Origin of the sequence: Aminipila butyrica (assembly GCF_010669305.1) — a bacterium.
In the GTDB taxonomy this organism is placed as follows: Bacteria; Bacillota; Clostridia; order Peptostreptococcales; family Anaerovoracaceae; genus Aminipila; species Aminipila butyrica.
Genome location: NZ_CP048649.1, coordinates 1 through 115,343 on the forward strand (window position 1 = coordinate 1; position 115,343 = coordinate 115,343).

Genomic DNA, 115,343 nt, shown 5'->3' on the forward strand with positions numbered 1-115,343 from the left:
GTCGAACGCGCAAGTTGAGCCACTTCCAACAGAATGTCCAGTGAATAGCTTTGCCTCAGTCCCCGAATCACCAGCGTTTTTTGCGCGCTTTTCGCTTGTCTTCCAAAACCAAGGCTTGCAAGTTTTTTAAGTAGGCTACCTCTGCACGCAACCGCTGGTTCTCTGCAATCAAATCTTCTTCGCCCTTCGGTGGTAACTTTGCTGGACGACCCTTCTGCGTACCTCTAGCTGCACACGCTCGACCACGCCGCTCTACCGACAGACCTTCTGAGCCTTCTGTCAGATAGATGCGTTCCCATCTTTGGATGATATGATGGTTACCAATTTCAAATTAGCGCATGGCTTCTTTGTAGCTCATTCCTTCTTCTCGCATGGTTTCTACTACATGCTTCTTAAATTCTGCTGTGTATCTTTTGTTCGTTATTCCTTTCGGCATAGAAAAACACCCCTTTAGTTATTTCAGTATATCATACTGTCTAACTAAAAGGGTGCAGTTCAAAATCGACAGGCAGCTTATTTTATGTAGTCTATAATTTGGAGCTCTGATTTCTAACAATCTGCTACTTATTCTTCGGCTCCAGATAAATCCGCTTCTTCTGGTTTTATTATTTTTGTCTTTTTAACCACTTTATACGCCACATATAGTATCAAGAATAGCGGCAGTCCGATATAGGATACCAAAATTCCCTGCCAATCAATTGTACCTCCAAGAAAGGCTGCATAATTTTGTCCTAAAATTACAATGATACATAATGCCATTGCAAAAATCGGTCCAAAAGGATAAAATTTAGCCTTAAACTGTAACTCAGATAAGTCATGGCCCTGAGCCAAGAAAGCTTTTCTGAATTTATAATGACAAATAGCAATACCAAACCATGTAATAAATCCAGCCAGTCCGGCAGCATTGACCAACCATGTATATACGGTGCCTTCACCAATTTTAGTAGTTAAGAAGCAGACAGCACCAATTGCTGTTGTTGCCACTAAGGATAGGACCGGAACGCCACGTTTATTCAGCCTGCTGAATACTTTTGGCGCTTTTCCTTCCTTGGCTAAAGCATATAACATGCGAGAAGATACGTAAAGAGATGAATTTCCACAAGAAAGAATTGAGGTAAGAATTACAGCATTCATGATAGAAGCCGCTGCAGCTAATCCAGCTCTTTCAAAAATGAGCGTAAATGGGCTGACAGCAACATTATCAATATCTCCTTGTAATAAGTTTGGATCTGTATATGGAAGCAAGAATCCGATGACAATAATGGCTCCAATATAAAAAAGCATAATTCTCCAAAAGATGGTTTTAATCGCTTTTGGTACATTTTTTTTCGGATCTTCACTTTCTCCTGCTGCTACTGCTACGATTTCAACTCCTCCAAAAGAAAAACCTGCTATCATAAAGATATTCACAAGTGCAGCCCAGCCACCGACAAAAGGAGCATCTTTCAATGTCCAGTTAGAGAATCCCGGAGAATGGCCCCCTAAAACACCAAGAATCATTAATAACCCTACGACAAGAAATATAATAATGGTCACTACTTTAATACCAGCAAACCAAAATTCACTTTCTCCATAAGATCGGGCAGAATAATAATTTAATCCAAATAAAAGTGCTAAAAACAATATGCAAATTAATAATTCTGATGAGTCTGGCAACCAGAACTTTACTACAATAACCCCTGCAACCAATTCACAGGCCACGGTAATAGCCCAGTTATACCAATAGTTCCAACCAAGTGCAAAGCCAAGTGCTGAATCTACATACCTGGTTGCATAGGTTTCAAAAGAACCTGCAACAGGTAAATGGGTTGCCATCTCCCCAAGACTTGTCATCAGAAAATAAACCATAATACCGATTACGCCATAGGCTACAATTGCGCCTCCTGGTCCGGCAGAGCTAAGGGAACTTCCCGTTGCTACAAACAAACCAGTTCCAATAGCTCCACCAATAGAAATCATGACCATATGCCTTGGTTTCAAACTTCTTTGCATTTCTTTAGCTTCCATTTTTATACCTCCTAAAATAATTACATTTTGCATGATCTTTAGCAAGAATTTTCTTGTCTACAGTCTGAGGCGGTTTTTTCTCATTTTTCATTAGTTATAATCTATAAATTTTATACTTTCTCTAAACAAGTCCCATGCTGTATTGATAGGCTGCCTTTGCAATATCCTGACAGGCCTGATTTGCAGCTGGAGTATACGAGTCATTTGCAGCAAAGCATAAAATAAAAGGAATATCACTGTAAATAATTCCCACATCATTTGCTATACCATTATCTTCACCTGTTTTATGCGCAATTGGTATCTGAGGCAAGAAAAAAGGTATCTTACTGTTATTTTGCTGATTTTGCAAAATAGCAGACATTTCTTGGCTTGCTTTTGAAGAAATCAGTTCCTCTCTATACAGTTTTTCTAAAAACAATCCAGTTTCTTCAAGGGAAATCGTGTTTTCAATTTTTTTACTGGTATCAAAAAGACTCCTATTTAATCGGGTTTTGCTCATATTGAGTGACTGAATCAGTTCATTAATATTCGTCATCCCCAATAGCCGAATCAGTATATTGGTAGCAGTATTGTCGCTGATTATAATCATCAGCCGGCATAAATCCTCAACCGTCCATTCACTTTCTGCATGCAAATAATTGAGGACACCACTTTCCGGAAACATATCCTCGGATAAAATTCCTCTGGTTTTTTCAGCAAAATAGTCGGGCATTTTATTGTTGGGGACCTTATCGGAGTCACGCAAAATAATTTTTTGATCCTTTTTTATTGTTCCTTCTTCCATCTGACGAAATGCTTCTGCCATAATCCATATTTTTATGATACTGGCCGCTAAAAACTGGTCTTGTCCTTCTGTTAAAACAGTTTCACCTGTTTTTAAGTTTTTATAATATACGCCTGCATGCCCTTCTAGTGTACTTAACCTTTCATTTATATATTGTTTGAGCATATTCTCTCCCTTACCAAAGTTCATCTACTTTTTCTCTGTTAATACCTTTGTCTGTGAATGATTTCTGTGGATTCTCCGTCTTTACCAAGTACAACTGACAAAATATTTTCTGCCTGTGCCTCTACAAATAATTAATTCATCAAATCATCCTCCTATATCTCTCTGGAAATCATCTCCTCATAGGTCTCTCTCTTAACAATCAGCCGGTCTTCTCCGTCCTTTACCAGGACTACGGCAGCTCTCGGTATTCTGTTGTAATTGCTGGACAATGCATAGCAGTAAGCTCCTGTCCCCAGTACGGCCAGGATATCCCCGGATTCCGCCTTAGGTAGCTCTATATCGTAGATAAGGATGTCTGTGCTCTCACAACACTTGCCAGCGATGGACACCACTTCCGTCTCCTGCTGATTCATCTTATTCGCTATCAAGGCCTCATATTTGGCATCGTACAGACCTGGCCGGATATTATCCGTCATTCCCCCATCAATCCCGATGTATTTGCGGATGCCCGGTATCTCTTTGATGGAGCCCACCGTATACAGGGTAACACCGGCTTCACCTACAATCCAGCGGCCCGGCTCTATGGTAATCTCCGGCACCGACAGACCATATTCTTCGCACTTAACGTAAAGTTCTTCCATGACGGGATCTAGGAATTCGCTGATGTTGACAGTCTTTTCGTCGCCGGTATAATGAATGCCGAAGCCTCCGCCGATATTCAGTTCCTTCGTCTCAAAGCCCAGTTCTGCTTTCACCTCCTTCATCATTTTTAAGGCGATATCCAGAGCCGCCAGATGTGCTTCGTTGCTGCTCAGCTGGGAGCCCACGTGGAAGTGGAAGCCCATCAGTTCCACGTGTTCCATCTCCTCCGCCAGCTTGACCATTTCTTTCAATATCCCGTTTTCTAAAGGGATGCCAAACTTGGAATCCAGCTGTCCGGTAGTGATGAATTTGTGGGTGTGGCTGTCTACCCCAGGAGTGAAGCGGAATAAAATCTTTACTTTTTTATTTGCTTCTCCGGCGTATTGATTCAAGTTTTGCAGCTCGTACCGGTTATCTACCACAATCCGGCCCACGTTGTAATCTACCGCCATCTGAATTTCTTGTAGCGTCTTATTGTTCCCATGAAAATCCAGGTTCTCCATAGGCACACCCGCCTTATGGGCCGTATAAATTTCGCCACCAGACACCGTATCCATGCCAAGCCCTTCCCTAGTCACAATCCGGCAGACCTCCAGAGTCTGAAAAGCCTTACTGGCAAACACGGCTCTGGTGTTTGGGTATTGATTCAAAAATCTGGCTTTAATTTCTCTGCACTTGTCTACAATGGACGATTCGGACATCACGTAAAGGGGGGTGCCGTACTTTGCAGCAAGCTCTGTCATATTACAGCCGTCAAAAATAAAATCCTTTTTCTTCATCATATGCTCCTCTCGTTCTTACTTGATTAGTTCGTTCAAGTTGTAAAGTGGCTTGTTGACGGACTAATGCAAGGAAATTACAAATCTATGATTTGTAGATTTCTACTGCTACTTTCTCTTATACCTTGTTTCATCATTGCGTATTGATACATATTCCTTTGCCTTACTATTAGGCAAAAACCATGCCAAGCTTGTAAATCCTTGTTCTTCAACGTTTATATAAAAATATCTCATAAAAATTTCCGTTTTTTCGGAAGATTTCGAAAAATAAACAGCAACCTATTAAAAAATGCAGTTCACTTATATGAACTGCATTCCGTTTTTACGAACTTGTGCGATCTTTTATAGATTGTACTTTTTTATTTTCTGATAAAAATTTGTTTTTCCCATCTTCAATGCCTGCATAGCCCGCTTTTTATCGTTGTTATAATAAGCCAACGTTTCCAGAATGGCGCGCTTTTCTGCTTCTTCCGTGTATTCCTGGAAGCTTTTCCAAACCGTCTGACGGATTTTACCCTGATGACTGGTAATTCTTTCTGGCAAATGATGTTCCGTAATAATCCGGCCGTCTGCCATATTAGCAGCACGCTCTAAGGTGTTCTCCAGCTCCCGCACGTTGCCCGGCCAGTGGTAACCAATCAGCAGTCTTTGGGCTCCAGGCGAAACAAACTTTTCGCCGCATTGAAGCTTTTCACAGATTTGGCTTAAGATTTCGTCGCACAGGCAGCAGATATCCTCTTTCCGCTCTCGGAGAGGCGGCATCCAAATAGGGAAAACATTGAGCCGGTAAAATAAGTCCTCCCGAAACCGCTCGTTCTTAATTTCTTCCTCCAAATTTTTGTTGGTAGCTGCAATGATTCGCACATCAGCTGTAATAGAGGTCGTGCCGCCAAGTTTAAAAAAAGTTTTGTTTTGCAATACACCTAGAAGCTTGACCTGAGCAGCCAGGCTGATATCGCCGATTTCATCCAGAAAGATTGTTCCCCCCCTGGCCTTTTCAAACAAGCCTGCCTTCCCTTCGCTGTTAGCCCCTGTAAAAGAACCCTTTTCATAGCCAAACAGTTCACTTTCCAACAAACTTTCCGGCATGGCCCCACAATTCACGTGAATGAAGGGCTGATCTTTCTTGGTACTAGATCCGTGGATGGTCTCCGCTAAATGAGATTTACCCGTTCCACTCTCGCCCAGCAACAGCACGGTAGAATTGGACCGGGAAGCCTTGCACGCCAGCTTTTTTACATTCTTCATAGCGGGGCTTTCTCCTTTTATGATGGTCATCCCCTCTTCGTCCAATACCTTGTCGTGTACTAACTCCTTCATTTCTTCTATGTAAGTCAACGCATCATTTCGTTGCTGGATAACTTTTTGCAGGCTGGAGATATCTTCAATCTTTAAAACCGCCCCATCTCTTTTCCCTCGTATATCCACTGGAAATACAGAGCATAAGGTAGGAATGCCATTAATTTCGGAAAATTGATCTTTATACGTACTGCTTCCACCTCTGGCGACATTACACAGTTCCTGAATAGCTGCACCCTCCTTGTGAATACTGCTGATATCCTGATTGATGATATCCAAAGCATCTACCGTAGGCCCTTTCGCCCGGTAATGCTTTCCGTTGAGCACGTACAGCAAATCTTCACTTCTGGCCGTATATCCATCTGTTTGATAAAACTTTACCTTAAAGGTGCTTCGATCGATGATGACCAAATGGCCAATGGAATTAATATAACTCATCACAAAAGATTCGCCGCCAAAAGAGATGGTGATACTGTCACTGCCAATCTGTACTGAAACAGGGAACCCCAGGATTTCGGTCTGTAAAGAAACAGACGGCAGAAAATCTTCCCCCTGATGATAATGCCGGTATACGGGCTTAATGCTACCGTCCTCGAAGGTCCCTACAGCCATTAGCACATCGGTTGGTCGAATAGTTTTATCAAAGATACCAATCTTGCTCAAACTCTCGGGTTTTAACCCACCATCATCTTTCCCCAGACAGTTGTCTCCAATGATAACCAGATCTCCTTTTTTGATGGCTCCTTGAGGATGGCCCGTACCCATGCTTTTGTCAATCCGAAAGATTTCCTTCGCGCGCTTGTTGTACAACTTAATCTTAGCCGCCTTGTCCACATAAATAAAGCCTTCCTTCATCATATCCGTAAAAAGACTCAGCTGCTCTAAATTAAATACCACGTTTTCACACCACCTTTACAGAAGAACGTCCTCCTGTTTACTTTGCTATTTGGCTCTTATTTTATCTTATAATTTTATAATATTCCACCAATTTTCTTTTTTTCCATATAAAATCAGATGACTTTTCCTTAACCCCTTGAAATCAAGCTCTCTTGAACTTTCTGAGAAATAGTGCTACACTAAAAATAGACAAGCTAAACCACATGTTTAGGAGGAAACCATGGAATTACAAACTACTCTTGAAAAAAGACAGAGCATCCGACGCTACCGAGAAGGCGGTATCCCCGATGCAGATTTAGAAGATATTATCAAGGCTGCTGGCACAGCACCGTCCGGAAAAAATACGCAGAATTGGCACTTTATCGCGATAAAAAACAGACAGGTCATCCAGAAAATCGCTGACATTATCTGCGAAAAAAACGAAGCGGTCTGCTTGGAAATGGACAAAGTAGATCAGGAAAAAGCTGACCGCTTTCGCAAGTTTTGCAAAAATTTCACCGTCTTCTGGCGAGATACGGCTCCAGCTATCATCCTCACGCTGGCCACGGTCTATGTTCCTTCGGGATACAACGAATATAAACTGATCGGAGCGGAGCAAGAGATTTTGCTGGACCTGATGGGTTACCGAAATCCTGGCATGCAGAGCATCGGTGCCGCCTGTGAAAATTTGACCCTGAAAGCCATCGATCTGGGCTATGGCACTTGTTGGCTGACCAGTGCCAACTATGCTGCCGCCGAGTTGGAAGCCTATCTCAAAGATGAGCTGAATATTTTCAAGGAAGGCTACTTCTTCGTCAACATGTTCGCCATTGGGCTTCCTCAGGAAAATCAAAAAAGTCCAGCTAAAAAGCCCTTAGAGGAGATTTTTACTTTGGTCAAATAGGTTTTATTAAAAAAGGTGCAGAACTCTGTCAGGCTTTTACGCCTACGTCCTCTGCACCTTTTTTTATTTATTATCTTTGTCGTTTTTCGACTCCAGGTCTGCCAACTTGGCTCCACACAGAGGGCAGAAGTTGGCTTCTAACTTCGCCCTCCGCAGAGTCACCTGGCCATTAGGCCTATATACACACGGGATCTCCGCCTGGCTATAACCCTCTAATCCAACGAAAACCTGATCGGTCCGCTTGAACTGCTCCGCTATACAGGAACAAGTAAATTGCTTCATGCTCTTACCTCCTCAAGACTTCTATCCATATTATGTAAGGATCTTTACTCTTTTATACCACTGCTTTTGTGCATATTACGCAACTTTGGGTTTATTGTCCAGTGCTCTGCGAACAGATAAATCCCTTGCTGCCCCTAAACCAGCAAAAAAGCAGAGCCCAGCGACTCCAATAAGGATAGTAAGCGGTATAGTCCAGCTGCTGGTAGTATCATGTAGATATCCGAAAAGCATCGGTCCAAAAGCGGCCAGCAGATAGCCTATAGATTGTGCCATGCCGGATAATCTTGCCGCTTCATCAGCCTGATCTGTCCGCAGACTGAAAAACATCATTGACAAGCTAAAGGTAAATCCGCCTCCAATTCCTAATATAATTATCCACAAACCTGTTAGCCCAGCTCCCCCAAAGAAAAGCAGTCCCAACAACCCTGTGATGACGCATAGCGAGCCCAATACCACTAAAGACTGCTGGCTGGCTCTGCGCCCCGCAAGAACGGATCCGACAAAGGTCACAGGAATCAGCGCTAATTGCATAAGGGAAAGCATCCAACCCGCGTTGCTTGGGTTCATACCCTGTTGAATTAAAATATCAGGCAGCCAAGCGACCATGCAATAAAACACCATCGATTGCAAGCCCATGTAGAAAGTGACTTGCCAGGCCAGAGGGGATTTCCACATGTTGATTTCTTTCATTACAGGTTTACCCAAGCTGTTTCTTTTTTTCCATTCCGCATCCAATTCAGCTGTACCGTCTGTGACATCCATATCAGTTCTTTTATCAACGATGGCTATTTTCTGTTTTTTTCTCCTCAATTGAGGAATCCAAAGCACAATGGCTGTCAAACTAAGTATTGCCCAAATCTTCAATGCTCCGGCCCATCCCAAGCTTAAGCCTACTGCTAAAGGAATGCTTATCCCAGAGGCTAATGCTGCAAAAACATTCATAGAAACAGAATAGACTCCGGTCATCACCCCAACCTGCCTTGGAAACTCCTTTTTAATTAAACTTGGTATTAATACATTTCCTGCTGAAATGGACAGTCCAAGAATGGCCGTTCCCAAAAACAAGGCTAAGCTTCCAGCCCAGGAACGCAATAAAAGTCCTAGGGTAAGAAGGACAACTGACCAAAATAGAACTACTTCTGTTCCAAGCCTACGGGCCATTCCAGGTACAAGGGGTGAGAACAGCGCAAAGGCGAACAAGGGCAGAGTCGTAATCATTCCTGCCAGTGTGTTTGAGATATACAAGTTATCTCGGATTAAACTGACTAAAGGTCCCACTGACGTTAAAGGAGCTCGGAGATTTGCTGCAATAAAAGCGATACCGATTATCAGCATTATCGGCGCAGCTTTTTTTGAAAAGAGCGGTTGGTCTTTGTCGTGATTTCTATGTAATTGATTCATTTCTATTCTTTCTCCCTCTCCTGCTTTTTTAAGCGTTCTTTATTTTTATTATCTTCTAACCTACTCTTAAAGATATTGTTCGGCGAAAACATTGGGCATTCATATGGATAAAAACAAAGGAAAATACATGAAGCTACCGAATTATAGAAAGGCCCTAAAGCCCTTTCATCCACTTCAACAATCTTTTCCCTCCGCTTACTTCCAGCGCTATTGTCAGAAGCCAGATATGGCTTTTCTTCTATTTCCTTCTTAATCTCCCTACCTCCTTACAAAAGTATATCAAAATGAGTATAGCAACCATACGCTTTAAGAAAAAATTTTTATTCTTAAAAATTCTCATTAAAATTTTTGACCTTGCTTATCATGGACGACAAAAAATCAGATAAAAACGCTAAGTCATGTTCAGAAGCATTTTGCAACTCCTCTTCAACCATGCGGTTTAAGATAGAATGATACTCCAGATGGCTGTTGTGAGCGGTTTTGCCTTTTTCAGTCAAGCTCAGTGAGTATCTAGACAGATTAAGCTCATCAATTTCCTTAATCACCAGGGCCTTTTTCTCTAACTTTTTGAGAATTTCAGAAACAGCCCCTTTTGTTACGCCTAGAATATCGGCGAGTCCGCCTACATGAATGCCCGGGTGCTCAGCAATAGCCATTATTACATGTATTTCAGAGTAATAAATCGGCACATCCGTTCCAAAGCATCGTGACTTCTTGTCTAGCTCAATCAACGCAAACGCTAAATGCAGAGAATTATTCGCAATTTGATGTTTGTTATTTATAAGTTTATCCATATCAATAGCATATGGGTACTATACGCTTTTGTCAAGCCCCTATTCCTTATTAAAGATAGTATTATTTAGAAAAAAAATAAGGCTGCATAATCTTAGACATAGTCACGCAAGCCTATTAATTGAACTTGGATTTTCTCCACTGCTTATAGCTGCTCGCTTAGGCCATGAAAAGGTTGAACTTTGATATTTCAATGCTTATAGCAACATCCGGTCATTATCAATTTCAATTCAGTATAAATAGTTTATATTGCCATTGTGTATTTTTCAACGTTTGTGTATTATAAATTCCATATAATACACGATTATAACTACAGCTTGCAATTCTTTAGTACTTTTGTAGTACCTAAATCAATTTGATTATAATTAGCATGTCAACCTGGAGCTATAATAGAAGTAGAAGACAAATAATGACCTTTTAATTATACCAAAGAGCTTTATCAACTTTAAACTTGCGCCTTATCTTGAAGGTCTATAATAGGTAATACTTTTTGTGAGTATTCATCCCAATAACCATTTTCATCCCTACAATAATTATGAAGCCATATATACATCATTAGAGCCTCTAATTCTTGTTTCTTGCCTCGTATGAATGCCTTTTTTGGTATGTTCCTATATAATGATTCCAAATTAAACACATTCCTTTTCTGTGTATAGTCATATTCACTTTGTCCGAATCTATCTTTTCTATTTGTATTAGGCCATAAATCCTTATTCTCATATAGTTGATCTAACCATTTATACGCAAAAACTGCTATATTAACCCCATATTTTTTTCTAGTTTGTTCAAGCCAATTCAATATTGAATTAGAAAATGTATAATCAGAAAAACCCTCAGCGTGAGCCCTCTTTTTGTGATAGGCTTTAATAAATTGAAAAATCATCTCCGATTGTCCTTTTAACTCTGGGATCCGCTTCGTTATTCTTTTATATAATTCGTAAGAGACTTCTCTAAATTCCGATTCAGTGTTAAATATGGAAAAAAAATCATACTTTTCCAGCATATTTCCAATAATTCTATTTGCATATTTGCCACTTTTATCATAAATATTTGTAAGCCACTCAATTATTTCTGGTTCATAAGCCCTTAAGGTTTTTCTATACTCTTCAACTCTTTCGTCCTTAATAATTGATTTCATTTCAAATTCAGTAATACTTATATAATTCATAAAGTATTCAAAAATATAGTTAACACAGATTTTCAAATTTTCATCTTTGAATTTCCCATCAAATTCATCAAGCCGATCTTCTTTCTTCCGTTTTGCAATGTATTCTTCAATACTAAGCATACATGAACCTCCATTTTCTACTTTTTCTCTTTTTAAAGCCTCCAAAATCTCCGCATACTTCTTTTTCTATTTATACAATGTAGAAGGTACTCTTCCTATTTTAGCAGCTATCTGCTCATATGTCAGCCCATTCCTTACGCCTTTTTAAGCCCTCTAATGGCTCTAAGTGATCTCTTTTGTAGCTGGTTATACCTTTCTAGCACCTTACTATTTTTAAACAATATACAGGCCTGTGTGTCAACTGCCGCATCTGCCTAATTAATGCTCTTTGGGTAAGCCGTTCTATATGCTTCTCTTTGGCTTTTATCTTTTAGTAGCTCTTGTACGAATTTTTCTTGCTTATTCGTTAAGCCCCCTTTAGCCATACGGCTCACCTCCTTTTATTCTTTACTAAAAGTATTAAACTATGGTATATTGTGTTTATAGCTATATGTTATACTCAACTCCCAACTGGAAACGCCGGTGCGCCTCAACATGCTGATTCAATGAAAATATTACTAGATATCTATTTAGCTGCTTATTTAATTTTCGTATCAATAACAATGGAGGGGATGCCTATGTTTTATGCATTTCTAATAAATATATCAACAAACTTGATTTGGCAGGTTGGGGGTTGGGTATAGCGTATAATTTTTTATGTAAAAGGATATAAGAAAAGAACCACCGCTGAGATGGTCCTTAAAACTTTGATTTCTATTTATGTCTCAGATTCTGTTTCATCTTCATTATCATAAACTAAACGTGATTTTATTTCAGCTTTGCAACAAGGGCAGTTCATATAGCTTGTGGAGCGTCGATGTAAAGAAATCGTTTTTCCATCAGCTTCCCAACAGCAAGTGCAGTATGGGCCTTGCTTTGATCCGTCTTCTTCAATAGTATAAACAGCACCTCTACCTTCGCTATATTTAATCTTTTTTGATTTTTCTATTATTGTATTTAGCTCATCAATAGTTCTCTTAAGTTCAAAATTTTCTTGCTGAATGTCCATCATCTCTTTTTGTGCTTCTAATAGTTGCTTGGTTACATCTATATTATCAGCCTTTTGCATAACACTAACTGCATCTTTAATTGTATCATACCATCCCATTCCTTTGTCTCCTCTTAGCTATTAAAGTTCTAGTCACTTTCATATTTGTAATCATCCCCGCTCTTTTTTGCTCTTAGGTTCTACTTTTCTTTTTTTACTTTCGCACTTCCGTGCCCGTAATGTTCCGATAGCGGTTCTTCACAAAAATGCGTGACCTCATTTGTTTCCAAGTCAATAATCTTTTCGTAATATTTGTCATTCCGTCTATCTACCAATCTTATTTTTCTTACTTTTCTCTTATTATCCGCTCTTTCCGTGTACTCATCTCTTAACTCCCACGCTTCATTCTTTCTATATTTCCTATTTTTTGCTACCCATCTAGCAACATGAATCCCAAAACAGATTTTATGCTCAATTTTACCTAAGTCTACGATCTTTTTTTCACTCATTTGCTTTCTTCCCTTTTTTATTTAATCATATCCCTAAATCTTCCATGATTCAACAGCGTATGTTCGACATAATCTATTATAATCTGACACAATGAAAAACCCGCCAGTTTCCCAGCGAGTATAATGAAAGGAGAAAGGCTCTTACTTGCAATCATAGTTGTGAAATATACTCCTTATTTCCTTCTTAAATTAATTTAACAATTTGCTCGTCTGGCATATAACCCTACTACTTACGTCATCCCATTTATAAGCCTTGTTCCTTGGCGCATGGCTTCGCCGGCGGTATATGGGGCCATAACCCTTGCAAGTTCACGTCCATCAATTTCTATGATAATAGGTATAGTACTGCTCCCTCCAGTGCTGCCTCGTCTGGATAATGCATTATCAACAGCCTGCTCAATCGTAGATAGAGGGGCCTCGATGTTAGTACCGTGTTTCTGGTCGCCTAAGATAGCTAAGAACTCGCTGTTTGGCGGTATGACTGCACCGGTGGCAAGCTTGGGCAATGAAACTCTGCTCAATTCTTTTATATTAAATCCAAACTCATTACCACCGATTTCAGGAACCCAGTCAGGAATGGAAAAATTGATTCCGTTTAATGCCCTTATAATCTTATTTGCCGCGTCAATAAACCCATTTGCTAACCCTTCTGCAAATCCCAAAATTGAATTAATCCCCTTTTTTATTGGCTCTATAAAAGTTTGGTTAAACCAAGATGCAACACTGCTCCAGGTTTCTTTTATTGATTTCCATACTTCTATTGCTTTTTCTTTTATTTCGTCCCAATATTTTACGACAAGAACAATAACGGCTATTAAGGAAGCAATAGCAATCACCACAAGACCAATCGGCCCGGTTAAGAATGCAAAAGCTGCACCTAAAGCTGTGGTTGTAAGCGTTGCCGCACCAGATATAGCAGTCCACAGCGATGTTATAGCATTAGTAAAAAGAAGCTTTACCATATATGCGGCAAATAAAGCTGTTAATGTTGTAATAATGGCCACAATCGCAATTGCAATTATATTCCCTTCGCTTGCTGCTTCTATTAAGTCGGTAATCCCAACTACTACCTCATTCAATATTGAAACTATACTCGTCACAGCTGGAAGCAAAAGCTCACCTAATGCCCCCGCTAAAGAGGTGACGTTTTCCTTTAATACTCTAGTCTGGTTTGCATAGCTCCCGCCAAGAGTTTTCTCAAAATCTCCCTGTGCATCTGCTGTAGCTTTCATTATGTATTGATAACGTAAAGTGGCTTGCTCCGCCTGCGTCATAGATTCATAGGACTTTTTAATGCCCCCAGCTAAAGCAAACGCTTCAAGGTTGGCCACAGACATATTTATACCTAATTGTTTAAGTGGCTCTGTTTCTCCCGAAATTCCCGACCTTAATTTTTCAAATGCCACCTCTGGGTCTAAATTATAGAACGAAGCCATGTCGCCAGCTAGTCCCGTAATACCTTGTGACATATCTAAAATTTCTTTTTTGCCCAATCCCATAGATTTAAACATCGCACCTATAGTTGAAGAAAATTGTTTTGCTGATAATTCCGACAAACCAAACCGCTCAAGTGTTGTGTTTGCAAACTGGTCGATGGTCTTGGAACTTGCTTCAAAAGTTGTGTCTACGACATTCTGTACTTCTTGCAAGTCTGATGCTACAGTTAAAGCTTCTTGGCCAAAGCCTATAATTTTCTGCATAGAAAAGGCTGCTGCAATAGCAACACCAATTTTTTGAAATGTTGATTCTAGACTGTTGATTTCTTTTGATATTTGATTTGTCCCTTTTGTAAATCCAACGATGTCTGTTTTGGTGTCAAAAATTAAAGAACCTGCTGTTGTTCCAGCCATCAAATCACCTCCTTCTTTTATTCTCCAAGTAATTTATTAAACTTATCTAACGCACTTCGCTCTTCTGATGTAAGAAGGGCTTTTTTATCAAGCTCCGCAATATCTCTGTTCTCGGCCCACCACTCCTTTTCGGCCTTACTCTGATTGCCTTGTTTTTTCAATTTACGCTGGTGTACAAGCGTTGAAAATGTACACTCGCCCATTTCCATAAATGCGGTCAGAAATTCCCACCAATGCATATAATTCTTTGTTCTGCACGAGAACCCTAAAACTTTATCTACTCCGGAAAGGATATATATTAAGTCTTGTTCCCACGAGTACAGCTTGCCATAGCTCGGTCCATGCCTTGAATTATCCGTACCAGGTCCACCATCAAGAAATAGAATTGCCTGTGCTAAGGCTTCGTCATATTCTGAAAAATCCAATTCCTCATTGAAAAGTATGCCAATCATAATTTGCACTTTTTCCAGGTTACTCAATACAGGATCCTCAAGCAGGCGTAAGATAGCAATGCAATCCCTAAAGTCAGTATTGATCTTTATGTCTCTTCCATTAATGGTAAGTGATTTCGGGAGATACAAAGGATCCATTACTTTTTACCTGCTTTCCTTTTATGATCCTTGATAATACTTTGTACCTTACAATTACGCTTTGACATTTCTGCCCTTATAACCGGGAGCATTGCATTTAGAAAGTTTGATGCTACATAATCCCCGTTTTCTGTCTTGGCCGAAGGACTGGCATCAGCAAATATAATTGCCGATGCTCCTATTCCAAATACTCTGTCGATTTCATCGCTGATAAATTTGTCAATATCTTTTTGTATGCTAAGTCGTTCCCTTGCACTTTCGATATCGCTCAGTTGTGATGCGTTACGGTCATGTGCCTCTGCTCTTGCCTGGAACTCTGGCATCTTGGCGTTAAATTTATCCATCATTAAAAAGAAACCTTCGACGATGTTAGTGCTTTCAGGGTTAAATCTCAGCACCCGGCTTTTATCTCCTTGGATGGCAAGCTCAATCATGCCAGCGTTGAAACTAATTTTTTCCATATGTATTCCCCCCTTGTTCTGTTCTCTGTTTTTCAATCTCGTCAGCCAGATACCCTAAAAGCCCCAGTATCTGTTCCACACTACAAGCTCTTATCCCGAAATATCGCTCGCAAGCTCCTTCTCCAAGAAGATCGTCAACAAAATTCCAGCATGCTCTTATAAATGACAGCTTGAATTTCCGATCAATCCAAGAAATCGGTGCTGATCTGGGATACAGGCGTGTTTTAAAAGTAAATCTCCTCGTTAGCTTTATGACCTGATTGCCTGTCAAATCAATCCTGTAAACCCTCCCCCTAATTCTGATTTCTGTTCCTAGAGGAACGCTATTGTCAATCTGCATTGTCATCACCACTTGTCCAACCTTTTGTTTTATGCCATTCGATATTGTTCCGAGGATCACCTTCGCAGCTTCCGGTTCTTACACAATCTTCTACCTCTCGCGTAATCCCTTCTCGTGTCATAGTTTTGGCATTGGCTTGATACTCCCCTGTGCTCATACTTTTTAACAGCATCCTACTCACTCAATCCACTTCCTCTCTTTGCTCCTGCAATGAAATAATCAATTGTTTCTGTTTCAAAGTCACAGCCCACAATCTTGGAAAGCTTAATTAGGCCTTCGGTAGCAGCCGAAACGCTGTAACTACCAACATCTTTTACACCAAGCTCAAAGTTCAAACCAATAGTGTCAGCATAGAAATCAACACCATTCCCCACGAGACTATCAGTGTCTTTTGTCAGCCGATATGGTTCGGTACCATCATAAAGGCCGTTTTTCGTAAGGGCTTTGGAAAGTACCGACATACTGATGAAATCTCCCTGAAACTGTTCTATCATTGTCTTAGATGGCTGAATCCCCATCTGAATCAATGACAGCGTGCTCGCAAGTATCGGCTCATTTGCATTCTTCCAAACATCATGAGCTGCGTTAAGTTTGGACCTTAACTCTCCCAAGTTACTGCTAAAAGTCTCAAGTATGTCCGCTTTGACTTTATTAGTCGATGCGGTAAGCTCAGCTTTTTTCTGGCTTCTGTAGGCTTCACTGATATTCTGGTCTGTTAGAATCTTTTTCAGCTCTACATTATAGTCCTGTTTAATCTTCCTTGATTTTTCTATGGCTTCTTTTAAAGCCGTGAAATTTTTCTGCATTTTTTCTTTTCCTTTCTCTTTCTGTAATGAAGGCTTATTCGTCAAGCCCTTCACCACCAATCTGGCTTATGATATCGTCAAATTTCTGTGTACTTTCAATGTTAACATCAAAATTGTCTGTAAATAATCTGTACCTTTTGCCTAGCAGCTCCGCCGCCTTGTTTGCATCTACCAGCCTTGCCGGAATCTCTACTGTCTTCGGAACTTCCGTTTTGACCGTCTGTTTTCTCATGGTGCCGTTTTCATCAGGCACATATTTTGATTGTTCTTCTTTTATGGTAACAACGATGTTCTCCTTATGTTCACGCCGCATGACCGCCGTTAAGTATTCCATGATTTCTGTAGCAACTGCAATTCTATCCGATGCAATTTCAGAAAGCTTCTCGTTTATCAAATCCCCAAGTTTTGATAGGTTTTCTGACCCTATATTTTGATATGCCCTATCACTCTTGGCGTTATATCCTGCCTTCTTGGCTGCCTCTGTAGCATTGCCAATCTCTATGTAATAGTCAATAAAGCGTTTTTGTTTCTCTGTCAGTATCACAATACACCTCCTTTCTGAAAATAAAAAAGCGCAAGAACAACTGATGTGTCTCAGTCATTCCCGCGCCTAAATTTACCGGCTTCCATCATTTTTTGATGGGGTACTATCTTTTTATTTTATTATATCACATAAACCCTTATATTTCAATGCTTGCACCAGTTATTTTTTGTGAAATCCCTTTAATTTTTGCTGTAATATATGCTTTTGAAAAGGGCTTTTCAGCTTGATTTCCTTTTATACTTTTAGCCTCTAATACCGGGTCAAGAGCGGCTAGAATAATCCGCTTTTCTTCCGGCGTTTCATATGATATTTTTATTTTAACCATAAGCTTACGTTCCTTTCTCTTTGCGTAACCTAACTACGCAAAATTGTGCTGTAATAAATCTTAGGCTAAGGTTGCCCTTTGTGCGCATAAAATATCCAGCATTTTATGCACACCTTCTGCACTGCATTACCAAATCAAGGGTCTGTCCAAAATGCTGCCGTCATTCCAGGCTCAATGCAAATTTCCGCTCAATTATTGTGTCATTACTTGATTTTAGATTGCACAACTGATAGAATCATCTTGTTGAGGGAGTGATTCTATCACTCTGGCCACTGAGATTTGCTTTGAATAAAAGCTTTCTTGGTGGCCTCTTATTTTAATGCATGCATCCATTAGTAGGTCTACAAACTCGGGGACCTTATCAATATTTTTGCAACAATATTTCCCCTTTTCAATCTCCGTCTGTACTGTTTTTCTCAATTCCTCGATTTCTTCAACTGGCATTGATGAAATATCCTTACAAAGGCTAGATACTCTTAGGGCAGTTTCACCTATTCCTATAATTTGAATTGCCTTCAGTTCATCCTTAGGGCTGCGAGCTCCTTCATTTGCTTGTTTAGTTTTGGAAATTTGACCTATAGCTGCCTTTTTCTTTGCCCTCAATTCTTGTAGCGTGCGGATACGTCCTAAATTGTAAGCTTCTATCATGCAAATAGCTATATCTCTATTCCCGCTCTTATTTACAATCTGTCTCAATATATCCATTACATCATGGTGAGGAATAAATTGTTCTCTCAGTATTTCTAAAATCGGCTTATTCATTATTCATATACTCCTTCCTAAACTAAATGCAACCCGCATCCTGAGGCATATAATATATTTTCCGTTCTCCATTTACCAAGTTTTCTTGCAGCTCTCTAAAAACACTCTTAAACTGTTTTTCATTTCTATAATGTGCAACTTTATATGATTGCCTATTCTCAGGGTAAAAAACGGTTATAATATGTACTCCTTTTCCTTCATCATAATTGTTGCCTATCGCCTTACATGGCATTATTGCCTTTCCGTCCTGTGTTTGTATATACATTTATCTCACCTCTTTCTATTTTCCATAGCTAATAAGTATTAAATTTCCTAAATGAACTTCTGCATTTCTAAAATAAACATTAGTTTCAACTGAATAAAACCCAGCTACCAGATCACCAAGTTTGTCTGTATGTACCACACTAATTATGCGATTTGTTCGCTTTAACATTTTTAACCTCCTATCTTTATCTTGTATATAAAAACTGTTACACTCTACGCCTTTATATACTCAAATCCGCACCCTAAAAATATATCTTACATTTCCTCCCTCAATGAGAACTTGTCACTTTGATAAATTGCATCAATGACTACATCTTTTTGTCCGTTTCTTTGTTTTCTCACAAGTATTTGCATAGGAACTTTAAAATCATGGTCCATTTCTCCATTTTGATGTAGCATAATCACATTATCCGCATCTTCTTCAATGCTGCCAGATTCTTTTAGATCCGCTAATGTCGGTACTCTACCCTGCGAATCCCTGTTAATCTGTGCTAAAAGAATAATAGGTTTTTTGTGTTTCATAGTTAGTGTCTTACAAGTGCTAGTCATGTGCGAGAACCGTTCTCTTATGCTATTAAAATGCTTATACTCTTTCAGTTGAGTTAGTTGGTCTATAACTATAAAATCAGACTTATAATACTCTATGTATTTTTCTATATCTGATAGATAGCCTACATTCTCAATTACTTTCAGATTCCTTTCAATTCTCTTAAAAGCACTTAGCCATGTTTCTAATTTATCGTATTCGTCTTTACTCATTTTTCCTGGAGCTTTCAAGTGCTCATGCACTATGTCAGTATCCTTACAAACTAATCTTTCAACTAACTGAGTTGCTGACATTTCCAGTGGAAAAAATAATACATTCTTGCCTTTAAGCGCTGCTTTAAATGCTATTTGTAATGCAAAAGCTGTTTTCCCAATGCTTGGCCTCGCTGCTATCACTGTAAGTTCCTCCCCCCTTATGCCCCCTGTGATATAGTCAAGTCTTGGTATCCCATATTTAATTGATTCGTCAGCCATAAGCCTGTTTTCTATTTCTGACCAATAAAGTTTTGAAAGTTCTGCGGGCTGCTTTATCTCAGTATTGCTTAACTTCTCAATCTCTTTATTAATTCGATCAATTTGAGTTACAATATCATCTGGTGAGTTCTTAAGAGCTTCCAGCATATTTCTTATCTGATATTGCCTTATGAACTTATATGCAGATTCATATAAAGAAGGCATGTATTGAGAAGTGATATTTGCTATTTCTACTATAGAGCAATTAGCTTTATTGGCCACTGTCACCATGTCAATTTTTTCTGATCCACGTATCGCCTTAAACACATCACAATAAACTGAAAAATAACTAAAATCTTTTATATGATCTTTGTGATAGCCTAACAACCAAGCACCTAACAACTGACACTCGCATTCTTTTATATCAATCATCTTATTTCTATCCTCCTTAATCCTGTGCTCTCTTTAGGCTTGTCCTCGCAATTCTCGTCCAAGTAGTCTATGTACCCGCAATTAAGGAATGTACTACCATGTTTCCAATATTTACGCTCTGTCTTTTCTGCTTCTTGCTCTTTTACATATCGGCTTATTGCTCTTGTCATTTCTTCTAAGCCAATAGAGTAAAGTTTTTTCTTTTGCGTATCGGATATAGAGGCTTTACCTTTTTTTATCGGGTATAGTTGCCATATCTGTTTAAAAAAATCCTCTATATCTTTCTTGCTTGATTTATTATCATTATTATTAATATCATTATCATTAACATTATCATTATCAGCTTGATTTGCTTGGTTTTGTTTAGCAAAAGTAGCATTTGCCTGATTTGCTTGCTTTTGCTTAGCACTCTCTATACCACCTTTTCGCCCTGCTTCAGCTCGTTTCTTAACTATGCCTTGATACTTCTCTGTATCTCTATCTAAGTTGGCCTTTATAAAGCTAAACGCCATCATGGCCATACCATCAAGCGGTGGTACTCTGTCGGTCTGTACATATTGGAATATAGCCATTATGAGACTACCTTGTTCGCCAGGAGATAGCAGCTTAAATTGTTCCTCATATGTTGTATACAGTACGAATGATTTTTTCTTTTCTTCCACTGTTCACCACCTCATCAGTACAAACTGCACACATTTTTGGATTGTATTTTTAATTTCATCAATACACCTCCCTGACCTCATCATCAACTGGATAATGTTCAAAAAAAGCTCTCTTAGAGACTTTACCTGCAACCGTAATAAATCCATTAGCCTTAAGTTCCCTATTAACTGTATTTATAAATTGATATGCTTTTGCTTCCTTTACTCCAGTAATCTCCATAACTTCTTTACATGTAAGATAACTTTTTTTCACAATCATACCTCCTTTAATAAAATTTGTTCTACTGGTACATTTAATACTTTTGCAACACGACCTAAAGTTTTCGGTCTTACTCCCCTACCCGCTATTACGTTATTCAACGTTGGGCGAGGCATTTCACATACTTTTGCTAGGTCCTCTGTATTCATGCAAGCATTTGCCATTGCCAGTTTTAATTTTTCTTTATTTGCTTTCACATTCACACCTCCTTTTTTTGCATTCATTTCGATTGTGTTTTTATATTATCACAATCTATACGAATGTGTCAATATGGTTTTTACATTCTTTTTGATTGTGTTTTTTTTTAACTTATGATAAACTGTGTGTGAGGTGATGTTATGCAGACTACCACAATAGGAAAGAATATACAGAGATTTAGAAAAAAGAAAAAACTTACTCAAAAAAGGCTCGCTGAAATAACAGGATTGGCTACTGGAACTATTCAGCAATACGAATTAGATAAGAGGCAACCTAATATGAAAATTCTCCATAAGATTGCTGATACACTTGATGTAACTGTTAGTGATCTTATATGGCAGGGGGAAGGCAAGGCCCCTGAACCGGGGAAATATATAGATACACCCCCTTACGGTTCTAGGGTACGAACAGAAAAAGACGAACTGAATTTGTTTTTTGACGAATTAAATGGAATAGGTCAAACTGAAGCAGTTAAGCGAGTAAAGGAATTAACTTTCATAGACGAATATGTGAAAAAAGAGAAATAGAAAACAAAACGCTCCGGCTGCAACCGGAGCGAATGTTATAAACAGGTCGTAATGGTACAACCAAATTCAACAATTAATTGTATCATATTGCGACCTCTATTTTCAATACAAATGAAAGAGGGGTTATTTTTATGCCATCATATAAAAATGAGAATAATAATACTTGGTTCTGCAAGTTCTACTACAAAGACTGGCAAGGCAACCAACAACAAAAAAAGAAATCTGGTTTCAGGACAAAAAAAGAAGCACAAGCCTGGGAACGTTCTTTTCTGGATAAACATGCAGCAAATCCAGATATGCTTTTCAACGCCCTTGTAGAGTTGTACCTTGAAGATATGAGCAACCGCCTTAAGGATTCCACTTTAGACCATAAACGTATTGTCTTTAAGTATCATATACTCCCGTTCTTTAAGAATATGCCCATAAATGAGATTACGCCAGCCACCATTCGAAACTGGCAAAACGAACTAATAAAAAAAGGGCTGGCCGAGACATCGTTAAGCAGTTATAATTCGCAGTTTTCTGCGGTTATGAACTATGCAATGAAATACTATCAGCTTCCGGCAAACCCTGTCCGAACAGCCGGATCAATCGGCAAATCCCGCGCTGCATCAATGGATTTCTGGACACAGACAGAGTTTAATGCTTTCATACAATACTGCACAGCCCCCTATGATACCATATTTAAAACGCTTTATTACACTGGTATGCGTATTGGTGAGCTTATGGCTCTAACGTGGGGGGATGTGGATTTTAAAGCTGGTACGATAGCTATTAGTAAGACTTATGCCTGGACGAGCAAGGGCTATCAGATTCATGCCCCAAAAACACCCAAAAGTAAACGTGTAATTTATATTCCTCCCTTTCTTTGTGATGAGCTAAAAAAGTATCAGGAAAAGCTTTACAGTAGCTGTGCCGATGAAACAGTCTTTCATAGCCCTAGAAGCTCCCTTGACAGGAAAATGGCCGCCATCTGTACAGAATCAAAAGTAAAAAAAATAAGGCTGCATGACCTTAGGCATAGTCACGCAAGCCTATTAATTGAACTTGGATTTTCTCCGCTACTCATAGCTGATCGCTTAGGTCACGAGAAGGTTGAAACGACCCTAAACACATATAGCCACCTGTACCCAAATAAACAATCTGAAGTAGTTGAGAAATTGCAGTCTTTACAAATATAGTACCTTTTTAGTACTTTTTCCATTTGAATAACCCCTATAATCTTTGATATTTCAGCACTTATAGCAACATCCGATCATTATCAATTTCAAACTGTTCAATCAGCTTTTCTACAGTTATTTCCTTTCGTGCCTCTCCCGATATGTCCATAACAATGCGACCTTCTTTCATCAGAATGGTTCGGTTGCCATGCTCTAACGCTGCTTTCATGTTATGGGTAATCATCATCGTACACAACTTCTCTTCCCTAGAGAAGAAATCTGTCAGTTCTAAGACCTTAGCTGCTGCACCCGGGTCTAACGCCGCCGTATGCTCATCCAGCAGCAGCAGTTTAGGCTTCGACATAACGGCCATAAATAAAGTCAGCGCCTGCCGTTGTCCTCCAGACAACAACTTGGCCTTCTGCTTCATTCGATCCTCCAGACCCATGCCCAGCAGCGCCAGCTTTTCTTGAAACAATTCCCGCTGCTTTCTGTTAATGCCCGCCTGGAGCCCGTGAAGCAAGTTTTTATGATAAGCGATGGAAAGGTTTTCTTCGATAGTCATATCGAAGGCGGTACCCTTCAACGGGTCCTGAAATACCCGGCCGATAACCCGGGACCGCTTAAACTCCGACTGACCGCTGATATCCTTTCCATCCAGGATAACTTTTCCCGAATCTGCCGGAAAAACTCCGGATATGCAGTTCATCAGCGTGGATTTCCCCGCTCCATTGCTGCCGATAACCGTAACAAAATCTCCCCGTTCCAGATGCAGACTCAAATTGTCTATAGCTACCTTCTCATTGATAGTCCCCCGGCCAAAGGTCTTGTGCAACTTTTCTATTCTCAGCATTTCTCAACCCTCCTTCTTTCCCATGGATAGCTTAAAGGGAAAGCTTTCACTAAAGGTACCCACCGCTAGTGCCGCCACCACGATAATGGCCGATATCAGCTTTAAATCGCTGGTTGGCAGCCCGATGGCCAAGGCCTGAGCAATAATCAAGCGATACGCAATAGCTCCTAGAGACACGGCCACCAACCGCCGCAACAGCGATTTCGTGCCAAAGATAGCCTCTCCGATAATAACCGATGCCAGACCGATGACCACCATACCCGTACCCATCGTCACATCCGCAAAAGACTGATACTGCGCCAGCATACCTCCTGCCAAAGCCACGAACCCATTGGAAAGAGCCAACCCCAAGACCTTCATTCCCTCGCTGTTGATGGCATAAGCCCGAACCATCTCCTCATTGTCCCCTGTAGCCCGCAATGCAAAGCCCAACCGGGTCTTGAGAAAAAAGTAAAAGAGAGCAATGATGGCTGCCAAACTGATAGTTCCTACAATCAGAGCGGAGTAATTCTCTGGCAGCACCGCCTGCGCTGATTTATACAGTGTCTCGCTCTGCATCAATGCTACGTTGGGCTTACTGCCCATAATTCGGAGGTTGATGGAATACAGTCCCAGCATGACCAGGATTCCCGCCAAAAGAGGCTGAATCTTCAATTTTGTATTCAGTAACGCCGTCACAGCCCCTGCCATGAAGCCGCATAAAAAGGCTAACAGCAACCCCAGAAGTGGATGTCCCCCCATGCTGCATATTACCGCGGAGGCGGCAGCCCCAGTAACGACACTGCCATCCACTGTCAAGTCAGGAGTATTTAAGGTTCTAAAGGAGAGAAATACTCCCAATGCTAAGATCGCGTAAATTAGTCCCTGTTCCAGGGAACCCAGAAATGCTGGAAATGTCAATAACATAATGTCCTCCAAGTGTAACCAAACACGGTGTCCGTCAAATTTTTACTTGGACAAGTCCGTTGCTTTTTCTAAAATTTCAGCTGGAATGGTCAATCCAATTTCATCAGCTGTCTTCTGATTGATGTAAATCTGCGTCTTATCCATAATCTGTACCGGCATCGTTGCAGTACTCTGTCCATTCAGGACTTCTACGGCCATAGCGCCTGTCTTTTTTCCCAACTCTACATAATTCACACCGTCCGTCGCCAGACCGCCGTCTGCCACCATAGAGTCTGCTGCTACATAGTAAGGAAGCTCTGCCTTGTTCAAAACTCCAACGATAGTCGGCATAGCGGAAGCTACGGTATTATCAATAGGAGAGAAAACGGCATCGACCTTTCCTACCAGAGACTGTGCTGCCTGCTGAATCTCACTGCTGTTCATAATAGTGGCCTCTACAACCTTGATTCCCTTAGAACCAGCGTATTCCTTCAACTCTTTGATAACAGATACGGAGTTCACTTCGCCCGTGCTGTAAATGGCACCAATGGTTTTAATATCCGGTGTAACTTGTAACGCCAAATCCATGATTTTCGTAGCAGAAACCATATCAGAAGTTCCCGTAATATTTCCTCCTGGATTGTTTAGATCAGCCACCAGTTCAGCCCCTACCGGATCTGTCACAGCGGAGAAAATAATCGGAATATCCGTCGTCTCTCCCAATGCCGCTTGCGCCGATGGCGTAGCGATAGCAATGATTAAATCGTAATCATTTGCTGTAAAAGACTGACAAATGGTTTTTAGATTATTTGCATCATTCTGGGCATTCTTGTAATCAATGGTCACGGTATCCCCGTCCACAAAGCCTTCTTCAGCTAACTGTGAAATAATGTTTTGCCGAATGGTATCCAGAGATGGATGCTCCACAATCTGAACAATACCGATGGTTGGCAGATCAGCAGTGTCCTTTCCCGCATCCTCGCTGTCACCGCAACCAGTAAAAGCGGCTGTCATCAGTAATAACATCATTAATAATACTGCAATTCTTCTCTTTTTCATACTCTTCACCTTTCTGTTCAAAAACTATACAACCTTGATACCTTGTGTGATGAAGTCAGGTAAAACAAAAAAACACCTGACCTTGCATACGAAACATATACAAGGACAAGCGTCTGCCTGCGGTACCACCTTGTTTGATGCACTTTATAAGCACATCCTCTCTACGAGTGCCATCACACCCTCAGCCCATAACGCTGGCTTCGCGTCTTCGCTACTAAGCATTGGCTTGCACCTTCTCTTTTCACGTCGCCCTCAGAGGCCCATTTGCTGTGACTGACATTTATCTGGCTTTCACCAATCCAGAATCGCTTTGAAATCGTTTAACAGCTTTACTCCCTCGTCTACGGTTTACTTATTTAAGTTATGGGGGTATCATAACACTTATTTTGTTGGTTGTCAACAAAATAAATTGTTAGATTTATTGTTTAAACCAATATTTGTTTTTTATTTTTCTGTTGACAGTCCGATCATATTGTATATAATGTATATATACAATATTGTAAACGTTATTGAATCGATTGAGGAACTTTATGAATATTATCATTAGCAATTCCACTGGGCAGCCTATTTACGACCAAATCGCCGCCCAAATAAAAAATCAGATTCTAAGCAAAGAGCTGGAAGCTGGAACAGCCCTGCCCTCCATGCGCCTGCTGGCCAAGGAGTTGAAAGTCAGCGTTATTACGACCAAGCGGGCTTATGAAGAGTTGGAAAAAGAAGGTTTGATTGAATCCTATACCGGCAAAGGCAGCTTTGTCCGCATTCAGAATGAACAGCAGCTTAGAGAACAACATCTACACGAAATACGAACTAAACTCCAGCAAGCCATAGAACTGGCTGCTCTAGCCCATATTGGACCGGCAGAGCTCCGGGCTATGCTGGAAAGCTTACAAGAGGAGGAATAATTATATGGAATACGCCATTGACGCAATAAATATCACAAAAAAATACAAGGGGTTTACTCTGAATCAAGTCAGCCTTCGTCTGCCCAAAGGGTCCATCATGGGTCTGATTGGAGAAAATGGTGCAGGCAAGACAACGCTGATTAAACTTCTCCTAGGCCTGCAACACGCTGAAAAAGCTGCTGGTGCAGGCAAGGAACACGCAAGTTCAATTCGCCTTTTGAATCAAGATATCAACACCCTGCCGGTTTCAGTCCGAGAAGACATCGGTGTAGTCTTAGATGACTGTTGCTTTCCTGAAAGCCTTAATTTGCTGCAAATTGAACAAATTCTAAAAAATATTTATAAAAATTGGGACTCTGCCAGCTTTACCCATTACGCCGAATATTTCAATCTACCAGAAAAAAAGCTGCTAAAAGACTATTCCAAAGGCATGAAAATGAAGCTTTCTATTGTGGCCGCCCTATCTCATCAGGCAAAGCTGCTCATTCTCGATGAGCCTACCTCTGGCCTGGACCCTGTAGTCCGAGATGAAATCCTTGATGTTTTTATGGACTTCATTCAGGAGGAAGATCATTCTATTTTGATCTCCTCCCACATTACCAGCGACCTAGAAAAAATCTGCGACTATGTGACCTTTATCAGTGAAGGGCATATCCTGCTCAGTGATGTGAAGGACGATATTTTATCTGGATATGGTCTGCTAAAGTGCAGCCCGCAAGAGCTCTCCCTGCTGGACCCAACAGCTATCCGAGGCTACAAACGCACCAGTTTTGGTGTAACTGCCTTAGTAGAGCGAGAAAAAGTACAGGGACCGTTCATCATCGATCCGGTCAATTTGGAAGACATATTGTTGTATCATGTAAGGGGGAACTAGATATGAAAGGACTTATTTTAAAAGATTTTTTAATGCTGAAAAAACAGATGATGCCGGGGCTGCTTTTCATCTTGCTCTATGGGGTTATCACCCTTCTATCTCACGATAGCAACCTGCTCACCGGATTTATTATCATTCTCTGCACGATGCTTCCTGTCAATGCTCTTTCTCTCGACGATCGAGCAGGATTTCCAAAGTATGCGCTGACCATGCCCGTCTCCAGAAATACTTTGGTCATTAGCAAGTATGTCCTTGGTCTTATTCTCATCGGCGCTGGGAATATTCTCGCGCTTACCGCCAATCGTCTTGTTGGGCAATCTAGTTGGTTAGAAAGCCTTTGGATCATAACGTTGACCATGGTAATCGGCTGTCTGCTCCTTTCCCTATCGCTGCCAACCTTCTTTAAATTTGGCCATGAGAAAGGCCGGATAGTTCTCTTATGCCTAATGCTTCCACTTGGATTTTTAGGTGGTTTTGTGGCCATGGCCTCCACCAACGGAAGCATAACCACGACCGGAAGTGGGCGCATACTGGGCATCCATACAGACGCTTTTTTTTACAGCCCCTGGACCTTGGTTTGTCTGTTGGCTGTAGGTGCCCTTTCTCTTCTTCTGTCCATGGGTTTATCCCTGCTTATCTACCGAAATAAGGATTTCTAAACTTTATCTAAACAAAGAGACAAGCCCAATACACGGGACTTGTCTCTTTTCTATCCGACTTATTTTTACCTGATTTTATTTATCTAACTTGCCAATTATCTTTGCCCTATGCCCCCAACATTCCGTGATAATACGTCGGGCTGCAAACATAGATGTCAGGGATGGATCCAACTCTGGAGCCACCTCCACCACATCAAAGGCTATAATCGGTAGCTTACTGAACAGGATCTCCAGCAGATCCAGCACCTGCCTGCTATACAGGCCACCAAACTGAGGGGTTCCCGTTCCAGCAGCAAAGGCTGGGTCCAGACAGTCAATATCCAAGGTAATGTAGACCTTTCTGAACTGGCTCATCTTTGTGACCACGTCCTCTGCTACGTGCTCCATACCCAGCTTGTGGCAGTTGAAAGCATTGTGTACGTTTAACGGATTTTTCTTTTTAAAGGCAAATTCATCTGGTTCGATAGAACGAATACCCACAAAGTAGAAATTGTCTGGGCCCTGAATATTTTTCAAGTCCAGCGCCCGCCGTTCCACTGACCCGTGAGAAAGGGGGTCTCCGTTCAGTGTATCGCACATGTCAAAATGTGCATCGATGTGAATAATGCCGAAAGGTTCATCCAACGCTCGATCGATACCAGCCGCAATAGGAATCGTCACGGAATGGTCCCCGCCTACAGCTGTAAAAAATACGTTATTCTTTACCAAATCACAAACATAAGAAGAAACCTCAGCGAAGAGTTCATCCCGATTATCCTCTTTAAAGTCTCCTGCATCATATACATTCAGCCGCTCAAAACTTTCAAACTGTTCCGTATAGGGTGTGGAAGCAAACGTGTTTTCCCGCAATACCGATGGCCCGCCACAAGCACCTGCTCGGTAGCTTACCCCCTTATCAAAAGGAATACCAAACACCACGACATCGGCTTCCTTCTCCGACAGCTCTGGCTTATTCAGATTGCACCATGCTCCGCTATCCTTAGAAAATTCATCTCTTTTTAACATTTCTTATCCTCCCTATTGTTTCGTTAAAATGTAGTCTCTTTACTTTTATAGTCGATCTCATCTAAAGGTACCGTTTTCGTCCTATGTTTAATTTTATAGCCAATATATGGTGCAACAAAAATAACAATACATAAGTTAATGGAAATCACAGAAAACCAGTCGATGGTTTCTCCCATAAATAAAACGATGTCTTGGCCAACAATAATGACGATAATAGCAATCATTGCAAAGATTGGACCTGCTGGGAACCATTTCGCCGTATAAGTCAAGTCCTTTAGATCATACCCTTGACGGACATAGCCTCTTCTGAATCGATAATAACAAATAGTTATTGTCAGCCACATCAAAAATATGTTTAGAGATGACATGTTTAATAACGTAATATAAACTTTTCCGGAGCCTACAAAGGAACTTAGGAAGCATAGACATCCCACCGCAGCCGAACATAGAATTGCAGCCACAGGTACGCCTTTTTTATTCGTTTTTTCAAAAACCTTTGGGGCTTTTTTAGAACTTGCCAAAGCATACAGCATTCTAGAGGTCAAGAATAAACCAGAATTGGTTATCGATAGAACCACAACCAATACAACAGCATTCATGAGATGTGCTGCAAAGGGAATTCCCGACTTATCCAATAAAATAGTAAACGGACTCATGGCAACATTCTCCACACTACTATTTAATAAATTAGGATTATCATATGGAATGACGCAGCCCAGCACAAAGGTAGCAACCAGATAAAATATAATCAATCTCCATATAATCTGTTTTACCGCCTTTGGTACATTCTGCTCTGCATTCTCTACTTCTCCAGCAGTGATAGCAAACATTTCAGAACCAGCAAAGGCAAAGCCTGCAACCAAAATAACAGAAAACAATCCGGAGATTCCTCCTACAAAAGGTGCCTCCCCAATTCTAAGATTGTATGTACCAGTAGCCTGACCCCCTAAGATGCCGAAAATCATCAGCCCTCCTACCACGATAATAATCAGCACAGAGCTAATCTTAATGGAAGACAGCCAATATTCCGCTTCCCCATAGCCTTTTGCCCCCACAAGGTTTATGGCCAAAAGAATGGCCAGCAAGGATGCACTCCATATGATGCTAGGCACATCTGGAAACCAGAACCCCATGACGATAGCACCGGCTTCTAGTTCTACAGCAAGAGTCACGGCCCAGCCAAACCAACTGTTCCAACCTACAGTAAATCCAAAAGCTGGATCTACAAATTTAGTGGCTTGAGCTGCATAGGCACCGGATACAGGCATAAAAGATGTCATTTCAGCTAAGCCTGTCATCAAAAAATATACGATAACGGCAATAAAACCATAGGCAATCAGTGCACCGCCAGGCCCTGCTCCACCAATCAGTGCTCCGCTGGCCAAAAACAGTCCCGTTCCAATACCGCCCCCTAAAGTGATTCGCGATAGCTGTCTCATGGTTATCTGTCTTTTTAATTGTCCCTTTTCAGACAATGTAGTCACCTCTTTTCTTCAACTTACCTTAAAATTACAAATTGTAATGCGCATTACCCTTATTAGTAACGCAAGTTACATGCCAGTCGGTTACTTCTGTACGTTCTATTGTAATATTCGCTAAGTTTAGGGGCTTTTCGACAATTATCTGTAGGACCTTCATCTACCGCAAGAAGGCCTTATAGGCAAAAAACAAAATTTTTTGCCTATTTTACGCTAAGAGTTTTGCCTGATTTCTCAGGGAGCCGATCATCTTCTTTCCCGAAGGCCGCAGTCTCCTTTTTCTTATACATCTATCCGGTATTTCATCACCTTGTACTGAAGAGCCTGTCTGCTGGTGCCCAGCAGCCGTGCAGCATTTGTCACACTGCCTTCTGACGACAGAGCTTGCTGGATAAGACTCTTTTCATATTCTGCTACCATTTTGCTCAGGGGCTCGCGGGAGGTTGACACCGAAAGATTTTCAGCTACATGGGGAGAATTTGGAACGCCACTTACCCACGTGCTATCTGCCGCTTCCTTTCCGCTGTAGAGGATGGCTTCCGGTATGTCGTTTAAGGTGATGGTCGATCCCGCTATGAAGTTGGATGCGTACTCTACGGCATTGCGCAGCTCCCGGATGTTGCCTGGCCAGTCATAATTCATAAAGATTTTCTCTACAATATCACTGACACCAGAGATGGGTCTACTGCTGGTGTGATTAAACTGCTGAATAAAGTAGTCTGTCAGTAAGGGAATATCTCCCCGGCGTTTTCGCAAAGGGGGGATACCGATTTGAATCACTCCCAACCGGTAAAACAGGTCGCTTCGCAACTCTTTTCGTCCAATTAGCTTCAGGGGCTCCTCATTCATCGCTGATACGATGCGCACATTTACCGTCTTTTCTTTACTGCTGCCAATTTGTCTAAATTTCTTTTCCTCAATGGCCTTTAGAATTTTTCCCTGTAGAGAAATGTCCATGGAATTTAGTTCATCTAAAAATAAAGTTCCCTGATGCGCTAGTTCCAGCAGCCCTTTCTGATTTTCTGCTCCAGTATAACTGCCCTTTACAGTACCAAATAGCAGGCTTTCCAACAGATTGCTGGGGATGGCAGAACAATTCTGGGAGATAAATGGTTTATCTGCCCTTTTGCTATGGGTGTGCAAGGATTGGGCAATAAGCTCTTTTCCCGTTCCGGTCTCCCCGATAATCATGACAGCCGAATCATTTTCCGCTACCTTGCGAATTCGTTCTTTGATTAGGTTCATCTCTGAATCCCTAGTGATAATGCTGTCTAGATTATATAGCCCCTTACCCGAAAGATCTTCTTGGGCGAAAGGTTCTTGCTTGCAAGGTACGCCGTCAATGGCAAGCAGCACACTCCCTTCGATAGCACCGATGATTTGATTGTTGTATTCAATAGGGTGAGTAGAACTGAGAAAGGTATAAGCACGTCCATTTAAATCGGTCAGTGTCTGCCGCTCATCCACAATAGGCTCTCCGGTTCTCATAACACGAAAGTGACTGCTGGTTTCTTCTGTAAGGGAAGGATAGACTTCCAAAATACTTTTTCCCGTATACCCTTCGTTCTTGATACTCTTATCCTGCGTGTCAAACTTGGTAGAATACTCGATGATACCCTCCCGATTGGTAATCAGCAGAGCGTCCAGCTTATCATATATGTTAGCCATAAATTCAATATTTTTTAAAATCATCTTTTACAGACCTCCTGGATTATATGTTTTACTACTTCTAATTTCATTAAAACTTAACCTCTCTGCTTATTTTTATCTTTCATACGATTCCTATATTGTATCATATATTGTGTGGGGTAATTTTTTGGATTTTTTATTATGCCATTTATATTTTATTGTCACTTTATGCCGAAATTAAGAAAATAAATACTTATAAAAGTTGTCATTTTTTCTAGATAACTCTGTTAAAATTAACATAAACTAGTAAATAGTAATTAAATTTATAAAAAAATACAAATAAAAGATTTTAAGGGATTATAGCTAATAGTATGTTTGCAGTTTTGCCTATGCAATTAATCAGGAGGGGGTCGTGTTGTATGGTAGACAGTGTGAGATATAAAGATTGGTTTTCTGCCGGACATAAGGACTTGAAAAGTGCCCGAATCTTGTTAGACCATGATGGTGACTATACCATTATCGCCTTTCATTGTCAGCAGGCCATCGAAAAATACTTAAAGGGCTATCTGCTTTTAGAAACCCATGAACTAGAAAAAGGTCATAGCCTAATTCTGCTGATTAAAAAAATACAAGTTTTTGACAGCGGCATCCAGCAATTTATGAAGGATTGCGCTTTTGTCAATCAGTTCTACATTGAAACCCGCTATCCTGCCGATGCCCCACTGGAATTGGATCAAAATGAGATGAAGGAGTGTCTAAGCATCGTCAATCAAATCCTCATATATTTAAATCAAAGGCTGCAAGAAACAACATGAAACCGCCATCGGGCGGTTTTTTCATACAGTCGCTTTCCTTCTTTCGCTGTCCGATCTTTCACGGCAGCTAAAGCTGTTCAAACTACCCAGGAGCATCCGCTTCGATTCTTGGACCACTTGCTTGAATAGGTTGCTTTGTTCAACATAAAAAATATGACTACCCAACTGGATAGTCATATTTTTTCAAACTAGCAACGTCCTACTTTCCCAGGCAGCTGCCCGCCAAGTATCATCGGCGCTAAGGAGCTTAACTACTGTGTTCGAGATGGGAACAGGTGGAGCCTCCTCGCTATTGTCACTAGATTCTAGCTTGTTTACTTGAGAGCGTACTCTCAAAACTGAATAATATACATGCTCTATCAGATTTTTTCCTTGAAACCATTTTGGTCAAGCGCTCGACCTATTAGTATCGGTCAGCTCCATGCATTACTGCACTTCCACCTCCGACCTATCAACGTGATAGTCTCTCACGGGTCTTACCATTTCTGGAGGAAATCTTTTCTTGTGGGGGGCTTCGCACTTAGATGCTTTCAGCGCTTATCCCTTCCATACGTAGCTACCCAGCTATGCCTTTGGCAAGACAACTGGTGCACCAGAGGTATGTCCATCCCGGTCCTCTCGTACTAAGGACAGCTCCACTCAAATTTCTTACGCCCACAGCGGATAGGGACCGAACTGTCTCACGACGTTCTGAACCCAGCTCGCGTACCTCTTTAATGGGCGAACAGCCCAACCCTTGGGACCTACTTCAGCCCCAGGATGAGACGAGCCGACATCGAGGTGCCAAACACCGCCGTCGATGTGGACTCTTGGGCGGTATCAGCCTGTTATCCCCAGGGTAGCTTTTATCCGTTGAGCGATGGCCCTTCCACTCGGTACCACCGGATCACTAAGCCCGACTTTCGTCCCTGCTCGACTTGTTGGTCTCGCAGTCAAGCTCCCTTCTGCCTTTACACTCTTCGCGCGATTTCCGTCCGCGCTGAGGGAACCTTTGGGCGCCTCCGTTACTCTTTAGGAGGCGACCGCCCCAGTCAAACTGCCCGCCTGACACTGTCCCAGTACCGGTTCACGGTACATGGTTAGAACTTCAACGTTACAAGAGTGGTATCCCAACGGTGGCTCCGCTAAAACTGGCGTCCTAGCTTCGTAGCCTCCCACCTATCCTGTACATGCAACGCCGAAATCCAATATCAAGCTGCAGTAAAGCTCCATGGGGTCTTTCCGTCCTGCTGCGGGTAACCGGCATCTTTACCGGTACTACAATTTCACCGAGTCTATTGTTGAGACAGTGCCCAGATCGTTACGCCTTTCGTGCGGGTCGGAACTTACCCGACAAGGAATTTCGCTACCTTAGGACCGTTATAGTTACGGCCGCCGTTTACTGGGGCTTAAGTTCATGCCTTCGGTTACCCTAAGCAGTCCCCTTAACCTTCCAGCACCGGGCAGGCGTCAGCCCCTATACTTCAGCTTTCGCTTTTGCAGAGACCTGTGTTTTTGGTAAACAGTCGCCTGGGCCTTTTCACTGCGGCCTGCTTTCGCAGGCACCCCTTCTCCCGAAGTTACGGGGTTATTTTGCCGAGTTCCTTAACAATAGTTCTCTCGCTCACCTTAGGATTCTCTCCTCATCTACCTGTGTCGGTTTACGGTACGGGCACCTACATTCTCGCTAGCGGCTTTTCTTGACAGTGTGAAATCAGCTGCTTCGGTACTATATTTTCCCTCCCCATCACGCCTCAGAATTGAACAAGCGGATTTGCCTACCTGTTCTCCCTTGACGCTTAGACGCACTCTACCAACGGTGCGCTCAGCTTATCCTTCTGTGTCCCCACTTCGCTCAAACGAATTTCGGTGGTACTGGAATCTCAACCAGTTGTCCATCGCCTACAGCGTTCGCTCTCGGCTTAGGCCCCGACTAACCCTGAGTGGACGAACCTTCCTCAGGAAACCTTAGATTTTCGGTGGACAGGATTCTCACCTGCCTTACGCTACTCATGCCAACATTCTCTCTCGTATGCAGTCCACCAAGCCTTCCGGCTTCGCTTCTGCCCGCATACGATGCTCCTCTACCAATTATCTTACGATAATTCCAAAGCTTCGGTAGTAAGTTTTAGCCCCGTTTATCTTCGGCGCAGAGCCACTCGACTAGTGAGCTATTACGCACTCTTTAAATGAGTGGCTGCTTCTAAGCCAACATCCTAGCTGTTTATGCAGCTCCACATCCTTTTCCACTTAACTTACATTTTGGGACCTTAGCTGTTGGTCTGGGCTGTTTCCCTTTCGACTATGAAACTTATCTCACATAGTCTGACTCCCAAGTTTAATACTTCGGCATTCGGAGTTTGATAGTTTTCGGTAACCGGTGAAGGCCCCTAGAACATTCAGTGCTCTACCTCCGAGTATCATTTTCCTTGAGGCTAGCCCTAAAGCTATTTCGAGGAGAACCAGCTATATCCGGGTTCGATTGGAATTTCACCGCTATCCACACGTCATCCCAGCCTTTTTCAACAGACATGAGTTCGGTCCTCCACGAGATTTTACTCTCGCTTCAACCTGCACATGGATAGGTCACCCGGTTTCGGGTCTACAGCATGCAACTAACCGCCCTATTCAGACTCGCTTTCGCTACGGCTCCAGTGCTCCAGCACCTTAACCTTGCTACATACCATAACTCGTTGGCCCGTTCTACAAAAAGTACAAGGTCACTTGCGCTCCCTTTGCTTGTAAGCATAAGGTTTCAGGTTCTATTTCACTCCCCTCCCGGGGTTCTTTTCACCTTTCCCTCACGGTACTGTTCACTATCGGTCACTAGGTAGTATTTAGGCTTGGGGGGTGGGCCCCCCGGCTTCCCACCGGGTTTCACGTGTCCGGTGGTACTCTGGATTCACTCTGCATCTTGTGCATTTCGTCTACGGGACTTTTACCCTCTTCGGTTTGCCTTTCCAGACAACTTTGACTATACACGCCATACGTGATGAGTGTCCACAACCCCAGTGCAAGCACTGGTTTGGCCTCTTTCCCTTTCGCTCGCCGCTACTTAGGAAATCGATGTTTCTTTCTCTTCCTCCGGGTACTTAGATGTTTCAGTTCCCCGGGTTACCTTCTCTATGACTATTTTATTCATCATAGGATACCTACGCATTACCATAGGTGGGTTCCCCCATTCGGACATCTGCGGGTTGACGGATGTTTGCTCCTCACCGCAGCTTTTCGCAGCTTGCCACGTCCTTCGTCGGCTCCTAGTGCCAAGGCATTCACCTTATGCTCTTATTTGCTTGACCAGCAATTTACCTGTTTAGCGTTAAACAGGATTTAGTTTGTTAAGAAACTTCGTCATTCACACTTGTGTAAAGACTTGCATTTCTTCTGGTTTCTCGGTTGAAATCGTAGTTTCCCTTTAACAATTCTAAAAAGACTTGTCTTAGTTTAACTGTTCTTTTGTTATCTTTCGATAACCTCGATTTCGTATCTATTTTTGTGTGTTATTAACACTTCTGATATTTATTTGCATATTATTCAGTTTTCAAAGTACGCTTAGAACTTCTTTTGAAGTTCTGGTGGAGAATAAGGGGATCGAACCCTTGACCCCCTGCGTGCAAGGCAGGTGCTCTCCCAGCTGAGCTAATTCCCCATATAAAACTCATAGTGTAAAAGTTAGTCTCCTTAGAAAGGAGGTGATCCAGCCGCACCTTCCGATACGGCTACCTTGTTACGACTTCACCCTAGTCATTGATTTTGCCTTAGGCAGCCTATTTACTGGCCGACTTTGGGCACCCCCAACTTCCATGGTGTGACGGGCGGTGTGTACAAGACCCGGGAACGCATTCACCGCAGCATTCTGATCTGCGATTACTAGCAACTCCAACTTCATGTAGGCGAGTTGCAGCCTACAATCCGAACTGGGACTGGTTTTGGAGATTTGCTCCACCTCACGGTCTTGCGTCTCTCTGTACCAGCCATTGTAGCACGTGTGTAGCCCAGAACATAAGGGGCATGATGATTTGACGTCATCCCCACCTTCCTCCGTGTTATCCACGGCAGTCTCAATAGAGTGCCCATCTTACTGCTGGCAACTATTGACAAGGGTTGCGCTCGTTGCGGGACTTAACCCAACATCTCACGACACGAGCTGACGACAACCATGCACCACCTGTCTCCTCTGTCCCGAAGGAAGATCCCGGTTAAGGGACTGTCAGAGGGATGTCAAGTCCTGGTAAGGTTCTTCGCGTTGCTTCGAATTAAACCACATGCTCCGCTGCTTGTGCGGGTCCCCGTCAATTCCTTTGAGTTTCACACTTGCGTGCGTACTCCCCAGGCGGAGCACTTAATGCGTTAACTGCGGCACCGAAGTCTTGCGACCCCGACACCTAGTGCTCATCGTTTACGGCGTGGACTACCAGGGTATCTAATCCTGTTTGCTCCCCACGCTTTCGTGCCTCAGTGTCAGTTACAGTCCAGAAAGCCGCCTTCGCCACTGGTGTTCCTCCTAATATCTACGCATTTCACCGCTACACTAGGAATTCCGCTTTCCTCTCCTGCACTCAAGTCTCACAGTTCGCAGGGCTTACAATGGTTAAGCCACTGCCTTTCACCCCACGCTTACAAGACCACCTACGCACTCTTTACGCCCAATAATTCCGGATAACGCTCGCCCCCTACGTATTACCGCGGCTGCTGGCACGTAGTTAGCCGGGGCTTCCTCCTTGGGTACCGTCATTTGTTTCTTCCCCAAGGACAGAGCTTTACGACCCAAAGGCCTTCTTCGCTCACGCGGCGTTGCTGCATCAGGCTTTCGCCCATTGTGCAATATTCCCCACTGCTGCCTCCCGTAGGAGTTTGGACCGTGTCTCAGTTCCAATGTGGCCGATTACCCTCTCAGGTCGGCTACTGATCGTTGCCTTGGTAGGCCGTTACCCTACCAACTAGCTAATCAGACGCAGGCCCATCTCATGCCGATAAATCTTTGACAAGAAAAACATGTGTTTTCCTTGCATCATGAGGTTTTAATCCCGGTTTCCCGAGGCTATCCCTCTGCATGAGGCAGGTTGCCTACGCGTTACTCACCCGTCCGCCGCTTTCCATTTACGCACTCTTCCGAAGATTTGTTTGTAAATTTCTCGCTCGACTTGCATGTGTTAGGCACGCCGCCAGCGTTCATCCTGAGCCAGGATCAAACTCTTTGTAAATGGTATTTAACTCAGATTGCTCTGATTCAAATCAAGTTTGTCTTTCGACTCAAGCTAAACACATTTGCGTTTGCTTGTTCTATTCTTCACGTTTCCGTAAATCCTAGAATTATTGTTTTTAAGAAATTGTACGTTGACTTCCAAAACAAGTTTGGTTATCTTACCAATCATGCTGATTGATTGTACTTAGTTTGGAGAATAACTTAATATTCTCTTGACTAATTCTTTTACACTATGAAGTTTTCAAGGTTCATGTCCCGCATTAACGGAACTTTTCAAGTATACCATCTCTTTACAAAACTGTCAACAACTTTTTTCAAGTTTTTCTCAGAAGAACTGAGGTAGCTGGCAGCCCGTTTCACGAGACAGCTTTAATAGATTACCAAAATTCGACCTCTATGTCAATATCTTTTTTCAAGTTTGCCCATTTTTTCTTTAAATATGCATTACTTACTGGTTTGAGGCTAAAATTAACGGTTAGTACACCCCATACCCCTATCAAAATCACCCCTCTGAAACCTTTTTTAAAAGCAGTTGATAGCTATTCAAACCTAGGGTAAAATAGAAAGAAGCCAGATAGAAGAAGAAAAATGGAAAGGGATTAACTATGCACAGCACTTTGCTATCTATGCAAACGGAATTGAATAGCATCATTACTCAAGTGATTTCCAGTTGCGAGGCCGAAAAAATTATTTTATTTGGCTCTCGATCCAGGGAGCACTATCGAGAAAATAGTGACTTTGATCTATGCATCATCTGCCCTAGCAATAATAAAAGAAGGACACTGGCCAATCTTTATTGTAATGTGGATTCCAATTATCCAATTGATTTTTTACTTTACACTCCTACGGAATGGCGGCAAGCGGTAAAAGATGTTTGCAGTTTTGCCTATGCAATTAATCAGGAGGGGGTCGTGTTGTATGGTAGACAGTGTGAGATATAAAGATTGGTTTTCTGCCGGACATAAGGACTTGAAAAGTGCCCGAATCTTGTTAGACCATGATGGTGACTATACCATTATCGCCTTTCATTGTCAGCAGGCCATCGAAAAATACTTAAAGGGCTATCTGCTTTTAGAAACCCATGAACTAGAAAAAGGTCATAGCCTAATTCTGCTGATTAAAAAAATACAAGTTTTTGACAGCGGCATCCAGCAATTTATGAAGGATTGCGCTTTTGTCAATCAGTTCTACATTGAAACCCGCTATCCTGCCGATGCCCCACTGGAATTGGATCAAAATGAGATGAAGGAGTGTCTAAGCATCGTCAATCAAATCCTCATATATTTAAATCAAAGGCTGCAAGAAACAACATGAAACCGCCATCGGGCGGTTTTTTCATACAGTCGCTTTCCTTCTTTCGCTGTCCGATCTTTCACGGCAGCTAAAGCTGTTCAAACTACCCAGGAGCATCCGCTTCGATTCTTGGACCACTTGCTTGAATAGGTTGCTTTGTTCAACATAAAAAATATGACTACCCAACTGGATAGTCATATTTTTTCAAACTAGCAACGTCCTACTTTCCCAGGCAGCTGCCCGCCAAGTATCATCGGCGCTAAGGAGCTTAACTACTGTGTTCGAGATGGGAACAGGTGGAGCCTCCTCGCTATTGTCACTAGATTCTAGCTTGTTTACTTGAGAGCGTACTCTCAAAACTGAATAATATACATGCTCTATCAGATTTTTTCCTTGAAACCATTTTGGTCAAGCGCTCGACCTATTAGTATCGGTCAGCTCCATGCATTACTGCACTTCCACCTCCGACCTATCAACGTGATAGTCTCTCACGGGTCTTACCATTTCTGGAGGAAATCTTTTCTTGTGGGGGGCTTCGCACTTAGATGCTTTCAGCGCTTATCCCTTCCATACGTAGCTACCCAGCTATGCCTTTGGCAAGACAACTGGTGCACCAGAGGTATGTCCATCCCGGTCCTCTCGTACTAAGGACAGCTCCACTCAAATTTCTTACGCCCACAGCGGATAGGGACCGAACTGTCTCACGACGTTCTGAACCCAGCTCGCGTACCTCTTTAATGGGCGAACAGCCCAACCCTTGGGACCTACTTCAGCCCCAGGATGAGACGAGCCGACATCGAGGTGCCAAACACCGCCGTCGATGTGGACTCTTGGGCGGTATCAGCCTGTTATCCCCAGGGTAGCTTTTATCCGTTGAGCGATGGCCCTTCCACTCGGTACCACCGGATCACTAAGCCCGACTTTCGTCCCTGCTCGACTTGTTGGTCTCGCAGTCAAGCTCCCTTCTGCCTTTACACTCTTCGCGCGATTTCCGTCCGCGCTGAGGGAACCTTTGGGCGCCTCCGTTACTCTTTAGGAGGCGACCGCCCCAGTCAAACTGCCCGCCTGACACTGTCCCAGTACCGGTTCACGGTACATGGTTAGAACTTCAACGTTACAAGAGTGGTATCCCAACGGTGGCTCCGCTAAAACTGGCGTCCTAGCTTCGTAGCCTCCCACCTATCCTGTACATGCAACGCCGAAATCCAATATCAAGCTGCAGTAAAGCTCCATGGGGTCTTTCCGTCCTGCTGCGGGTAACCGGCATCTTTACCGGTACTACAATTTCACCGAGTCTATTGTTGAGACAGTGCCCAGATCGTTACGCCTTTCGTGCGGGTCGGAACTTACCCGACAAGGAATTTCGCTACCTTAGGACCGTTATAGTTACGGCCGCCGTTTACTGGGGCTTAAGTTCATGCCTTCGGTTACCCTAAGCAGTCCCCTTAACCTTCCAGCACCGGGCAGGCGTCAGCCCCTATACTTCAGCTTTCGCTTTTGCAGAGACCTGTGTTTTTGGTAAACAGTCGCCTGGGCCTTTTCACTGCGGCCTGCTTTCGCAGGCACCCCTTCTCCCGAAGTTACGGGGTTATTTTGCCGAGTTCCTTAACAATAGTTCTCTCGCTCACCTTAGGATTCTCTCCTCATCTACCTGTGTCGGTTTACGGTACGGGCACCTACATTCTCGCTAGCGGCTTTTCTTGACAGTGTGAAATCAGCTGCTTCGGTACTATATTTTCCCTCCCCATCACGCCTCAGAATTGAACAAGCGGATTTGCCTACCTGTTCTCCCTTGACGCTTAGACGCACTCTACCAACGGTGCGCTCAGCTTATCCTTCTGTGTCCCCACTTCGCTCAAACGAATTTCGGTGGTACTGGAATCTCAACCAGTTGTCCATCGCCTACAGCGTTCGCTCTCGGCTTAGGCCCCGACTAACCCTGAGTGGACGAACCTTCCTCAGGAAACCTTAGATTTTCGGTGGACAGGATTCTCACCTGCCTTACGCTACTCATGCCAACATTCTCTCTCGTATGCAGTCCACCAAGCCTTCCGGCTTCGCTTCTGCCCGCATACGATGCTCCTCTACCAATTATCTTACGATAATTCCAAAGCTTCGGTAGTAAGTTTTAGCCCCGTTTATCTTCGGCGCAGAGCCACTCGACTAGTGAGCTATTACGCACTCTTTAAATGAGTGGCTGCTTCTAAGCCAACATCCTAGCTGTTTATGCAGCTCCACATCCTTTTCCACTTAACTTACATTTTGGGACCTTAGCTGTTGGTCTGGGCTGTTTCCCTTTCGACTATGAAACTTATCTCACATAGTCTGACTCCCAAGTTTAATACTTCGGCATTCGGAGTTTGATAGTTTTCGGTAACCGGTGAAGGCCCCTAGAACATTCAGTGCTCTACCTCCGAGTATCATTTTCCTTGAGGCTAGCCCTAAAGCTATTTCGAGGAGAACCAGCTATATCCGGGTTCGATTGGAATTTCACCGCTATCCACACGTCATCCCAGCCTTTTTCAACAGACATGAGTTCGGTCCTCCACGAGATTTTACTCTCGCTTCAACCTGCACATGGATAGGTCACCCGGTTTCGGGTCTACAGCATGCAACTAACCGCCCTATTCAGACTCGCTTTCGCTACGGCTCCAGTGCTCCAGCACCTTAACCTTGCTACATACCATAACTCGTTGGCCCGTTCTACAAAAAGTACAAGGTCACTTGCGCTCCCTTTGCTTGTAAGCATAAGGTTTCAGGTTCTATTTCACTCCCCTCCCGGGGTTCTTTTCACCTTTCCCTCACGGTACTGTTCACTATCGGTCACTAGGTAGTATTTAGGCTTGGGGGGTGGGCCCCCCGGCTTCCCACCGGGTTTCACGTGTCCGGTGGTACTCTGGATTCACTCTGCATCTTGTGCATTTCGTCTACGGGACTTTTACCCTCTTCGGTTTGCCTTTCCAGACAACTTTGACTATACACGCCATACGTGATGAGTGTCCACAACCCCAGTGCAAGCACTGGTTTGGCCTCTTTCCCTTTCGCTCGCCGCTACTTAGGAAATCGATGTTTCTTTCTCTTCCTCCGGGTACTTAGATGTTTCAGTTCCCCGGGTTACCTTCTCTATGACTATTTTATTCATCATAGGATACCTACGCATTACCATAGGTGGGTTCCCCCATTCGGACATCTGCGGGTTGACGGATGTTTGCTCCTCACCGCAGCTTTTCGCAGCTTGCCACGTCCTTCGTCGGCTCCTAGTGCCAAGGCATTCACCTTATGCTCTTATTTGCTTGACCAGCAATTTACCTGTTTAGCGTTAAACAGGATTTAGTTTGTTAAGAAACTTCGTCATTCACACTTGTGTAAAGACTTGCATTTCTTCTGGTTTCTCGGTTGAAATCGTAGTTTCCCTTTAACAATTCTAAAAAGACTTGTCTTAGTTTAACTGTTCTTTTGTTATCTTTCGATAACCTCGATTTCGTATCTATTTTTGTGTGTTATTAACACTTCTGATATTTATTTGCATATTATTCAGTTTTCAAAGTACGCTTAGAACTTCTTTTGAAGTTCTGGTGGAGAATAAGGGGATCGAACCCTTGACCCCCTGCGTGCAAGGCAGGTGCTCTCCCAGCTGAGCTAATTCCCCATATAAAACTCATAGTGTAAAAGTTAGTCTCCTTAGAAAGGAGGTGATCCAGCCGCACCTTCCGATACGGCTACCTTGTTACGACTTCACCCTAGTCATTGATTTTGCCTTAGGCAGCCTATTTACTGGCCGACTTTGGGCACCCCCAACTTCCATGGTGTGACGGGCGGTGTGTACAAGACCCGGGAACGCATTCACCGCAGCATTCTGATCTGCGATTACTAGCAACTCCAACTTCATGTAGGCGAGTTGCAGCCTACAATCCGAACTGGGACTGGTTTTGGAGATTTGCTCCACCTCACGGTCTTGCGTCTCTCTGTACCAGCCATTGTAGCACGTGTGTAGCCCAGAACATAAGGGGCATGATGATTTGACGTCATCCCCACCTTCCTCCGTGTTATCCACGGCAGTCTCAATAGAGTGCCCATCTTACTGCTGGCAACTATTGACAAGGGTTGCGCTCGTTGCGGGACTTAACCCAACATCTCACGACACGAGCTGACGACAACCATGCACCACCTGTCTCCTCTGTCCCGAAGGAAGATCCCGGTTAAGGGACTGTCAGAGGGATGTCAAGTCCTGGTAAGGTTCTTCGCGTTGCTTCGAATTAAACCACATGCTCCGCTGCTTGTGCGGGTCCCCGTCAATTCCTTTGAGTTTCACACTTGCGTGCGTACTCCCCAGGCGGAGCACTTAATGCGTTAACTGCGGCACCGAAGTCTTGCGACCCCGACACCTAGTGCTCATCGTTTACGGCGTGGACTACCAGGGTATCTAATCCTGTTTGCTCCCCACGCTTTCGTGCCTCAGTGTCAGTTACAGTCCAGAAAGCCGCCTTCGCCACTGGTGTTCCTCCTAATATCTACGCATTTCACCGCTACACTAGGAATTCCGCTTTCCTCTCCTGCACTCAAGTCTCACAGTTCGCAGGGCTTACAATGGTTAAGCCACTGCCTTTCACCCCACGCTTACAAGACCACCTACGCACTCTTTACGCCCAATAATTCCGGATAACGCTCGCCCCCTACGTATTACCGCGGCTGCTGGCACGTAGTTAGCCGGGGCTTCCTCCTTGGGTACCGTCATTTGTTTCTTCCCCAAGGACAGAGCTTTACGACCCAAAGGCCTTCTTCGCTCACGCGGCGTTGCTGCATCAGGCTTTCGCCCATTGTGCAATATTCCCCACTGCTGCCTCCCGTAGGAGTTTGGACCGTGTCTCAGTTCCAATGTGGCCGATTACCCTCTCAGGTCGGCTACTGATCGTTGCCTTGGTAGGCCGTTACCCTACCAACTAGCTAATCAGACGCAGGCCCATCTCATGCCGATAAATCTTTGACAAGAAAAACATGTGTTTTCCTTGCATCATGAGGTTTTAATCCCGGTTTCCCGAGGCTATCCCTCTGCATGAGGCAGGTTGCCTACGCGTTACTCACCCGTCCGCCGCTTTCCATTTACGCACTCTTCCGAAGATTTGTTTGTAAATTTCTCGCTCGACTTGCATGTGTTAGGCACGCCGCCAGCGTTCATCCTGAGCCAGGATCAAACTCTTTGTAAATGGTATTTAACTCAGATTGCTCTGATTCAAATCAAGTTTGTCTTTCGACTCAAGCTAAACACATTTGCGTTTGCTTGTTCTATTCTTCACGTTTCCGTAAATCCTAGAATTATTGTTTTTAAGAAATTGTACGTTGACTTCCAAAACAAGTTTGGTTATCTTACCAATCATGCTGATTGATTGTACTTAGTTTGGAGAATAACTTAATATTCTCTTGACTAATTCTTTTACACTATGAAGTTTTCAAGGTTCATGTCCCGCATTAACGGAACTTTTCAAGTATACCATCTCTTTACAAAACTGTCAACAACTTTTTTCAAGTTTTTCTCAGAAGAACTGAGGTAGCTGGCAGCCCGTTTCACGAGACAGCTTTAATAGATTACCAAAATTCGACCTCTATGTCAATATCTTTTTTCAAGTTTTTCCAATCTTTTTAATCTCTCTTCTTTTCCCTTTATCCAAATCCGCTAAATGGCGTCTATCCTTAAAACACAATCTACATTCTATATAGAAAAGTTCTTCCTATTCTATAGTATACCTTAACAAAGTAAAACAGGATTTCTCCTTTTAATGAAGAAACCCTGTTTTCTATTTAATTAAGTCGGCCTACTTCTTATTGCTTATTTTACAATATCTTCAGCAAAACGCTTTAAGATAGTGGCAACCTCGGCGCGAGTGGCACTCCCGCCCGGGGCCAATGTATCTGCTGTTCGTCCAGTAAGAAGGCCCTGTGCGTTTGCCCACTTAGTAGCTTCTGTCGCCCAAGCATGGACCACTGCCTCATCGGCAAAGCGGGTGAGCTCTGCTGTCTTTGTCACATCATAGCTCTTATATTTCGCATAATTGTACAGAATGGTTGCCAACTGTTCTCTGGTAACATAACTGTTTGTTCCAAACAATCCATTCCCCATTCCTGTCACAATACCGCTTTCATTTGCCCAGACAATGGCATCTGTATACCACAGACCGCTCTTTACATCGCTAAAGCTATTGTCCCCCGAAACAGCCGGCGAACCAGCTAACCGATAGAGAACCGTCACCAACATGGAGCGGGTCATGTTATCATTCGGGCCAAATTCAGAGGCTGTGAGTCCATTAAAGAGTTTATTTTTTGCTGCATGTTCTACAGCACCGTAAAACCAATCCTTTTCTTTCACATCGGCAAAGGTATTCTGCCACACAGCGGAGTACCCTACTAAATATTTAGATAGATGAGTAGTGGTAAAGCTCGTCATGCCCTTAGTTTTATCATACTGAGAGGTCATCTTCTCTAGCTTCCCATCATTACTGAGGTACCACACTGTAACGCCTTCAGCTTTTTCGCCATCCTTTAAGGCATATGGAAGAGAAATCGTGATGCTCTTGCCGTCAAAACTGCTGATGGTCTCCTGTCCACTGAGGACGGATATGTCGAATACCGCGTTACTGCCTGCCGCTTTTTGTTGCTCTGTTGTCAAAGCTTTTGTTTCTACAGCCTCAACAGCTATCGTGATGCTTTTGCCTGTCATCTGAGAAACAATCGAATCCAACACGCTATTTGACAAGGCTACAGTTCCTATTGGAATCTGGATAATTAGCTTAGAGGATGTTTGAACAGACAAGGCGTTCAAGGCATCCTGATTCAACGTAACCTGCGCCGAGGTTACTGTCCCGCTAATCTTTGGCGCAATAACAATATCTCCGCTGTTAGATTTCACTTCGGCAATGGCATCCTTCATATCTTTTAAAGAAAGAGTTGTTTCTGCTTTTCCGCCACTAACCTTGGCTGTCGGGGTAAGAGTCTGTGCTGCATCCGCTCCGCTGGCTCCCGCAGAAGAGGAACCTCCACCCCACTTGTCACTGCCTTCTTCCTTCGTGTAATCGTCCGTGTAATGGAAGACTATTTTATCTCCATCTTCTAAGAATTGCTGAGATACACCAACCTCTGGGTGTGTTCCATTCAGTGTATACATCCAGCCGGAACGAGGCCCATTAGTAAACTCTTTTAGCCAGTTCTTTGTTCCTGGCACTTGAATGCCAGAAATATATAATGTTTTATATTGGTTGTTTGCCGTACCTTCAAAATTAATATCAGCAGCAGAAAGTGCTTTTCTGAACAAATCTTCTACCGTAGCATTGATATCAACCGTATAGCTGGTTTTGGGAATCCATGTCTCTAGATTGTTTTTCTTCAAGGTATGAATGTTTTTGTCCTCTTCACTGTCGTGGATATCATCTCCCAAAAGAGTAAAGGAAACATTAATGTCGTTTTTTTCAGGTGTAACAGTTTTCAGTATGGTAACTACAAATTCCGTCTTTACTGCACCATAGGCTGCGGTCAGAGTCACTAGACCTCTCTTGCTGCTGTCAAACCCCGTGATGGTGACGCCTTCATCCAACGTCGGATTGGTGATTGTCCCATCACTCCACTCAGCGGTAAAGGTAATTCCAGCTAGATTCAGCTTATCCCCAATATAGTATTCCTCTTGGTAATCACCAGACACCGTCAGATTAGTGACAACGGCCTTAGTTACCGTATGACTAGGGTATCCATTTTGTCCTTGTACCCAGTTTTTATAGCTGTCTTCTCCATCATTTAGCAATGGAATAAGGGAACCATCAGCCATAATTTCAGCAGTTACCTTTTTACCCAAGGTATCGCTGTCCGTGCCTAATGGATCATCCGTACGATTGTGGTTCTTTTTGGAAACACCCGTAGGCTCTGTAGGAAGTTCCACAGAGGTGTCAAAATAGTTTTTGCATAACTCTGTCTCATGAGTTTTACAGCTGGTATCCACAGAATCAATTCTGCCTATGCTCCGCAAAACTCCCTCCGCATAATAATAGTTATTTTCAATAATGTTCGTCTTATTGAGAGAGCGGAAATATCCGATGATACCCCCAGCAATGCCGCCTTCTCCAGTTGCCGTCAAGTTACCGGAAAAGACATTGTTGCGAATATAAGCGTTTCCCCAGTTTTGAGCGATACCATTTTCGCCGCCCAAAATGCCGCCTACTTTATCTGTACCAGTTATATTTGCTGCAACAATACAATTTTGAACGCTGGCGCAAGGTGTATTCGGTGCCGAAATAGAGTTATAACCTGCTGCGGCAATTCCGCCGGCGCAGCTTCCCGTAGCGATAACAGTGCCATAGAACTCACAGTTACTATAGGCGTATGGGCCCATAGACTGTCCTTTGACACCTCCGATTCCCCCTACATTGTTTACACCATAAACATCTGCGTAGCTGACACAGTTGAGAAACTGTCCACTTACTTCTCCTGCGAAGGAACCTACATTAGAAAGACCAGAAGATGCATCGGTAGTCTTATTGTAGCCAATTTTAACATTAGATTCTACTGTACAATTTATAAAATTACAAACATTGCCGCCAGAGGCGTACCCACCGAGAAATCCTCCCATTCTAATGCTCGAACCACTTTTTAATATAACATTTGTCACATTGAGGGTGTCAGGACAGCCTGGAGCATAACTTCCGCCAGTACCTTCATTATAATTGCCGTCGGTACCATAATCTACCACATAATTAGTTAACAGAGCATAATCCGCCATGTACGGAGCATATATGTTGAGATTCTGAACGGTTGCCTCTCTTGCATAAGCCAACAGAGCCTTGCTGCCTTCTGCAAAGGTAAGTGTGTGATCTTTACCGTTCAAGGTGCCAGAAAACGGAAGAATATTAGCTCCATTTCCAGCATTGGCTGCTCCCGCCTTTAGCATGCCAATACCAGTCCAGTCTTTTGAAAGCGTAATATCGTTTTGTATGGCCAGGTACATTCCCTCAAAGCTATATCCCTGTGCCACCAAAGAAGCTACAGATGCAAAATCCTCCGGGGTAGATATCTGATAAGGTTGATTTGGTGTACCAGAACCAGCAAGTGGAACATCTACCGGCGCACGTTCTTTCACGGCAATTTCAGCTACATCAGAGGTCACCTGTGAACTCATTCCTTGCAGCGCAGAGGTGATGATGCAGTAATAATACTTTGTTCCTACTTCTGTAGGATTCCCCAAGGCATAAGACGAAGTCGTCGCGCCTACTATGGGCGTCCCACCTATTGTGCTGTTTTCTGTATTTTCGTACCACTGATAGGTTATCGCCCCATATACAGGAGATTTAAGACTGACTGTCAGATTTGCAGCCTTATCCCCTTGTGTATATACTGCACCTTTAGGCTGAGCTGATATAGTATTGACAGGTGCAGCAGTAGCCTTTAGAAACACATAAATATTGCTGGAGTTGGTTTTATAAGTCTTTCCATTAAAAGTATATTTTGCCTGGTAGTAATACCACTTTCCTTTATCATTGACTTGACCTAAATCTGTCTTCGGCGTGATAGTCCAGGTTGTATCTAAGACAGAGCCACCGCTGTTGGCATTGGAGTTGCTGAGAATCCAATTTCCGCCCCAGGTGCCTCCCTCTGCTGCGGTTGTACATTCTACCTCTAGCAACGCAGCTGCATCCCCTACATTATAGACATATCCCTTTGTATCTGAATAAGTATACCCGTCGCTTGGCAGCTCAGGCACTTCATTTTTAACCGTTACAACCGGTGTAGGATCTGGATAAACAGCAACGGACACCATCTCCGTATCGGTCTCATTGCCGCTTCCTTGTTGCGAATTGATTATCCTGCAAAAGTAATAGGTTGTCCCAACCTGAACCGTCGCAGGTGTATATGTATAGGAAGTGGCATTTTCAATTGCTTCAGCTCCTTCAACAGAATTTGTGTTATTCTTATACCACTGGTAGGACAAAACTCCGTTGGCACTAGAACGGACACTCAAATCCTTAGCAGACTCCCCAACTACATAAACGGCCCCCTCTGGCTGCTTTATTATAAAAGGCTTACTCTCTAATGGTTCTTTTTTAAGAGTTAAGGTATATGTATTTTCCTGTTTACCGGCTCCACTGACTTTAACAGGAACAGACATGGTTCCGTCCTCATTCCAGTTATAGATCAACGTATACGCCGCACCATTTACGGCCTTTTGCCCATTAATAGTAATTTCATAGTTATTGCTATAAGGCGTGGCAGTGATATCGATGCCCTCTTTCGTACTATCTGCGTAAATGCTATAGTTTTCAGTTGCCTTATCAAATCCAGGTGTCATAATACCGCCGACAACAAGGCCTTTCAGGGTAGCGATTTGGTTTACATGAATTTGATAATCCGTTGTTTTATTCCCATTATGATTAATAAATACATCCACATAGCCCTTGCTAAATGAAGCAGAGGTATAGGCGGAGTTTGACCAGCCTCCCCACGAGTTACTGTACATAACTGCGTAGTTCTGCGACCCAATGGTATAGCCCCCTCCTCTGACAATATCACTTGCTCCAGGAGCTTTAGCCGCAACAAAAAGGCTGCTTGTATAATCCGGAACAGTAACGGTATACCCAGTCAGCTTGGCGCTTTCAAACTGAGGTGTCATAGGAATCGGCTCTGCCCCTTTGTTGTATGCATCCTGATTTTCATACAGATTGAGGCTTTCAAATACAGGCGCTGCATAAACATTGACCCTGAACAGCGGCATTATCGCCGGCGTTGTGCCCGCCTCTATACTGTCATCAGGAATATAAGCTGAAACAAGATATTGTCCTGGGGTATCAAATTTCAGCGTAACGACTCCGAGGTCATCGGATTTTATCCCTTCTATATCGGTTTTTGCTCCTGTGGTAGTATTGATATAGCAAAGTTGCGCTCCTCCAATTGGTACTCTTTTCGTCTGAAGAGTCTGATTGTCAATACACCCATACCAACCAATAGAATAACCATAGAGGTAAAAGTTCTTTCCATATCCGACAGAAAAATCATACGAAGAGATTCCAGTGGTTTTATCTGTAGTAAACTCCACACAGTTATCCAAACCAGAGATGTCCTGGTAAATATAAAATTCAACCAGATCATTATTTGCAATGCCGGCATTTGCAACATTATAGCCTGTATAATACCCTTGGTTTAAGGTATTATCGTGAGGTTGTTTACCGTTTACTGAAAATCCACAGTTCATCGTCTCCTGTCCAAAAATTGTTTTAATCGAACCGGATTCAACATCTAACAGGGTACTGGCATTTTCTTTCGTAAAGTCTCCTTCAAATACAACTTGATGGGCTTTCACCAGAACGTCCAGTGCAGAGACCCCAGTTTCTACTTCATCTATGTAGCCATAGCTTTCCGCTAAGTCTTCAGAAACTTCCACCCCCAGCTGCGGAGCACACAGAAACCCATTGACGGCCTGCGCCGTAAAATCAATTTTTACGGTATCTGCTTCCGTTTCCTCCTCCGCCAATTCGCTCTCTAGGGTATTTACAACGTTTATTACGTCTTCTCCTGTGCTATCATCGTCAGAACTCTCCTCATTCTGACCATCCTTTTCGTTTTGTCTGTCTTGTTCTTTGTTTGACATTACGTCTTGCGCATTGTCGTCCAAATCGCCCAGCTCTGCTTTATTGTCATTCTCGGTAAGATTCCTTCCAGGTGAACCATCTGTTACCAATTCCGAAAGGATATTTTGCGTATCCGCTGTACCGCTTACCTCTTCCGCAAAGGCGCTCGGCATCATAGAGAGCACAATAAGAATAGATAAAATTATAGATAAGGCTTTTTTTCTCACTTTCATTAATACTTCCTTTCTTTAGATTTTTACTGAATAAATTATTGTAATCAAGGTTTGTTCACATGCCTATTATATCTTTATATTCAAAAAACCTCCTTTCTTCAGCTTACTACTCGCCCTCTTTCATAAAATAAAACTGGCAGTATAAAGTAAACCGTCTATAATAATTCTGCCACTTTTTTGACGTGCATTTTTCCACACAAAAAAACTGTGGCTCAATGCCACAGTTCCGTTTTCAACTGCATCTTAATGTACTTTAAACCGCCACAAACACTGCGCTCTTGTTCCAAGAGTGCCAAGTTTTCACCTTTACCGAGGTTGTTTAAACTTATGTCTGTATTCTGACTTGTGCCTCATCATCTTTTGCCTGCCTTCCCAAGTTCCACTCAGTGGCTGCTCATCTTCAGAGCTGTGGCTCAGACTCCGCACTTACAGCGGCGGTACCGTCCCGGACTTTCACCGGAGTTCCTCTTACCCGCATACGGTTTCCCGCCACGGTACATAAAATACATCGTATCCAATCCGTTATTTTCCCTTTATCTTTTTCATATTATCAATAAATTTTCAATGTGTCAAGCGCTGCTTCTACCCTCTAACTATCCATATTTTTCTTAGCATTTTTAGCTCTGCTGCACAGCCGCCGTTTTTTTCTGTACTCTCAAATTGGCGATAGCTTGCGTAGGACATTCCTTTTCGCAAAGTCCACAATTCCGGCACTTATCGAATAAGATTCGGGCTAAATTGTTTTCTACTTCTATAGCCTCAAACGGGCAGACCCTTTGGCATTTCCGACAGCCGATGCAAGCTACCTTGCAGGTCTTCCGCGCCTTTGCTCCAGGCTCTGTGGAATTGCAGGCCACGAACACCCACTTCTTCTTATCTGACATGGTGATAACCTGATTGGGACAAGCCTGCTCACACATACCACAGCCCACACAGACGTCCCTATCCACCACGGCTACCCCATTGCAGATTCGAATAGCCTCATATTGACAGACCGAAACACAGTCCCCGAAAGCTAGACAGCCCTGTGCGCAAGCCCAATTGCCCCCATAAAAGCTTTTAGCTGCTGCACAAGTGGCGATTCCGGTGTAATCCATAATCTGCTTCGTATTTTCATAACTGCCCTGGCATCGGACCACCGCTACCTTCGCCTGCACCGAACCGGCTTCTACGCCCAGAATGGCGGCCACCGCCGAAGCTACCTGACTGCCTCCTACTGGACACAGCGACGGACTCAAGGAACGGTCATCACCTATGGCAGCAGCATAATCATCACAACCTGCAAAACCGCAGGCTCCACAATTAGCCCCCGGGAGCACCTCCCGGATCTGAGCCACGGTTTCATCCACTGGCACAAAAAATACCTTAGAAGCCAGAGTAAGAACCAGGCCTGCAATCAGCCCCATTCCTATCAACAATATCACTGGTACAACCATTTCTCTGCCTCCTTTACTCAAATATTCCCTGTACTACACCGCTGAAACCCATAAAAGAAAGGGAAAGGATTGCCGCTCCCATAAGCACCATGGGAATGCCCTGAAAGGCCTTCGGCACATTGGCATTATCCATCTTTTGTCTCATACCAGAAAACAGCACCATGGCCAGTAGAAAGCCTACTCCCGCTGCAAACGAATTAGCCATGGATTCCACAAAATTAAACTCACTTTTAATGTTCATAATGGTCACACCCAAGACCGCACAATTGGTGGTTATCAAAGGCAGATAAACGCCCAATGACCGGTGGAGAGCAGGAATAAATTTCTTTAAAAGCATTTCCAGAAACTGCACCAGCGCAGCGATGATGAGAATAAACGCTACCGTCTGCAAATATTCAATTTCATATTTATCCAGCAGAAAGGTCTGAACCGGCCAAGTGCAGGCCGTGGCCAGCACCATGACAAAAGTCACTGCAATACCCATGCCTACCGAAGAATCTAATTTCTTAGACACCCCTAAAAACGGACAGATTCCTAAAAATTGCGCTAGGACAAAGTTGTTTACCAGTGCCACGGACAACATAATCATTAATATTTCCTTCATTTCCCGCAGCCCCCTTCCTGTGCCCTCTGACAAGTGGTGCTCATGGCACAGCCTTCACAGCCAAAGTCTTTCTTTTTTATGGCCCGTCCTTTAGATACATAATTAATCATAGCAACCAGCAGCCCATACACGAAAAAGCCGCCTGGGGCCAGCAAGAAAATGGACATTGGTGTAAAGCCATTTCCCAGAATCGGAAAGTTAAACAGCGTTCCTGCTCCCAGCAATTCCCGAATCACCCCCATGCACCCCAGCGCAAAGGTAAATCCCAGGCCCATTCCCAGGCCATCCAGCGCCGAGTCCAATACGGAGTTTTTATTGGCAAGCATCTCTGCTCGGCCTAAGATGATACAGTTCACCACAATCAGCGGAATAAACAAGCCTAACGCCTTATCCAGGCCAGGCGCGTAGGCTTTAATCAAGAACTGTACGCAAGTTACAAATCCAGCGATAACCACAATATAGCATGGAATCCGTACCTTGTCGGGAATGATGTTTTTCAACATGGAGATAACGACGTTAGAACAGATTAGCACCACCATGGCCGATATGCCCATGCCCAGTCCATTGATTACACTGGAGGTCGTGGCTAACGTGGGGCAAGTGCCCAACAGCAGCACGAAGGTGGGATTTTCCTTAATAATTCCTTTAGTTACGATACCTAGCTTAGTCCTCACTTTACACCTCCTGCTCCTTCAAATTGCGCCAGAGCTCGCTGAACACCGTGGTAGACCCCATCAGAAGTAACCGTGGCTCCGGTCACCGCATCCAGCTGAGGATTGAGCTTGATGGAAGCGGTGCCTAGCCCTGCGGCATCAGGAATAATCTCTGCTGCAATCTTACCATTGTATTGACTCAGGTATTCCGGCGTCTGGGCTTTAGTACCCAACCCCGGTGTATCAGAATGAGCTAAAACTTGCACTCCTGTCACGACGCCCTGTCCGTCTATGCCGACCATCACTGTTATCAAACCGCCGTAGCTATCGGCAGTAGCCGTGATGGCCGCACCAGCACCATTATCCGCTATGTAAAAGTCGGTGATACCTTCTTCCAGCGTTCCGGTGTAGGCCGAAAAGGTTCCCGCTTCCGGAAGAACCACCGCCCGTGCTTCGTCTGCGGTTTTCGCCGCCATCTTTTCAATCAGAGGCAGAGTCACTGCATAAACCTGAGCCAGTGCCACAGAAACCACTAGGCAAATCAACACCAGCACCAGAGTAGGCTTGATGTATTCATTAAACGTTTCCCGTTCCATTATTTCTCGCCACCTCCCAGCAATCTCCGCTCACAAAAGTTATCAATGTGAGGCGTGATGATATTCATCAACAAGATGGCAAAGGAGACTCCCTCTGGATAAGACCCAAAGACTCGAATAAGCATGGTAAAACATCCACAGCCTACTCCGAAAATCAGCTTGCCCAAAGGCAGTCTTGGCGAAGTTGCATAATCCGTAGCCATAAAGAAAGCACCAATCATAACTCCGCCTGCGGTTATATGAAAAATCGGATCCTGTCCGGCCGCCAGCGCTAAAACAGCAACCGTGGCAATAAAAGATACCGGAATGATGGGAGAAATGACTTGCCGCCAAATCAGAAAAATACCTCCCAGCAGGAGTGCTACTGCACTGACTTCACCCATGGAACCGCCGATAACGCCTGAAAACATATCCAAGTTAGAAGGCAGCACGCCATTTCCTTCCTTTAATATGCCTAAAGGCGTAGGCCCGGTCACCGCATCCGCTGCTCGCAGTGCTCGAGGCAGCGGCCAGGTGTTCATCTGAGTGGTAAAGGAAAGAAACAGCACAATCCGTGCTGTAATAGCTGGATTGGCCACATTCTGCCCCAACCCACCAAAGAGGCCTTTGACGATGACAATGGCCACAAAGCAACCGATGACAGCGATGAGGTAAGACAGATTCGATGGCAGATTAAACGCCAGCAACACGCCTGTCACCATGGCACTTAAATCGCTGATCGTCTGTGTTCGCTTGGTCATCACGTTAAACAGATATTCAAAAGCCACACAGGCAGCCATGCACACTAAGGTCAGGGAGAGTACCCGGTGACCAAAGACATAAGTACTTACTCCCAGAGAAGGTATTAATGCCAAGAGCACCGCCCCCATGATGCGGGAGGTGTCCACTGGACTAACGAGGTGGGGTGCTGAAGAGACAATCAAATTGTCATAAGCTTTATTTCCCATGAGCAGCTGCCTCCTTTATGATATTTTTTCCTAACTTATTGTTGAAGCTCAGAGGCTTTCTGGCCGGACAGACGTAAGAGCAGCTGCCACACTCCATACACTGCATAACCTTCAGCCGCGCCAAAGCCTCTAGGTCTCTTTTATCCACCGCTGTTGAAAGCTGTACTGGAAGCAGCTTGAAAGGACAGGCCCGGTGACAACGCCCACAGTTAATGCAGGCTGTTTCCTCTTGAATCCAGGCTTGTCTCCCCGAAAATACCAAAAGAGCATTGTTATTTTTAATCACCGGTAGTTGATCTGTAAAGACAGCTCGGCCCATCATTGGCCCACCCATCAAAATCTTGTCCGGTTTTTCTTTATAGCCCCCGCAGAATCCAATTACATCGGAAATTTTTGTCCCCAAGGGGCACAGTACATTGGCTGGTCTGGTCACCGCATTGCCGTCTACGGTGATTCGCTTTTTAATAAGAGGAATGCCGTCTTTGAAGTATTGTCCTACAAAGGCAATCGAGGCAACATTCGAGAGAATAACGCCCACCTCTGCCGGCAGTACTCCCGCATCTAAGGTTTTTCCCGTGATCTCATAGATCATAACTCGCTCTGCACCCTGAGGATATCTGGACCGCAAGGGTATAATCTGAATATTAGAAAGTCCTTTTTCCCGAATCAGCCGTGCTAAACCCTCTATGGCATCTGGTTTATTGTCCTCCACACCGATAAAACATTCCTTTAGTTCTAGGTATTTCATGACCAAGAGGCTGCCTTCTATAATATTCTCGGCCTCTTCCAGCATAAGTCGATGGTCGGAAGTAATAAAAGGCTCGCATTCTGCCCCATTTACAATTAAAGTCGTGATGTCTTTGGGTTTAGACGGCGCATACTTGATATGGGTAGGAAAAGCGGCGCCCCCCAATCCCACCAGCCCACTAGATCGAATGGCTTTTACAAAATCTTCTCTGGTCTTGACCTGGGGTCTCTGAATATTCTCCCACAAGGTCTGCTCCTTGTCGGCTTCGATAATCACCAGCTGATCCTCTCCGCCGGAAGCCGATCGAACGCCTTCCACACCTACCACCGTGCCGGAAACGCTGGCATGGACAGGTGCACTGACAAATCCTTCTGTATCCCCAATGGGTTGTCCTACCTGAACCCGGTCTCCCACGGCCACCAATAGGTTGCAAGGAACGCCTATGTGCTGAGACATAGAAAGATAGACAAAATCGGGAGTCGGCAGAACTTCCGTAGGCTTTTGTGCGGTATCCTTCTGGTGAGGTACTACAATACTCTGTAGATGTTTTTTCCTTTGAAGCATATATTTCTCCTTCCTAATGTGTCCTGCTGCACAAGCCACATCGCTGATTTGCTTAAGAATTATGTTGACACAGCCTGGCAGCTCTACACAATAGAAAGCGGCTATTGCTATATAAATTCTTTTAATGCATCGTTCTAAATCTATTGAATTCACAAAAAACTTATGATAGAGTAAAGAATATCTACGCTACAGTATACCATAAAGGGACAATACCGTGGCATGAAACCTTTCTTTTTGCTTTATCTCAACATATTCAGGAGAAAAATTTATGAACATCAACCATTTACGATACTTCCAGGAAGTATGCAAATATAATAATATCACGAAGGCTTCCGAAGCGGTCCACGTATCTCAGCCTTCCATCACAGCGGCTATTAAAGAATTGGAAAATGAACTGGGTTATCAGTTGTTTAACCGAGTGAACAATCGAATTTCCCTGACGGACGACGGCTCATCTTTCCTTTCCAAAGCCAAAGACTTTATCAATAGCTATGATAACTTTCACCGAGAATCATTAGATATTGGTAATAAAACCCACGTAGTTCTGAAGGTAGGAATTCCGCCAGTGCTGGGAACCTTTATGTTTAAAAAGTTTTTTCCCGCCTTTGAGCAGCTGCACCCCAACATCCGCCTGCAAATGTTTGAAATTGGTACCATATCCGGCCTCAAACGTTTAAATGAAGGGGGCTTGGATTTCCTGCTGGGGGCAATGGACGATACGGTCTATCCGCAATGTGACTCTCGGCTGATTTTCCGCACCCAGTTTGGTCTGGCGGTAGGCGAAGGAAGCACACTAGCCAAGGAGCCCTTTGCCAGCAAGGAAATGATTTATCACCAACCTTTTATCATCTTCCCCAACGGCTCTTACCACTACACCGCTATTACAGAGCATTTTAAGGAGCATCCCCTGAATATCATCATGGAAGCCAGCCAGATTTCCACCATTCGCTATATTGTGGAAAACAATTTTGCTGTGACAATCACCTATCAAGAGAGTTTCGATGCGTCCTCCAAGATTGTCCATATCCCTCTGGAGGACCCAATTAACGCTAACGTGAGCGTTCTTTGGCGGAAAAATGCTTATGTATCTAATGCCATGAAGGCTTTTATCACCTATACCTCCAGTCTAGAGGATCATCAACAGTCTAAGGTGGAGTCCTTTTGGGATTGATTCGCTAAAATTTCTGCACATAAAAATCCGGCATCTGTGGATGCTGCTTGACCGCAGCTCCATCGTTGCCGGATTTCTTTTATTTTATTGTTGTTTTAAGCCTGATTCCCTGAGCTTTCACTGAAAATTAACAGCAGGCAAGAATCCCAACAGATTATCTGTATTTGTATAAAATCCTTACAGAATTTAATACACAAAGTATCGCTACGCCAGTATCTGCAAAGACCGCCAGCCACATGGATGCTAGCCCCACCAGTCCAAGTACCATAACCAAGGCTTTTATGGCCAAGGCGAACACCACATTTTGTATGGCAACACTGCTGGCAGACTTAGCAATGGAAATAGCCTGTGGAATAGCCTCTACACTAGAGGTCATAAACACTACATCTGCCGCTTCGATAGCCGCATCGGCTCCACTGCCCATAGCTGCCCCGACGTCAGCACCGGCCAACACAGGCGCATCATTGATGCCGTCACCAATAAACAGAACACTACCTTTTTCCTTTCGGATTTCTTGTAATATCCGTAATTTATCCTCTGGCAGCAGCTTAGCAAACACCTGACTAATACCCGTAGTCTTTGCTACGGAGCGAGCGCTCTCTTCTCCGTCACCAGTAAGCATAGCGGTGGCAATCCCCCACTTGCTCAATTTAGCTATAGCTGAAGGAGCTTCCGGTTTGATCGTATCGCCGACTGTCAAAGCACCAATAAATTGACCATTTAACGCTAACAGCACTTCGCTGCCGGTGGTAGGATTGTGATAATCAGCTAGGTCAACGTTGCCATCTTGCAGCAAGGAACGATTTCCGCACAGGACCGTGCCTTCTTGAAGAGTGGCCCGAATACCCTTTCCAGCGATTTCCTCTATGCTCTTTGGTGTCTGTAGAGTCAGTCCAGCCTTTTTTGCTTCACTGACAATACTAACGCCAATTGGATGGGTAGAGCTGGCTTCACAGCTGGCCGCCAACGTCAGCAGATAAGTCTCTACATCTTGCTTGGAAACCCCGGCGGGTCTAGCAGCCATGCTCTGCTCTACTTGGGACAGATCTTTACCATTACTGATTGATCTACCTCCTGTCGTCACCCCTGAGGTCATATAGGCAATCAAGTTTCCGGTACTGATGATATTCTGAACGACGAATTCACCTTTTGTCAAAGTACCAGTCTTATCCATCACTACAGCTTTAATATTTTTCAAAGATTCCAGTGCCACGCCTCCCTTGAAAAGAATGCCTTGTCTGGATCCTGCACCTATTCCTGAGAAGAAGGCTAAAGGCACGCTTAGAACCAGTGCACATGGACAACTAATAACCAGGAAAGTCAGTGCTGTGTAAATCCAATGCTGCCAGTCCCCTGTCACCAGCGACGGAATCACCGCCGTCAACACAGCAGCTGCTACAACAAAAGGCGTATAAACTCGGGCAAAACGAGTGATAAACCGATCAATTTTCGGCTTGCTAGCCGCTGCATTTTCCACAGAATCCAAAATCCGAGTAACCATAGAATCTTCTAAAACTTTTTCTACTCGAATCTTCAAAACGCCAGAAGTATTAATGCATCCAGATACCACCTGAGAGTTTGGTGTCACCTTAACTGGTACAGGTTCTCCCGTAATAGGGGACGTATCGATTCGGCTTTCGCCTTCTATCACCACTGCGTCCAAAGGAATCCGGTCTCCCGGCTTTACCAGAAGGATGTCTCCGATTTCTGCCTCTTCCGCAGCAATTTCAGTAATGCGCTGACCTTCTACCAGAGAAACAACCTCTGGGCGCAGGTCCACCGCCTCCATAATCTGACTCCGGCTCCGCTCCACTGCCTTTTCCTCAAAGAATTCACCAATGCGGAAAAACAGCATAACGCCTACTGCTTCTGGATACTCCTGAATGGCAAAAGCCCCTAAGGTAGCTACACTCATCAGGAAGTTTTCATCAAAGACCTGACCTTTTCCGATGTTCTTTATCGCCTTTAACAATACACCACTGCCCAAAGTTAAATAGGCGACGATAAAGCAGCCCAGCCACCAGCCTAAAGCCATTTCATTATGCTCTAAGACCAGACCTACGGCAAAGAGAACCGCACCAACTACAATCTGGGGCAAGTCTCCTTTTAAAGAAAAGGATTTTTTCTGCTTCAGCTCTTTTTGAAGGGAATCTGCTTGAATCTGCCCAGGATTTTGCTTTTCGAAATCATGTTCATGATTGTGATTCGAATGGTCGTGGTCGTGCCCATGATCGTGTCCGCATCCGCAAGCCTCTTCGTGCTCATGGTGGTGCTCTTCGTGATCATGGTCATGATCGTGATCCGAATGGTCGTGGTCGTGTCCATGATCGTGTCCACATCCGCAAGCCTCTTCATGCTCGTGGTGATGCTCTTCGTGATCATGGTCATGATCGTGATCCGAATGGTCGTGGTCGTGTCCGTGATCCTGTCCGCACCCGCAAGCCTCTTCATGCTCCTTTGACTGATTGTCAGCTGCCGGCTTTAAAGCTCTCCTGCCGGTGGTCTTTCTTGATCTTTCCTTAATAACTACACCATTCTCCACCGTATTGGCCAATCTAGTCATTTCCGGCACTAAGTCATCGGGATTTTCCGCTTCTACCCGCAGCTGCTTTGTAGCAAATGTGATTGTAGCCTCTCCGACTTCCGGCATACCGCCAATCAGACGCTCAATCTTAGCTGCGCAGTTAGCACAATCGATGTTCTCTATCGTATAAACCTTTTTCATCTATTATCGCTTCCTTTCTTCCCTGATCTCTATCTGCATTTAATATGGAAGGTCCGGTCTACAATATCGTGGACTAAGGCTGCCTCTTCCGTATCTGCTAAAGTGTAATATGTCTCTTTGCCGTCTTTCCGGCTGACGATGAGTCCGGACTGTTTCAGCAATCTCAAATGGTGGGATACTGCTGGAGAGCTCATCTCAATAGCTGCGGCAATATTGGCTACACAATCCTCACTGTGGCATAACAGCCAGAGAATCTTTAAGCGTGTACTGTCGCTAATCATCTGAAAGGTGCTGGCTGTCTGCTCAAAGACGATGGCATCCGGCTTATAATGGATGAACTCCGCTGTGCGACTCCCATGGTTATGGGGCAGGGTGATGTTCAGGGGACATTCCAAACATTGGGGGTCCATCATGGGTCTATTCTTCATTTCTTGATCTTTTATTTTCTGAGCGTCCATATGCGGCTCCTTTCTCCTCTGCCTTTGGCATGTGTTGTGAAAATAAGTTGAAATCTATCATCAATTAAACGATTAAGTAACTGTTTAATCGTAGTATAAATAAAAATTCCTATTATGTCAATAGGGATCTCGATTTAATCCTTACCTATATTCTCTTCTCATGATTCAGGTTATTCCAATACCTTTTCTATGTTTCCTAAAATACTGGCTAAATAATTTCTGAAATTAAAACTCTTTTAATTCCCTCTTGCCAGCCTCCTTCCATATACGGTATTCTATTAAAGAATTCTATTTTGCAGAAGGACCTTATAATTAGGAGGATATATTTATGAAATCTACAGAAAAACTGAAACAGGCTCAACCAGCCTACCGGATACGGGATATATTGATTGTGCTTCTTGGCAGCTTCATTGTCGGAGCCGGCGTACAGCTTTTTTACGTACCTGGAAATATTTTAGGCGGCGGTATTACGGCAATCTCCATTATGCTTCACATTTTAACTGGCAGCAATGTGGCCATGACCACCTTTATACTGAACATTCCGATTCTGCTTCTAGGCTATTTTTTCGTGAACAGGCAGTTTATGATTTATAGTACCCTAGGCATGATTGGCATGACCGCCTTTATGCGGCTGCTGGAACAGGTGCCGCCTCCCTCCGACTCGCTCTTTACCTGTATCGTCTGTGGTGGGCTTTTGGTAGGAAGCGGCGGCGGCATCATGCTTAAATGCAATGGTTCTGGAGCAGGCACCGATGTCATCTGTCGAATTATCAACCGCTACACTTCTTTTCAAATTGGAACGGTTTCACTATCCGTCAATGCCTTCCTGGTTCTGCTTGCCGCCTTCTTCCTTGGCTTAGATATTGCAATCGCCACCATTACTACCCTTTTTATTACCTCCAGGGTAGTCAACTACATTCTAGACGGGATGAACTACAAGCGCATGGTCCTCATCGTCACCGATCGAGGCGACGAAATCGCTCTAGCCCTTTCTACAGAATTTGGCCGGGGGACAACTATTTCTCACGTGACTGGTGCATATCTGGGACAAGAAAAAGCTCAAGTTATGTGTACAATCAACATTCATGAGACTCCTCGCTTGAAGAACATCGTGCTCCAACTGGACTCTCAAGCCTTTATCTCCATGTATGAAAGCACGGCAGTTATTGGCAGTTCCTTCAAAAAGAAGCAGAAGAAAAAGCAAAAGAAATTATTGCAGAATCATTAAATTTCACCAAAACATTACACTTCATATATCCATTGTGATAGACTATATCGTGAAACACGCATGACTTGAAGAAAGGATTTTTGTACGATGAATGAAAGCATTTTGCCCATAGATATGGATATTCGTCAAAACTCAGATTTAAAGAACATCATGATGATATACGCTAAAATTCACAAGAATTATACTGCCGCTATACGAGAAGTGAAAACTAAACTGCAAAACCTGGACGACGACTTCCAGTTGCTGCATAAACACAACCCCATTCATCACATGGAGAGCCGCATAAAATCCCCAGAAAGCATCCTGGAAAAAGCCAATCGAAAAGGATTCTCCTCCGACGTGAACCAGATGTGCAAACAGATGCTGGATATCGCTGGTATACGAGTTATCTGCTGCTACATAAATGATATTTATATTGTAGCCGACCTACTGAAAAAACAGAGCGACCTGAGTATTATCCGTGAAGTGGATTACATTAAAAACCCCAAGGATAACGGCTATCGCAGCCTTCACCTAATCGTGGAAATACCAGTATTCTTTGTTCATCGAGTAGAAAAGATTCCTGTAGAGATTCAAATCCGCACCATGGCCATGGACTTCTGGGCCAGCTTGGAGCACCAGCTGCGCTACAAAGCGGAAGGAGAGATTCCTAAGTTTATTGCTGAAGAATTGAAGGAGTGCTCAGAAAACATCGCCCATTCCGACTTGCAGATGCAAAAGGTCCACAGCTTCCTTGAAGACCTAGACCGATTTACACCAAAATGATGAAAGTAATAAGTGATTAGCAGATACACGCTATAACGATAAAAGCACTTGAACCCAACAAGATGGTTCAAGTGCTTTTTTGTGCTTACATTCTCAGGTGTGAAGTTCTCGGATAAGCCGCACCTTTCTGCCGAACAATAGCAAACCTACAGGTATCCAAACGGCAGCAAAGAGTCCACAACCAATCAGATACGGATAGAGAACCTCCAAACTAGTGCCTTTTAAAAGAATATCCTTCATCGGGGTTATAAAGTAATATAGAGGCCAAATCACCTTAATCACAGAAGCGAATCCCGGGGCCATCATATATTCAGGCCAAGCAAATCCGCAGGATAAAAAAGTAGGTATGGTCAAGAACATGGTGAATTGTACTGCATGGGCCACCTGCTCAAAGAGCGCGGCAATAACCAGAGCCATACCGGTCATAGCTCCCAGAAATACAACCTCAAAAAGCATCAGCACAAAGATGTCTCCCTGCATAGGAAAACCCCAAAGGGCCATAGCTACCCGCAGGCAAGCCATGGTGCTGACCACACTAAGCCCAGAAAGTAACATAAATCGGCGGATCATCAGGGACATTTTTACTTGCACAAACTGCCTGCTGAGCTCCATCGGCAGTTCACGCAGCCGATTCTTCTCCTCCACCAGCATGGGAACCCCTGACGCCAGAAACGCCTGCTGGGCAAAGATGCAGAGCAGCCCCGGAAACAAATACGGAAAATAGCCCAACTGCGGATTATATAAGATTCGGTCTACCAAGTTAAGGGTATAGACGCTTTGCTCCGCCTGATAGGGAACCAGGGCACCTCCCTCCAGATACTTCATCTGTACGCCTGCATTAACCGTTGCAAAAATCGTATTGACGGCACTCATCACATTATTGCCGTACATAAAGTTGGCATTGTCCATGAAGACGACTGCCTCTGCTCCATTCTTACCATTCAAAGCTTTTCCAAAATCCTTAGGCAAAAGGATTGCTCCATGGATTTCCCCTAAAAGCAGTTTTTCTTTGATTTCCTCTACGGAGGAAATATCCTCCCTTACTTTTAAGGTTGGCGAATCATAAAAGTAGTTCACAATTTCCCTAGAAGCAGCTGACCCATCCATATCATAAATGGCAATAGGTATGTCCTGGACGAAAACTGGGCTAAACATGCCGCCGAAGATTAACGTAAAAAGCAGCGGAATCACCCCTACAATCAAGTAAGGCTTAATCTCCATAAACTTCTCTTTCCGCTGGGCCATGGTCATATTTTTCAACGCTTTAAACAACTGGAGTCACCCCCATTCCGCCTTTATACTTTTTCCGCCACCAATTTTTAAAGAGGGTAACAGCTAAAATAATGAGCAGCTCTGCCAAAATAAACTTTGCAAAGAAGCCGAGAGGTTCTATGAGATGATGAAATTGCAGTTCTTTCAAGCAGAGACTGCGAATCCAGTTTCCATAATAATAAAAAGGTATGTGCTGAGCCAGCTGAACATAAGCCGCAGGCATACCTTCTATGGGATAGGTATAGCCCCCCAGCATACTGGTAGGCAGCACTAAGATAGCGGATACCTGGATGGCAAAGGTCCTGTCTGGAATTATATTTCCAATGATATAGCCCATGGCTAGAATGCACATAGCAAAAAGAAAGGTCATTAACACCCCTCCCAGAGCCGTACTCCGATAAGGCATATCAAAAAACAGATATTGTACCCCCAAACACAGGAGGATGGAAATCGTACTCATAACAGACCAACCGCCGATCACTTTCAGCTGGTCCAAATATCTTCTGGGCTGGCTCTGATTCTCAAAACCTCGCTCAGCTCCCTGCATGGCGATGCCAATTTGGATAACTGACGCCAGCATACCAATCAGCAGGTAGTTTCGAAAGCTCTTGGCTGGATTATACAGGAACTTATAGTTCACATCAATCGGTGTCACCAGATTCATAACCTGCTCCGGCACTACGGACAGCTTTCCTTGGAAAATGCTCATCATGTAGGCCCCTTTGGTGGTGAGCAGAATCTCTGACATAGCAGTCTTTGAGGTAGTTACCACCGTCAAAGATGCGCCATCATACAAGGTGAGAATTTTCGGGGCCTTTCCCATCTGCATATCTTTATAAAAATTTTCCGGTATGATGATGCCCGCATAAGCCTGCTCCTGGTCAAACAGCTCCTGAACCTGCTGGTCCCTGTCCGCATATTCAATCACATCAAAGTAGCTGCTGTCCTCCACGAAGCCAGTAAACTTACGGCTAAAATCCGACTGGTCGTGATCCACGATGACCGTAGGAATGCTAGTAGGCACATCACCCTTCATCTCATATCCCAGCGCTAGTCCAGATATCAAGGGGATGATAATAAATACCAGCGTAGCCATGACAAACCGGGGGTGTCTCAGTTTGAAATGGTAAAAGGCCACCGTCAATTTATTTGATTTAAGCAGATTACTTTTCTTCATTTTTTCCAAAGTCCACCATGGCCGTCATCCCGGCATACAATTCCTTATCCATCCCCGATATGGAAACCTTCACCCCATAAGACAATACATCAAAATCTCCGTTGGCATTGGTAGCCCGCTTGGTGGCAAAGTCCGGCTTTTTGTTGACTACCGTTACCGTTCCCTTCCATTCCTTGTCGGGATAAGCCGGAAATGTAACGGTTACCTGCTGCCCTTCTTGGACTTTATCCAAGTCTGTCTCTTTTACATTTACTTCGATCCATGGCTCGTCGTCGGTAGTTAAAGTAGCCAACGGCATACCTGTAGAAATCAGTTCTCCCAACTCCACGTTGATGGTTGTAATTGTACCATCCACTGGTGCTTTAATCTGCGCATCTTCCAGATAACTGTTGACCTCTGCAATGGCTCCATCTGCTTGAGCTACCTGAGAGGCCGCAGCGGCGACATCCTCACTTCTGGCTCCTTCTACGGCCATGTTATAGGTTTCCTTTGCCGCTATGTACTGAGCTTCCACTTGATCAAAAGATGCCTGTGAAATCGCCTCTTCATCCAGCAACTTCTTCATGCGGTCGTAGGTCTTCTGTGCGTAGTCGAAGGCCGCTTTTGCCTGGGCTACCTCCTGAGACCTGGCTCCATTTTGAGCTTTTGCTTCCACGGCGGCGGCGGCGGCTTTGGCGGCTTTGGCCTGCTGCATCTTAGCTTCCACGGCTTCACTGGAAATCTTGATGATAATATCTCCTGCTTTCACTTGATCGCCCTCCTTCACCAGAATTTCTCCAATATTACCGGCCAGCTTGGAGTTTAAGTTGATTTCCGTTTTGTTCACACTGCCTTGAACAATAAAATCCTTGCTTTCTTCGGCTTTGCTGTTGAAAGACCAGCAGCCAGCTATAATCAGAGCTACCACCAGCACACCTGCTAAAATAGCCGTGGTGCGCTTCTTTTTTTCCACTGTTGTTGCAATTTCTTTTTCCATATCTCAACTCTTCCTCTCTCACTTCAATCTATTTTCATCTACTTCAGTTCCCATTAATTCGTACTCCTGGTTTTTTCGTTGTAACCTTGCTGTCAAGATCTTTTCCTGAATATTCCCCAGAAGCATAAAGGGCTCTTCTCCCAAAGGAGCTTTCAATATCCCCTGTGCCAGCAGCTTGCCGTCCTGTGACAAGGTCCCGGAGAACAGGTGTCTTTTCCCCAGACATTCCAATATACCCTCTACGGTGCTGCTCTGTTGGTCTAAATATAGAAATCCTTTTTTTGGGCCCATTGGGCTCTTCAGTACGATAGCATATTTCCCATACATGGCAAGCTTCCTTTCTCTTTTCACCAAATGCTTTTATTTCATAAGACATTTGTCTGGTTTTTTGACAAATGTTCCGATATAATAGGGGTATTATCACAATCGAATGGAGGTTACAGATGGCACAATCAGTAACAACTGAAATGACAAAACGCCTGATGGCGGATTCTTTAAAAAAATTGATGGCCCAAAAGCCTTTAAATAAAATCAGCATCCGAGAAATCGTCGAGGACTGCGGGGTAAACCGTCAGACCTTTTATTACCACTTCCAGGATATCTACGACCTGTTCCAGTGGATTATCGATCAGGAAATTGTCTCCGTACTCGGGGACACAGAAAACTTTCTCACCTGGCAGGAGACCGGTATCTATCTGCTGAACTATCTGCAAAAGAATTCCACGGTAGTCCTCTGCGCCCTGAATTCGTTGGGCCGAGCTGCCATTAAGCAGTTAATTTTCGACGATGTTGTCAAGGTGGCCACACAGATTATCACCCAGATATCCAAGGATATCGACGTAGATGAAGAGTCTTTCCAGCATGTAGTCCACTATTATGCGATAGCCTTTGGCGCTTTGTTGGAGGATTGGCTTTCTAGCGGTATGAAGCACTCCCCAGAGGAAGTAATCGACATACTAGACACCATTGCCTCCGGCACGGCGAGAACAGCACTAGATCGCTTTGCCTCCAAATCCAAAAAGGCTTAAGGCCTTTGTTCTTAGGCCTTTTTTGCGCTCTTTTCTTTGCTTCTTTTCATCCTTTTCTACAACGGAATCCTGCTGGTACCCACACCTTGAGCAAATTCATAGCTCTTCAACGCCAAGGCATAATCCGAGTTCGCATTGGCTAGATTTAATTTGGCCTTATATACGTTTACCTGAGCAGCCAGCAGTTCTTCTACCGTGCTCAAGCCCTCTTCATTTGTCAACTGTACTAAGCGCACACCTTCTGTGGCATAAGTCAATAGCTCTTTCGCGGCCTCTACCGCAGCCTTTTTATCCTGAACCAAATCAGCCTTGTTGCGAATATCAATTTCAATCTTACTATAGGCATCCTTGGATGTCTTCTGTGCTTCTGCCAGATTAATCTGCGCATTTAGATAGGTAGAGGAATTTTTAGGATAGGCTTTTACGTCCTCCAGCAAAATCTCATATACCTGAACCGCCAGCTTGGCTCCTTTCAGTTCAATCCGATTGTCAAGCGCATTGTTCACCGCTGTATCCGCCGATACAGCTTCTGCCGCTGCCGCCGCAATATTGTCCAAGGTATCCGTAAAGACTACTTCTTGCTGTACATTGTAACCCAATAAGTAATTGAACGACATCTTGGCATATTTCAACTTGGTATCGGCACTGCGCACTGCACTCTCGGCATCAGCTACAGCAGACTGTGCCTGAAGCACATCCTTTTTGGACAATAGTCCCACGTCCTTTTTAGCCTGAACATTTTTCAAGGTCTTCTGTTGCGTGGTCAAGTTCTCTTTTGCAATGTTAAGGTTGTCTTGAGCCAACAGTACTTTATAATAAATACTGATGGTATCCGCTTCAATCTGATTTAACTCTGCCTGATAATTATTTTCTGTATTATTTCTAGCAAAATCTCGTCTTAGCTGCATAATCTTTTTGTTGTTGGAAGAGACTCCTGCCAGCTGGGCCTGATAAGCCATCTCCACTACACTTTCCCCGTAGTTGGATTCTACCCAGGAATCTGGTAAACTGGACAGCAAATCTAAATTGTCTTGAGTCTTTTTAATTTTGCTGACGGTCTCCGAGTACCCATTGCCCACCGCTACATCGGCCTGTCGATGGAGGGCTGCAGTCTCCGCAGAGGTTCCCGTAGTCTTCATAATCTGAATCGCTTCTTTCAGGGAAAGGGTCTTTGTTGCGGTCTTTTCTGGCGTCACCGAATTTGTTATAGCACTGTCAGAAGCTGTAACTGCACTGTCGGTTGTGGTAATGGCACTATCCGTTGCAGTAACTGCGCTATTCGTCGTGGTGACAGCACTGTTCGTTATGGTGACAGCACTATCCGTAGTCAGAACTGCACTTCCTGTGGTCGTGACAGCACTGCTGGTTGTAGCTGTTTCAGTTGTGGTTGTTGCTGCTTTTCCCGTGGGGGTTGCTGCTCCGGTTGTATCTGTAGCTGCAAAGGCTAGGGTGGCAGAACCCAGGATTAGGTTTGACGCCAGCACTATGCAAATATATTTTTTCTTCACCGTTTATAGCCTCCTTCTCTCTTATCTCTCTTATCTTCCTTATTCTACTCACTTATCCCCTCCTGGAAAATAGATAATTTGTTTTACTTGTATAGAATTTAAACACAAATAAAAAAACTGTCTAAAATTTAGACAGTTTTTGATTTTTGTATAGTGATGTTATTTGGCATCTTTCTTTTCTATCTTGGCCAAGCCGCCCATGTAAGGCCGCAAGGCCTCTGGAATCACGACGCTGCCATCTGCTTGCTGGTAATTCTCCAAAATAGCAGCCACGGTTCGTCCTACTGCCAGCCCGGAGCCGTTGAGGGTGTGAACAAATTCTGGCTTGCCTTTTGACTCTGGCCGGAAGCGGATGTTGCCTCTTCTTGCCTGATAGCTCTCAAAATTCGAGCAGGAAGAAATCTCCACATAGCGCCCATAGCTCGGCATCCATACCTCGATGTCATAAGTCATAGCAGAGGAGAATCCCAAATCCCCAGAGCTCAGTTTCACCACTCGATAAGGAATCTCCAGCTTTTTCAGCACGTCTTCTGCCGCTGCCGTCAAAGTTTCCAACTCCTCATAAGAGTTTTCTGGCTTAACAAACTTCACCATTTCTACCTTGTTGAACTGATGCTGACGAATCAGGCCTCTGGTGTCCCGCCCTGCGGAGCCCGCTTCTTTTCTAAAGCAAGGAGTATAGGCCGTATAATAAATCGGCAGCTGATCTCCGTCAATAATTTCGTCCATAAGCAGGTTAGTCACTGGTACTTCCGCTGTAGGAATCAAGAAAAAGTCCTTAGCTGGAACGTGAAACATATCGTCTTCAAACTTAGGCAGCTGCCCGGTTCCCGTCATAGCCGCCCGGTTGACCATAAAAGGCGGCAGAATTTCTGTAAACCCGTGCTCTTCTGTGTGCAGATTCAACATGAAATTGATGACTGCCCGTTCCAGTCGGGCCCCCAGCCCTTTGTATACCGTAAACCGAGCTCCGGCAATCTTGGCCGCCCGGTCAAAATCCAGAATATCCAGCTCTGTTCCTACATCCCAGTGAGCCTTATGCTCAAAATCGAAAGCACGAGGTTCGCCATAAGTTCTCAGCTCCACGTTGTCGGAATCATCTTCTCCCATAGGAACTGTCGGATTCGGTGTGTTCGGCACATTGAGCAGCGCCTGATGGAGTTCTTCCTCTACACCACTGACCGCTGCATCCAGCTCTTTAATCTGGTCAGAAAGCGCCTTCATTTCCGTCATCAGGGCTGTCGTGTCTTTCCCTTCCTTTTTTAGCTTCGGAATCTCCTTTGAGTCTTGATTCTGCTTGTTCTTCATGACTTCTACTTTAGCCAGAATCTCTCTTCTCTTTTCATCTAAGGCTGGAATGCTGCTAAGGCCAAAATCACCTTTGCCTCGGCGCTCCACGCTTGCCTTGACTCCTTCATAGTCTTCTCTAATTTTTTTTATATCTAACATATGTGTCTTCCTCTCTTTACCTTTCTACAGAATGTTTTTTCCATAAGCCGTATACAGCTCCGTCAGTTCCTGCATCTTCTGCTGCATTTCCAGCTGCAAATCAGAAGCCAGCTGGCACTCTCCTTCGTCCAGGGCATCCTTAATCCGAGACAAGAGGGACTTACTGTCCAGCTTATCCTGCCCGATATAGCAACGCAGCTCCTGAACCTTATTCCACATATAAATATCGTAATCGGCACAGTCATGCTCCTCGTGAAGGATAGAATACGACCGCAGGACATCCATATTATCTGGAATGATTCGGCTGTGCAACTCCGTAGCCCACTGATCCAATGTGGCTTTTTTGAAGGATTCCAGGATAATTGGTGTCATCACCTTATCCGTCAGCAGAACCTGTATTTTTTCCGGGTACTCCTGGAAAGCACAAAGATTTTCCCATACGGTCCTCGGTGCCTTGCCAAAGAGCTGATCTCGCTGCTCCGGTGTGAACTCTTCGAAGACATCCTTTTCGCTTCGATATTCCCGGTCTTTTTCAAAGTAGAAGTCATCCTGTCCATATGCCTTAGACAAGGATTCCAGCAGCTGTGCTGGCGTTTTTTTGGCTTCTAGCGCCGCCCGAATACCATCCAAAATAGCCATATAAGCTGTAGCAATGACTAAATAGGTGTTACTCTTCGGGTTCGGCGAGCGCAGCTCGAAACGGGTGGACAGCGGATTGTTCAAATCCCGCACCAGCCCAATGAGCACGGTCCGATTTCTGGAAGGCTGAGCAGGAGTATGTCCCAAAGAAGTCACGATACATACTGGCGCTTCATAGCCCGGCTTTAAACGATTAAAGGCATCGTTGGTGGATGTAATGAAAGGATTAAGCACCTCATAGTTCTTCAGCAGACCCATAAGAGCACCAAACCCGATAGGGTTCAGAAATTCTGCCCGCATATCTCCCGGTGCAAAGAGGCTGACAACCTTGCCAGTTTTTAGCTTGGCAGCTACACCTATGTGAGTATGCTCCCCACTTCCTGCAACGCCATCAATCGGCTTTGCCCGGAAAGTCACTTCCAGACCGTGAAGCCGGAACACATCGCGCACAATATACTTTACCTGCTTTTCATTGTCCGCAGCCTGCATAGCATCTGCATATTTCCAGTCAATTTCTAACTGTTCCATAATATGGTCATACTTTCCAGAATTACCCAGCTTCGCTTTAATGCCACCTACTTCCTTGTGGCCCATCTCCATTTCAAAGCCATATTCATCTAACAAAAGTAAGGTTTTTTCTAAAGCCGTCCGCACTGGGCCAATTGTCCGCTTCCAATACTGCTCCTTCATAACCTGAGCGGTGGACAGTTCTTCCCGATCACCCTTTTCGTCCGGCGTCTTCACCCAGAACTCCAACTCTGTAGCACAAGTCAACAAAATCTCATCGATATCCTCTACCGAATCTACTGGCAAATATTCCAGTACATAAGGATTTTCTTTAATCAAAGTTAACAAGTCCTTCTTAATCTTGTTGATGGCATCCCTCAGGATGACTCTGGAACCTACCTCGTTGGTATCGTTGTGAACCAGGAAGGAAGGAATACGCAGGGTACCCACTGGCAAGCCAGAAGGTTCATGGATAAAGTCAAAGTTGTGGTCCACATACCAGTTCACTGATAAATCCGGAATGATATCCACCTTTGCGTTGTTTAATTCAGCGATAATCGGCAAAACTACGCTGGAACCATCCGTCTGAACGCCGTCAGTAAGAAATTTTTCCATGTCCTCTAAAAAGCGAGTAACTGGGATTTTCTCATCCGTATTCTGTCCGCCTATGTCCAGTCCCACGAGAGATACAAACATAATCTCCGGGTGATTTTTTAAAATTTCTCGTACCTTTTCCGGCTGATGTTCCGCAGCAGGAATATTAAATAACATCTTTTCGTATGCCAGCATACTTTCCTCCTCTTATTTATACCATGTATCTATGAAATAATACTATTTACCTAAAATTTGCATCATATTGTCTCATTGTACTACTTTTTTGCTTTTTTTTAAACTGTTTTTTGTAAGTTTTTTGTATCTACAAACAAAAACATCAGGATATTTTCTTGTTTTATAGGAATCTAAACCTGTTTTAGCGAATCTTTTCTCGCTTTTCTATTAAAACAGGCAGACACATAGTCTCCTACGCAGCCTGCCTGTTCTTCAGCTTTTATTCAATTTTTAACGGAAAGACTACGAAGGGCTTTTGATCTCCAAAACTTTACTCTTCCGTCTGAGAGGCCGCAGCATCCGTGGACGGTGCCAACAGCTTCAAGTATTTTTCCAAAGCGGTAATATGCTCGCCGTATCCAGCCCAATCCCCATTTCGCTGAGCACTTTGTGCCAGCTCAAATTCTTCACTAGCCTTGACAATCAAGTCCGCCGCAGACATCTGATCTGGAGAAGTTGTGGAGGTACCTGCTCCCGCACCGCTTCCACCGTTCTGAGTTCCCTGTCCAGTGGAATTTTCACCAAAGAGGGCGTCTAGCGCCTCGCTCAAGGTCTCCTTATAGGAAATCTTATCTCCGTAAGCCACGATAACCCGCTTTACTTCTGGAATACTGGAGTTGGTAGCTTCCAGGTATACCGGTTCTACATATAGAAGTGACTGTTCAATTGGAATGATGAACAGATTTCCTCGGCTGTAGGTGGATCCAGAAGAGTTCCACAAGGAGAATTCCTTAGAAATCTCCGTATGCTGGTCAATCTGAGCCTCAATCTGCATTGGCCCATAGATGTTCTTATTCTTTGGCAGCTGGTACAGTACCAGTTTTCCGTAGTTTTCTCCATCATTTCTGGCTACCAACAATCCCGTCATGTTCTTCTTGTTCTTCGGCGTGTATGGAATCGTATTAACGAATTCCGCACTGGTCTCCCCTGGAAGCTTCATGATGTAGTAGTTCGGACTAATAGTAATTTCCTGGGTGCCATAAATCTCGTTAGCGATATCCCATAAGTCCTCACCCTGGTAGAACACCTTTACGTCATTCATGTGGTAACGCTTGTAGATGTTAGCCTGAATGTTGAGCAATTTGTTCGGATAACGGATATGAGACTGGATGCTCTCCGGCATCTCAGAAAAATCTTTGAACAACTCTGGATAAATCTTTTTGTAGGTGGTAGCAATTGGATCTTTGTCATCTACCAGATAAAAGTAAGTCTCTCCATTGTAGGCATCGATAACGACCTTCACAGAGTTTCTCAAGTAGTTCAATCCGTTAGCAGAGAATGGTTCGGAATACGGATAGTTTGCACTGACCGTATAGGCATCAATCATCCAGTACAGCTTGCCATCTGCGCTGACGATATATGGATCCTCGTCGTATTGCAGATGCGGCATAATCTTCTTTACCCGCTGCTCAATATTTCGGTTGATGATGATCTTGGATTCTCCGGTAATATTGGTAGATACCAATATCTTTAAGCTCTGTTCTCGGATGGCGAACATCACCCGGTTCAGCGGATTCAGCTTAATGCCCGCATCTCCCTCATAGGTGGTGTATTTGTTCTCATCTCCATTTGGATAGTCGAATTCTTCTTCGTTGGTGTTGGTCAAAATGTAGTTGTTGGTCAACTCCCCAAAGTAGATTTCCGGTCTGGTCACATCAATTTCTTCGATTTGAGATACTGGCGGAATTCCCGATACCAGCATATCTGGCTGGCCGCTGGCCGTCACCTTATCTACCCGAGATAAAGTAATACCGTATCCATGAGTGTATTTCAAATGCTTGTTCAGCCATTCCTCTCGGATCTGACTCTCATCAATTTCTCTCACAGCCAAGAAGGTCTGAGTATATTCCCCATTGACAAAGTACCGGTCCACGTCTACGTCATTAAAGGCGTAATAGCTTCGGATATTCTGTGTCTGGGTATAGAACTTTTTAGCTGGATCGTAATCATTAATTCGGATATTAGAAATGGTTTCCGTATTATTCAGAATGTCTTCTTTAGACAGCGTATTGCTGGCTGCAAAAGGCTTAATAGTCACATCCTGAAGGTCATAGGCCATCTGCGTGAACTTGATATTGTTCCTCAAATAAGCGCTTTCCTTGTTGATTTCATCAGGAGATACCACCAGGTTCTGAATCAAGACAGAGGCGCCAATCCCTACCACCCCCACAGCAATCATAATTACTGGAACGGTCAGAAGCACCCGATACTTCTTTCGCAGCATGCCAGAGGCAAATACAAACGCTGCTACGACAGATAAAACCATAAGAATCCGATATACCCACAGGGTTACCGTCACTGCTGTATACCCTGCTCCGTAGACTACACCCACGGTATTGGTAAATAGCAGCGTGTACTGCCGCAGCAGAAAGTTTACACTTAGCATCAAAAAGAATAGCACGCCCAGAATGACAATCTGCTTAGACGCGATGCTCAGCAGCTGCATCAGATTGCTGCTGTCCACTTGCTTGCTTTTTTTACGAGCAGCAGGCCGACCTGGACCACTCATGCCGCTCATGCCCATGAACCGTCCTAGCAGATCCCCCCACGGTCCGCCAAAAGAATTGTTATTCCTGCCAAAGTCTCCGTGGCGAACATTATCGTTCTCTTCATATGGGGCCTCCGGTTCCGGTTCAATTGGCTCAAAAAACTGAGGCCGCCTCAGAGACATTAAAACGAGATAGTATACAAAGGTCAGGAGGGCAAAGGCAATAATCAGCCCCAAGCCCATACTGTTCAACCCGCTCACAAATTGCAGCTTGAACACGTAAAAGCTTACGTCGTTGTTGAACAACGGGTCCTTAACACCGAAGTCCGTGCTGTTGAGGTATTGCAGAATCTGAAACCACAGGCTGGATGCCACCGTAACGGAGAGCAACGCTCCAAAGGCGGCCGACAGACCTAAAGCAGTCAAGTTCAGGGTCTTCTCACTGACCACATCGCTGGACTGAACCTTTTTAAAATAGCCTCTCTTCAACATTTTCAGATACAGATAAGCCAATGCGGTAATCACCACAAAGGCAGGAATACCGATTTTCAGCTGCGTAAACAGCTTGGTGAAAAATACGCTCACATAATCCAATTCTCGGAACCACAGAAAATCCGTGATAAAGCCGATCATGCTACCGAACAGTCCCAGTAAGATTATGAGCACCACTAAAAAGATGCCCGAGCCTTTCTTTCTTTTCTTGCTGTCCTTTTTCAAATGTTTCCCTCCTCCTCTTTGCTCTACATTATTTTATTTCAGCGATAATAGAGATGATGGCTTCCCGCGCTTCCTGAGGCAGGTCATCCCGCCCTCCTTTGACATCTTTTAAGGAGTTCAGGTAGTTCATCCGGCCCATCATGCCGCCTTTTAATGCATTTACATACACCTTATCTTCAAAGTCCGGTTCAAAGCCTTCCACGTGCATGGTCTTCAATTCTGAAATCATTCCCAGCTTTTCAAACTCAGCTGTGCCGTCGATAATGCTTTCCAAAATTCCGATGGTTACTTCCTTCGGAATCTTTTTATCCATAAAGTGTCCCGTGTTCAAAATGTAGTTGTCTACTTTCCTCTCTTCAAACAGGGCCTTGAACTTTTCATAATCCTGCCGAAGAGGATAGGTCCGGAATGGATTGGCGTAAGGTTCAAACACCAGAGCATTCATGTCCACCCCTTCTGCCAGCTTTTCTGCTGTTGAACGCTTAGTAGCCAGGCAAGCGCCCATTACTGATGCCAGCACGGAATTCTCTACCTTTACTACTGGCGGCAGCGTGTGGTCCTTCATCAGCCATACGATAGTGTTAATTGGTTCACCCATCTTATCCACTCGATTAGCTGCCCACAGCTTGGACTTGATAGCCCGGCCGTTTCCATTTCTCAAATCTTCCGTAACCAGTACCAGCTTCCCTTCTTCGTCCACAGTAGCTCCGCAGTTCTGCACCGTCAGCAAGAATTGATTGTCCGGTGAAGTCAGCGGATAATCCTGTGTCTTATCAAAATAAGACGGTTCCAAGGCTACCGTAGACCCGTTATCGCTGGAGATGATGTAAGCATCATCGTGAAGAATGGTTACATCGTATTTACCCTTGTGCTTGGCGTGAGTCAAAGTGGACTTGCCAGAACCAGACAGTCCGAATACACCCAGTACGTGAGCCTGGCCGTCTTCCTTGATGCAGCGCTTTAAACCACCGTGGCAGGAAGCATACCCGTTTCGATTAGCGATGCCCCAAGCTAGGGTCAACGTGCCCTTCTTGTGCTCACCGAAATACCTCATGCCCAGCAAGCATGCACAGTTGTGCTCTGGGTCGAAATAAGCCAGTCCGTTAGGGAATTTCGGGTGCTTGTAGTCTGGGTCAGAGAGAATGAAGATATCTGGCTCTTCCCCAATCTCTCTAGAAGACTTATACATTTCCTTGTATTCTGCTGTCTTGTACTGAAAGTTCAGCAACCAGTTCAGCATCGTATTTTCATAGGTTTCCGGAATCAACAAGTGAGCCTTGACCATAAAATCTGGATCCAGTCCTATGTACGCCTCGGAGTGATACATCGTTTTATACCTAGTATTGTATACGGCTTCTCGAAGCACCTTAGCAATTTCAGTCTCTTCCACGCCTACTTCTCCCAAGATGACCCGGGCTCCTGCAAATCGGCCTACGGTTTCCCCATCGTTGAACAACAGAATTTTGGCGTTTTCTGGAAGACCAATCCGCTCCGGCTCATAGATCGGCATATCGGTGGTGATGGTACCCGGCGCCTTTTGGGCCATCCGGTACGCCTGCTTCAGGTCCATGACCTTCTCCACATTGTTTCCATAAAAAGCAGTTTCAATGGTAGTCCTGGAAGTGGAAAATGCCTTATTTCCCGTGCCGATCTGCTCTCTCTTAAAATTAGCTCTTGTAGCCATTTTGTTTAACTCTCCCTTTCCAGCAGTCCCCGTTGTCTTCCGCATTAGGGGCATCTGCCTAAAAAATAATATAATGTAATAATATAATTAATGTAATAAACCCTTAAATTAATAAATTTCCGACAGGGTCTATTGAACTAACAGAGCTGCAAAAGCCCATAAGCTCCAATACAGCTCTGTTAATATAATTATCTAAATTGAACGGGCAGGCTAGAGGCTCGTTGAACGGACCACCTTCATCTGCTTTTCTATCGGTTCTAAGTAATAAATATAATTGTATTTCCTGGTCTTGGGCTTTCCCGCTTTGGTTATAGTAATCTCTTCATATGCCCACAAGTAAAAACCACTGGCTCCTTGGCGAATTTCTCCAATCCGTAAAGTGTCAAAGGTTTCTGTCACCTTCCCCACCAAAGAAGAGTTCTTGGCATCCTTATAGGCTGAAGACCCTTCTTTCAGAAAGTCAAAAACCGCCTCATCTTTTTGGTTTACGTAGTTGATCCACGCGGAATCGAACTGGATAAGGGTTTTGACAATCTCCTTGTCGTAATAAACTGGACTGCCGTCTTCCTTCTCATACCAGATATTATTTTCAATGGGCTGGGAATTATTTATATTTTCGTTCCCATAATCCCTATTTTTATCATATGCCAGAGTAGCATCGGCCATCACATACTGGATATTAATGTTGCCGCTGTCATTCAACGCTTCTTCCACCAGCGCATTTTTGTCTTGGTTCGGCGTTGTATCCACCGGAGAAGGCTTTGCTGTTTGAGCTGCAACCTCTTTATCTGCCGTCTCCTGTTGATCCGTTTTTTTCTTTTCTCCCTGCTTCTGATCGTCGCCCAACTTGTCCACCCAGTTGACCGCCAGCCCCAGTCTATCATTAATAAATGTTGCGGCCTTGGTCTCCGGTGCAAAGTATTTAATTCCCAACACGGTAATCTCGAACGCCAGTAAAGCAATGATAATCGCCAGCAGAATCAGTGCAGGGGACAGTTTCTTTCCCTTATCCTCATCGATAAACTCCTGTAACGGACTTTCTATACTGTCCCAAGGAAGGGGCTGAAAATCCTCTGATGGAGCGGACGCCTCTGTCGATCCGGTCCGCTCTTCTTGCGAGAACAGGTCCAATTCATCAAGTTGAGGGCTGGTCTCCACAGCAGATTCTCCCTCCTGCTGCGGCCAAACACCCTCAGAAGACAAGGTTGTTTCTTCTTCCTTCGGCACTGGTTGAACCGGACTGTCCCTGTCAGTTTGACTTTCACTCTTATCCTGTTTTTCAGCTGGTGCCAAGGGTAGCTCCTGATGTTCAAGCGTGCTGACCGAAGAGACCTTCTCGGAAGCCTCTGGTTCCACCACTGTTATTGTTTGACTTGGACTTTCCGTGTCCTCCGGACCCTCTGGCAAAGTCAAATCGACTAAGCCCCCAACCAGTCCGGCTGCACCTCCCAAGGCAGGCATCGCCCCTAGCGTGTCTCTAATCAGTCCAATGGGCGGCTCCGCTGCCCAGTCTTGCTCCAGTTTCTCTAAATTGAAAGCCATTTGCGCCACGTCTCGGTAAGCAGGCTCCGGTATTCGCTTTAATCGCTCATACTCCTTATCCAATAACTTCTGAAACTCTTCATTCTTCTGACTAAAGGTATAAAATTTATTAATCTGTTCTTCCTCTGGAGTATGATCTAACTCTCCCTTAGGCGGGAACAGCTGCTTTTCTAAATTTATGTTGTCACAATCTTCCCGTGGTGATTCTTCCTGCTTTGGGGGCTGGCTTTTAATGCTTGTCCCTTTTCGGTGAAAAATCAGCGTGTCCTGTGGATCTTTTTCCTTGGGTGCTTCCTCCTGCCGCTGCTGCTCAAATAAATCAAAGATATCCGGTTTATGGGATTTGTCCTCTGTCTGAGCTGGTTCTTCCGGCATAGGGGCTTGTAAGGAATCTGTCTTGCAAACAAGTGGAGGCTCCGCCATCAGCAAATTGCTTTTAGGTGGAACGGCTGTCTCCGACTCCATCGGGACATCGTCCTCTTGTTTCGGTTCAAATTTCAACAGCTGACGTTTACTCCAATCTACTTGGATATCCTCTGTCTTCCGCGCCCCATCACTCTGCAAAGGGAACCCTTCCAGATTCCAGTGGACAGAATTAGGTCGTTCCCCGCTGTGCTGGCTGATATCCTGCCAACTCTGGGCGATGGTTTTTCTCGACAGCTCCACTGTATTGCGTTCCAGCTGTTCTGCCTCCTCCGCCTCCGGATGATGGTTATATACCACCTCTTCTATCCCATCGGTAATGCTGCTCCTGCTCGTCCGTCGTTCAGCCGCAGTCGTTTCTTTATGTAGCGTTTCGTCGACCTGTGGGCCGACCGATTCTTGTCGTTCTATGACCTGCGCACCGCAATAGCTGCAAAACCGGTCTCCGTCCAGCAAGGTTTTTCCGCATTTTCTACAAAACATCTATTTCCTCCCTGTCCTTTTCCCTAAAACTGTATTTGTTCGCGCAGAAGCTCCTCTGCATAAACTTTCCCCGTCTTTCCGATGTTGTATCCGGGCTTAATTACAGCTGGGCTCTCTGGAGCCGCTGCCTCCGAAAGGAACTCCGTTCCTTCCTGCTGAACTTCAACTGGTGTGGATTCGGCTCTGTCCAGTACCTCTGATAAGCCGGATGGCTGTTCCATAGCTGCTTCTTCCAGTGTCACCTGAGCTCCCTCCTTTGCATATGGGAAATTATGCTTGATCTCTTCCAAGTTTCTCTCAATGTTCTCTAAAGCCTTGACTTGACAGTTCACCCTCCAATACCATAGCTGCACCCGCCGAAAAGCCAAAAATATACAACTTAGGAGGGCAAAAATAAACAGCACTATGAGAAGAAGGGCACCTATGGCCCCTGCCTCCAGTCCGTTTTCAATATATTGGATTGTTGATCTCCCATATTCAGTAATCATGTCAAATGTACCTTCCCGAAGAACATTGAATATACCTTTTTACATTATACAATAATTATTTAACAAAGGCAATTCCAGAACGATTAAAACAGCACAATTATCACGAAAAAACAGCAAAAAGAGCGGGAAATGTCCCGCTCTGTATTTAGAAGAGAGATTAAATCTTCGGCGTTTGCTATACTTTAAAAATCCGACTGCTCCATACTGGATTGAAACTCAGCCTGTTTTCTTTTGTTTTCTCCCGCCGATTTTATGCCTTCAGCCTTGGTTGGAGTGGTCTCCACCCGATTGTCTGCTTTTACTTTACTGTCTGTTTTGTTTTTCATTATCTAATCCCTCCTTATGGCTTATTATGTACGGCCTAGTTGGCTGTATTCCTGGTAAAAAAAACTAATTTTCATCAACTATTCCTGAATTGTGAAAAAGGGAATTTACGCATGAATGTCCCATTGCCGCATAAGCTTATGATGATGGAACAGCTCAAGGAGGAATGGATGTGAATACAATAAAACAAAAGCTTGAAAGCTTCGGCATGGATAGGCTTCTGGAATATTTGGACGCTAATCCTGAAAAGAATATGCCGAAAATCTTTAACTGGCTGAAGAAATTAGACACCGGTAACTATTACAGCGGTGCTTTCCAGGCGGCCCATAAGGCCGTCCTAGAACCGGACAACATATGGAACCACTATTTGCTCAGTCTATTTACTGATATCGATCAAGATGTCCGGCGAACTTTTTTTAAAAACTTTTTGGTACATTCTGTTCTCAAAGGGTCCCAGGTACGAAAACATCTGGAAAAACAGTACGACTGTAACATTCCTTGGACTCTGCTCATGGATCCTACCTCAGCCTGCAATCTTCATTGCAAGGGCTGTTGGGCTTCGGAATATGGCAGCGGTCTCTCTCTGTCTTATCAACAGCTGGATGACATTATCCAGCAAGGCAAATCGCTGGGCATGTATATGTATATCTATACCGGCGGAGAACCGCTGATGAGAAAAAACGATATAATCCGCCTTTGCGAAAAGCACGACGACTGCATCTTCTTGTCTTTTACCAATGGCACTCTTATAGACGATGCCTTTGCCAAGGAAATGCTGCGGGTTAAAAACTTTATTCCCGCTATCAGTGTGGAAGGCTTTGAAAGCGATACCGATATGCGCCGGGGGAACGGCACGTATTTAAAGGTGATCGAGGCCATGGCTCTTTTAAAGTCCTATAAACTGCCTTTCGGGTTTTCGGCCTGTTACCACAGGCAAAATGCAGAGATTATCGGCAGTGAAAGTTACATAGATGATATGATTCAGCGTGGCTGTAAATTTGGCTGGCTGTTCACTTACATGCCTGTAGGCACCTCCGCTCTGCCAGAACTGATGGCCACCGCCAAACAGCGGGAATTTCTCTATCGGCAGATTCGTCAATTCCGCCAAAATAAACCTATTTTTACGATGGATTTCTGGAATGACGGTGAATACGTAAATGGCTGCATTGCCGGAGGCCGATGCTATTTGCACATTAACGCGAACGGAGATATTGATCCCTGTGCCTTTATTCACTATTCCGATTCCAACATCAAGGAGAAAACCTTACTAGAGGCCTTGCGCTCTCCCTTGTTTATGGAATACCGCCGCCACCAGCCTTTTAATGAAAACTTACTGCGGGTCTGCCCCCTTTTAGATAATCCAGGGGCCCTTGCTCAGATGGTCCGGGCTTCCGGTGCCCATTCCACAGATCTGGAATCTCCCGAGGACGTGGATGACCTGACCGAAAAATGCCGAAGCTGCGCCCATCATTGGCAAGTCACAGCAGACCACCTCTGGCAGGAAAAAAAGGATACTTCTCAGCTATAGAAAAGAGTCGTCTCTCCCCAGACTTCAGATTGGTACGGAACGCTCTTGCGTACACCTTATGTGGTAAAAGTGGAAATAGAAGCCTTTGGTTTCCTAATTTCCACTTTTTTAGTTAAGAATGAAAAAGTTTTTGTTTTTTTGTAAAAAATATGGTTGACAATTCCTCCCTCAAATGTTACAGTATAAAACGTGCCAATTATTTGTGCAAATGTGCATCGTTAGCTCAGTTGGTAGAGCACCTGACTCTTAATCAGGGTGTCCAGGGTTCGAACCCCTGACGGTGTACCAATTTCATTAAAACACATCAAAAGCGGACAAGTCCTCCGACGTAGGAGACTGACTGCGGAGATGTTTAATACATCGACGTGCATTTAACGCACGCCAATGCGCTTCGTTAGCTCAGCTGGTAGAGCACCTGACTCTTAATCAGGGTGTCCGGGGTTCGAACCCCCGACGGAGTACCAATCATAATAAAAAGGCTATAGCAACTGCTATAGCCTTTTTATTATGATTGACTGAGTATGCCTATTTCACTTCCCCCTCTCTGCCTCCTTTCTTATAGCGCCTCTGCAATCCATATTTCTCGATTTTACGTTCTAACGTGGAAAGACTAATGCTCAATTTATCGGCAATGTCACTTAAAGACAAACTATCATCCATATTATTTAAAATAAATCTCGATTCAAAGGAATCTAAAGCTGCTTTTAAACTGCGATGCCTCTCCGACTCCAATACATTTTTTTCTTCCGCTATGCCTTGTAGTTCTTCCGGCAGATTATTGGCGGTAAGCAACCCGTCCTCGTTAAATACATACATACGCTCTACAATGTTATTTAGTTCCCGGATATTTCCCGGCCAGCTATACTCCTCCAAAATCTTTTGCAGCTCAAAACTGATTTTAATGTCTGTATTGTTTTTTTCATTCAGATTTGCCAAATGCTGATTCGCCAAAAGGACAACATCCTCTTTTCTTTCCCGAAGGGCAGGGATATGAACGGGTACAACATTAAGTCTATAGTATAAGTCACTTCTGAAATTCCCTTTAGCCACCTCTTCCTTCAGGTTACGGTTTGTGGCCGCAATAATGCGGGCATTCGTATGAATCTCTTTGGTTCCTCCCACTCTGTAAAATTTCCGATCTTGTAAAACAGTAAGAAGCTTTACCTGTAAATATAAAGATAGTTCCCCCACTTCATCCAGAAAGATGATTCCGTCTTGTGCCAACTCAAAAATGCCTTTTTTTACGCTCTTGCCTGCGCCGGTAAACGCGCCGGGTTCGTGACCAAACAATTCGGACTCCATAAGGTTCTCCGGAATTGCTCCACAGGATATTTTCACTAAGGGCTTGGTTGTGTCAAAAAAGCTGTGTACCATTCTGCAAAAAACTTCTTTTCCCACACCCGATTCGCCGGTTATAAGAATGGTGGAATCCACACTTGATATGCGATAGGCCAGTTCCAACAATTTGTGGGCCTGCTTACTGTTTCCACCAAAGCTGAAATTATCAAAGCTCTGGAGCATATTATTAAGCCTGATTATTAACTTTTCATTCTGATCTTTTTGCTTTTGAAGTTCTTGATATACTTTTTTCTTCTTTTCCACTTCTGCTGCATATTTTGCATTGATTAAGGTTAATTCTTTCCTCAAATTAAACAAATTGGTGAGGTCTCTAACATTTACAATGACTCCTTTAAAAACCTTATCTCCGTCATAAACTGGTGTAACTGTAACCAGCACCTCTTTCTCCGAGTTATTATACTGGATTGCCTCTGATAAGCTCTGCTTGTCTTCAAATACTTTTATCACCATTTGCGAAATAGGGTATTTCATATCTGCCAGAGAATAAATGGACTTTCCAAGCAAAAAGTCCTCCCTTATCCCGGTTATATCACAGTAAGAACTATTGACAAATATGATGATTCCGTTCTCATCTGTATAAGTAAGACCATCGTAAGAGGAGTCAATAATGCGGCTAAATGTATCAAAATTTATAACTTTTTTGAATTCCATATTTACACATTCTTCCTTTTCAATGAATTTAAGCAGGGCATATAACGAAGTAACGCTGTCTCTAAAATCTTAGCGCTTATTATATCATACTCCTTGTCTAATGTGACAATGCAATGAAATCTGTTTAAAAAAGTGGGCTCAAAATAATTGAGTCCACTTTTTTAAACAGATTTTCTGCCAAATCTAAATTTATTCATTCTTCCATTTTGATATCTGCCTAAGCGCGAAACTCTCTAATCGGCACAATACCCCTCAGCCCATCTACCGCACCTCTGGCGAGAGATTCCATTTCATTCTCCCCAGGGTATACAACTATAGTCGCAATCGTTGCACAGCGCTCTTTTATTTTGCTCACGACATACTCTGAATTTGCAATCCCTCCTGTAAGAAGAATGGCATCTATGTCTCCGCAGAGAACGGTAGCCATCCCGCCAATTTGCTTGCATACTTGATAAATCATAGCGTCCATATACAAAGCTGCCTGCTGGTCCGTTTTCGATTTTTCCTCTACTTCCCTGACATCAGCGGTCCCCATATAGGCCATCAGGCCGCCATTTCCATTTATCATTTTAATAAGCTCATTATAAGTATATTTGCCGGAAAAGCAAAGTCTTACCAGATCACCTACCGGAAGTGAGCCTGTACGGTTTGTTGAAAAGGCACCGTCCCCCTCCAAACCATTTTCCCCGTCAATCATTCGCCCTTTTTTATGCGGTGCTACAGAAATACCTCCGCCCAAATGGGCAATGACCAAATTTAAATCTTCATAATTCAGACCGTTCTCCCTAGCATACCTTTTGGCCGTCGCTTTTTGGCTCAGTGCGTGAAAGCAGCTTCTTCTCTCAATCAGCGGATGCCCTGAAATCCGAGCAATTGGCTCAAACTCATCGGTGACCGGCGGGTCCACAATAAGTGGTATTGCCTTGCAGGATTGGCACATTCTATAGGCAATTCTACTGCCAAGGTCACTGGGATGATTTCCCCATTGTCCGCTGGCCTGCTGTGCGAGCATCTCTTCATTTACTCGATAAGTGCCGCTTTCCAGCGGCCGGGTATGCCCCCCACGGCTCACAATAGCATCTAACTGATCCATAGCAATCCCATTATCTGCAATAAAAGCCTCAATAAGCTTTGTCCGATACTCGTCTTGTTCCCAAAAGCTCGCAAAAGTGCTTATTTCTGCGACAGGATGATCGATAGTTTCTTTTTTAATGCACTGTTCATCCTCGTAATAGGCTACCTTTGTAGATGTTGATCCTAAATTTATAACAAAACATTTATACATAAGTTTTCTTCCTCCAGCTTTCATATTAGTAGCGCGCTACCTTCCATCAACATACTGCCAACGCAATAGATAAGAGCTTTCCTTCCATAGACTCCGTCCGGGACGTAAAAATAATTGGCACCGAAGTGCCCACCGTGGCCGCCGCAACTGTCTTTTTTGCAATATAGGTTATAGATTTTGTAAGCGTATTTCCCACCGTCAGATTCGGTACCACAATGATATCCGCATTTCCTGCTACCGGACTAGCGATTCCTTTTGCTTTGGCGGCTTCTTCTGAGATAGCATTATCAAAGGCAAACGGACCATCTACGACACAGCCTTTGATCTGTCCCCGCTCTGCCATTTTGCTCAGAACTGCCGCATCCATCGTGTCCTGCATTTCCGGATTCACTACTTCTAAAGAAGCTAAAACAGCAACCTTGGGAATGTCTATGCCTAATTTCTGTGCTAATAAAACTGCATTTTCAATAACCTCTTGTTTTCCCTTTAGATCGGGATTGACCGTTATGGCACAATCTGTAATCAATAAGAATCCGTCCTCCTTGTTCTTTTCTACGACAGAAATCTGGGTAATATGCTTTCCGACATTTAAGCTTTTCTCTTTATTGAGCACCGCTTTAAGAAATACGGAAGAATGCAGCATGCCTTTCATGACGGTTTCGGCTTTTCCTTCTGAAACCAAATCCACAGCCAAATCTGCTGCTTTCTTATGATCTCTTTCATCAATCACGTCGGCTTTCAATTTGAATCCATTTTCGTCAGACAGGGTTTTAATCTTTTCCCGATTTCCGATTAAAATAAAGTCAGCCAAATCATATTCCTCTGCTTTTGCAATGACTTCCAGCACCTCCAAATCATCAGCCGCCGGCACCACAATTCGTTTTGATTCATTCTTTTGAGCAAATTCCAACAGCTGTTGAAAACTTTTCATTACCATCTTCTCTTTCCTTTCCCGTTAAATTTTGTGTATTATTATACATAAATACAAAACGCAAGACTCGTGCCATTGTATCAAGCTCTTGCCCAACGCCCTTGTACGCCCATAAAGCACGGTTTTGTGAGGCCTTAAGCAAAAAGAGACTTTTCCGTTAAGCCCTAACAATTTATCAAATATGAGGTTAGATTTATCATAATTGATAAGTTTGATCAATTTATTTGAATTGTTCGTTAAGGACAATTCTACTGCTAAAGCCTTGCCATTACTGGATTTGACCATAAAACCTATACTTGGCATAAGAAATGCATTATTTAGTATCAGACAGATTTAAAATCTGCGCCGTTATTCTTGAAACAGTAAAATGGAGGTTATCTTATGTCAAAAAAGAAAAGAAAGATTATTGTTACCGCTGCCCTAACCGGCGCATTCCAAGGAAAAGAAGCCAATCCAAATCTACCGGAACAACCAGATGAAATCGCCCAAGCTGCATACGAATGCTATAACGCTGGCGCTGCTATTGTTCATCTGCATGCACGGGACAAAGAGGGAATTTCTTCAAATGACCCTAAAATTTACAGTGAAATTAACTCACAGATTAAAGCAAAATGCTCCATTATCACACAGAACTCCACGGCTCCTGCAAATAGACCGGGCTCCGCAGCCGAGGATGGCATGGCTTTACTCTATGCAGAAGATGTTTTTCTTCCTGATATGTGCTCCCTGGACTGCTCGCTGATTGCTACATCCTGGAAGGACCGAACCTTTATCTATGAATGGACTCGGGATTTCTTAATTAAATCTGCTCAGAGAATGAAGGAACTTTCCATTAAACCAGAATTAGAAGTCTTCAACCCAACTTCCATCGAAGATGTCGTGAAATATGTATATCCCCAAGGCGTTCTTGATGATCCCATTTCTTTTAGTTTTGTAATGGGCATGGACAAAGTCAGTCAGGGTGCCATGGAGTTTACAATAGAAAATCTTATGCACATCATTTCAAAAGTGCCTGGGGATTCCCTATACGGCACCATGGCAATCGGTGCAAACCAACTGCCGGCTACCGTTTTCACCATGCTTGCCGGCGGAAATGTGCGAGTTGGCTTTGAAGATAATGTTTACTATCGCAAAGGTGAATTAGCGACCTCTAATGCACAGCTAGTAGAACGGATTGTCAATCTGGCGCACGAATTTGGCTTTGAGGTTGCCACTCCTGAGGAAGCAAGACAAATTTTGAAGCTGTCTCAGCGTGCTTAACCTTTTTGCCTTGATATAAATCTGGAGGTATTCATGATAAACAAATTAAAAACTGCATATGAGGCCATCGAACTCATACCTGACGGTGCGGTGGTCATGGTCGGCGGATTCATGGCCTGTGGGACTCCGGAAATCCTCATAGACGCTCTGGTTGAAAAGAATGTTCGCAATCTGACCATTATTTGCAACGATGCAGGAGTTCCTGGCAGAGGGGTAGGAAAACTTCTCGCCAATGGGCAGATTAAGACATTAATTGCCTCCCACGTAGGGTTGAATCCAGAAGTCGCACAGCGAATGAACACAGAGGTGGCGGATGACAGGCTGGAATGCGTCTTGGTGCCTCAAGGCACGCTGGCAGAACGAATACGCGCAGGCGGAGCCGGTCTCGGCGGAATCCTTACGCCGACAGGAATCGGAACCCTCGTAGCCGAGGGCAAGCAGGTTATCAACATGGGCGGCAAGGATTATCTTCTGGAAAGCCCACTGAAAGCTGACTTCGCTCTAATCAGAGGCTCCCTTACCGATAAATCCGGAAACACTACCTACAATGGAACAACGAGAAACTTTAATCCACTTATGGCAACGGCAGCCAATTATGTCATAGTCGGGTCTTGCGAAATTGTGGAAACCGGTGAAATTGATCCAAATAACGTAGTAACTTCAGCTATATTTGTAGACGCCGTCGTAGGAGGAGAACAACCTTGGCAGATATAAAAGAAATCATAGCGGCCAGAGTCGCAAAAGAAATGCATAATGGAGATGTCGTAAACCTTGGGATAGGACTTCCTACTATGGTGGCCAACTTTTTGCCCAAGGATGTACATATTATTCTTCAGTCAGAAAATGGGATCATGGGTATGGGCTCTGCTTCGGAAAAAGGCCGGGAAAACATTGATGTGGTAAATGCTGGCGCACAGTATGTAACCGTAAATGCCGGCGCCATGTTCTTTGACAGTGCCACCTCTTTCGGAATCATCCGGGGCGGCCATGTGGACGCAACAATTTTAGGCGCCCTTGAAGTAGATGAACACGGTAACCTGGCAAACTGGATTATTCCAGGCAAGATGGTTCCCGGCATGGGCGGTGCTATGGATTTGGTGGTCGGTGCAAAAAAAGTAATAGTCGCCATGCGGCATACGCAGAAAGGTGCTCATAAGATTCTTAAGAAATGCCGACTCCCATATACGGCAATCGGCGTGGTAAACATGATTATTACGGAAATGGCTGTAATGGAAATCACAAAGGATGGCCTTCTGTTGACGGAACTGCACCATGATTATACCCTTGAGCAGGTGCAGGAGGCAACGGAAGCAAAACTCATTATCCACCCTGATTTAAAGTCTTTTTAAATTTTATTAGAAAGGAAGTTATACTATGGAAACATTATTTCTTATCCTTGCCGTGGTTCTGATCACATTCCTTGCCATTCGCGGGGTTCCAATTTTTTACTGTGCGGTCATTACCAGCGTATTTGTACTGGTCACCGCAGGGATGAACGTGTTAACCGGCATGACCGATACCTATATAACCGCTTTCGCCAATTTCATTAAAAGCAATTTTTTTATCTTTGTTCTGGGAGCTATCTTCGGCAAAATTGTGGAAGTTTCCGGTTCAGCTACCACCATTGCTGACTTTGTGGTAGGAAAGCTGGGACAAAAGTATATTATTCCCGCGATCATCATAACTGGTGGAATTATGGGATATGGAGGCATTTCTGTATTTGTCTGCCTCTTCACACTTTATCCTCTGATGTTTGCCCTTTTTGAAAAAGCAAACATCTCTCGTACCTTAGCTCCTGGTATTTATACCGCTGCTGCCGGCTCCTTTTGTGTCTGGATGCCCGGATCTCCGTCCCTTCAGCTTCTGCTGCCCGTACAGGCGTTTGGTACCAGCACTTTTGCCGCAGCGGCCCCGGGGTTTATCGTCGGCTTCATTCAGATTGTGCTGGAAATCCTTTTCTGCACGTGGTTTGTGCGTTTAACCCAAAAGAAGGGGCTAGGCTGGGAAGGCTGGGAAGAATTGGGCACCCCGAAGGAAGCTGCTGAATCAGATCAACAGCACCGCCCGAGCTTCTTTATCGCCTTGATTCCCATGATTATTCTAATCGTCGCTTTAGGCTTTCTAAAAATGAATGTCGCCGTCGGTTTAACCATCGGCATTGCTGGTGCCTTGATTATTTATGCGAAGTACCTTCCTTGGAAGACAAACATGTGGAGTAACTTGCAAGCCGGATTTATGGGGGGCTGCACCGCCCTGATGGCTACTTGTTCTGTCGTTGGCTTCGGCGGCGTCGTGCAAGCCACGCCTGCATTTCAAAATATGATTCAGGCGGTTACCAGTATGCACGGTAATCCCGTGATCATATCTGTAATAACCACCGCAGTTCTTGCCGGCATCTGCGGTTCTGGAACGGGCGGCGAGGGCATGGCCTTGCCAATTGTCAATCAATATTTTGTTCCTATGGGTGCCAATGTTGAGGCCTTGACCCGAGGAATTGCACTTTCCACTATGGTCTTTACGCTGCCATCTAACAGCGTCGTCAATACGGCCATTACCGCTGCCAACTCCACCCACAGGAAGTCTTATTTTATGATATTCATTACCGTATCCGTCATGTCCATGATCTCTCTCGTCTTACTGATGATTGCGTTTGCCATCATGGGCTATATGTAACCGGCTAAAGTCTGACAGAACTATTTATTACCGTGATATATTTCTGATAGGAGGAACTTTTATGAATCGAGAAAATGTAAAAAAAATTGGTATTATTGGTACTGGTATGATTGGCACCAGTCTGGCGGCGCTTACCGCAGGACATGGCATCGACACCGTCATGCTGGCGGTAAATGAGGACTTAAGGGCTGCCAGCCAAAAACAATTTGACAGCTTTTATGCCGACCTAGTAGCACAAAAACTGATTAACAATGCACAAGCTGCCAACTGTGCTAAAAATCTTTCCTACACGTTGGCCTACAACGAGCTGGCAGATTGCGACCTGATTTTTGAATGCGTGGTGGAACGGTTGGAGGTTAAGCACGAGGTTTACACTCAAATTGAAGCTACCTGTTCAAAGGTACGGGCTATTTGCTCGGTATCTTCCGCTTTTGTGGTGGATGATCTAGCGTCCGAGATGACCGTTTACAAAGATCGTGTCATCGTGACCCATCCGTTTAATCCCCCTCATCTGGTGCCTTATTTTGAATTGGCTGTCGGTTCGGCTACCAATCCAGACGTATTGAGCTTTGCCATGACTGTACTGGAAGACCTGGATCGCAAACCGGTGGCTCTTAAAAAGAGTGCGCCTGGGTTTATCGGCAACCGCCTGCAATTTGCCCTCTGGCGTGAAGCCCTTAACATTGTTGATTCCGGTATTGCTGATCCCGCAGACGTGGATACCTGCCTGATGTACAGCTTCTGTCCTCGTTACACCTCTATTGGTATGTTTGAGCACTTTGACAATGGCGGTCTTGATTTAAACTACAATGTATGTAAAACGATTTTCCCAACCTTGAATAACGTGCAAGAGGTTCCTGAATCCGTGGCAACTCGCGTGGCCAGTGGCGACCTAGGCCTCAAAACAGGCAAAGGCTTTTATGATTGGTCTCAGAAAGACATCTCCGACTTCCACACAAGAGTAAGCGATCCGTATTGGCGTTTCTTTAACTGGGAAGTTCCAGAGGAGGAGTAGATACCTTCGTAGACTACTGAAAAACGATACGGCCAATAGATTCTGACGAATCTATTGGCCGTATGTTTTTTATGCCCTTTTATGAATTCATCAGGCTTTTAAAAATATGTATATTTTCGGCATCAAATCTCAGCCCTTTTTTATTTAACTCCTGGAGAACGGTATTGATGTCTTTTATCGTATGGCGAGGATAATATGACGTATTCGCATCAATAACATCTGCTAAAGCGACAATTTGAGCTTCAGGAGAAATATAAGCTTCTGAAATCCCCCTAGGAAAACCAGTGCCATCTAATCGCTCATGGTGTTGCAGAATAATATTGACACTTATATTAGAAAGGTTATATTCTTGAATTACACTGTATCCCAAATCACAATGCTGCTTTATCAATTGCTTTTCTGAATCCTCTAAGGTGGTTGTTTTTGTTAGAATAGTTTTTGGAATAAGTAGCATACCAATATCATGGAGAAAGGCACCTAACGCAATTTCTTTTAGCTCCTTATCGCTATATCTTTTCTGACTAGCTATCAGCAAAGACATTAACGCTACATCAATGGAATGTGTGTACAACCAATCCAGGTAATTGAATAAAGCTTGCGTCAACATCCACCATTGGTTCAGCTTTGCATCAAATATAATCTTTTTTAAAATTAGACTGGATCGATTAAAGCGTTCCGGATCAAGATTCAGTGATTTTTGTTGCATGCGATTAGCAGCGTTATCGAAAATACGTTGGGATTCGTTACTAGGGGCATTTTTAGAGATATCCTTTAAAGGTCTTCTTTCTGGAAGTTCAAAAGTATTCAATCTGGAAAGTTTTCTTTGAATCTCATCTGTTATGATGGAACCTTTTGAAAGTAGTAACGCACCATGCTCACTATATATATTTTCTTTTGCTACTTTTTTAAACATAACTGGCTCCTCCTTTACTTCAACATAAATTATCACCATATTACGCAGCCCTGCTGAGCTGCACAGATTAAAACCGCAACTTTTTTAGGTAAATAAGAATAATAAGGAGTAATTGATTCTGCTGAGAATTATAAATTTTATTTTCATAAAGTATTTCACTTAATGAAAGTAGATGCTTCTTTTGATAATATCAAAGCTTCAAGATTGTTTTGACGAGGATTTTGACGGAGATTAAATAACTTATAGGGGTGTAAATAACTTTTCTAAACACTTTCTTTGGTGTTCAAATGTAGGATGTACATATCGGTTTAGTGTAATATTAACATTCGAATGTCCCAAAAGCTGACTTATTGTTTTCACGTCCACACCTAATTCAACACATCTTGTGGCAAAGGTATGGCGCAATACATGAAAGTTCACCCGCTCTATACCAGCACTCTTGGTTAGTGTTTTAAATCGATATTGACAAAGACGCGGTTCAACAAAATGCTGATTTCCAGATAAAATGTAGTCCCCCTCCGATGCATCTTTTCTAATGCGTCTTAACATATCGATTAAGAATTGGGGTAATGGAATATTCCTCATGGATTGTTCACTTTTAGGAACATCAATATCGATGGCTGTTTTAGACTCTTCTACATCATAATTTACGATTCGTTGAATCGTCTTATCGATTCTTAAGATCCCTTCTTCGAAAGAAATATCATGCCATTTCAGTGAACACAATTCCCCCAATCGAATGCCGGTAAATAAACTGAGTAAAATTCCTGCTTTTTCACAATCTTCTTGTGCCATCGCCGCTTTAATGAGGGCAGCTTGCTCGTCCAGTGTTAGCACTCGAAGCTTTGGCAGCGTATACTTAGGAAGCTGCACCTTAATCTCTATACCAACTGGCTTCAGGCTGCGTTTAAGAAGCGCAACAATATCTCTAGTCGTTTTAACAGACAGGCCACCGTTCCCATCCAGTCTTCCGCCTTCTAATTTCTCATTGACATATTGTTGAACAAGTTCATTATTTACCTGATATAGAGATACGTCGCCAATAGATGGAATAATATGACGCTGAATCAGCCCCTTATAATTAGAAAATGTAGATTTTTTCACACTCATTTTAATGGAAAGACTCCAAGTATTTAAGTATTTTTTAAGACTCGTGCCATGGTCTAGGGACTGGCTAGAGTCTATATGGTTAGAGCTGTTACTCCTTGCTTCTGCCTGCGCCCTTTTTGCTGATTGATAGCTGCGTGTATAAATGTACCCATATACGGCCTTCCCCTCTAATGTGCGCGACTTGATATAACGGGCTTCCCATCTCCCATCTTTCCTCTTATAAATATTCTCTCCTCTACGTGCCATGTCTAGCTGCCTTCCTTTCTTGATAGTACTATATGACTAAATTTTTGACGGAGTTTGTGTTATTTTGATGACTAACACAACCTTATATTTTAAAAGTAAATAAAAATATATCAAGATATTTCAAGAAATCGCCTTATTTTGTGCCCGTAGTCCTTGACTCGCTAAGTTTTATGCCATACAATACACTAAATGGCAAGTTTTATATTTTCATTAAGTGAAATACTTTACGATGAAAAAAGACTGAGGGAAAATCCCTCAGTCTTTTTGGTTTTTATATAATGCCTTCTGCCTTTCAGCTCAATAGGGCGTTTTAAAGGAGCCCATCTATTTTGATTTTACTGCCTAGCAGAATGATCCAAACCACAATAGCCATTGCTGTAGCAAAGATCATGATGATACCTAAGCCGTGTATCATGTTGCTCCAGGCTAAAGACCCTACTGCCATACCGATGCTGCCTAAAATGGTATGCACGGCATTAATCAGCGAAGAAGCCGAACCAATATCCTCACTTTGCTGGTCTAACAAGATATTAGTGCTAAAGGGCCGGATAGCTCCTTCAACCAGCGTAAAAGGCATATAAGCCAATAAGAAAATCAGGGGAGAGTGATTGCCTACGGTAAGAACACAAAGCCCGCTGAACAGCGCAATGCCAAAACAGCACCAGGAGAAAGCCTTGGCCGACAGCCTTCCTATCGAACAAATATATAGAATCGGACCCAAAACAGCCAGTGCTGAGTTAAGTGCAAAATAATAGCTATAGGTCTGAGCATCCAAAACAAAATAATTTTGGTAGACATAAGAAGACACCGTTACATATGCCATATAGGGGGCCGCCAGCATGGCCGCTACAAAGAGAAAGCTGCTGAATCCGATATTCTTCCCTACCGCCAGCAATCGCACCAAAGAACCCCCCACGCCTCCTGCATAGCGACCTGTTTCCGGCAAGGTTTCTTCAAACAAAAGCGCCCCGATGAAAGTCAATATTCCAATCAAGGCCAAAAGAAAAAAGGTTTCACGCCATTCCGCTATGCGTAAAATGGCAGCACCTACCAGAGGGGCAACCATCGGCGCAATCACACCCATGGCCTGGATAATGGCCAAAACCTTACTCTTCAGCTTTCCAGAAAAACAATCCTTTACCAACGCCGTCGAAATGGCCATAATCCCTCCGGCCCCCAGGGATTGAACGATTCGAAAGAGGATCAGCTGATAGATTGATAGGGACAGAGCGCAGGCCAGACTTCCTGCGGTATACAGGATCAGGCACAAAATTAGAATTGGTTTACGGCCATACTTATCGCTGAGGGGCCCAAAGATTAAAATGCCTGCCGCAAAAAAGAAGTAAAACGCAATTAAAGTTAAATTGACCAGCGAAGCCGTCGTCTGAAAATATGTAGCCATGGTGGGCATAGCCGGTAGGTATAAGTCGATTGATAAGGGAATAAACATACCCATCAACGAGATAAAAAGGATTAAGCCTTTTGTTCCTAAGCGGTTTTGCGGTACCAATAAAATGGTTGATTGTCTGTTATCATTTTTCATCATAAAAGTCTCCTAAATAAAAAAAAGACAAGTTCATCAACGATTTGTTGATAACTTGTCCAGCACATACAGATGTACCCTCCGTCACGGCACAATTATAACTTATACAGGAAGAGGAGTCAATAAGCAGAAAAGGACCCTTCCCTATTTCCTTAGAAATGCAGAAGAATCCTTTTCTGTGTTCTCTATAACCAATTATCTTTAGGAGGATATTAGCTGCCTTTAATGGGACGGCAGACTCATTTTTCGTTCCCCGTAATGCTGTACCTGTGTCAATACGGTACAGAAAATCAGGTAGATTACGGCTACTTCACAGTAGAGGATCAATGGCTCATATAACTTAGCCGCAATCTGCTGGGTGGCCATGAACATCTCCGTCACCGTGATGCTGGCCGCCAAAGAGGTATCCTTTACCAATCCGATAAAGGAGTTAAATAGCGGAGGAAACGCATTTTTAAAGGCCTGAGGCAGAATAATGAGCCTCATGGTCTGGGTATAAGACAGACCCACACAATAACCCGCCTCCAGTTGTCCCTTGGGGATGGAAAGGATTGCTGCTCGCAGGGTTTCTGCCGCATAGGCCCCTACGTTCAAGGAAAATGCGATGATTGCTGCTGGGAATGGGTTCAGCACAATACCAACGCTAGGCAGTCCATAGAAGATGATGAAAATTTGTACCAACAGAGGCGTTCCCCGAATAATCCACACATAGAACTGTGCGATTCGCTTAAGCACCTTTACATTAGCCACCTGAACAATGGCTGCCAGTAAGGCCAACATCAGCCCTAGAGCAAAGGAAATCAGGGTCAGAGGAATGGTATACACCAGTCCCGGTATCAAAATTTTAAAAAATGAGCTCAATACGATTTCTATTACTCGCGCCTCCACGTTGTATACCTTCCTTTCTCTACTGGAACCTTAGCCTATGGAGCTACGGACACATCCACGCCAAAATACTTCTCTGATATTTCCTTTATTTTGCCTTCCTTCGCCAACTCTGCCAGGGCCTCATCGATGGCTGTCACCAGCGTATCGTTTCCCTTTCTTATTAAAATGGCATTTTCGCTAGTTTCATCAGATAAAGCGGCAATCTTTACGTCTGCATCTGGCTTCTGTTTAATGAAATCATAGAAAGTCAAGTTATCGTTGATTGTAGCATCTGCTCTTCCTGCCAACACTAAATCGATGGACTGGTTAAATCCGTCCGTTCCTACCAGCTCTGCACCGTAGCTTTCCGCCGAAGCAGCCCAGTTGCTGGTCAGGGATTGAGCCGATTTCTTTCCAGCCAAATCTTCAAAGCTCTTAATATCTTCATTGGATTTCAGCGTAATCAGCGCTCCGGTTGGATAGGTGTACGGCGTAGAAAAGTCATATTTTTTCTGCCGTTCTTCGTTGATGCCCACCTGGTTGACGATGACGTCAAAACGCTTGGCATCCAGACCGGCGATAATGCTGTCCCACTTGGTCTCTACAAACTTCGCCTCAACACCTAGCTTTTCCGCCACAGCTTCGGCAATTTCCACGTCATAACCAACTAACTTGCCGCTGTCATCGTGATAGGTGTACGGCGCATAGGTGCCTTCTGTTCCTACGGTAAGGGTTCCGTTTTCCTGGATAGTGGCCAGCAAATCTTTCTCTGATGCTCCCTGAGCATCCTCGCCAGATGTCGCCCCACCGCAGCCGGTCAGCACCGCTGTCAGGAGCACTCCGGTTAAAATTGTTGCAATGGTTCTCTTTTTCATAATAATTCCTTCTTTCTTTACAACTTATTCGTCTTCTTTGACTACACTACTTTACCTTCTATTTAGTCCGCTTGTTTCAGCCTTTATTTTTAGCCTGCTGCTTGGGACAAGCGTTTACAGTTTTGCTTTGTCTAGGGCATTGGCCAGGTCCTCCAACAGGTCATCTTCGTGCTCGATGCCGATGGCTAGCCGTAAGAGTTTGCTATCAATGCCAATCTGCTCCTGTAATTCTTTGGCATAGGATTCATGGGTCATGGTAGCCGGGTGGCAAATCAACGACTCCACTCCGCCCAAGCTGACAGCCAAATCAAAGATTTTAAGCTCCTTAGCAAATTTGCTGGTATCCCAGCCGTCCTGCAAGCGCAGAGATAAAACGCCGCCGTCGCCGGTGGCCTGAGCCCGCTGTAAATCATAATTCTTATGAGATTCCAGTCCTGGGTAATACACGTCCTTTACCGCCGGATGGGCTTTAAGGAACTTTGCTACGGTCAGCGCGTTTTTCTGATGCTTATCTAACCGCAGACTCAAGGTCTTAATCCCCCGGGTCAGCAGAAAGGAATCCGTTGGGCTGAGAATGCCGCCATAAGTATTCTGTAAGAACTTTAACTGCCTATATAACTCATCATCGTTAAGCACCACCAGACCTGCCAAGATATCAGAATGTCCCGCATAATATTTGGTAGCAGAATAGACCACGATATCAGCTCCCAAGTCCAGTGGCTTTTGGAAATAAGAGGTCAGGAACGTATTATCCACTACCGTGAGAATATCTCGCGCCTTGGCTGCCTTGCTAATCTTGCGAATATCGGTAACTTCCAGCAAAGGATTCGACGGTGTCTCCAAAAAGATCATCTTTACATTGGAATCCGCCTGCTCAAAGTCGTATTCATTAAAGTTGGCGATTACTTCGTATTCAATGCCGTGTAAGCTAAAGATATTGGACACATACCGCCAGGTCCCACCATATACGTTGTTGTTAATCAGTACCTTGTCTCCTTGTTTCAGCAGCCCGAAAACCAAACTGGTGGCCGCCATGCCAGAAGCCAGTGCCAATCCGTACTTCGCTCCTTCTAAGTCTGCTACCAACTTTTCCACATGACTTCTAGTGGGATTTCCTCCTCTGGTATAGGCAAATTCCTGAAATTCCTCCAGGCTGGGCTGAATAAAGGTGGAAGATAAATAAACCGGATAGTTGACAGCACCCTTTCCGCTGTCCTCTGTTTTTCCGCCGTGAATGGCGATGGATTCGTATCTCATAATTCTCTCTCCTTTGCAACGTTTATTTATATGGAATATTCATTATAATTGTTTATTCTTCGCAGGAACTGCCGGGTGCGCTCTTCTTTCGGTCTCAAAAATATATCTTCTGGCTTACCCTGCTCCACAATCTTACCTTGATCCATGAAGATGACATGATTAGCTACCTCCTGGGCAAAACTCATTTCATGGGTGACAATCAACATAGTAGTCCCCTCCTGAGCCAGCTGCTTCATAATGGACAGCACCTCCGAAATCAATTCTGGATCTAGTGCTGAAGTGGGCTCATCAAAGAGAATCACGTATGGATTTAAAGCAAAAGCCCGGGCTATGCCCACCCGTTGCTGCTGTCCGCCGGAGAGCTGCGAAGGGTAAAAATCGTATTTTTCCTGAAGTCCTACTTTATCTAAGGCATTCTTAGCGATTTCTCGAGCTTCTGCTGCGGACATCTTTCTGCCATGAATCAGACCTAGAGCAACATTTTCCAGTGCAGTCTTATTGTTGAACAAGTTGTAGTTCTGGAATACAAAGCCAGTCTTTTTTCGCAGAGCTGCGGTCTCTTTCTTCGCCATGTGGTTAAAGTCCGCTGTCATATCATTAAAGGTGATGGTGCCGCCGTCCGCCCGCTCCAGCAAGTTGATACAGCGAAGAAGTGTAGTCTTGCCAGAGCCACTGGGCCCGATGAGGACTACCACATCCCCTTTTTCAATTTTGATATCCAGCCCGTCTAAAACCATGTGGTCTTTAAAAGACTTCTGTATATTTTTAATTTCCAGCATCTTTGCACCTTCACCTTCTCTATTTATACTTTTCATATCGGAATAGTATGAATTAGTCTTGTTTTGTAGTATACCGTTATTCGTCATGAATGTCAACACAAATAAACAAAAAAAATCATTATGTTTTGTTTTTTCAAACAAGTATCTTATTTTTCAATTTAATGGGTGTAATATTTATAGATTTTAAAGGAAGAGAAAAAAATTAGAGAAGGTTTGTCTCCACCAAAAGTCCCAAGCAGAATCTTGAGCCTTCGTGAATAGCAGAAAAAAATAGCGCCTATGCAAAAAATAATCTACGGCGTTATTGAAATAAAAATCATATACATCGCATTAAGCTCTATGAGAGGCTGGGCATGCACCGGGACGGAGTTCTGAGACAAAATGACAAAACCCCGCCGACTTCCTCCAGCCTATTGCTGAGCTGGCCTTTTTACCATCAGCACAAAAGCCAAAGCTAATGCCACACAAACCAACCATACCGCTTTAATGTCATATAATCTGGTCAGAAAACAGCCGGCCCCAGCACCTAAAATAAAAAAGCCAATAATCAGCAGATATTCCAGACAAATATATAGCTCCTGCCGATTTCTGGAGCTGGTAAACCGATAAAAATGTTCGCTAGCACTGCGCAGATTTCCCGTGCACATCGTAGAGGCAAAAGCGTTGCCATTAAATTTACGAAAGCTTTGCGCTTGCACGGCACAGACGAAAGACACAACGATGATAGCTAACGGATTGTAACTCTCCTGAGGCAAAAAGGCTACCGCCGCCAATGCTACAAATTCAATAGCGATTGCCCCTTGCCGCCAATGCAGCCTACCTCCGGCAGGACACCTATGTCTCAGGAGCTCTACAAAGCAGATCCCTACAAAGAACGTCAAAATTGGGACTAAATAATATAGGGCCTGCCTCACATGGCCTTGGGCCAGCTGAATGCCCATCAGCACCATATTGCCAGTCTGTGCATTGGCAAACACTTGTCCCCGGCACACATAAGTGTATGCATCCAGATACCCGCCTACCGCCGCCAGCAAGGCTCCCAGCAAATAGGATTCCGACATCTGCTCCTCTTTATTTTCCAGCATAATAGCCACCCTCCTTCTGAATTTTTCCTGCAACAAACGGTTTCTCATATGTACAACCGTCTTTTATAGGTGTATACTGTTAAGATGGTCAAACAGAACAACAAGTTTGTTTTTATTATACACCTTTTCAACGCAATTAGATTACCTTTTTATAGAGGAGGAAAGAAAATGGTAAAAATTAATCAGGCGATTACTGGCATTTGTTCTTTTTTAAAGTCGCCGATCTGTATGAATTTAGATCAGCTTGGCGATGCAGATATGGCTGTTTTGGGCGTCCCTTATGACCTGGGAGTAGGCTTTCTCAGCGGAGCTCGACTGGGACCCCGTCGAATTCGGGAAGCCTCTACCCAATACGCCAAAGGCCCCGCTGGTTTCTATGACTTTGAAGACGATGAGCAGTATCTGGCAGAACCTTTAAAAATTGTTGATTGCGGCGATGCAGATATTCTACAGGGAGATTTAGACTACTCTTTTGACAGCATTGAATACGCCGTTCGCAAGATCATCGAAAATGGCACGATTCCCATTGTCATGGGCGGGGATCATTCCATCACAATTCCGGTGGGCAGAGCTCTGGAGAGTGTTGGTGAAACGGTAAGTATCATCCAGTTTGACGCTCACCTAGACTGGACAGACCACGTGGGTCCTCAGGCCTTCGGTAACGGCAGCCCGATGCGTCGGCTATCGGAGATGAGCCACATTGGTCAAATGGCGCAGATTGGTCTTCGAGGCATTGGCAGCGGAAAGAAATCCGATTACATGGACGCTAAAAATTATGGCAGCCAGCTGATTTCCGCCAGAGAGGCACATGAAATCGGCGTGGAAGGGGTTTTAGCCCGAATTCCAAAGGCAGACCACTACTTTATTACCTTTGATATTGACGGCTATGACATGTCCATCGCGCCGGGGGTAGCTTCCCCTTATCCTGGTGGTCTCTTCTACGATCAAGCACTAGATATCTTCAAAGGGATTTGCAAAATGGGTAAAATCGTGGGCATTGACTTGGTGGAAGTCGCTCCTCAGTACGATCCTTCCGGTATCACGGCCCGGCTAGCGGCTTTGACTCTCATCAATATGATGGCTCAAATCGGCAAAATACAGTTAAACAAATAAATTGATCATTATTATTCGTCTAAAATAGAGCCTACCCCGCCAGGTACGCTCTATTTTATTATAAAAATTTTTTCTCTATTATGATCGCTTCCTGTCTAAAAATTTTAAATATCTTCTGTCGATATTGGTGTTAACTTGTATTTTTATGGTTAATCTTGTGATTCCTTGTAATTCATTAAGAATACTAACACTCATACGCCCTGTCCTTTTTGTTTAGTTATCCGCTTATGGACGTTTCTCTATTCTTCTGTTAAACGCTTAAATAAAACTTTATTGTATTAGTTTATTAATACAATATTATTTCATTTTTTACCATATTATATCATTGTATTGTGTTATTAATACACAAATACAAATTCTTTTTTATTTGACAAAACTCTTAAACCTTCGACATTTGAACGGTTTTATGATTTTTTACATTCCATATTATGTAATTTCTAAAAATTTTCACAAAATCAGTGTTTTGGCTAAAGTTTAAAACAAAAAACATTTTGAAATGTTTTTTCAATTTTCAGTAAAATATATTTCAAAATTTGAAAAAGAAAAAGTATGTTCAAAAAAACAATCAAAAATTTTAGATAAAAAGAATAAGGTTTCCAGAGAATTTTTAGAATAAAAAAATTCTCAAAAATAAACTTGTTTTTTGAGAATTTCACATAAGAATTTAAAGAAATCTTGAGTTATTTAGAATTTCAGCATTTTAGGTGCGATGAAAGGAATTTGCAATTCCGTCACAAATTTATTGGAATCGTTGGTCATGCCCCAGTCAATAATCGTGATTTCTACAGAATCGCCGGTCATCTTAAGTCCCCTTGCCGCCAAGTAATCCAGTAGCAACCGATAATAGGGTGCTGCTGCTTGGTGAGTGCCCTGATACTGAACCGTCGCATAGGAGGCAGCTGGCAATGCTCCATCGCTCTCCGCAAAATTGTCTTCCGCTTCCAGCACTAGAAAAATAGAAGAAAATCGCTTGATCTGATTCTTCTCTAAATCTTGTTGACTGATGGATACCCCCACCTTGCCCAAAAATATCGCTTCATCCAGCCGGTGATCCCTGCTCAAATCCCGGATAAGCAGTTCCAAATCATCCGCTAAAGTAAAATCTTTTTCCAGCAAAACAAGCTCTCTCTGAGGTAGCTGCTTTACCGTCACTTGCCCGTATGGAGCGGATAAGGCCGCCTGAATCTGCTCCATACGATTTGTCAGCTTTCTTTCAATCTGGATCAGCTGCCGTTGCTTTTCCAGCACCCGTTCCCGCTGATCTGCAAAGATGGATAACATAGTATTTACATCCTTTTCGTTAAAAAAGCTGGCAATTTTCTCTAGCGGCACGTCTAGTGCCCGTAAATATTTAATCGTGTTCATCCGCTCAAATTGATTAGTGGAATAGTACCGGTACTTCGTCTCTGGGTTAACATATTCTGGCTTGAGGATACCCAGCTGATCGTAATATCGAAGGGTACGGATATTCATGTGAAAAAGGCGGGCCATCTCCCCTACCGTCAGCAAACCTCGTTTTCCTGTCTCTTGTTGAACTTTTTCAGTCATAAGCTACCCTCCATAAAGCAAGAAATATTCTCGTATTTCAACGTTCTTAAACCTTTTATGCTCTTTTTCTTACAAATAGCACTTGACCCTCCACTAAGTGGAGGGTTTAAAATCGCTGTAATGTTATCACTAAATAAAAAAGGAGGAGTCCCCCATGATCGGAACTATCGTAAACACTTGTGCCATACTTATTGGAAGTATCACCGGCAGCGTCATAAAAAAAGGCCTTAATGAAAAATATCAACAGGTTCTCTACGACGCAATGGGACTGGCCGCCACAGGCCTAGGCCTCCATGCAGTAGTAAAAAATATGTCTGACAGCATCTACCCCGTCTTGTTTATTGCCAGTCTATCGATCGGAGGCCTCCTCGGCACCGCCATCGATTTGGACGGCCGGTTTAATCGGCTGGTAGAAAAACATACCAAAAGCGAACTGGGACAAGGCCTATCGACAGCCATCATGCTCTTTTGTATTGGCACCCTATCCATCTTGGGCCCCATCGAAAGCGCCCTTTACCACAACGAAACCTACCTCTTCACCAATGCCACTTTAGATTTAGTGACTTCTCTGGTCCTAGCTTCCACTTATGGCATTGGCATCGCTTTAGCGGCAGGTGTTCTCTTTGTCTGGCAAGGCAGTATTTATCTGCTGGCTCATCAAATCGCCCCTTATCTTACAACTGAATTGATGACAGAAATCTCCATTGTCGGTGGCCTTCTAATCTTCGCCTCCGGCCTTTCTATCCTTCAAATAAAATCCATACGCACTTTCAACCTGCTGCCTTCTCTGCTAGTTCCCCCAGTCTGGTTTATCTTCATACACTTCTTTGGTTAGGCATCGATACCAATCTCTCTGGCAGAGCAGAATCTTAGCAGTCCCTTTTAAATGGATTTGCTGATTGTTCCTTCCGCCAAGGCCTGTTGAAAAGCCTCATCCATACTGCACTGAACCGGAAATCCTAAATCCTGCAAAGCCTGCGTCAGAGCTCGCAAGGTGATGGCCATGTCCGCTGCATTGGCATTCTCCCCCATGTGGCCGATTCGCACTACTTTTCCCGCCATAGAGTCAAAGCTTCCAGAAATCATCACATTGTACTGCTCTTTCATGGTGTTCAGAATCTGTTTGTCCGTTAACCCTTCCGGCACAGCGACCACCGTCACGGTACCAGCAAAGCCGTCCTCCAGGAAAAGAGACAGGCCTCCGGCTACCACCGCTTTTCTGGTAGCCGCAGCAATGGCTGCATGACGTTTCAGTATATCCTTATCTGCTAAAACATTGTCTACCGCAGCCCGTAGGCCATAGATGTCGCTGATTGGCATTGTATATGGAAACCATTTATCTTCATAATAGGTTTTGAAAGCCAAAATGTTGGCATAGTAAGAAGCAATCGGTGTTTTTCTGCTTTCCATAGCCGCCATGGCCTTATCGCTGACCCACAGCAGAGTCAGCCCTGGAGGGGCAGATAGGGCTTTCTGAGAACCCCCGCAGAGGATATCAATCTGACTTTCATCGATATTGACATATTCCCCAAACATGCCCGCTACCGAATCCACCACGGTGATAATTCCATAGGAAGCCAACAGCCTACAGATTTCCTTTATCGGGTTCAGCACGCCGCTTGGTGTATCGCAGTGAACCACTGTGGCATACTTAAAAGCAGAGTCTTTTTTTAAAAACTCCTCTAAGGCTGCGATGTCTACGGGCCGATGGTAGTCAGAAACAAAAGAAACCGTTTCGCCGCCGTACATGGTGACAAAATCAGCAAATCCCCGCCCAAATACGCCGTTATCAATAACCAGAACCCGATCGCCTCTTTCAGTCAAGGATGCACAAGCAGCTTCCAAACCCAATATGCCTTCGCCCCCCAGGATGTACATCCTGTTCTTCGTGTGAAGCAATCCGGCTAGTAAGTCACAGGTTTCTTTGTAAAATTCGCAAAAGGCCGAATCCACATCTGGATTAGTGGTTGCCATACTCCTGGCCAGCCGTACATTCTCCCGCACATTGGTGGGCCCTGGTGTCATAATCTTATACATATGCTCGCCTCCTGGCTACCTGGCCATTTTCTTTAAACGCTCTACTAATGGTAAAACGATAATTGCCGCTACCACTACCTGTATAACATCCCCTGGTATCGAGCTCAGCGGCACAATCCAGTTACCAAATAGAATAACCTCTGTAAAATAATAGCCCACGGTTTTGATAATCATTGCCGCAGCCATGGCGATGGTATTAACTACTGCCGGCCGGAAGGTCAGCTTTTCCGACAAGAAACCGACCGCAAAACCCATCAGCCCCCCAATCACAAAGGTGAAAGGTGCCCACAGATTCCAGCCAGAAATCAAGTCAAACATCCCCATACCAAAGGCTCCCGCCAGAGCGCCGCTCTTCTTACCGTATACCATCGCCGCAATGAATACGGGCACATTACCTAAGTGAATCAATCCGCCATTTCCCGGAAGCGGCAGCTTAACATTGATAAACATAGTGGCTGCCAGCGTCAGCGCGATGAATAGCCCATTGATAACTAAAGTCTTGGTAGCATTTCTCCCCTGGGAGACGTTTTGCGTTTGTGCACTCATGTTTCTTGCCTACTTTCTATTTTATAAATTTCTATGATTAATATTATTTCTATGTTATATAGTACGCTAAAATTGACAATATGAAAACACTCAATTTTTATTATTTTATAAAGTACAGTTTGCAAATTTACAGGGTTATTTTTCATCTGTACTTATATAATATCAAAAATACTTAGTAGGACGCTTTTATCGCACATGGATTTGCCTCTTTGACTCTTCATCTCTGCTTTGCTATGGTCTGGTTAATCTGCCTCTCAGCCAAATCTCTTGCACAAAAAAATAACCTTTCCAGGTTCATCCGAAAAGGTTATCTTCTACATTATTTATTTCCCTACTGTCTAAAAGGTCATCGCCAAATCCAAAGGAATATAGGTTGCTCCCTTTTCTTCCAACGGAGCAAAGTTCATTTTTACTTCAGTAGTCTTTCCACCTTTGGTTACGGTGCAAGTATCCTTGCCCATGGTAAAGTTGTAGGTGGAAGAACCATTGGTTACTTGAATTGGATTGGCATTTCCTGTCCATTTTACAGTATAGCCCTTTGCTGCAGCCGCATCCCGCAGAGAGATTTCAGGCACGAAAGCAGTTCCCATCTTAGCCGCGGTTCGCCCATATCGGTCCATAACGAAGAACAACAAGTTGTCATACAGGTGATCAGCATCTTTGCAAGCCTTCTCAGCAATCTGCATGTGCAGGTCTGTTACGTACTTTTCCGCTTTGGCCGGATTTTCTGCATATAACTTAATCATCTGTTTTTCAGCAGACTGCATCTCCTTATACAGATTTTCCTCATATAAGTTCCAGTAATCGCGTACGCCCTGGCCGTAGAAACTTCTGTTCAACTCCGACAAAGTACAAATCCGCTTAAACTTCCAGTAAGCACCATCTGGATTATAGTCTTCTCCATCAACCTGATAAGCCTTGTATGTATTGGTGATTCCGCTGAAGTTTGGCAGGAATACAGAATGTTCTGAGTTGCCGAAAGCCAACCATTGCAACGCAGAAATCGCCTGCGGATAATTATCCTTTACCTGAATTACGTGAATCTGAGACTGCCGCTCTACACCGATGACTCTCAACCCCTCATTCCCAGCAAGGGAGGCATCATATTTCGTTCCCTCATAGCGATTCCGCAGTACATCCATCACTTCTAAAGCAGAAACCTTTTTAGCTGGATCATAGAACAGCGGATATAAGGTCTCTGTTTTGTAATCACCTACCGTTGCCGGTGCCAGCAGCCGATGTCCCATCCATGTACGCATGTTGGAATAGTCTTCTCGCGGCTCACCAAAAGTAGCTGCTAAGTGTACCTTCCCATCTACCAGTTTTGTCCACTTGTTGGCTTCTGCGGTCTTGAACAGGTCTTTTTGATACATGAAATTTTCTGTGTCAGCTGGATCTACCGGTCCAATCATAAACTGATTGCCAAATACAGCAACTTTATCTGTCGGCATTTTTTCAGCCGCCCACAAGTGTCCGCTGTAAACTTCAAAAATCCAGGCTTCTTTCTGGTCTGCCAACATGATTACATTGCCCTCTTCTGAGCCGTATTCCTCCACAATGCTGGCCAGCTTTTCTACCCCTTCCTTGGCTGTCTTACAGGTAGCTGCTACGATACCAGTCAAAACAGCTTCTCGCAGACTGCCTTCTACAAAGGGGTCAACCTTTTCCACCTCAGCGCTTGGGGACGCTGAAACAGTACCGGTGACGCTCAAGCCATACTCATTGGTACAGGCTCCCATATATGGGCCATCCCCTGCTCCCGAAGTATCAGGCACCATGGTGTATTTATAGGTGGTGGCTGGCAGCGGATAAGAAAATCCCTGCACATCGTCCATCGTCCTACCGGGTACGTTTTCCACCCGATCCACTACCAGGAACAGCTTGTTATAAGCTCCTGTACCCTGATCTTCACTTCTGGCTAAGATGGTGCTGCCGTCTTGGCTCACGTCTTTACCTACGTAAACCGCCGTACATGCAAACGCACTGGTGGTGCCCAGCAGTACTGTTACTGCCATGGCTAAAGCTAACACTCTAAATTTTTTCATCTTTTACTCTCCTCTTCAAGTTGATACACTAGGATAAAATGTGTTCAATACATGATATTTTACAATTTCAGTAAAAATAAGTCAAAGTAATCCACGATAATTTCTAAATAATATGAAAAAAGGGGCAATTCTGTATATTTTCTTGCTCTTTATACGAAAAAACCACTGCTAAACTAGCAGTGGTCTGTGATAGCACTTTACTTCATTAGTGTGAGCATTATGAATATTCGGTCTTTGCGGGTATTCCCCCCGATCTCTTTCAGGATAACTTTGCCCTTGCCACGGAGGACAATTTTATCCCCTTGACTCAAGGATTTTTCTGCTTTCGCCATCTGCATACTGTTTACAAAAACCAGCCCTGCCTTAATGGCCTCCGCGGCCTTGCCGCGAGATAAACCAAAAGCTGCTGCCACCACATTGTCAAGCCGCAGGGAGGCCACTGTACAGCTTTTTTCTTCGGTCAACCCTTCTGGAATATAAATATCCGACAACTCTTCTGCGGTCAGTTCCAGATAGGTTCGCCCGGCCTTGCCGTAGTTCAACAGCAAGAAGTCCAGCATTTCTTTTAGAATTAAAATATCCGCTCCATTTTCGGACACCAAGATGTCGCCGATAGCTTCCCTCTTGATGCCCATGCCTGTCAGAGAACCTAGATAGTCCCGATGAGACAGTGCCTTGTATCCGCTATGCTTGGCCCGAATCAAGGTCAGCGGGTTGTCTTCCTTATTCTCAGAAAAATAAGCCAGCAATTGCTCTTGACTCTCAGCCCCCACATAATCAGGGACAAAGACAGCTACTCGGCGCTCGGCATCCCCATAGCCTCCGTAATAAAAGGCCCTCACATCTCCGCAGCCCCGCCCCACGTTTTTACAAATGGTCTGCTGCCTCATGTCCAGAAAATTGGTGTTTGTTATCATGTAATGATCCCGGCACTGGGTCAGTTTATCCTCTGCTAGTGCCAAGGTCAATTTATCTTCGTTCATGGAATTCTCCGTATCTCTTGTCTCATTAAAACTGTTTAGTTTGCTTGTCCTGTGGTATTATAAGAGGTAAGGTTTAAAAACACAACACATCGATGAAAGGAAATAATCACCATGGAATATACCGTAAAACCTCGAGGAGTCTGTTCTCAATCCCTATCCTTTGAAGTGGAGGATAACAAGCTGAAAAATGTCTGCTTTCGCGGAGGCTGCCACGGCAACCTACAGGGCATCGCCGCCCTTGTGGAAGGGATGTCTGCGGAGCAGGTCCGAGAGAAACTCTCCGGCATTCGCTGCGGCTTCAAAAACACTTCCTGCCCTGACCAACTGGCTCAAGCCCTTGGCGAACTATTAGATGCCAAAGAATAGTAATGCTTCATTTCTTCTTCTGGAACCATGCTTCCACCAGTCGCCCACAGGATGTGGGTGGCTGTTTTTATATTCTCTTTTAAACCCTGCGCCTCCAAATAATCCTCTTGTTGAAGCACTCGAGCGGGTGTATCGAAGGACGCACAGGCAGAAGGTTCCACATAGATGCCCTCCGTATCCGCCAGGGCTTTCAAGTAATTATATAGCCTATAATCGTCTATTGTCGATATACCATCTATCAGTGGTTGCAAGGTTTTACCTACCAACCGAGAAGCTCGTCCCACCGCCAGCCCATCCGCAGCGGTCTTTCCGTCCAAGCCGATATCTTCTACACTAATTTGGTCGTGGAGGTCGGTATCCATACCCAAAACCATGCACGGCGCATGGGTAGGCTCCGCAAAGAAACAGTGGGCATGTTTGCCGAAAACCTTTTTAATGCCATAGGCCACACCCCCAGGGGCTCCGCCTACTCCGCAAGGAATATAGACAAATAGCGGATGCTGATAATCTACCAGTACACCCAGCTCTGCTAGCTGCTTCTCCAGCCGACGTCCTGCTGTGGCGTACCCCAAAAACAAATCTAAGGAACCCTCGTCATCTACGAAATGGCAGCGAGGATCTCCTTGGGCAGCCCGGCGGCCTTCTGCCACAGCTTTCTGATAGCTGTCCGGATATTCCACCACCTGAGCGCCTCTAGAACGAAGTAAATCCTTCTTCCACTGACGAGCATCTGCGGACATGTGTACAGTCACTTGGAAGCCTAACTGAGCACTCATGATGCCGATAGACAACCCCAGATTCCCTGTGGAACCCACCGCCACGCTGTAGCCGCTGAAAAGAGTCCGAAACCGCTCTTCTGCCAACATGCCATAATCATCCGACATTTGAAGCATACCCGCTTCCAGCGCCACCTTCTCAGCCAACTTCAAGACTTCGTAAATGCCTCCTCGGGCTTTGATGGACCCAGACACAGGTAAATGGCTGTCACACTTTAGCAGCAGTTTCCCTGGATGATCTACCTGGAGCATCTCCGCCAGTGCCTTCTGCATACTTGGGATTTCTTTCAACGGCGATTCAATGATACCTCCGCTGCCAGCAGTCTCTGGAAAGACCTCTTTTATATAAGGTGCAAACCGCTGCAACCGCTCTTCCGCCTCTTGGATATCTGCCTCTGTGATTGTTTCGTCAAAACCATTTTCTTTTCCCCTTGGATTAATCCATAGAATTTCTTTAGCGTCCGCCAAGTCCTGGACTGTCTGGGTGAGCTTTCCCATGTCCTTTAACTGATTTAACATTGCAACTCCTCCAAAATTATCATACAATTAATATAAAGTGAATATAAAGCTTCTACGAGGTATTTGGAGCTCGTATGTGCTCGCCTTTCGTTTATAGCTTTTTGATATTTTATCCGTGTTCTTGCAGCAATATTTTCTACGTAATAGAATACGTATATTTAGTATACACTACAATTGGGGAGATTAAAATGAATACATTTTTATTTAAAACCTTTATTAAAGATTACGAAAACGTGAAGGACTCTACCGTTCGGGAGCGGTATGGCCTTCTGGCCGGTGCAGTGGGCATGATCTCCAACGTAATTTTATGCGTTATGAAGGTGGCGGTCGGACTCTTTACTGGCAGTATCGCTATCCTTGCAGATGGAATCAACAACCTGAGCGATGCCGCCTCCTCGCTTATCACCCTAATCGGCTTTAAACTGGCCGCTAAACCGGGTGACGACAATCATCCTTACGGACACGCACGCATTGAATACTTGACTGGGCTACTGGTATCTGTAGTCATCATTCTTCTGGGCTTTCAGCTTTTCAAGACGTCCTTTGACAAGGTACTGACACCGGAGCCTTTAGTGTTTAGCTACGTGACTGTTTTAATTTTGGCAGCGGCCATCCTTATTAAAATCTGGCAATGTTTCTTTTTTGTTTCTGCGGGCAAGAAAATTAATTCTCTGACTCTGCGGGCTACGGGAACGGACAGCCGAAATGACGTTATTGCCACCAGCGGTGTACTGGCCAGCCTTCTCATCAGCAGGCTGACTGGCATTCAACTAGACGGCATAATGGGCTGCTTCGTCGCCCTATTTATTCTTTGGTCTGGCATCCAACTGATTCGAGAGACTTCCAGCCCCCTGTTAGGCGAAGCCCCAGACCCAGAACTGGTGCAGGCAATATTAAGAGGCTCCCAGGCTCATGAACACGTTATTGGCACCCATGATCTGATGGTTCACAACTATGGCCCTGGGCGGATTTTTGCCTCCATTCACATTGAGGTAGATGCCGACCGGGATATCATGGAAAGCCACGACATAGTGGACAACATTGAACGAACTTTGAGTGAAGACTTAAAAATCAACTTAACCGTCCACATGGATCCCGTAAAGGTAAACGACCCTCTGGCCCATGAAATCCGTGAGGTACTAGAGGAGACCATCGCCCCCTTGGAAGGAGTTTATGGCATCCATGACCTGCGACTGGTACCGGGACCGACTCACACGAATATCATCTTTGATGCTGTTATGTCTTGTGATTGCAAGATAAAACCCGCCGAGGTTCAAGCTATCATTAGTCAGCGAATAAAGGCGCTGGACGAAAGCTACTTTGTGCGCATCACCTTTGACAATGCCTATATTAAGCGTTGACAGATTGCCTCTCGGAATTTATTAAAAAATTGCGAAATAAAGTGGACTTTTTCCATGAGGTGAAGTATAATCAAGGCAAATTATAGAAGCTCTTATAAGCTGAAATTAAACAAACAACAGAAGAAAGGAACAGAGTGCTATGAAAAAATATGTATGTACAGTATGCGGATATGAATATGATGGGGATACACCTTTTGCAGAACTGCCAGAAGACTATGAATGCCCAGTTTGCGGCGTCGGTAAAGACTTGTTTGAGGAACAGGATGCATGATAAAAATCGCCGATAATGTTTACAGTGTAGGCGTCATTGACAGTGAGGTACGTATATTTCATGGATATTACACTCCCTTGGGTACCACTTATAATGCTTATTTAGTGGTAGATGATCAGGTGACCCTGATTGACTTTGTCAAGGAAAAGTTTGCTGAGGAATTCTTGAAAAATATTGAGGAGGTCCTAGGTGACCGCACAATCGATTCCATCATTTGCAATCATGTGGAACCCGATCACAGTGGGGCTCTTCCTCAGGTAGTGGACAAGTATCCTCAAGCCATGATTTACGGCACTGCCAACTGTCAAAAAGAATTAAAAGCTTATTATCCCGATGCCGTCTACGACTTTACTGTAGTGAAAGCAGGGGATTTTCTGGATACAGGGAAACACCACTTTTCTTTTATACCCATGCCTATGGTTCATTGGCCTGACAGCATGTCCACCTATTTGGCGGAGGAAAAAATCCTATTTTCAAATGACGCCTTTGGTCAACACACAGGGACAGGGGAGCTTTTTGACACAGACAAAGGTCTGGAGCGATTACTGGATCGGGCAGGTGATTACTACGCCAATATCGTCCTTCCTTTCGGCATGCAGGTGACCAAGCTTCTGGATATGGCTTCCGCCTTTGATATTCAGATGATTTGTCCTTCTCATGGGGTCATTATCACCAAATACATCCCGGAGATTATAGAAAAATACATCTCTTGGAGTAAAAATGAGACCAACGACAAGCAGGTATTGATTGTCTATGATACCATGTGGGGAACAACCGAAAAAATGGCTCGGCTGCTGGAACAGGAATATACAAGCAAAGGATTTACCGTGGAGACGGTCAACTTGACCGAGGAGCATTACTCCCACGCTATGGCCAGGGTTCTGGAAGCCAAATATATTTTCGTTGGCTCTCCTACGCTGAACAACACCATGCTGCCTTCTGTCATGGCTTTTCTTACCTATATGAAAGGTCTAAAACCAAAAGGCCGAATTGGCAAAGCTTTCGGCTCTTATGGCTGGAGCGGTGAATCCATTGGTCAAGTCAATGACCTGTTGGCTTCTTGTGGCTTTGAAATGGAAGACCCCTTGAAAGCCCTTTGGAATGTATAGAGGAAGCTACCCAAACTATTACTTATCAAATAACAGAGGACATGCTCCAGACTTGCACAAAGGTACAAGGCCGGGGCATGTTTTTATAATCTGAAAAATATCGATGAAAAGGAGGCCTTATGTTACACATCGGATGTCATCTATCTTCCGCCAAGGGCTTTGAACATATGGGAAAGGAAGCCTTGTCCATCGGGGCTAATACCTTTCAATTTTTTACGAGAAATCCCCGTGGAGGCAAAGCCAAGGAGCTTGATGAAAAAGATATCGAAAAATTTTTAAAGCTAGCTTCTGAGCACCAATTTGGCAAGCTCGTCGCCCACGCGCCCTATACGGTCAATCCCTGTTCCAAGGACCAGAAGACCCGGGAGTTTGCCCATATGGTTATCGAAGATGATTTGCGGCGAATGGAATACTTGCCGGGAAACTATTATAATTTTCACCCCGGCAGTCACGTAGGTCAAGGGATGGATATAGGTATTCAAGTCATCGCCGACTTGCTCAATCAGTTGATTACCCCAGAGCAGTCCACCGTCGTCTTGCTGGAAACCATGTCTGGCAAGGGCAGTGAAGTAGGCAGCCGATTTGAAGAGCTTCAGGCCATCATGGAGCAAATACAATTTGGGGATAAAATTGGAGTCTGCTTAGATACCTGCCACGTCCATGATGCCGGATACGATATCTCTGGCAGCTTGGATGATGTTTTAGACCAATTCCACCAAATTATCGGTCTGGACAAGCTCCATGCTATTCACATCAATGACAGCCAGAATCCTCTAGCAGCCCACAAAGACCGTCATGCTAAGATTGGCGAAGGTCATCTGGGGCTGGAAGGGATTTGGCAGATTGTTCACCATCCACGGCTCCGTCACCTGCCGTTTATCCTGGAGACTCCTAATGAGTTAGAAGGCTACGCCCGGGAAATTGCTTTACTGCGGCAAGAGCAGGTTCCACCGCTTGAGGACTAAAATAAGTTTCCAGCTCCACCAACTAAAAGTAGACATATACAAAGGGGTATGTGTCTATTTTTATGTTATCTTCCTTGACAGTTCCTCTATATTGCATTACAATATACCTTAGCTATTATGTTATACAATATAGAGGAGGAACAGCCATGATTCCATCACAAATGCTTAAAGGAACCTTAGAAGGCTGCATTTTAGCCATTATTCACAAAGAAGAAACCTATGGTTACGAGATTTCTCAGCAACTGGGCGAATACGGATTCGGAAAAATAGCCGAAGGAACCATCTACCCACTTTTGCTGAGATTGGAAAAAAATCACTTTCTCTCTGCCACTTACCGACAATCCGAGGTCGGCCCAAAGCGAAAGTATTATGGGATAACGCCAGAGGGGAGAGCGGAATTGCGCCAATTTATGGTCAGTTACGCAGAGCTGTCAAGTGCAGTATCTGCGCTATTAAGGGATATGGAAGGAGATGTTTCAAATGAACAAGGAAACAAAACAGCTATTGAAGGAAAATAATCAACTATCTAAGCAGTTGAAGCCCCACAATGATGAAATATTAACCAATATAGTAGTTTACTTGAGGGGTGCTAACATCAGCGATTATCAGCAGGAGGTACTCCGGCGGGATATCACTCAAATGATTCTGGATGGAGAAAGCCGGGGACAAGATATCCAACAGATCATAGGCAGTGATTATAAGGAATTTTGTGATGAGATTCTTTTGGAGGTACCTCAGCTGACCCTGCAAGATAAAGTGGCATCCTTTGTACAAATCTTATGCCTTGGTGGAGCCGTCTTATGTAGTATCTGGCTGAGCTTTGGCATCCTTGATGACCTTTTTGCCACCAGCACCTGGCCTTATCTCCCGTTAACTGTAGGGAATCTGGTGAGTTCTGGGCTGGCTATCGGTTCTGCCCTTATTATTTTTACCATCCTGTGCCGAACTGCTTTTGACCTAAAAGGCCTAAACAGTAAAAAAATGGTTCTGCTATTTTTTGTACTGATGACCGTATGTATTTTAGCAAACACGCTTCTGACGAAAGTTTTGATGTCCGTCCATATGGTGGCAGCTTTGGCGGTAGTATTAGCGTTGTATTTAGGTTATAAGCTTCTCGATAAAAGATAGATAGGTTGTTGTAAAAAAAATGGACGGTCAGTTTAAACCTGACCGTCCATTTTTGCTGAGTATGCCATATAAGGTATCAATACTTATCACTATAGTCATTGATGGCTGAACCTGCTGGAGTATCTGCCGTAGAGACTGTAGTTGATGAGGGTTTGCTTTCAAAACTTGGGCTTTCCACAATAGGCTTAAAGGAATCTTTCACTACCGCTGGTTCTTGAGTAGGTGCTTCCACCTTTTTCTCCTTTGGAGCTGGAGCCTTTGTGCTGGCCGCTGGGGATGGAACAAACTTGTCGGCCTTAGAACTCAAGGTTTTCGCCTTAACGAAGGGCTCTGCCTTAACCGGCGCTTGAGAAGTTTCTCCTGGCGCTGTGCCTGCGTAATTTTGGATTTTAAATTTATCTACCAGCTTGTTCAACAGGTCCGCCTG

Annotated in this window: 98 protein-coding genes, 4 tRNA genes, 6 rRNA genes, 1 pseudogene and 1 riboswitch (1 of these 110 running past the window's edge); of the genes and pseudogenes, 31 read left to right on the top strand and 78 right to left on the bottom strand. The window is 44.0% G+C overall.

Features of this window, described 5'->3' with window-relative positions; genetic code table 11:
- Positions 1–564 precede the first annotated feature (564 nt).
- The 4 genes from Ami103574_RS00005 to Ami103574_RS00020 all read right to left on the bottom strand — a co-directional run bounded on the left by Ami103574_RS00005 (position 565) and on the right by Ami103574_RS00020 (position 6,573).
- Positions 565–2,007 carry an amino acid permease gene (locus Ami103574_RS00005; RefSeq protein ID WP_246213165.1) on the bottom strand — a complete coding sequence of 481 codons (1,443 nt, stop codon included), beginning with the start codon at positions 2,005–2,007 and terminating at the stop codon, positions 565–567.
- Positions 2,008–2,128: 121 nt separating this feature from the next.
- Positions 2,129–2,980, bottom strand: a complete 852-nt coding sequence (locus Ami103574_RS00010) for a serine hydrolase (protein ID WP_163064719.1) — start codon at positions 2,978–2,980, stop codon at positions 2,129–2,131.
- Positions 2,981–3,108: 128 nt separating this feature from the next.
- Positions 3,109–4,380, bottom strand: coding sequence for a diaminopimelate decarboxylase (gene lysA / locus Ami103574_RS00015; protein WP_163064720.1), 1,272 nt, complete (start codon positions 4,378–4,380; stop codon positions 3,109–3,111).
- 339 nt (positions 4,381–4,719) lie between these two features.
- Positions 4,720–6,573: a sigma-54 interaction domain-containing protein gene (locus tag Ami103574_RS00020; protein WP_207710512.1), complete on the bottom strand. Its 1,854-nt coding sequence runs from the start codon at positions 6,571–6,573 to the stop codon at positions 4,720–4,722.
- 220 nt (positions 6,574–6,793) lie between these two features.
- Between Ami103574_RS00020 and Ami103574_RS00025 the strand changes: the two genes are divergently transcribed.
- Positions 6,794–7,456, top strand: a complete 663-nt coding sequence (locus tag Ami103574_RS00025; protein ID WP_163064721.1) for a nitroreductase family protein — start codon at positions 6,794–6,796, stop codon at positions 7,454–7,456.
- Positions 7,457–7,519: 63 nt separating this feature from the next.
- Here the strand turns inward: Ami103574_RS00025 and Ami103574_RS00030 are convergent, their stop codons facing one another.
- The 3 genes from Ami103574_RS00030 to Ami103574_RS00040 all read right to left on the bottom strand — a co-directional run bounded on the left by Ami103574_RS00030 (position 7,520) and on the right by Ami103574_RS00040 (position 9,933).
- Complete coding sequence (locus tag Ami103574_RS00030; RefSeq protein WP_163064722.1) at positions 7,520–7,738, bottom strand: hypothetical protein; 219 nt, start codon at positions 7,736–7,738, stop codon at positions 7,520–7,522.
- Positions 7,739–7,813: 75 nt separating this feature from the next.
- Positions 7,814–9,139: a CynX/NimT family MFS transporter gene (locus Ami103574_RS00035; protein ID WP_163064723.1), complete on the bottom strand. Its 1,326-nt coding sequence runs from the start codon at positions 9,137–9,139 to the stop codon at positions 7,814–7,816.
- Positions 9,140–9,465: 326 nt separating this feature from the next.
- Positions 9,466–9,933, bottom strand: a complete 468-nt coding sequence (locus tag Ami103574_RS00040) for a MarR family winged helix-turn-helix transcriptional regulator (protein WP_163064724.1) — start codon at positions 9,931–9,933, stop codon at positions 9,466–9,468.
- 70 nt (positions 9,934–10,003) lie between these two features.
- Between Ami103574_RS00040 and Ami103574_RS16230 the strand changes: the two are divergent.
- Positions 10,004–10,114, top strand: a pseudogene (locus Ami103574_RS16230) (site-specific integrase); the annotation flags it as partial.
- 262 nt (positions 10,115–10,376) lie between these two features.
- Here Ami103574_RS16230 and Ami103574_RS00045 read toward each other — a convergent pair.
- The 18 genes from Ami103574_RS00045 to Ami103574_RS00130 form a co-directional block, all read right to left on the bottom strand.
- Entirely contained in the window at positions 10,377–11,219 is an 843-nt protein-coding gene (locus tag Ami103574_RS00045) for a hypothetical protein (protein WP_163064725.1), read from the bottom strand.
- 697 nt (positions 11,220–11,916) lie between these two features.
- Entirely contained in the window at positions 11,917–12,306 is a 390-nt protein-coding gene (locus tag Ami103574_RS00050) for a hypothetical protein (protein ID WP_163064726.1), read from the bottom strand.
- An 80-nt stretch (positions 12,307–12,386) separates the two neighbouring features.
- Entirely contained in the window at positions 12,387–12,695 is a 309-nt protein-coding gene (locus Ami103574_RS00055) for a hypothetical protein (RefSeq protein WP_163064727.1), read from the bottom strand.
- 230 nt (positions 12,696–12,925) lie between these two features.
- Complete coding sequence (locus tag Ami103574_RS00060; RefSeq protein ID WP_163064728.1) at positions 12,926–14,545, bottom strand: phage tail tape measure protein; 1,620 nt, start codon at positions 14,543–14,545, stop codon at positions 12,926–12,928.
- A 17-nt stretch (positions 14,546–14,562) separates the two neighbouring features.
- Positions 14,563–15,135 (bottom strand): Gp15 family bacteriophage protein, encoded by a 573-nt coding sequence (locus Ami103574_RS00065; protein ID WP_163064729.1) that lies wholly within the window; start codon positions 15,133–15,135, stop codon positions 14,563–14,565.
- Positions 15,135–15,596: a hypothetical protein gene (locus Ami103574_RS00070; RefSeq protein ID WP_163064730.1), complete on the bottom strand. Its 462-nt coding sequence runs from the start codon at positions 15,594–15,596 to the stop codon at positions 15,135–15,137. Before Ami103574_RS00070 ends, Ami103574_RS00065 begins: the two co-directional genes overlap by 1 nt.
- Entirely contained in the window at positions 15,583–15,936 is a 354-nt protein-coding gene (locus Ami103574_RS00075; protein ID WP_163064731.1) for a hypothetical protein, read from the bottom strand. The genes Ami103574_RS00070 and Ami103574_RS00075 overlap by 14 nt, the downstream gene beginning before the upstream one ends.
- Entirely contained in the window at positions 15,926–16,117 is a 192-nt protein-coding gene (locus Ami103574_RS00080; protein WP_163064732.1) for a hypothetical protein, read from the bottom strand. Before Ami103574_RS00080 ends, Ami103574_RS00075 begins: the two co-directional genes overlap by 11 nt.
- Positions 16,110–16,787 (bottom strand): hypothetical protein, encoded by a 678-nt coding sequence (locus Ami103574_RS00085; protein WP_163064733.1) that lies wholly within the window; start codon positions 16,785–16,787, stop codon positions 16,110–16,112. The genes Ami103574_RS00080 and Ami103574_RS00085 overlap by 8 nt, the downstream gene beginning before the upstream one ends.
- Positions 16,777–17,286: a terminase small subunit gene (locus tag Ami103574_RS00090; RefSeq protein WP_163064734.1), complete on the bottom strand. Its 510-nt coding sequence runs from the start codon at positions 17,284–17,286 to the stop codon at positions 16,777–16,779. Before Ami103574_RS00090 ends, Ami103574_RS00085 begins: the two co-directional genes overlap by 11 nt.
- 136 nt (positions 17,287–17,422) lie before the next feature.
- Positions 17,423–17,611 carry a hypothetical protein gene (locus Ami103574_RS00095; RefSeq protein WP_163064735.1) on the bottom strand — a complete coding sequence of 63 codons (189 nt, stop codon included), beginning with the start codon at positions 17,609–17,611 and terminating at the stop codon, positions 17,423–17,425.
- A gap of 213 nt (positions 17,612–17,824) precedes the next feature.
- Positions 17,825–18,373, bottom strand: coding sequence for a hypothetical protein (locus Ami103574_RS00100; protein ID WP_163064736.1), 549 nt, complete (start codon positions 18,371–18,373; stop codon positions 17,825–17,827).
- Between the two features lie 22 nt (positions 18,374–18,395).
- Positions 18,396–18,638 carry a hypothetical protein gene (locus Ami103574_RS00105; protein WP_163064737.1) on the bottom strand — a complete coding sequence of 81 codons (243 nt, stop codon included), beginning with the start codon at positions 18,636–18,638 and terminating at the stop codon, positions 18,396–18,398.
- Positions 18,639–18,653: 15 nt separating this feature from the next.
- Positions 18,654–18,806 carry a hypothetical protein gene (locus Ami103574_RS00110; RefSeq protein WP_163064738.1) on the bottom strand — a complete coding sequence of 51 codons (153 nt, stop codon included), beginning with the start codon at positions 18,804–18,806 and terminating at the stop codon, positions 18,654–18,656.
- Positions 18,807–18,892: 86 nt separating this feature from the next.
- Positions 18,893–20,068: a DnaB-like helicase C-terminal domain-containing protein gene (locus Ami103574_RS00115; RefSeq protein WP_163064739.1), complete on the bottom strand. Its 1,176-nt coding sequence runs from the start codon at positions 20,066–20,068 to the stop codon at positions 18,893–18,895.
- Positions 20,065–20,730, bottom strand: coding sequence for a DUF6291 domain-containing protein (locus Ami103574_RS00120; protein WP_163064740.1), 666 nt, complete (start codon positions 20,728–20,730; stop codon positions 20,065–20,067). The genes Ami103574_RS00115 and Ami103574_RS00120 overlap by 4 nt, the downstream gene beginning before the upstream one ends.
- 58 nt (positions 20,731–20,788) lie before the next feature.
- On the bottom strand, positions 20,789–20,983 hold the full coding sequence (locus Ami103574_RS00125) for a transcriptional regulator (protein WP_163064741.1): 195 nt from the start codon (positions 20,981–20,983) through the stop codon (positions 20,789–20,791).
- A 2-nt stretch (positions 20,984–20,985) separates the two neighbouring features.
- Positions 20,986–21,186, bottom strand: coding sequence for a helix-turn-helix domain-containing protein (locus Ami103574_RS00130; protein ID WP_246213167.1), 201 nt, complete (start codon positions 21,184–21,186; stop codon positions 20,986–20,988).
- A gap of 141 nt (positions 21,187–21,327) precedes the next feature.
- Between Ami103574_RS00130 and Ami103574_RS00135 the strand changes: the two genes are divergently transcribed.
- Together Ami103574_RS00135 and Ami103574_RS00140 are read left to right on the top strand one after the other, a co-directional pair.
- Complete coding sequence (locus Ami103574_RS00135) at positions 21,328–21,714, top strand: helix-turn-helix domain-containing protein (RefSeq protein WP_163064743.1); 387 nt, start codon at positions 21,328–21,330, stop codon at positions 21,712–21,714.
- Positions 21,715–21,845: 131 nt separating this feature from the next.
- Positions 21,846–22,895, top strand: a complete 1,050-nt coding sequence (locus tag Ami103574_RS00140; RefSeq protein ID WP_163064744.1) for a site-specific integrase — start codon at positions 21,846–21,848, stop codon at positions 22,893–22,895.
- Positions 22,896–22,953: 58 nt separating this feature from the next.
- Here Ami103574_RS00140 and Ami103574_RS00145 read toward each other — a convergent pair whose 3' ends face one another.
- Genes Ami103574_RS00145 through Ami103574_RS00155 form a run of 3 tightly spaced genes read right to left on the bottom strand, consistent with a single transcriptional unit; the run spans position 22,954 to position 25,671 of the window.
- Entirely contained in the window at positions 22,954–23,727 is a 774-nt protein-coding gene (locus Ami103574_RS00145) for an ABC transporter ATP-binding protein (protein WP_163064745.1), read from the bottom strand.
- A gap of 3 nt (positions 23,728–23,730) precedes the next feature.
- On the bottom strand, positions 23,731–24,633 hold the full coding sequence (locus Ami103574_RS00150) for an ABC transporter permease (RefSeq protein ID WP_163064746.1): 903 nt from the start codon (positions 24,631–24,633) through the stop codon (positions 23,731–23,733).
- 42 nt (positions 24,634–24,675) lie between these two features.
- On the bottom strand, positions 24,676–25,671 hold the full coding sequence (locus Ami103574_RS00155; RefSeq protein ID WP_163064747.1) for an ABC transporter substrate-binding protein: 996 nt from the start codon (positions 25,669–25,671) through the stop codon (positions 24,676–24,678).
- A 530-nt stretch (positions 25,672–26,201) separates the two neighbouring features.
- Between Ami103574_RS00155 and Ami103574_RS00160 the strand changes: the two genes are divergently transcribed.
- Genes Ami103574_RS00160 through Ami103574_RS00170 form a run of 3 tightly spaced genes read left to right on the top strand, consistent with a single transcriptional unit; the run spans position 26,202 to position 28,109 of the window.
- Positions 26,202–26,576: a GntR family transcriptional regulator gene (locus Ami103574_RS00160; RefSeq protein WP_163064748.1), complete on the top strand. Its 375-nt coding sequence runs from the start codon at positions 26,202–26,204 to the stop codon at positions 26,574–26,576.
- Positions 26,577–26,580: 4 nt separating this feature from the next.
- Positions 26,581–27,450, top strand: coding sequence for an ABC transporter ATP-binding protein (locus tag Ami103574_RS00165; RefSeq protein ID WP_163064749.1), 870 nt, complete (start codon positions 26,581–26,583; stop codon positions 27,448–27,450).
- Between the two features lie 2 nt (positions 27,451–27,452).
- Positions 27,453–28,109 (top strand): ABC-2 transporter permease, encoded by a 657-nt coding sequence (locus Ami103574_RS00170; RefSeq protein WP_163064750.1) that lies wholly within the window; start codon positions 27,453–27,455, stop codon positions 28,107–28,109.
- A 75-nt stretch (positions 28,110–28,184) separates the two neighbouring features.
- Here the strand turns inward: Ami103574_RS00170 and speB (Ami103574_RS00175) are convergent, their stop codons facing one another.
- From speB (Ami103574_RS00175) to Ami103574_RS00185, 3 genes are all read right to left on the bottom strand, one after another.
- The gene (gene speB / locus Ami103574_RS00175; RefSeq protein WP_163064751.1) at positions 28,185–29,114 is read right to left on the bottom strand and encodes an agmatinase; all 930 of its coding nucleotides are present in this window, start codon (positions 29,112–29,114) and stop codon (positions 28,185–28,187) included.
- Between the two features lie 23 nt (positions 29,115–29,137).
- On the bottom strand, positions 29,138–30,589 hold the full coding sequence (locus Ami103574_RS00180; protein ID WP_330587131.1) for an amino acid permease: 1,452 nt from the start codon (positions 30,587–30,589) through the stop codon (positions 29,138–29,140).
- Positions 30,590–30,874: 285 nt separating this feature from the next.
- Positions 30,875–32,284: a sigma-54 interaction domain-containing protein gene (locus tag Ami103574_RS00185; RefSeq protein ID WP_163064752.1), complete on the bottom strand. Its 1,410-nt coding sequence runs from the start codon at positions 32,282–32,284 to the stop codon at positions 30,875–30,877.
- 356 nt (positions 32,285–32,640) lie between these two features.
- On the opposite strand from Ami103574_RS00185, the gene Ami103574_RS00190 reads away from it, so the two are divergent.
- Complete coding sequence (locus Ami103574_RS00190; protein ID WP_163064753.1) at positions 32,641–33,036, top strand: HEPN domain-containing protein; 396 nt, start codon at positions 32,641–32,643, stop codon at positions 33,034–33,036.
- A 186-nt stretch (positions 33,037–33,222) separates the two neighbouring features.
- On the opposite strand, the gene rrf (Ami103574_RS00195) is transcribed toward Ami103574_RS00190, so the two are convergent.
- The 4 genes from rrf (Ami103574_RS00195) to Ami103574_RS00210 form a co-directional block, all read right to left on the bottom strand.
- Positions 33,223–33,339, bottom strand: a 5S ribosomal RNA gene (gene rrf / locus Ami103574_RS00195).
- Positions 33,340–33,419: 80 nt separating this feature from the next.
- Positions 33,420–36,314, bottom strand: a 23S ribosomal RNA gene (locus Ami103574_RS00200).
- Positions 36,315–36,588: 274 nt separating this feature from the next.
- A tRNA-Ala gene (locus Ami103574_RS00205) sits at positions 36,589–36,664 on the bottom strand.
- 36 nt (positions 36,665–36,700) lie between these two features.
- A 16S ribosomal RNA gene (locus Ami103574_RS00210) occupies positions 36,701–38,219 on the bottom strand.
- Between the two features lie 628 nt (positions 38,220–38,847).
- On the opposite strand from Ami103574_RS00210, the gene Ami103574_RS16120 reads away from it, so the two are divergent.
- Positions 38,848–39,162, top strand: coding sequence for a nucleotidyltransferase domain-containing protein (locus Ami103574_RS16120; protein ID WP_408609100.1), 315 nt, complete (start codon positions 38,848–38,850; stop codon positions 39,160–39,162).
- Positions 39,140–39,535, top strand: a complete 396-nt coding sequence (locus Ami103574_RS00220) for a HEPN domain-containing protein (protein ID WP_163064753.1) — start codon at positions 39,140–39,142, stop codon at positions 39,533–39,535. Before Ami103574_RS16120 ends, Ami103574_RS00220 begins: the two co-directional genes overlap by 23 nt.
- Before the next feature lie 186 nt (positions 39,536–39,721).
- Here Ami103574_RS00220 and rrf (Ami103574_RS00225) read toward each other — a convergent pair.
- From rrf (Ami103574_RS00225) to rsxC, 11 genes are all read right to left on the bottom strand, one after another.
- Positions 39,722–39,838 (bottom strand): 5S ribosomal RNA (rrf, locus tag Ami103574_RS00225).
- 80 nt (positions 39,839–39,918) lie between these two features.
- Positions 39,919–42,813, bottom strand: a 23S ribosomal RNA gene (locus Ami103574_RS00230).
- 274 nt (positions 42,814–43,087) lie between these two features.
- A tRNA-Ala gene (locus Ami103574_RS00235) sits at positions 43,088–43,163 on the bottom strand.
- A 36-nt stretch (positions 43,164–43,199) separates the two neighbouring features.
- Positions 43,200–44,718, bottom strand: a 16S ribosomal RNA gene (locus Ami103574_RS00240).
- Together the 16S, 23S and 5S rRNA genes with 2 tRNA genes alongside form the textbook arrangement of a ribosomal RNA operon.
- 620 nt (positions 44,719–45,338) lie before the next feature.
- On the bottom strand, positions 45,339–51,344 hold the full coding sequence (locus tag Ami103574_RS00245) for an S-layer homology domain-containing protein (protein ID WP_163064755.1): 6,006 nt from the start codon (positions 51,342–51,344) through the stop codon (positions 45,339–45,341).
- A 311-nt stretch (positions 51,345–51,655) separates the two neighbouring features.
- Positions 51,656–51,861, bottom strand: a riboswitch (cobalamin riboswitch).
- A 100-nt stretch (positions 51,862–51,961) separates the two neighbouring features.
- On the bottom strand, positions 51,962–52,780 hold the full coding sequence (locus Ami103574_RS00250; RefSeq protein ID WP_163064756.1) for an RnfABCDGE type electron transport complex subunit B: 819 nt from the start codon (positions 52,778–52,780) through the stop codon (positions 51,962–51,964).
- 13 nt (positions 52,781–52,793) lie between these two features.
- Positions 52,794–53,384 (bottom strand): electron transport complex subunit RsxA, encoded by a 591-nt coding sequence (rsxA, locus tag Ami103574_RS00255; RefSeq protein WP_163064757.1) that lies wholly within the window; start codon positions 53,382–53,384, stop codon positions 52,794–52,796.
- Positions 53,381–54,058, bottom strand: a complete 678-nt coding sequence (gene rsxE, locus Ami103574_RS00260; protein ID WP_163064758.1) for an electron transport complex subunit RsxE — start codon at positions 54,056–54,058, stop codon at positions 53,381–53,383. Before rsxE ends, rsxA begins: the two co-directional genes overlap by 4 nt.
- Positions 54,055–54,633 (bottom strand): FMN-binding protein, encoded by a 579-nt coding sequence (locus Ami103574_RS00265; RefSeq protein WP_163064759.1) that lies wholly within the window; start codon positions 54,631–54,633, stop codon positions 54,055–54,057. The genes rsxE and Ami103574_RS00265 overlap by 4 nt, the downstream gene beginning before the upstream one ends.
- Positions 54,633–55,580: an RnfABCDGE type electron transport complex subunit D gene (locus Ami103574_RS00270; RefSeq protein ID WP_163064760.1), complete on the bottom strand. Its 948-nt coding sequence runs from the start codon at positions 55,578–55,580 to the stop codon at positions 54,633–54,635. The genes Ami103574_RS00265 and Ami103574_RS00270 overlap by 1 nt, the downstream gene beginning before the upstream one ends.
- Positions 55,570–56,892 (bottom strand): electron transport complex subunit RsxC, encoded by a 1,323-nt coding sequence (gene rsxC, locus Ami103574_RS00275; protein ID WP_163064761.1) that lies wholly within the window; start codon positions 56,890–56,892, stop codon positions 55,570–55,572. The genes Ami103574_RS00270 and rsxC overlap by 11 nt, the downstream gene beginning before the upstream one ends.
- Positions 56,893–57,160: 268 nt before the next feature.
- On the opposite strand from rsxC, the gene Ami103574_RS00280 reads away from it, so the two are divergent.
- Positions 57,161–58,063: a LysR family transcriptional regulator gene (locus tag Ami103574_RS00280; RefSeq protein ID WP_163064762.1), complete on the top strand. Its 903-nt coding sequence runs from the start codon at positions 57,161–57,163 to the stop codon at positions 58,061–58,063.
- 154 nt (positions 58,064–58,217) lie between these two features.
- Here Ami103574_RS00280 and Ami103574_RS00285 read toward each other — a convergent pair whose 3' ends face one another.
- Both Ami103574_RS00285 and Ami103574_RS00290 read right to left on the bottom strand, forming a co-directional pair.
- Positions 58,218–60,788, bottom strand: coding sequence for a heavy metal translocating P-type ATPase (locus Ami103574_RS00285; protein ID WP_163064763.1), 2,571 nt, complete (start codon positions 60,786–60,788; stop codon positions 58,218–58,220).
- 29 nt (positions 60,789–60,817) lie between these two features.
- Entirely contained in the window at positions 60,818–61,246 is a 429-nt protein-coding gene (locus Ami103574_RS00290) for an ArsR/SmtB family transcription factor (RefSeq protein WP_246213168.1), read from the bottom strand.
- Between the two features lie 328 nt (positions 61,247–61,574).
- On the opposite strand from Ami103574_RS00290, the gene Ami103574_RS00295 reads away from it, so the two are divergent.
- The gene (locus Ami103574_RS00295; RefSeq protein ID WP_163064764.1) at positions 61,575–62,474 is read left to right on the top strand and encodes a YitT family protein; all 900 of its coding nucleotides are present in this window, start codon (positions 61,575–61,577) and stop codon (positions 62,472–62,474) included.
- A gap of 87 nt (positions 62,475–62,561) precedes the next feature.
- Complete coding sequence (locus Ami103574_RS00300) at positions 62,562–63,239, top strand: GTP pyrophosphokinase (RefSeq protein ID WP_163064765.1); 678 nt, start codon at positions 62,562–62,564, stop codon at positions 63,237–63,239.
- A gap of 93 nt (positions 63,240–63,332) precedes the next feature.
- On the opposite strand, the gene Ami103574_RS00305 is transcribed toward Ami103574_RS00300, so the two are convergent.
- From Ami103574_RS00305 to Ami103574_RS00320, 4 genes are read right to left on the bottom strand one after another with little or no spacing between them, the layout of a single operon-like run.
- Entirely contained in the window at positions 63,333–64,511 is a 1,179-nt protein-coding gene (locus Ami103574_RS00305; RefSeq protein WP_163064766.1) for an ABC transporter permease, read from the bottom strand.
- Positions 64,504–65,688 (bottom strand): ABC transporter permease, encoded by a 1,185-nt coding sequence (locus Ami103574_RS00310; protein WP_163064767.1) that lies wholly within the window; start codon positions 65,686–65,688, stop codon positions 64,504–64,506. The genes Ami103574_RS00305 and Ami103574_RS00310 overlap by 8 nt, the downstream gene beginning before the upstream one ends.
- On the bottom strand, positions 65,675–66,664 hold the full coding sequence (locus Ami103574_RS00315) for an HlyD family secretion protein (RefSeq protein ID WP_163064768.1): 990 nt from the start codon (positions 66,662–66,664) through the stop codon (positions 65,675–65,677). The genes Ami103574_RS00310 and Ami103574_RS00315 overlap by 14 nt, the downstream gene beginning before the upstream one ends.
- A gap of 18 nt (positions 66,665–66,682) precedes the next feature.
- The gene (locus Ami103574_RS00320; RefSeq protein ID WP_163064769.1) at positions 66,683–66,991 is read right to left on the bottom strand and encodes a hypothetical protein; all 309 of its coding nucleotides are present in this window, start codon (positions 66,989–66,991) and stop codon (positions 66,683–66,685) included.
- 116 nt (positions 66,992–67,107) lie between these two features.
- Here Ami103574_RS00320 and Ami103574_RS00325 point away from each other — a divergent pair, with 116 nt between their 5' ends.
- Complete coding sequence (locus Ami103574_RS00325) at positions 67,108–67,692, top strand: TetR/AcrR family transcriptional regulator C-terminal domain-containing protein (RefSeq protein ID WP_163064770.1); 585 nt, start codon at positions 67,108–67,110, stop codon at positions 67,690–67,692.
- Positions 67,693–67,748: 56 nt separating this feature from the next.
- On the opposite strand, the gene Ami103574_RS00330 is transcribed toward Ami103574_RS00325, so the two are convergent.
- The 8 genes from Ami103574_RS00330 to Ami103574_RS00365 form a co-directional block, all read right to left on the bottom strand.
- On the bottom strand, positions 67,749–69,200 hold the full coding sequence (locus tag Ami103574_RS00330) for a TolC family protein (RefSeq protein WP_163064771.1): 1,452 nt from the start codon (positions 69,198–69,200) through the stop codon (positions 67,749–67,751).
- A gap of 159 nt (positions 69,201–69,359) precedes the next feature.
- Positions 69,360–70,649: a serine--tRNA ligase gene (gene serS, locus Ami103574_RS00335; protein WP_163064772.1), complete on the bottom strand. Its 1,290-nt coding sequence runs from the start codon at positions 70,647–70,649 to the stop codon at positions 69,360–69,362.
- 24 nt (positions 70,650–70,673) lie between these two features.
- The gene (locus Ami103574_RS00340) at positions 70,674–72,584 is read right to left on the bottom strand and encodes a type I glutamate--ammonia ligase (RefSeq protein WP_163064773.1); all 1,911 of its coding nucleotides are present in this window, start codon (positions 72,582–72,584) and stop codon (positions 70,674–70,676) included.
- A 310-nt stretch (positions 72,585–72,894) separates the two neighbouring features.
- Positions 72,895–75,828: a UPF0182 family membrane protein gene (locus Ami103574_RS00345; protein WP_246213169.1), complete on the bottom strand. Its 2,934-nt coding sequence runs from the start codon at positions 75,826–75,828 to the stop codon at positions 72,895–72,897.
- A gap of 28 nt (positions 75,829–75,856) precedes the next feature.
- Positions 75,857–77,512, bottom strand: coding sequence for a phosphoenolpyruvate carboxykinase (ATP) (locus Ami103574_RS00350; protein WP_163064774.1), 1,656 nt, complete (start codon positions 77,510–77,512; stop codon positions 75,857–75,859).
- Between the two features lie 210 nt (positions 77,513–77,722).
- On the bottom strand, positions 77,723–79,960 hold the full coding sequence (locus Ami103574_RS00355) for a zinc ribbon domain-containing protein (protein ID WP_163064775.1): 2,238 nt from the start codon (positions 79,958–79,960) through the stop codon (positions 77,723–77,725).
- A 23-nt stretch (positions 79,961–79,983) separates the two neighbouring features.
- On the bottom strand, positions 79,984–80,448 hold the full coding sequence (locus tag Ami103574_RS00360; protein ID WP_163064776.1) for a hypothetical protein: 465 nt from the start codon (positions 80,446–80,448) through the stop codon (positions 79,984–79,986).
- Positions 80,449–80,630: 182 nt separating this feature from the next.
- Positions 80,631–80,774 carry a hypothetical protein gene (locus tag Ami103574_RS00365; protein ID WP_163064777.1) on the bottom strand — a complete coding sequence of 48 codons (144 nt, stop codon included), beginning with the start codon at positions 80,772–80,774 and terminating at the stop codon, positions 80,631–80,633.
- Positions 80,775–80,944: 170 nt separating this feature from the next.
- Between Ami103574_RS00365 and Ami103574_RS00370 the strand changes: the two genes are divergently transcribed.
- The 3 genes from Ami103574_RS00370 (at position 80,945) to Ami103574_RS00380 (ending at position 82,764) form a co-directional block, all read left to right on the top strand.
- The gene (locus tag Ami103574_RS00370) at positions 80,945–82,300 is read left to right on the top strand and encodes a radical SAM protein (RefSeq protein ID WP_330587133.1); all 1,356 of its coding nucleotides are present in this window, start codon (positions 80,945–80,947) and stop codon (positions 82,298–82,300) included.
- Positions 82,301–82,512: 212 nt separating this feature from the next.
- A tRNA-Lys gene (locus Ami103574_RS00375) sits at positions 82,513–82,588 on the top strand.
- A gap of 100 nt (positions 82,589–82,688) precedes the next feature.
- Positions 82,689–82,764, top strand: a tRNA-Lys gene (locus tag Ami103574_RS00380).
- A 61-nt stretch (positions 82,765–82,825) separates the two neighbouring features.
- Here the strand turns inward: Ami103574_RS00380 and Ami103574_RS00385 are convergent.
- From Ami103574_RS00385 to Ami103574_RS00395, 3 genes are all read right to left on the bottom strand, one after another.
- Positions 82,826–84,310: a sigma-54 interaction domain-containing protein gene (locus Ami103574_RS00385; RefSeq protein WP_163064779.1), complete on the bottom strand. Its 1,485-nt coding sequence runs from the start codon at positions 84,308–84,310 to the stop codon at positions 82,826–82,828.
- A 217-nt stretch (positions 84,311–84,527) separates the two neighbouring features.
- Positions 84,528–85,595 (bottom strand): butyrate kinase, encoded by a 1,068-nt coding sequence (buk, locus tag Ami103574_RS00390; RefSeq protein WP_163064780.1) that lies wholly within the window; start codon positions 85,593–85,595, stop codon positions 84,528–84,530.
- 46 nt (positions 85,596–85,641) lie between these two features.
- On the bottom strand, positions 85,642–86,526 hold the full coding sequence (locus Ami103574_RS00395; protein WP_163064781.1) for a bifunctional enoyl-CoA hydratase/phosphate acetyltransferase: 885 nt from the start codon (positions 86,524–86,526) through the stop codon (positions 85,642–85,644).
- A gap of 381 nt (positions 86,527–86,907) precedes the next feature.
- On the opposite strand from Ami103574_RS00395, the gene Ami103574_RS00400 reads away from it, so the two are divergent.
- From Ami103574_RS00400 to Ami103574_RS00420, 5 genes are all read left to right on the top strand, one after another.
- Positions 86,908–87,786 (top strand): BKACE family enzyme, encoded by an 879-nt coding sequence (locus tag Ami103574_RS00400; protein ID WP_163064782.1) that lies wholly within the window; start codon positions 86,908–86,910, stop codon positions 87,784–87,786.
- 33 nt (positions 87,787–87,819) lie between these two features.
- On the top strand, positions 87,820–88,500 hold the full coding sequence (locus Ami103574_RS00405; protein WP_163064783.1) for a CoA transferase subunit A: 681 nt from the start codon (positions 87,820–87,822) through the stop codon (positions 88,498–88,500).
- Entirely contained in the window at positions 88,488–89,135 is a 648-nt protein-coding gene (locus Ami103574_RS00410; RefSeq protein ID WP_163064784.1) for a 3-oxoacid CoA-transferase subunit B, read from the top strand. Before Ami103574_RS00405 ends, Ami103574_RS00410 begins: the two co-directional genes overlap by 13 nt.
- A 25-nt stretch (positions 89,136–89,160) precedes the next feature.
- Entirely contained in the window at positions 89,161–90,459 is a 1,299-nt protein-coding gene (locus Ami103574_RS00415; RefSeq protein ID WP_163064785.1) for a GntP family permease, read from the top strand.
- A gap of 61 nt (positions 90,460–90,520) precedes the next feature.
- Complete coding sequence (locus Ami103574_RS00420) at positions 90,521–91,474, top strand: 3-hydroxyacyl-CoA dehydrogenase family protein (protein WP_163064786.1); 954 nt, start codon at positions 90,521–90,523, stop codon at positions 91,472–91,474.
- Positions 91,475–91,553: 79 nt separating this feature from the next.
- Here Ami103574_RS00420 and Ami103574_RS00425 read toward each other — a convergent pair whose 3' ends face one another.
- The 8 genes from Ami103574_RS00425 to Ami103574_RS00460 all read right to left on the bottom strand — a co-directional run bounded on the left by Ami103574_RS00425 (position 91,554) and on the right by Ami103574_RS00460 (position 100,149).
- Positions 91,554–92,387, bottom strand: a complete 834-nt coding sequence (locus Ami103574_RS00425; protein ID WP_163064787.1) for an HD-GYP domain-containing protein — start codon at positions 92,385–92,387, stop codon at positions 91,554–91,556.
- A gap of 240 nt (positions 92,388–92,627) precedes the next feature.
- On the bottom strand, positions 92,628–93,743 hold the full coding sequence (locus tag Ami103574_RS00430; protein ID WP_163064788.1) for a tyrosine-type recombinase/integrase: 1,116 nt from the start codon (positions 93,741–93,743) through the stop codon (positions 92,628–92,630).
- A 310-nt stretch (positions 93,744–94,053) separates the two neighbouring features.
- Positions 94,054–95,289, bottom strand: coding sequence for a Bcr/CflA family efflux MFS transporter (locus Ami103574_RS00435; RefSeq protein ID WP_246213170.1), 1,236 nt, complete (start codon positions 95,287–95,289; stop codon positions 94,054–94,056).
- Between the two features lie 219 nt (positions 95,290–95,508).
- Positions 95,509–96,174 carry an amino acid ABC transporter permease gene (locus Ami103574_RS00440; protein ID WP_163064789.1) on the bottom strand — a complete coding sequence of 222 codons (666 nt, stop codon included), beginning with the start codon at positions 96,172–96,174 and terminating at the stop codon, positions 95,509–95,511.
- A 35-nt stretch (positions 96,175–96,209) separates the two neighbouring features.
- Positions 96,210–97,028: an amino acid ABC transporter substrate-binding protein gene (locus Ami103574_RS00445; protein WP_163064790.1), complete on the bottom strand. Its 819-nt coding sequence runs from the start codon at positions 97,026–97,028 to the stop codon at positions 96,210–96,212.
- Positions 97,029–97,142: 114 nt separating this feature from the next.
- Positions 97,143–98,285 carry a trans-sulfuration enzyme family protein gene (locus Ami103574_RS00450; RefSeq protein ID WP_163064791.1) on the bottom strand — a complete coding sequence of 381 codons (1,143 nt, stop codon included), beginning with the start codon at positions 98,283–98,285 and terminating at the stop codon, positions 97,143–97,145.
- 26 nt (positions 98,286–98,311) lie between these two features.
- The gene (locus Ami103574_RS00455; RefSeq protein WP_163064792.1) at positions 98,312–99,064 is read right to left on the bottom strand and encodes an amino acid ABC transporter ATP-binding protein; all 753 of its coding nucleotides are present in this window, start codon (positions 99,062–99,064) and stop codon (positions 98,312–98,314) included.
- A 410-nt stretch (positions 99,065–99,474) separates the two neighbouring features.
- Positions 99,475–100,149, bottom strand: coding sequence for a YoaK family protein (locus Ami103574_RS00460; RefSeq protein ID WP_246213171.1), 675 nt, complete (start codon positions 100,147–100,149; stop codon positions 99,475–99,477).
- Positions 100,150–100,317: 168 nt separating this feature from the next.
- Here Ami103574_RS00460 and speB (Ami103574_RS00465) point away from each other — a divergent pair, with 168 nt between their 5' ends.
- Positions 100,318–101,262, top strand: a complete 945-nt coding sequence (gene speB, locus Ami103574_RS00465) for an agmatinase (protein WP_163064793.1) — start codon at positions 100,318–100,320, stop codon at positions 101,260–101,262.
- A 684-nt stretch (positions 101,263–101,946) separates the two neighbouring features.
- Here speB (Ami103574_RS00465) and Ami103574_RS00470 read toward each other — a convergent pair.
- Positions 101,947–102,810, bottom strand: a complete 864-nt coding sequence (locus tag Ami103574_RS00470) for a MerR family transcriptional regulator (protein ID WP_163064794.1) — start codon at positions 102,808–102,810, stop codon at positions 101,947–101,949.
- 154 nt (positions 102,811–102,964) lie between these two features.
- Between Ami103574_RS00470 and Ami103574_RS00475 the strand changes: the two genes are divergently transcribed.
- Positions 102,965–103,645, top strand: a complete 681-nt coding sequence (locus Ami103574_RS00475; RefSeq protein WP_163064795.1) for a DUF554 domain-containing protein — start codon at positions 102,965–102,967, stop codon at positions 103,643–103,645.
- A 47-nt stretch (positions 103,646–103,692) separates the two neighbouring features.
- Here Ami103574_RS00475 and Ami103574_RS00480 read toward each other — a convergent pair whose 3' ends face one another.
- The 4 genes from Ami103574_RS00480 to Ami103574_RS00495 form a co-directional block, all read right to left on the bottom strand.
- On the bottom strand, positions 103,693–104,847 hold the full coding sequence (locus Ami103574_RS00480) for a pyridoxal-phosphate-dependent aminotransferase family protein (protein WP_163064796.1): 1,155 nt from the start codon (positions 104,845–104,847) through the stop codon (positions 103,693–103,695).
- Positions 104,848–104,862: 15 nt separating this feature from the next.
- Positions 104,863–105,393: an ECF transporter S component gene (locus Ami103574_RS00485; protein ID WP_163064797.1), complete on the bottom strand. Its 531-nt coding sequence runs from the start codon at positions 105,391–105,393 to the stop codon at positions 104,863–104,865.
- A 338-nt stretch (positions 105,394–105,731) separates the two neighbouring features.
- Positions 105,732–107,438 carry a C69 family dipeptidase gene (locus Ami103574_RS00490; protein WP_163064798.1) on the bottom strand — a complete coding sequence of 569 codons (1,707 nt, stop codon included), beginning with the start codon at positions 107,436–107,438 and terminating at the stop codon, positions 105,732–105,734.
- A gap of 197 nt (positions 107,439–107,635) precedes the next feature.
- Positions 107,636–108,421 carry a YlmH family RNA-binding protein gene (locus Ami103574_RS00495; RefSeq protein WP_163064799.1) on the bottom strand — a complete coding sequence of 262 codons (786 nt, stop codon included), beginning with the start codon at positions 108,419–108,421 and terminating at the stop codon, positions 107,636–107,638.
- A gap of 111 nt (positions 108,422–108,532) precedes the next feature.
- On the opposite strand from Ami103574_RS00495, the gene Ami103574_RS00500 reads away from it, so the two are divergent.
- Positions 108,533–108,787 (top strand): TIGR03905 family TSCPD domain-containing protein, encoded by a 255-nt coding sequence (locus Ami103574_RS00500; RefSeq protein ID WP_163064800.1) that lies wholly within the window; start codon positions 108,533–108,535, stop codon positions 108,785–108,787.
- On the opposite strand, the gene Ami103574_RS00505 is transcribed toward Ami103574_RS00500, so the two are convergent.
- The gene (locus Ami103574_RS00505) at positions 108,751–110,082 is read right to left on the bottom strand and encodes a D-serine ammonia-lyase (RefSeq protein ID WP_163064801.1); all 1,332 of its coding nucleotides are present in this window, start codon (positions 110,080–110,082) and stop codon (positions 108,751–108,753) included. The two genes, Ami103574_RS00500 and Ami103574_RS00505, sit on opposite strands and share 37 nt — an antisense overlap.
- A gap of 188 nt (positions 110,083–110,270) precedes the next feature.
- Between Ami103574_RS00505 and Ami103574_RS00510 the strand changes: the two genes are divergently transcribed.
- From Ami103574_RS00510 to Ami103574_RS00535, 6 genes are all read left to right on the top strand, one after another.
- On the top strand, positions 110,271–111,443 hold the full coding sequence (locus Ami103574_RS00510; RefSeq protein ID WP_163064802.1) for a cation diffusion facilitator family transporter: 1,173 nt from the start codon (positions 110,271–110,273) through the stop codon (positions 111,441–111,443).
- A 139-nt stretch (positions 111,444–111,582) separates the two neighbouring features.
- The gene (locus tag Ami103574_RS00515) at positions 111,583–111,714 is read left to right on the top strand and encodes a rubredoxin (RefSeq protein WP_163064803.1); all 132 of its coding nucleotides are present in this window, start codon (positions 111,583–111,585) and stop codon (positions 111,712–111,714) included.
- Positions 111,711–112,823, top strand: a complete 1,113-nt coding sequence (locus Ami103574_RS00520; protein ID WP_163064804.1) for an FprA family A-type flavoprotein — start codon at positions 111,711–111,713, stop codon at positions 112,821–112,823. The genes Ami103574_RS00515 and Ami103574_RS00520 overlap by 4 nt, the downstream gene beginning before the upstream one ends.
- A gap of 119 nt (positions 112,824–112,942) precedes the next feature.
- Positions 112,943–113,788 carry a deoxyribonuclease IV gene (locus Ami103574_RS00525; protein ID WP_163064805.1) on the top strand — a complete coding sequence of 282 codons (846 nt, stop codon included), beginning with the start codon at positions 112,943–112,945 and terminating at the stop codon, positions 113,786–113,788.
- 146 nt (positions 113,789–113,934) lie between these two features.
- Complete coding sequence (locus Ami103574_RS00530; protein WP_163064806.1) at positions 113,935–114,306, top strand: PadR family transcriptional regulator; 372 nt, start codon at positions 113,935–113,937, stop codon at positions 114,304–114,306.
- Positions 114,269–114,916, top strand: a complete 648-nt coding sequence (locus tag Ami103574_RS00535; RefSeq protein WP_163064807.1) for a hypothetical protein — start codon at positions 114,269–114,271, stop codon at positions 114,914–114,916. Before Ami103574_RS00530 ends, Ami103574_RS00535 begins: the two co-directional genes overlap by 38 nt.
- A 76-nt stretch (positions 114,917–114,992) precedes the next feature.
- On the opposite strand, the gene Ami103574_RS00540 is transcribed toward Ami103574_RS00535, so the two are convergent.
- Positions 114,993–115,343, bottom strand: partial view of a methyl-accepting chemotaxis protein gene (locus Ami103574_RS00540; protein ID WP_163064808.1) — the final stretch only. It continues 1,203 nt past the right edge of the window; the window shows 351 of its 1,554 coding nt (coding positions 1,204–1,554); the start codon falls outside the window, past its right edge; the stop codon is at positions 114,993–114,995.

What these genes read in the sequence shown, in the direction of transcription:
- Ami103574_RS00005 (WP_246213165.1), bottom strand. Translation starts at nt 2,007, where the DNA reads ATGGAAGCTAAAGAAATGCAAAGAAGTTTGAAACCAAGGCATATGGTC.
- Ami103574_RS00010 (WP_163064719.1), bottom strand. Translation starts at nt 2,980, where the DNA reads ATGAACTTTGGTAAGGGAGAGAATATGCTCAAACAATATATAAATGAA.
- lysA (WP_163064720.1), bottom strand. Translation starts at nt 4,380, where the DNA reads ATGATGAAGAAAAAGGATTTTATTTTTGACGGCTGTAATATGACAGAG.
- Ami103574_RS00025 (WP_163064721.1), top strand. Translation starts at nt 6,794, where the DNA reads ATGGAATTACAAACTACTCTTGAAAAAAGACAGAGCATCCGACGCTAC.
- Ami103574_RS00030 (WP_163064722.1), bottom strand. Translation starts at nt 7,738, where the DNA reads ATGAAGCAATTTACTTGTTCCTGTATAGCGGAGCAGTTCAAGCGGACC.
- Ami103574_RS00035 (WP_163064723.1), bottom strand. Translation starts at nt 9,139, where the DNA reads ATGAATCAATTACATAGAAATCACGACAAAGACCAACCGCTCTTTTCA.
- Ami103574_RS00040 (WP_163064724.1), bottom strand. Translation starts at nt 9,933, where the DNA reads ATGGATAAACTTATAAATAACAAACATCAAATTGCGAATAATTCTCTG.
- Ami103574_RS00045 (WP_163064725.1), bottom strand. Translation starts at nt 11,219, where the DNA reads ATGCTTAGTATTGAAGAATACATTGCAAAACGGAAGAAAGAAGATCGG.
- Ami103574_RS00050 (WP_163064726.1), bottom strand. Translation starts at nt 12,306, where the DNA reads ATGGGATGGTATGATACAATTAAAGATGCAGTTAGTGTTATGCAAAAG.
- Ami103574_RS00055 (WP_163064727.1), bottom strand. Translation starts at nt 12,695, where the DNA reads ATGAGTGAAAAAAAGATCGTAGACTTAGGTAAAATTGAGCATAAAATC.
- Ami103574_RS00060 (WP_163064728.1), bottom strand. Translation starts at nt 14,545, where the DNA reads ATGGCTGGAACAACAGCAGGTTCTTTAATTTTTGACACCAAAACAGAC.
- Ami103574_RS00065 (WP_163064729.1), bottom strand. Translation starts at nt 15,135, where the DNA reads ATGGATCCTTTGTATCTCCCGAAATCACTTACCATTAATGGAAGAGAC.
- Ami103574_RS00070 (WP_163064730.1), bottom strand. Translation starts at nt 15,596, where the DNA reads ATGGAAAAAATTAGTTTCAACGCTGGCATGATTGAGCTTGCCATCCAA.
- Ami103574_RS00075 (WP_163064731.1), bottom strand. Translation starts at nt 15,936, where the DNA reads ATGCAGATTGACAATAGCGTTCCTCTAGGAACAGAAATCAGAATTAGG.
- Ami103574_RS00095 (WP_163064735.1), bottom strand. Translation starts at nt 17,611, where the DNA reads ATGGTTAAAATAAAAATATCATATGAAACGCCGGAAGAAAAGCGGATT.
- Ami103574_RS00100 (WP_163064736.1), bottom strand. Translation starts at nt 18,373, where the DNA reads ATGAATAAGCCGATTTTAGAAATACTGAGAGAACAATTTATTCCTCAC.
- Ami103574_RS00105 (WP_163064737.1), bottom strand. Translation starts at nt 18,638, where the DNA reads ATGTATATACAAACACAGGACGGAAAGGCAATAATGCCATGTAAGGCG.
- Ami103574_RS00110 (WP_163064738.1), bottom strand. Translation starts at nt 18,806, where the DNA reads ATGTTAAAGCGAACAAATCGCATAATTAGTGTGGTACATACAGACAAA.
- Ami103574_RS00115 (WP_163064739.1), bottom strand. Translation starts at nt 20,068, where the DNA reads ATGATTGATATAAAAGAATGCGAGTGTCAGTTGTTAGGTGCTTGGTTG.
- Ami103574_RS00135 (WP_163064743.1), top strand. Translation starts at nt 21,328, where the DNA reads ATGCAGACTACCACAATAGGAAAGAATATACAGAGATTTAGAAAAAAG.
- Ami103574_RS00140 (WP_163064744.1), top strand. Translation starts at nt 21,846, where the DNA reads ATGCCATCATATAAAAATGAGAATAATAATACTTGGTTCTGCAAGTTC.
- Ami103574_RS00145 (WP_163064745.1), bottom strand. Translation starts at nt 23,727, where the DNA reads ATGCTGAGAATAGAAAAGTTGCACAAGACCTTTGGCCGGGGGACTATC.
- Ami103574_RS00150 (WP_163064746.1), bottom strand. Translation starts at nt 24,633, where the DNA reads ATGTTATTGACATTTCCAGCATTTCTGGGTTCCCTGGAACAGGGACTA.
- Ami103574_RS00155 (WP_163064747.1), bottom strand. Translation starts at nt 25,671, where the DNA reads ATGAAAAAGAGAAGAATTGCAGTATTATTAATGATGTTATTACTGATG.
- Ami103574_RS00160 (WP_163064748.1), top strand. Translation starts at nt 26,202, where the DNA reads ATGAATATTATCATTAGCAATTCCACTGGGCAGCCTATTTACGACCAA.
- Ami103574_RS00165 (WP_163064749.1), top strand. Translation starts at nt 26,581, where the DNA reads ATGGAATACGCCATTGACGCAATAAATATCACAAAAAAATACAAGGGG.
- Ami103574_RS00170 (WP_163064750.1), top strand. Translation starts at nt 27,453, where the DNA reads ATGAAAGGACTTATTTTAAAAGATTTTTTAATGCTGAAAAAACAGATG.
- speB (WP_163064751.1), bottom strand. Translation starts at nt 29,114, where the DNA reads ATGTTAAAAAGAGATGAATTTTCTAAGGATAGCGGAGCATGGTGCAAT.
- Ami103574_RS00185 (WP_163064752.1), bottom strand. Translation starts at nt 32,284, where the DNA reads ATGATTTTAAAAAATATTGAATTTATGGCTAACATATATGATAAGCTG.
- Ami103574_RS00190 (WP_163064753.1), top strand. Translation starts at nt 32,641, where the DNA reads ATGGTAGACAGTGTGAGATATAAAGATTGGTTTTCTGCCGGACATAAG.
- Ami103574_RS16120 (WP_408609100.1), top strand. Translation starts at nt 38,848, where the DNA reads ATGCAAACGGAATTGAATAGCATCATTACTCAAGTGATTTCCAGTTGC.
- Ami103574_RS00220 (WP_163064753.1), top strand. Translation starts at nt 39,140, where the DNA reads ATGGTAGACAGTGTGAGATATAAAGATTGGTTTTCTGCCGGACATAAG.
- Ami103574_RS00245 (WP_163064755.1), bottom strand. Translation starts at nt 51,344, where the DNA reads ATGAAAGTGAGAAAAAAAGCCTTATCTATAATTTTATCTATTCTTATT.
- Ami103574_RS00250 (WP_163064756.1), bottom strand. Translation starts at nt 52,780, where the DNA reads ATGGTTGTACCAGTGATATTGTTGATAGGAATGGGGCTGATTGCAGGC.
- rsxA (WP_163064757.1), bottom strand. Translation starts at nt 53,384, where the DNA reads ATGAAGGAAATATTAATGATTATGTTGTCCGTGGCACTGGTAAACAAC.
- Ami103574_RS00265 (WP_163064759.1), bottom strand. Translation starts at nt 54,633, where the DNA reads ATGGAACGGGAAACGTTTAATGAATACATCAAGCCTACTCTGGTGCTG.
- Ami103574_RS00270 (WP_163064760.1), bottom strand. Translation starts at nt 55,580, where the DNA reads ATGGGAAATAAAGCTTATGACAATTTGATTGTCTCTTCAGCACCCCAC.
- rsxC (WP_163064761.1), bottom strand. Translation starts at nt 56,892, where the DNA reads ATGCTTCAAAGGAAAAAACATCTACAGAGTATTGTAGTACCTCACCAG.
- Ami103574_RS00280 (WP_163064762.1), top strand. Translation starts at nt 57,161, where the DNA reads ATGAACATCAACCATTTACGATACTTCCAGGAAGTATGCAAATATAAT.
- Ami103574_RS00285 (WP_163064763.1), bottom strand. Translation starts at nt 60,788, where the DNA reads ATGAAAAAGGTTTATACGATAGAGAACATCGATTGTGCTAACTGCGCA.
- Ami103574_RS00290 (WP_246213168.1), bottom strand. Translation starts at nt 61,246, where the DNA reads ATGGACGCTCAGAAAATAAAAGATCAAGAAATGAAGAATAGACCCATG.
- Ami103574_RS00295 (WP_163064764.1), top strand. Translation starts at nt 61,575, where the DNA reads ATGAAATCTACAGAAAAACTGAAACAGGCTCAACCAGCCTACCGGATA.
- Ami103574_RS00300 (WP_163064765.1), top strand. Translation starts at nt 62,562, where the DNA reads ATGAATGAAAGCATTTTGCCCATAGATATGGATATTCGTCAAAACTCA.
- Ami103574_RS00310 (WP_163064767.1), bottom strand. Translation starts at nt 65,688, where the DNA reads ATGAAGAAAAGTAATCTGCTTAAATCAAATAAATTGACGGTGGCCTTT.
- Ami103574_RS00315 (WP_163064768.1), bottom strand. Translation starts at nt 66,664, where the DNA reads ATGGAAAAAGAAATTGCAACAACAGTGGAAAAAAAGAAGCGCACCACG.
- Ami103574_RS00320 (WP_163064769.1), bottom strand. Translation starts at nt 66,991, where the DNA reads ATGTATGGGAAATATGCTATCGTACTGAAGAGCCCAATGGGCCCAAAA.
- Ami103574_RS00325 (WP_163064770.1), top strand. Translation starts at nt 67,108, where the DNA reads ATGGCACAATCAGTAACAACTGAAATGACAAAACGCCTGATGGCGGAT.
- serS (WP_163064772.1), bottom strand. Translation starts at nt 70,649, where the DNA reads ATGTTAGATATAAAAAAAATTAGAGAAGACTATGAAGGAGTCAAGGCA.
- Ami103574_RS00340 (WP_163064773.1), bottom strand. Translation starts at nt 72,584, where the DNA reads ATGCTGGCATACGAAAAGATGTTATTTAATATTCCTGCTGCGGAACAT.
- Ami103574_RS00350 (WP_163064774.1), bottom strand. Translation starts at nt 77,512, where the DNA reads ATGGCTACAAGAGCTAATTTTAAGAGAGAGCAGATCGGCACGGGAAAT.
- Ami103574_RS00355 (WP_163064775.1), bottom strand. Translation starts at nt 79,960, where the DNA reads ATGTTTTGTAGAAAATGCGGAAAAACCTTGCTGGACGGAGACCGGTTT.
- Ami103574_RS00360 (WP_163064776.1), bottom strand. Translation starts at nt 80,448, where the DNA reads ATGATTACTGAATATGGGAGATCAACAATCCAATATATTGAAAACGGA.
- Ami103574_RS00365 (WP_163064777.1), bottom strand. Translation starts at nt 80,774, where the DNA reads ATGAAAAACAAAACAGACAGTAAAGTAAAAGCAGACAATCGGGTGGAG.
- Ami103574_RS00385 (WP_163064779.1), bottom strand. Translation starts at nt 84,310, where the DNA reads ATGGAATTCAAAAAAGTTATAAATTTTGATACATTTAGCCGCATTATT.
- buk (WP_163064780.1), bottom strand. Translation starts at nt 85,595, where the DNA reads ATGTATAAATGTTTTGTTATAAATTTAGGATCAACATCTACAAAGGTA.
- Ami103574_RS00395 (WP_163064781.1), bottom strand. Translation starts at nt 86,526, where the DNA reads ATGAAAAGTTTTCAACAGCTGTTGGAATTTGCTCAAAAGAATGAATCA.
- Ami103574_RS00400 (WP_163064782.1), top strand. Translation starts at nt 86,908, where the DNA reads ATGTCAAAAAAGAAAAGAAAGATTATTGTTACCGCTGCCCTAACCGGC.
- Ami103574_RS00405 (WP_163064783.1), top strand. Translation starts at nt 87,820, where the DNA reads ATGATAAACAAATTAAAAACTGCATATGAGGCCATCGAACTCATACCT.
- Ami103574_RS00415 (WP_163064785.1), top strand. Translation starts at nt 89,161, where the DNA reads ATGGAAACATTATTTCTTATCCTTGCCGTGGTTCTGATCACATTCCTT.
- Ami103574_RS00420 (WP_163064786.1), top strand. Translation starts at nt 90,521, where the DNA reads ATGAATCGAGAAAATGTAAAAAAAATTGGTATTATTGGTACTGGTATG.
- Ami103574_RS00425 (WP_163064787.1), bottom strand. Translation starts at nt 92,387, where the DNA reads ATGTTTAAAAAAGTAGCAAAAGAAAATATATATAGTGAGCATGGTGCG.
- Ami103574_RS00430 (WP_163064788.1), bottom strand. Translation starts at nt 93,743, where the DNA reads ATGGCACGTAGAGGAGAGAATATTTATAAGAGGAAAGATGGGAGATGG.
- Ami103574_RS00435 (WP_246213170.1), bottom strand. Translation starts at nt 95,289, where the DNA reads ATGATGAAAAATGATAACAGACAATCAACCATTTTATTGGTACCGCAA.
- Ami103574_RS00445 (WP_163064790.1), bottom strand. Translation starts at nt 97,028, where the DNA reads ATGAAAAAGAGAACCATTGCAACAATTTTAACCGGAGTGCTCCTGACA.
- Ami103574_RS00450 (WP_163064791.1), bottom strand. Translation starts at nt 98,285, where the DNA reads ATGAGATACGAATCCATCGCCATTCACGGCGGAAAAACAGAGGACAGC.
- Ami103574_RS00455 (WP_163064792.1), bottom strand. Translation starts at nt 99,064, where the DNA reads ATGCTGGAAATTAAAAATATACAGAAGTCTTTTAAAGACCACATGGTT.
- Ami103574_RS00460 (WP_246213171.1), bottom strand. Translation starts at nt 100,149, where the DNA reads ATGCTGGAAAATAAAGAGGAGCAGATGTCGGAATCCTATTTGCTGGGA.
- speB (WP_163064793.1), top strand. Translation starts at nt 100,318, where the DNA reads ATGGTAAAAATTAATCAGGCGATTACTGGCATTTGTTCTTTTTTAAAG.
- Ami103574_RS00470 (WP_163064794.1), bottom strand. Translation starts at nt 102,810, where the DNA reads ATGACTGAAAAAGTTCAACAAGAGACAGGAAAACGAGGTTTGCTGACG.
- Ami103574_RS00475 (WP_163064795.1), top strand. Translation starts at nt 102,965, where the DNA reads ATGATCGGAACTATCGTAAACACTTGTGCCATACTTATTGGAAGTATC.
- Ami103574_RS00480 (WP_163064796.1), bottom strand. Translation starts at nt 104,847, where the DNA reads ATGTATAAGATTATGACACCAGGGCCCACCAATGTGCGGGAGAATGTA.
- Ami103574_RS00485 (WP_163064797.1), bottom strand. Translation starts at nt 105,393, where the DNA reads ATGAGTGCACAAACGCAAAACGTCTCCCAGGGGAGAAATGCTACCAAG.
- Ami103574_RS00490 (WP_163064798.1), bottom strand. Translation starts at nt 107,438, where the DNA reads ATGAAAAAATTTAGAGTGTTAGCTTTAGCCATGGCAGTAACAGTACTG.
- Ami103574_RS00495 (WP_163064799.1), bottom strand. Translation starts at nt 108,421, where the DNA reads ATGAACGAAGATAAATTGACCTTGGCACTAGCAGAGGATAAACTGACC.
- Ami103574_RS00500 (WP_163064800.1), top strand. Translation starts at nt 108,533, where the DNA reads ATGGAATATACCGTAAAACCTCGAGGAGTCTGTTCTCAATCCCTATCC.
- Ami103574_RS00505 (WP_163064801.1), bottom strand. Translation starts at nt 110,082, where the DNA reads ATGTTAAATCAGTTAAAGGACATGGGAAAGCTCACCCAGACAGTCCAG.
- Ami103574_RS00510 (WP_163064802.1), top strand. Translation starts at nt 110,271, where the DNA reads ATGAATACATTTTTATTTAAAACCTTTATTAAAGATTACGAAAACGTG.
- Ami103574_RS00515 (WP_163064803.1), top strand. Translation starts at nt 111,583, where the DNA reads ATGAAAAAATATGTATGTACAGTATGCGGATATGAATATGATGGGGAT.
- Ami103574_RS00520 (WP_163064804.1), top strand. Translation starts at nt 111,711, where the DNA reads ATGATAAAAATCGCCGATAATGTTTACAGTGTAGGCGTCATTGACAGT.
- Ami103574_RS00525 (WP_163064805.1), top strand. Translation starts at nt 112,943, where the DNA reads ATGTTACACATCGGATGTCATCTATCTTCCGCCAAGGGCTTTGAACAT.
- Ami103574_RS00530 (WP_163064806.1), top strand. Translation starts at nt 113,935, where the DNA reads ATGATTCCATCACAAATGCTTAAAGGAACCTTAGAAGGCTGCATTTTA.
- Ami103574_RS00535 (WP_163064807.1), top strand. Translation starts at nt 114,269, where the DNA reads ATGAACAAGGAAACAAAACAGCTATTGAAGGAAAATAATCAACTATCT.